General features: G+C 62.9%; 108 protein-coding genes and 3 pseudogenes (2 of these 111 cut by a window edge). 41 read left to right on the top strand and 70 right to left on the bottom strand.

All coding sequences use genetic code 11. The features are described 5' to 3' along the window. A protein-coding gene (locus tag Q4F19_RS18010; RefSeq protein WP_303545560.1) for a PepSY-associated TM helix domain-containing protein crosses the window boundary here: on the bottom strand, window positions 1–300 show its beginning. Its footprint begins 354 nt before the window's first position; the window shows 300 of its 654 coding nt (coding positions 1–300); it begins with the start codon at window positions 298–300; its stop codon lies off the left edge, out of view. Window positions 301–551: 251 nt separating this feature from the next. On the opposite strand from Q4F19_RS18010, the gene Q4F19_RS18005 reads away from it, so the two are divergent. Beyond that, window positions 552–953, top strand: coding sequence for a hypothetical protein (locus Q4F19_RS18005; protein WP_303545557.1), 402 nt, complete (start codon window positions 552–554; stop codon window positions 951–953). 66 nt (window positions 954–1,019) lie between these two features. Next, window positions 1,020–2,372 carry a PepSY-associated TM helix domain-containing protein gene (locus Q4F19_RS18000; protein WP_303545554.1) on the top strand — a complete coding sequence of 451 codons (1,353 nt, stop codon included), beginning with the start codon at window positions 1,020–1,022 and terminating at the stop codon, window positions 2,370–2,372. 324 nt (window positions 2,373–2,696) lie between these two features. On the opposite strand, the gene Q4F19_RS17995 is transcribed toward Q4F19_RS18000, so the two are convergent. Then, complete coding sequence (locus Q4F19_RS17995) at window positions 2,697–3,032, bottom strand: hypothetical protein (protein WP_303545551.1); 336 nt, start codon at window positions 3,030–3,032, stop codon at window positions 2,697–2,699. A 618-nt stretch (window positions 3,033–3,650) separates the two neighbouring features. On the opposite strand from Q4F19_RS17995, the gene Q4F19_RS17990 reads away from it, so the two are divergent. Continuing rightward, window positions 3,651–4,526 carry an N-acyl amino acid synthase FeeM domain-containing protein gene (locus Q4F19_RS17990; protein ID WP_303545548.1) on the top strand — a complete coding sequence of 292 codons (876 nt, stop codon included), beginning with the start codon at window positions 3,651–3,653 and terminating at the stop codon, window positions 4,524–4,526. Between the two features lie 189 nt (window positions 4,527–4,715). Here the strand turns inward: Q4F19_RS17990 and Q4F19_RS17985 are convergent, their stop codons facing one another. After that, window positions 4,716–5,303, bottom strand: coding sequence for an FxDxF family PEP-CTERM protein (locus Q4F19_RS17985; RefSeq protein WP_303545545.1), 588 nt, complete (start codon window positions 5,301–5,303; stop codon window positions 4,716–4,718). 801 nt (window positions 5,304–6,104) lie between these two features. Between Q4F19_RS17985 and Q4F19_RS17980 the strand changes: the two genes are divergently transcribed. Continuing rightward, entirely contained in the window at window positions 6,105–7,373 is a 1,269-nt protein-coding gene (locus tag Q4F19_RS17980; protein WP_303545542.1) for a tyrosine-type recombinase/integrase, read from the top strand. Window positions 7,374–8,008: 635 nt separating this feature from the next. Then, window positions 8,009–8,758, top strand: a complete 750-nt coding sequence (locus Q4F19_RS17975; RefSeq protein ID WP_303545540.1) for an NTP transferase domain-containing protein — start codon at window positions 8,009–8,011, stop codon at window positions 8,756–8,758. A 653-nt stretch (window positions 8,759–9,411) separates the two neighbouring features. Here the strand turns inward: Q4F19_RS17975 and Q4F19_RS17970 are convergent. Beyond that, window positions 9,412–10,335, bottom strand: coding sequence for a DUF535 family protein (locus Q4F19_RS17970; protein WP_303545538.1), 924 nt, complete (start codon window positions 10,333–10,335; stop codon window positions 9,412–9,414). Window positions 10,336–11,939: 1,604 nt separating this feature from the next. Here Q4F19_RS17970 and Q4F19_RS17965 point away from each other — a divergent pair. Continuing rightward, entirely contained in the window at window positions 11,940–12,440 is a 501-nt protein-coding gene (locus Q4F19_RS17965) for a hypothetical protein (protein WP_303545535.1), read from the top strand. Between the two features lie 457 nt (window positions 12,441–12,897). Here the strand turns inward: Q4F19_RS17965 and Q4F19_RS17960 are convergent, their stop codons facing one another. Continuing rightward, on the bottom strand, window positions 12,898–13,107 hold the full coding sequence (locus Q4F19_RS17960) for a hypothetical protein (RefSeq protein WP_303545533.1): 210 nt from the start codon (window positions 13,105–13,107) through the stop codon (window positions 12,898–12,900). A 356-nt stretch (window positions 13,108–13,463) separates the two neighbouring features. Here Q4F19_RS17960 and Q4F19_RS21530 point away from each other — a divergent pair, with 356 nt between their 5' ends. Then, the gene (locus Q4F19_RS21530; protein ID WP_431312425.1) at window positions 13,464–14,105 is read left to right on the top strand and encodes an N-acyl amino acid synthase FeeM domain-containing protein; all 642 of its coding nucleotides are present in this window, start codon (window positions 13,464–13,466) and stop codon (window positions 14,103–14,105) included. Window positions 14,106–14,298: 193 nt separating this feature from the next. Here the strand turns inward: Q4F19_RS21530 and Q4F19_RS17955 are convergent, their stop codons facing one another. The 19 genes and pseudogenes from Q4F19_RS17955 to Q4F19_RS17865 form a co-directional block, all read right to left on the bottom strand. Next, window positions 14,299–14,535: a DUF2274 domain-containing protein gene (locus tag Q4F19_RS17955; protein ID WP_303545531.1), complete on the bottom strand. Its 237-nt coding sequence runs from the start codon at window positions 14,533–14,535 to the stop codon at window positions 14,299–14,301. Window positions 14,536–14,545: 10 nt separating this feature from the next. Beyond that, a complete protein-coding gene (locus Q4F19_RS17950; RefSeq protein ID WP_303545528.1) occupies window positions 14,546–15,742 on the bottom strand; it encodes a TraB/TrbI/VirB10 family type IV secretion system protein in 1,197 nt (398 codons plus the stop codon). Further along, window positions 15,739–16,683 (bottom strand): P-type conjugative transfer protein TrbG, encoded by a 945-nt coding sequence (trbG, locus tag Q4F19_RS17945; RefSeq protein WP_303545525.1) that lies wholly within the window; start codon window positions 16,681–16,683, stop codon window positions 15,739–15,741. Before trbG ends, Q4F19_RS17950 begins: the two co-directional genes overlap by 4 nt. Next, the gene (gene trbF, locus Q4F19_RS17940; RefSeq protein ID WP_303545523.1) at window positions 16,680–17,495 is read right to left on the bottom strand and encodes a conjugal transfer protein TrbF; all 816 of its coding nucleotides are present in this window, start codon (window positions 17,493–17,495) and stop codon (window positions 16,680–16,682) included. The genes trbG and trbF overlap by 4 nt, the downstream gene beginning before the upstream one ends. Further along, window positions 17,495–18,799 carry a P-type conjugative transfer protein TrbL gene (gene trbL / locus Q4F19_RS17935; protein WP_303545521.1) on the bottom strand — a complete coding sequence of 435 codons (1,305 nt, stop codon included), beginning with the start codon at window positions 18,797–18,799 and terminating at the stop codon, window positions 17,495–17,497. Before trbL ends, trbF begins: the two co-directional genes overlap by 1 nt. Window positions 18,800–18,914: 115 nt before the next feature. Further along, a complete protein-coding gene (gene trbJ / locus Q4F19_RS17930) occupies window positions 18,915–19,667 on the bottom strand; it encodes a P-type conjugative transfer protein TrbJ (protein WP_303545519.1) in 753 nt (250 codons plus the stop codon). Window positions 19,668–19,690: 23 nt separating this feature from the next. Beyond that, the gene (gene trbE / locus Q4F19_RS17925) at window positions 19,691–22,117 is read right to left on the bottom strand and encodes a conjugal transfer protein TrbE (protein WP_303545515.1); all 2,427 of its coding nucleotides are present in this window, start codon (window positions 22,115–22,117) and stop codon (window positions 19,691–19,693) included. After that, window positions 22,111–22,389 carry a VirB3 family type IV secretion system protein gene (locus Q4F19_RS17920; RefSeq protein ID WP_303545513.1) on the bottom strand — a complete coding sequence of 93 codons (279 nt, stop codon included), beginning with the start codon at window positions 22,387–22,389 and terminating at the stop codon, window positions 22,111–22,113. The genes trbE and Q4F19_RS17920 overlap by 7 nt, the downstream gene beginning before the upstream one ends. Then, window positions 22,386–22,727 (bottom strand): TrbC/VirB2 family type IV secretion system protein, encoded by a 342-nt coding sequence (locus Q4F19_RS17915; protein WP_431312424.1) that lies wholly within the window; start codon window positions 22,725–22,727, stop codon window positions 22,386–22,388. Before Q4F19_RS17915 ends, Q4F19_RS17920 begins: the two co-directional genes overlap by 4 nt. Beyond that, the gene (gene trbB, locus Q4F19_RS17910; RefSeq protein WP_303545587.1) at window positions 22,724–23,668 is read right to left on the bottom strand and encodes a P-type conjugative transfer ATPase TrbB; all 945 of its coding nucleotides are present in this window, start codon (window positions 23,666–23,668) and stop codon (window positions 22,724–22,726) included. The genes Q4F19_RS17915 and trbB overlap by 4 nt, the downstream gene beginning before the upstream one ends. Before the next feature lie 44 nt (window positions 23,669–23,712). After that, on the bottom strand, window positions 23,713–24,117 hold the full coding sequence (locus Q4F19_RS17905) for a CopG family transcriptional regulator (RefSeq protein WP_303545507.1): 405 nt from the start codon (window positions 24,115–24,117) through the stop codon (window positions 23,713–23,715). Further along, a complete protein-coding gene (locus tag Q4F19_RS17900) occupies window positions 24,114–26,144 on the bottom strand; it encodes a conjugal transfer protein TraG (protein WP_303545504.1) in 2,031 nt (676 codons plus the stop codon). Before Q4F19_RS17900 ends, Q4F19_RS17905 begins: the two co-directional genes overlap by 4 nt. A 257-nt stretch (window positions 26,145–26,401) precedes the next feature. Beyond that, window positions 26,402–28,498 carry a hypothetical protein gene (locus Q4F19_RS17895; protein WP_303545502.1) on the bottom strand — a complete coding sequence of 699 codons (2,097 nt, stop codon included), beginning with the start codon at window positions 28,496–28,498 and terminating at the stop codon, window positions 26,402–26,404. 504 nt (window positions 28,499–29,002) lie between these two features. Continuing rightward, window positions 29,003–30,976 (bottom strand): relaxase/mobilization nuclease RlxS, encoded by a 1,974-nt coding sequence (rlxS, locus tag Q4F19_RS17890; RefSeq protein ID WP_303545500.1) that lies wholly within the window; start codon window positions 30,974–30,976, stop codon window positions 29,003–29,005. 569 nt (window positions 30,977–31,545) lie between these two features. Continuing rightward, window positions 31,546–32,115 carry a lytic transglycosylase domain-containing protein gene (locus tag Q4F19_RS17885; protein WP_303545497.1) on the bottom strand — a complete coding sequence of 190 codons (570 nt, stop codon included), beginning with the start codon at window positions 32,113–32,115 and terminating at the stop codon, window positions 31,546–31,548. Window positions 32,116–32,135: 20 nt separating this feature from the next. Continuing rightward, the gene (locus Q4F19_RS17880) at window positions 32,136–32,708 is read right to left on the bottom strand and encodes a S26 family signal peptidase (protein WP_303545494.1); all 573 of its coding nucleotides are present in this window, start codon (window positions 32,706–32,708) and stop codon (window positions 32,136–32,138) included. After that, window positions 32,701–32,934, bottom strand: a complete 234-nt coding sequence (locus Q4F19_RS17875; RefSeq protein ID WP_303545491.1) for a helix-turn-helix transcriptional regulator — start codon at window positions 32,932–32,934, stop codon at window positions 32,701–32,703. Before Q4F19_RS17875 ends, Q4F19_RS17880 begins: the two co-directional genes overlap by 8 nt. Before the next feature lie 313 nt (window positions 32,935–33,247). Further along, a pseudogene (locus Q4F19_RS17870) lies at window positions 33,248–33,636 on the bottom strand (type II toxin-antitoxin system VapC family toxin). Next, on the bottom strand, window positions 33,633–33,878 hold the full coding sequence (locus tag Q4F19_RS17865) for an AbrB/MazE/SpoVT family DNA-binding domain-containing protein (protein ID WP_303545488.1): 246 nt from the start codon (window positions 33,876–33,878) through the stop codon (window positions 33,633–33,635). Before Q4F19_RS17865 ends, Q4F19_RS17870 begins: the two are co-directional and overlap by 4 nt. Window positions 33,879–34,376: 498 nt before the next feature. Between Q4F19_RS17865 and Q4F19_RS17860 the strand changes: the two genes are divergently transcribed. Further along, window positions 34,377–34,595: a ParB N-terminal domain-containing protein gene (locus Q4F19_RS17860; RefSeq protein ID WP_303545485.1), complete on the top strand. Its 219-nt coding sequence runs from the start codon at window positions 34,377–34,379 to the stop codon at window positions 34,593–34,595. Window positions 34,596–34,810: 215 nt separating this feature from the next. Then, window positions 34,811–35,608, top strand: a complete 798-nt coding sequence (locus Q4F19_RS17855) for a DUF2189 domain-containing protein (protein ID WP_303545482.1) — start codon at window positions 34,811–34,813, stop codon at window positions 35,606–35,608. Window positions 35,609–35,652: 44 nt separating this feature from the next. Here Q4F19_RS17855 and Q4F19_RS17850 read toward each other — a convergent pair whose 3' ends face one another. Continuing rightward, window positions 35,653–35,967 carry an SGNH/GDSL hydrolase family protein gene (locus Q4F19_RS17850; protein ID WP_303545480.1) on the bottom strand — a complete coding sequence of 105 codons (315 nt, stop codon included), beginning with the start codon at window positions 35,965–35,967 and terminating at the stop codon, window positions 35,653–35,655. Window positions 35,968–36,327: 360 nt separating this feature from the next. Here Q4F19_RS17850 and Q4F19_RS17845 point away from each other — a divergent pair, with 360 nt between their 5' ends. The 4 genes from Q4F19_RS17845 to Q4F19_RS17830 all read left to right on the top strand — a co-directional run bounded on the left by Q4F19_RS17845 (window position 36,328) and on the right by Q4F19_RS17830 (window position 39,189). Then, window positions 36,328–36,537, top strand: coding sequence for a hypothetical protein (locus Q4F19_RS17845; RefSeq protein WP_303545477.1), 210 nt, complete (start codon window positions 36,328–36,330; stop codon window positions 36,535–36,537). 235 nt (window positions 36,538–36,772) lie between these two features. Beyond that, on the top strand, window positions 36,773–37,816 hold the full coding sequence (locus Q4F19_RS17840) for a hypothetical protein (protein WP_303545474.1): 1,044 nt from the start codon (window positions 36,773–36,775) through the stop codon (window positions 37,814–37,816). A gap of 101 nt (window positions 37,817–37,917) precedes the next feature. Beyond that, window positions 37,918–38,049 carry a hypothetical protein gene (locus Q4F19_RS17835; protein WP_303545472.1) on the top strand — a complete coding sequence of 44 codons (132 nt, stop codon included), beginning with the start codon at window positions 37,918–37,920 and terminating at the stop codon, window positions 38,047–38,049. 633 nt (window positions 38,050–38,682) lie between these two features. After that, window positions 38,683–39,189 (top strand): c-type cytochrome, encoded by a 507-nt coding sequence (locus Q4F19_RS17830; protein ID WP_303545471.1) that lies wholly within the window; start codon window positions 38,683–38,685, stop codon window positions 39,187–39,189. Between the two features lie 31 nt (window positions 39,190–39,220). Here the strand turns inward: Q4F19_RS17830 and Q4F19_RS17825 are convergent, their stop codons facing one another. From Q4F19_RS17825 to Q4F19_RS17795, 7 genes are all read right to left on the bottom strand, one after another. Then, window positions 39,221–39,418, bottom strand: coding sequence for a hypothetical protein (locus Q4F19_RS17825; protein ID WP_303545469.1), 198 nt, complete (start codon window positions 39,416–39,418; stop codon window positions 39,221–39,223). A gap of 65 nt (window positions 39,419–39,483) precedes the next feature. Next, complete coding sequence (locus tag Q4F19_RS17820; RefSeq protein WP_341850201.1) at window positions 39,484–39,966, bottom strand: TspO/MBR family protein; 483 nt, start codon at window positions 39,964–39,966, stop codon at window positions 39,484–39,486. A 5-nt stretch (window positions 39,967–39,971) separates the two neighbouring features. Then, on the bottom strand, window positions 39,972–41,162 hold the full coding sequence (locus Q4F19_RS17815) for a geranylgeranyl diphosphate reductase (RefSeq protein WP_303545467.1): 1,191 nt from the start codon (window positions 41,160–41,162) through the stop codon (window positions 39,972–39,974). Then, window positions 41,159–42,463, bottom strand: coding sequence for a BCD family MFS transporter (locus Q4F19_RS17810; RefSeq protein ID WP_303545464.1), 1,305 nt, complete (start codon window positions 42,461–42,463; stop codon window positions 41,159–41,161). Before Q4F19_RS17810 ends, Q4F19_RS17815 begins: the two co-directional genes overlap by 4 nt. After that, window positions 42,460–43,368: a chlorophyll synthase ChlG gene (chlG, locus tag Q4F19_RS17805; RefSeq protein ID WP_303545462.1), complete on the bottom strand. Its 909-nt coding sequence runs from the start codon at window positions 43,366–43,368 to the stop codon at window positions 42,460–42,462. The genes Q4F19_RS17810 and chlG overlap by 4 nt, the downstream gene beginning before the upstream one ends. A 58-nt stretch (window positions 43,369–43,426) precedes the next feature. Beyond that, entirely contained in the window at window positions 43,427–44,845 is a 1,419-nt protein-coding gene (gene ppsR, locus Q4F19_RS17800; RefSeq protein WP_303545461.1) for a transcriptional regulator PpsR, read from the bottom strand. A 31-nt stretch (window positions 44,846–44,876) separates the two neighbouring features. Next, window positions 44,877–45,605 carry a cobalamin B12-binding domain-containing protein gene (locus Q4F19_RS17795; protein WP_303545458.1) on the bottom strand — a complete coding sequence of 243 codons (729 nt, stop codon included), beginning with the start codon at window positions 45,603–45,605 and terminating at the stop codon, window positions 44,877–44,879. Window positions 45,606–45,997: 392 nt separating this feature from the next. On the opposite strand from Q4F19_RS17795, the gene bchF reads away from it, so the two are divergent. Genes bchF through hemA form a run of 14 tightly spaced genes read left to right on the top strand, consistent with a single transcriptional unit; the run spans window position 45,998 to window position 61,247 of the window. Beyond that, complete coding sequence (gene bchF, locus Q4F19_RS17790; protein WP_303545455.1) at window positions 45,998–46,516, top strand: 2-vinyl bacteriochlorophyllide hydratase; 519 nt, start codon at window positions 45,998–46,000, stop codon at window positions 46,514–46,516. Continuing rightward, window positions 46,513–47,793, top strand: a complete 1,281-nt coding sequence (locus Q4F19_RS17785) for a ferredoxin:protochlorophyllide reductase (ATP-dependent) subunit N (protein WP_303545453.1) — start codon at window positions 46,513–46,515, stop codon at window positions 47,791–47,793. The genes bchF and Q4F19_RS17785 overlap by 4 nt, the downstream gene beginning before the upstream one ends. A gap of 4 nt (window positions 47,794–47,797) precedes the next feature. Beyond that, window positions 47,798–49,357, top strand: a complete 1,560-nt coding sequence (bchB, locus tag Q4F19_RS17780; RefSeq protein ID WP_303545451.1) for a ferredoxin:protochlorophyllide reductase (ATP-dependent) subunit B — start codon at window positions 47,798–47,800, stop codon at window positions 49,355–49,357. Beyond that, window positions 49,347–52,877, top strand: a complete 3,531-nt coding sequence (locus Q4F19_RS17775) for a magnesium chelatase subunit H (RefSeq protein ID WP_303545447.1) — start codon at window positions 49,347–49,349, stop codon at window positions 52,875–52,877. Before bchB ends, Q4F19_RS17775 begins: the two co-directional genes overlap by 11 nt. Window positions 52,878–52,887: 10 nt before the next feature. Next, window positions 52,888–53,790, top strand: coding sequence for a ferredoxin:protochlorophyllide reductase (ATP-dependent) iron-sulfur ATP-binding protein (gene bchL, locus Q4F19_RS17770; protein ID WP_303545444.1), 903 nt, complete (start codon window positions 52,888–52,890; stop codon window positions 53,788–53,790). Next, window positions 53,790–54,476: a magnesium protoporphyrin IX methyltransferase gene (gene bchM / locus Q4F19_RS17765; protein ID WP_303545441.1), complete on the top strand. Its 687-nt coding sequence runs from the start codon at window positions 53,790–53,792 to the stop codon at window positions 54,474–54,476. Before bchL ends, bchM begins: the two co-directional genes overlap by 1 nt. Further along, entirely contained in the window at window positions 54,473–55,984 is a 1,512-nt protein-coding gene (locus tag Q4F19_RS17760) for a BCD family MFS transporter (protein ID WP_303545438.1), read from the top strand. Before bchM ends, Q4F19_RS17760 begins: the two co-directional genes overlap by 4 nt. Before the next feature lie 13 nt (window positions 55,985–55,997). Then, a complete protein-coding gene (puhA, locus tag Q4F19_RS17755; RefSeq protein WP_303545435.1) occupies window positions 55,998–56,765 on the top strand; it encodes a photosynthetic reaction center subunit H in 768 nt (255 codons plus the stop codon). Beyond that, complete coding sequence (gene puhB, locus Q4F19_RS17750; RefSeq protein ID WP_303545431.1) at window positions 56,762–57,400, top strand: photosynthetic complex putative assembly protein PuhB; 639 nt, start codon at window positions 56,762–56,764, stop codon at window positions 57,398–57,400. Before puhA ends, puhB begins: the two co-directional genes overlap by 4 nt. Further along, a complete protein-coding gene (gene puhC, locus Q4F19_RS17745; RefSeq protein ID WP_303545429.1) occupies window positions 57,397–57,876 on the top strand; it encodes a photosynthetic complex assembly protein PuhC in 480 nt (159 codons plus the stop codon). Before puhB ends, puhC begins: the two co-directional genes overlap by 4 nt. After that, the gene (locus tag Q4F19_RS17740) at window positions 57,873–58,169 is read left to right on the top strand and encodes a hypothetical protein (RefSeq protein WP_303545427.1); all 297 of its coding nucleotides are present in this window, start codon (window positions 57,873–57,875) and stop codon (window positions 58,167–58,169) included. The genes puhC and Q4F19_RS17740 overlap by 4 nt, the downstream gene beginning before the upstream one ends. After that, entirely contained in the window at window positions 58,166–59,230 is a 1,065-nt protein-coding gene (gene acsF, locus Q4F19_RS17735) for a magnesium-protoporphyrin IX monomethyl ester (oxidative) cyclase (RefSeq protein WP_303545424.1), read from the top strand. Before Q4F19_RS17740 ends, acsF begins: the two co-directional genes overlap by 4 nt. After that, a complete protein-coding gene (gene puhE, locus Q4F19_RS17730) occupies window positions 59,227–60,030 on the top strand; it encodes a putative photosynthetic complex assembly protein PuhE (RefSeq protein ID WP_303545421.1) in 804 nt (267 codons plus the stop codon). The genes acsF and puhE overlap by 4 nt, the downstream gene beginning before the upstream one ends. Beyond that, on the top strand, window positions 60,027–61,247 hold the full coding sequence (gene hemA, locus Q4F19_RS17725; RefSeq protein WP_303545418.1) for a 5-aminolevulinate synthase: 1,221 nt from the start codon (window positions 60,027–60,029) through the stop codon (window positions 61,245–61,247). Before puhE ends, hemA begins: the two co-directional genes overlap by 4 nt. 69 nt (window positions 61,248–61,316) lie before the next feature. Here the strand turns inward: hemA and Q4F19_RS17720 are convergent, their stop codons facing one another. The 11 genes from Q4F19_RS17720 to Q4F19_RS17670 all read right to left on the bottom strand — a co-directional run bounded on the left by Q4F19_RS17720 (window position 61,317) and on the right by Q4F19_RS17670 (window position 72,316). Next, window positions 61,317–62,570: a DUF3422 domain-containing protein gene (locus Q4F19_RS17720; RefSeq protein WP_303545415.1), complete on the bottom strand. Its 1,254-nt coding sequence runs from the start codon at window positions 62,568–62,570 to the stop codon at window positions 61,317–61,319. A 61-nt stretch (window positions 62,571–62,631) separates the two neighbouring features. After that, on the bottom strand, window positions 62,632–63,735 hold the full coding sequence (pufC, locus tag Q4F19_RS17715) for a photosynthetic reaction center cytochrome PufC (RefSeq protein WP_303545412.1): 1,104 nt from the start codon (window positions 63,733–63,735) through the stop codon (window positions 62,632–62,634). After that, window positions 63,732–64,706 (bottom strand): photosynthetic reaction center subunit M, encoded by a 975-nt coding sequence (gene pufM / locus Q4F19_RS17710; RefSeq protein WP_303545410.1) that lies wholly within the window; start codon window positions 64,704–64,706, stop codon window positions 63,732–63,734. The genes pufC and pufM overlap by 4 nt, the downstream gene beginning before the upstream one ends. A gap of 10 nt (window positions 64,707–64,716) precedes the next feature. Further along, on the bottom strand, window positions 64,717–65,541 hold the full coding sequence (gene pufL, locus Q4F19_RS17705) for a photosynthetic reaction center subunit L (RefSeq protein ID WP_303545408.1): 825 nt from the start codon (window positions 65,539–65,541) through the stop codon (window positions 64,717–64,719). Window positions 65,542–65,663: 122 nt separating this feature from the next. Beyond that, the gene (gene pufA / locus Q4F19_RS17700) at window positions 65,664–65,843 is read right to left on the bottom strand and encodes a light-harvesting antenna LH1, alpha subunit (protein WP_303545406.1); all 180 of its coding nucleotides are present in this window, start codon (window positions 65,841–65,843) and stop codon (window positions 65,664–65,666) included. Between the two features lie 52 nt (window positions 65,844–65,895). Further along, window positions 65,896–66,051: a light-harvesting antenna LH1, beta subunit gene (gene pufB, locus Q4F19_RS17695; protein WP_303545405.1), complete on the bottom strand. Its 156-nt coding sequence runs from the start codon at window positions 66,049–66,051 to the stop codon at window positions 65,896–65,898. 136 nt (window positions 66,052–66,187) lie between these two features. Continuing rightward, entirely contained in the window at window positions 66,188–67,633 is a 1,446-nt protein-coding gene (gene bchZ / locus Q4F19_RS17690) for a chlorophyllide a reductase subunit Z (protein ID WP_303545403.1), read from the bottom strand. Then, the gene (bchY, locus tag Q4F19_RS17685; RefSeq protein ID WP_303545400.1) at window positions 67,630–69,153 is read right to left on the bottom strand and encodes a chlorophyllide a reductase subunit Y; all 1,524 of its coding nucleotides are present in this window, start codon (window positions 69,151–69,153) and stop codon (window positions 67,630–67,632) included. The genes bchZ and bchY overlap by 4 nt, the downstream gene beginning before the upstream one ends. A gap of 100 nt (window positions 69,154–69,253) precedes the next feature. Next, entirely contained in the window at window positions 69,254–70,237 is a 984-nt protein-coding gene (locus Q4F19_RS17680; RefSeq protein ID WP_303545398.1) for a chlorophyllide a reductase iron protein subunit X, read from the bottom strand. Further along, window positions 70,234–71,160, bottom strand: coding sequence for a chlorophyll synthesis pathway protein BchC (bchC, locus tag Q4F19_RS17675; protein ID WP_303545394.1), 927 nt, complete (start codon window positions 71,158–71,160; stop codon window positions 70,234–70,236). The genes Q4F19_RS17680 and bchC overlap by 4 nt, the downstream gene beginning before the upstream one ends. 94 nt (window positions 71,161–71,254) lie before the next feature. Next, window positions 71,255–72,316, bottom strand: coding sequence for a methyltransferase (locus tag Q4F19_RS17670; protein WP_303545391.1), 1,062 nt, complete (start codon window positions 72,314–72,316; stop codon window positions 71,255–71,257). A 107-nt stretch (window positions 72,317–72,423) separates the two neighbouring features. Between Q4F19_RS17670 and crtD the strand changes: the two genes are divergently transcribed. Both crtD and Q4F19_RS17660 read left to right on the top strand, forming a co-directional pair. Next, window positions 72,424–73,977 carry a 1-hydroxycarotenoid 3,4-desaturase CrtD gene (gene crtD, locus Q4F19_RS17665; protein ID WP_303545389.1) on the top strand — a complete coding sequence of 518 codons (1,554 nt, stop codon included), beginning with the start codon at window positions 72,424–72,426 and terminating at the stop codon, window positions 73,975–73,977. Then, complete coding sequence (locus Q4F19_RS17660) at window positions 73,878–74,810, top strand: hydratase (protein WP_341850200.1); 933 nt, start codon at window positions 73,878–73,880, stop codon at window positions 74,808–74,810. Before crtD ends, Q4F19_RS17660 begins: the two co-directional genes overlap by 100 nt. 128 nt (window positions 74,811–74,938) lie before the next feature. Here the strand turns inward: Q4F19_RS17660 and bchO are convergent, their stop codons facing one another. The 3 genes from bchO to Q4F19_RS17645 are packed head-to-tail and all read right to left on the bottom strand — an operon-like array spanning window position 74,939 to window position 78,521. After that, window positions 74,939–75,826 (bottom strand): alpha/beta fold hydrolase BchO, encoded by an 888-nt coding sequence (bchO, locus tag Q4F19_RS17655; protein ID WP_303545387.1) that lies wholly within the window; start codon window positions 75,824–75,826, stop codon window positions 74,939–74,941. Continuing rightward, complete coding sequence (locus Q4F19_RS17650; RefSeq protein ID WP_303545385.1) at window positions 75,823–77,565, bottom strand: magnesium chelatase subunit D; 1,743 nt, start codon at window positions 77,563–77,565, stop codon at window positions 75,823–75,825. The genes bchO and Q4F19_RS17650 overlap by 4 nt, the downstream gene beginning before the upstream one ends. Further along, entirely contained in the window at window positions 77,562–78,521 is a 960-nt protein-coding gene (locus Q4F19_RS17645) for an ATP-binding protein (protein WP_431312426.1), read from the bottom strand. Before Q4F19_RS17645 ends, Q4F19_RS17650 begins: the two co-directional genes overlap by 4 nt. A gap of 59 nt (window positions 78,522–78,580) precedes the next feature. Here Q4F19_RS17645 and Q4F19_RS17640 point away from each other — a divergent pair, with 59 nt between their 5' ends. Continuing rightward, window positions 78,581–79,048 carry a TspO/MBR family protein gene (locus Q4F19_RS17640; RefSeq protein ID WP_303545578.1) on the top strand — a complete coding sequence of 156 codons (468 nt, stop codon included), beginning with the start codon at window positions 78,581–78,583 and terminating at the stop codon, window positions 79,046–79,048. A gap of 153 nt (window positions 79,049–79,201) precedes the next feature. After that, a complete protein-coding gene (hemC, locus tag Q4F19_RS17635) occupies window positions 79,202–80,107 on the top strand; it encodes a hydroxymethylbilane synthase (protein ID WP_303545381.1) in 906 nt (301 codons plus the stop codon). Window positions 80,108–80,267: 160 nt separating this feature from the next. On the opposite strand, the gene Q4F19_RS17630 is transcribed toward hemC, so the two are convergent. Further along, complete coding sequence (locus Q4F19_RS17630) at window positions 80,268–80,621, bottom strand: PEPxxWA-CTERM sorting domain-containing protein (protein ID WP_303545379.1); 354 nt, start codon at window positions 80,619–80,621, stop codon at window positions 80,268–80,270. A gap of 111 nt (window positions 80,622–80,732) precedes the next feature. Then, window positions 80,733–81,206, bottom strand: a pseudogene (locus Q4F19_RS17625) (GGDEF domain-containing protein). 441 nt (window positions 81,207–81,647) lie between these two features. Here Q4F19_RS17625 and Q4F19_RS17620 point away from each other — a divergent pair. Next, window positions 81,648–81,887, top strand: a complete 240-nt coding sequence (locus tag Q4F19_RS17620; protein ID WP_303545377.1) for a hypothetical protein — start codon at window positions 81,648–81,650, stop codon at window positions 81,885–81,887. Window positions 81,888–81,973: 86 nt separating this feature from the next. On the opposite strand, the gene Q4F19_RS17615 is transcribed toward Q4F19_RS17620, so the two are convergent. Further along, window positions 81,974–82,465: an SET domain-containing protein-lysine N-methyltransferase gene (locus Q4F19_RS17615; RefSeq protein ID WP_303545374.1), complete on the bottom strand. Its 492-nt coding sequence runs from the start codon at window positions 82,463–82,465 to the stop codon at window positions 81,974–81,976. A gap of 550 nt (window positions 82,466–83,015) precedes the next feature. After that, window positions 83,016–83,279, bottom strand: a complete 264-nt coding sequence (locus Q4F19_RS17610) for a hypothetical protein (protein ID WP_303545372.1) — start codon at window positions 83,277–83,279, stop codon at window positions 83,016–83,018. Window positions 83,280–83,351: 72 nt separating this feature from the next. Here Q4F19_RS17610 and Q4F19_RS21525 point away from each other — a divergent pair. After that, a pseudogene (locus tag Q4F19_RS21525) lies at window positions 83,352–83,576 on the top strand (trifolitoxin synthesis, TfuA); the annotation flags it as partial. A 42-nt stretch (window positions 83,577–83,618) separates the two neighbouring features. Then, window positions 83,619–84,920, top strand: a complete 1,302-nt coding sequence (locus Q4F19_RS17600; protein WP_303545366.1) for a hypothetical protein — start codon at window positions 83,619–83,621, stop codon at window positions 84,918–84,920. Here Q4F19_RS17600 and Q4F19_RS17595 read toward each other — a convergent pair. From Q4F19_RS17595 to Q4F19_RS17580, 4 genes are all read right to left on the bottom strand, one after another. Further along, window positions 84,886–86,796: a YcaO-like family protein gene (locus tag Q4F19_RS17595; RefSeq protein ID WP_303545363.1), complete on the bottom strand. Its 1,911-nt coding sequence runs from the start codon at window positions 86,794–86,796 to the stop codon at window positions 84,886–84,888. The genes Q4F19_RS17600 and Q4F19_RS17595 overlap by 35 nt on opposite strands. Before the next feature lie 23 nt (window positions 86,797–86,819). Next, a complete protein-coding gene (locus tag Q4F19_RS17590; RefSeq protein ID WP_303545360.1) occupies window positions 86,820–87,278 on the bottom strand; it encodes a hypothetical protein in 459 nt (152 codons plus the stop codon). A 7-nt stretch (window positions 87,279–87,285) separates the two neighbouring features. Beyond that, on the bottom strand, window positions 87,286–87,615 hold the full coding sequence (locus tag Q4F19_RS17585; RefSeq protein WP_303545357.1) for a UrcA family protein: 330 nt from the start codon (window positions 87,613–87,615) through the stop codon (window positions 87,286–87,288). 143 nt (window positions 87,616–87,758) lie between these two features. After that, entirely contained in the window at window positions 87,759–90,194 is a 2,436-nt protein-coding gene (locus Q4F19_RS17580; protein WP_303545354.1) for a S9 family peptidase, read from the bottom strand. 375 nt (window positions 90,195–90,569) lie between these two features. On the opposite strand from Q4F19_RS17580, the gene Q4F19_RS17575 reads away from it, so the two are divergent. Beyond that, complete coding sequence (locus Q4F19_RS17575) at window positions 90,570–91,106, top strand: hypothetical protein (protein ID WP_303545351.1); 537 nt, start codon at window positions 90,570–90,572, stop codon at window positions 91,104–91,106. A gap of 184 nt (window positions 91,107–91,290) precedes the next feature. Here the strand turns inward: Q4F19_RS17575 and Q4F19_RS17570 are convergent, their stop codons facing one another. Further along, window positions 91,291–91,431, bottom strand: coding sequence for a hypothetical protein (locus Q4F19_RS17570; protein ID WP_303545348.1), 141 nt, complete (start codon window positions 91,429–91,431; stop codon window positions 91,291–91,293). An 862-nt stretch (window positions 91,432–92,293) separates the two neighbouring features. Between Q4F19_RS17570 and Q4F19_RS17565 the strand changes: the two genes are divergently transcribed. The 5 genes from Q4F19_RS17565 (at window position 92,294) to Q4F19_RS17545 (ending at window position 96,830) form a co-directional block, all read left to right on the top strand. Beyond that, window positions 92,294–92,491, top strand: a complete 198-nt coding sequence (locus Q4F19_RS17565) for a hypothetical protein (protein ID WP_303545345.1) — start codon at window positions 92,294–92,296, stop codon at window positions 92,489–92,491. 578 nt (window positions 92,492–93,069) lie between these two features. Beyond that, window positions 93,070–93,963, top strand: coding sequence for a glycosyltransferase (locus tag Q4F19_RS17560; protein WP_303545342.1), 894 nt, complete (start codon window positions 93,070–93,072; stop codon window positions 93,961–93,963). Window positions 93,964–94,112: 149 nt separating this feature from the next. Beyond that, window positions 94,113–95,123 carry a glycosyltransferase gene (locus tag Q4F19_RS17555; protein ID WP_303545339.1) on the top strand — a complete coding sequence of 337 codons (1,011 nt, stop codon included), beginning with the start codon at window positions 94,113–94,115 and terminating at the stop codon, window positions 95,121–95,123. A 216-nt stretch (window positions 95,124–95,339) separates the two neighbouring features. After that, window positions 95,340–96,023, top strand: coding sequence for a LuxR C-terminal-related transcriptional regulator (locus Q4F19_RS17550; RefSeq protein WP_303545336.1), 684 nt, complete (start codon window positions 95,340–95,342; stop codon window positions 96,021–96,023). A gap of 126 nt (window positions 96,024–96,149) precedes the next feature. Beyond that, on the top strand, window positions 96,150–96,830 hold the full coding sequence (locus Q4F19_RS17545; protein ID WP_303545334.1) for a LuxR C-terminal-related transcriptional regulator: 681 nt from the start codon (window positions 96,150–96,152) through the stop codon (window positions 96,828–96,830). Window positions 96,831–97,500: 670 nt separating this feature from the next. On the opposite strand, the gene Q4F19_RS17540 is transcribed toward Q4F19_RS17545, so the two are convergent. The 15 genes from Q4F19_RS17540 to Q4F19_RS17470 all read right to left on the bottom strand — a co-directional run bounded on the left by Q4F19_RS17540 (window position 97,501) and on the right by Q4F19_RS17470 (window position 112,988). Beyond that, the gene (locus Q4F19_RS17540) at window positions 97,501–98,223 is read right to left on the bottom strand and encodes an SDR family NAD(P)-dependent oxidoreductase (protein WP_303545331.1); all 723 of its coding nucleotides are present in this window, start codon (window positions 98,221–98,223) and stop codon (window positions 97,501–97,503) included. Then, window positions 98,220–99,578, bottom strand: coding sequence for an AMP-binding protein (locus Q4F19_RS17535; protein ID WP_303545328.1), 1,359 nt, complete (start codon window positions 99,576–99,578; stop codon window positions 98,220–98,222). Before Q4F19_RS17535 ends, Q4F19_RS17540 begins: the two co-directional genes overlap by 4 nt. Then, complete coding sequence (locus Q4F19_RS17530; protein ID WP_303545325.1) at window positions 99,559–99,843, bottom strand: acyl carrier protein; 285 nt, start codon at window positions 99,841–99,843, stop codon at window positions 99,559–99,561. The genes Q4F19_RS17535 and Q4F19_RS17530 overlap by 20 nt, the downstream gene beginning before the upstream one ends. Continuing rightward, on the bottom strand, window positions 99,840–100,592 hold the full coding sequence (locus tag Q4F19_RS17525) for a serine O-acetyltransferase (protein ID WP_303545322.1): 753 nt from the start codon (window positions 100,590–100,592) through the stop codon (window positions 99,840–99,842). Before Q4F19_RS17525 ends, Q4F19_RS17530 begins: the two co-directional genes overlap by 4 nt. 155 nt (window positions 100,593–100,747) lie before the next feature. Next, a complete protein-coding gene (locus Q4F19_RS17520) occupies window positions 100,748–102,265 on the bottom strand; it encodes a lipopolysaccharide biosynthesis protein (RefSeq protein WP_303545319.1) in 1,518 nt (505 codons plus the stop codon). Between the two features lie 77 nt (window positions 102,266–102,342). Beyond that, window positions 102,343–103,383 carry a glycosyltransferase family 2 protein gene (locus Q4F19_RS17515; protein ID WP_303545316.1) on the bottom strand — a complete coding sequence of 347 codons (1,041 nt, stop codon included), beginning with the start codon at window positions 103,381–103,383 and terminating at the stop codon, window positions 102,343–102,345. Further along, complete coding sequence (locus Q4F19_RS17510; RefSeq protein ID WP_303545314.1) at window positions 103,380–104,696, bottom strand: protoporphyrinogen/coproporphyrinogen oxidase; 1,317 nt, start codon at window positions 104,694–104,696, stop codon at window positions 103,380–103,382. Before Q4F19_RS17510 ends, Q4F19_RS17515 begins: the two co-directional genes overlap by 4 nt. Beyond that, entirely contained in the window at window positions 104,693–105,781 is a 1,089-nt protein-coding gene (locus tag Q4F19_RS17505) for an NAD-dependent epimerase/dehydratase family protein (protein WP_303545311.1), read from the bottom strand. The genes Q4F19_RS17510 and Q4F19_RS17505 overlap by 4 nt, the downstream gene beginning before the upstream one ends. A gap of 26 nt (window positions 105,782–105,807) precedes the next feature. Next, entirely contained in the window at window positions 105,808–107,097 is a 1,290-nt protein-coding gene (locus Q4F19_RS17500) for a class I SAM-dependent methyltransferase (RefSeq protein ID WP_303545308.1), read from the bottom strand. A 2-nt stretch (window positions 107,098–107,099) separates the two neighbouring features. Continuing rightward, a complete protein-coding gene (locus tag Q4F19_RS17495; protein ID WP_303545305.1) occupies window positions 107,100–108,371 on the bottom strand; it encodes a DUF4910 domain-containing protein in 1,272 nt (423 codons plus the stop codon). A 47-nt stretch (window positions 108,372–108,418) separates the two neighbouring features. Beyond that, window positions 108,419–109,027, bottom strand: a complete 609-nt coding sequence (locus Q4F19_RS17490) for a dTDP-4-dehydrorhamnose 3,5-epimerase family protein (protein WP_303545303.1) — start codon at window positions 109,025–109,027, stop codon at window positions 108,419–108,421. Next, window positions 109,021–109,785, bottom strand: coding sequence for a glucose-1-phosphate cytidylyltransferase (gene rfbF, locus Q4F19_RS17485; RefSeq protein ID WP_341850202.1), 765 nt, complete (start codon window positions 109,783–109,785; stop codon window positions 109,021–109,023). Before rfbF ends, Q4F19_RS17490 begins: the two co-directional genes overlap by 7 nt. A gap of 139 nt (window positions 109,786–109,924) precedes the next feature. Further along, window positions 109,925–111,040, bottom strand: coding sequence for an NAD(P)/FAD-dependent oxidoreductase (locus Q4F19_RS17480; RefSeq protein WP_303545297.1), 1,116 nt, complete (start codon window positions 111,038–111,040; stop codon window positions 109,925–109,927). Between the two features lie 56 nt (window positions 111,041–111,096). Next, a complete protein-coding gene (locus Q4F19_RS17475) occupies window positions 111,097–112,017 on the bottom strand; it encodes a 2OG-Fe(II) oxygenase (protein WP_303545294.1) in 921 nt (306 codons plus the stop codon). Further along, the gene (locus Q4F19_RS17470) at window positions 112,011–112,988 is read right to left on the bottom strand and encodes a glycosyltransferase family 32 protein (RefSeq protein WP_303545291.1); all 978 of its coding nucleotides are present in this window, start codon (window positions 112,986–112,988) and stop codon (window positions 112,011–112,013) included. The genes Q4F19_RS17475 and Q4F19_RS17470 overlap by 7 nt, the downstream gene beginning before the upstream one ends. A 392-nt stretch (window positions 112,989–113,380) precedes the next feature. Between Q4F19_RS17470 and Q4F19_RS17465 the strand changes: the two genes are divergently transcribed. Beyond that, window positions 113,381–113,990, top strand: the 5' portion of a protein-coding gene (locus Q4F19_RS17465) for an outer membrane beta-barrel protein (protein WP_303545288.1). 626 nt of this gene lie beyond the right edge of the window; 610 of the gene's 1,236 nt are visible here — the first part of the coding sequence; it begins with the start codon at window positions 113,381–113,383; its stop codon lies off the right edge, out of view.

The raw sequence follows: 113,990 nt of genomic DNA, 5'->3' as shown, positions 1-113,990 counted from the left end.
TTGCGCGGCAACGGCTTCGGCGACGGCGGCAGGCATCGGCGCGCCCTCGGCCGGCGTGGCTTTGAGAAGCCGCAGCAGCGACGGCGCGAGCGTCCCCGCTTTCTGGACGACCTGCGGGTGCGCGGGGATAATGCTGGAATGGTTGAGCGTCACGCCGGTGATCGCGAACATCAGCATGCCGATCAGCGAAACCGCGGCGCTAATCCAGTGCCAGGTGTGGAGCTGCTTGAGCCACCAGCCGCGCGAGATGCGGCGGCGCTTCTTCGGCAAGGCGTTCGGGAGCGGGGTTGGGGCGTTCACAAGAGCGGCCGGTAGCGCGAATGATTCGCATCTGCAACGTCTATTGAGAATCGTTCGCATGACGCGCCGGAGCGATCCGGTTCTCGTCGGAGATGGTGCTTTTGGTACATGCGGTGAAATCCTGCGCTGCTAGCCGCGCCATAGCGCGACAAGCATCCACTTTATTTCAGCGATGAAGGATTCCAGCGCATCCGGGCGTGATCGGTGCGGATCATCGACACGGATCGCGCTTTGCCATATCGTCCGGCGCGATGCGGGCACAGGCGGCGAAAAGGCTATGGCGGCGGCAGGCCGTGATGCTTGCGGGCCTTGCCTTGCTGCTGCGAATCCTGATCCCGTCGGGATGGATGCCGGCGGGCGACCGGATCGGCTTGGTACCCTGCTTCGGGGTGGCCACAGCGACCACCCACGGGCCGATGGCACATCACCCGGCGCCGCATCACGACGGCCATGATACGAGCGACAAGGGCGACAGGCCCTGCGCGTTCGTCGGCTTCGCCTGCGCGCTCGCCGAACCCGATGGAGCAATCGGCGCGCTGCTTCCCGTCCTGCTGAGCCCGGCCATGATAGCGGCGGCGTCTTCGGCGGCCAGCATCGGCGCGGGGCTGGCGGCGCCGCCGCCGCCGCCGACCGGACCGCCCGTCACCGTCTGATCGACCTCGCCTGCCGCCCCCCGGCGGCGCTTGCGCGGCACGCCCGCGCCCGATCAGGATTTTCTCATGGCCCCTGCCCTTCGCGCGCCGCTGCGTGCGCCCGATCTCTATCGCGCCGTCTGGCGCTGGCATTTCTATGCCGGATTGCTCGTCCTGCCCTTCCTCGCCTGGCTGGCGATCACGGGATCGCTCTATCTCTACAAGCCCGAGATCGAGCGGGCCTTCTACGCGCGCTGGATGGCGGCGGGGCCGCATGCCGAGACGCCCGCCGTCGCGCCTTTGGTGAAGCGCGTCGCGGCCGAGACGGGCGGCACGGTCAGCCAGATCGTCAAGCCTGCAGCTCCCGACGAGGCGTGGCGGATGAGCGTCACCCTCGCCGACGGCGCCAGGAAGATGGCGTTCGTCGATCCCGCCGACGGCCATGTCCTGGGTCTGACCCGGCCGGGCGGGATTATGGGACTCGTGAAAGACCTGCACAGCCTGATCATCGCCGGGCCGATCGGCAATGCGCTCATCGAGATCGCCGCCGGCTGGGCGATCATCCTCGTGCTGACGGGCATCTATATGTGGTGGCCGCGCGGCACTTCGCCGGTGATCGGGGTGCGCGGAGCTCCCAAGCAGCGAATGTTCTGGCGCGATCTGCATGCGTCGCTGGGGCTGGTCGCGGGCGGGATCGTCCTGTTCCTGGCGGTCACGGGCATGCCGTGGAGCGGCGTCTGGGGAAAGACGGTACAGGGCTGGGTCACGAGCCACGCACTGGGCAAGCCCCAGGCACCGGGCGGCGGCGGCGGCGAACATGCCGGGCATGAGGGCATGGCATCGATGCCGTGGGCGACGCAGCGCATGGCGATGCCGATGGACCCGGCGATGAAGATGGGGACGCCCGGCTCCGATATCGGTCCGAATCGCGCGATCCACGCGGCACTGGCGGCGGGCCTTTCGGGCGCGTGGACGCTCACGGTCCCCGCCGCGCCCGGCAAACCGTATCTCTTCTCGACAACGGCGCGCGCGGCCGAGGAGGAGCGCACGCTCTATGTGAGCAGCAGCGACGGCCGCGTGCTGCAAAACACGGGCTATGCCCGCTACGGGGCGGGCTCGCGCTGGATCGACTGGGGCGTGCAGACGCACCAGGGGCTGGAATATGGCGAGATCAACCGGCTCGTGATGCTCGCGGGATGCGCGGGACTGCTGCTGCTCGCAATCAGCGCGCCGGTCATGTGGTGGAAGCGCCGGCCGACAGGACGGATCGCCGCACCGCCGCGACCGCGGCCGCAGGCGGCGACGCGGGGGCTGCTCGTCATCATGCTCGTCTGCGGCGCGCTGTTTCCGCTCACCGGGCTGACGATGCTGGCGGCCCTGCTGATCGACTGGTTTGCGCGTCGAAACCCAACACGTCGCGGCTTGCTTGCCGCGCCCTAAGTTACAACGTCGAGGTCAGATCGGCGACAGCCACGAGCCACCAATCTGTTTGCGCTGACTTCGTGCGGTCCAAAGCGTAGATGAGTGAACTCAGATGAGATGCGCTTGCCTGACGGACACAGCCGTCACATCAGGTCAGTACACATCCCCGCTCGTCGACGTGAGCGCGCTGCGCTGCAGCTGCAATCCATCGCTAAGCCGCGTGTGAGCCGGTCCAACAATTTTTTTCTCTAATATCGAAACTGCTAGCCGGATAGCCAATCCGCCATCCGATCACGCCACCTGATCAAAGCCCCAACCTCGCCTTTCAGTTCGGCGTTTGCTTCACTCGAGATCGACTACTTTGGCGATGGTGATTACCTGCGCGGCTAAACGCAGCTGATCTGCGTCCGACCAGCTAATCCCCGCATCCTCAAGCCACTTCGCAACTTCTTTTGGGGACGCGTCGGCGCCAAAAGCCTTTCCAGTATCCGAGAAGCTGTCTCTAGCCTTCAGCCGTCCACGCGCGTGGACAATCTTCCATATCATCACGCGGGACACGCCGAAACGCGCTGCAATGTCCGAAAGGCTAGGAGGAGCTCCGCAATAGGAGCACGGCCTGCCCAAACGGTTGCGGATTTCGACGACCTCGCGGTCAGATAATTTTGCCGGCGCTGGCATGTCGACATATTAGCGCCATTTTGCACCGCCGCAAACATAACAAGTTCGCGTCGAGCAGTGCATTGCGGACATGGAGGATCGCCAACCGTTGAGATCCTCGCCCGTCAGCGAGCCTCCAGTTTAACATCATGCCGTTAGCGCTTCTCGCGGAGCAGCGGGTTCCGAGCGCGATAGTCAGCTGTGACGGCAACCTGCCTCCGAATTTGCCCTGGAACTAGCACGACACGACACTTAGGCTAGGAGTTTGACCGAGCAAAAAGTTTAACAGCAGCTCGGTTATGCCGCAGGCTGAGATTGTTCCGGGACCGCCGAGCGGCCGGCCCTACGGGAGGCACGCCTCAACGCGCGATAGCTAGACTGTTACACCCGACGCGCTACTTTGCGGTCAGGCTTGGTGGGGGCACTCGAGCAGTGGATCAGACTGATTACGACCGACTCGGGCGCGCCTTGGCGCTGGGCATCAGCGGGCGAAAAATAGAATATGTTATTGAAAATCTGGCTTCAAGCCGCGAAATTGCGCTTTTACAGAGTTGTTAACCCACCACATTTACCCTGTTGCAACATATCACGGCCATTCTGGGGCTAAGGTTTTGTTGCGTTCAAATGTGGAGGTACAAGATGTCTCTTGACCTTGTCTCGACGGGTAACGTCGTTGGTGAGTTTATCTATCCACAGTCCTTTAGGGATAGCTTCAGCGATTCCGCCTGTTGGCAAATTCCACTTCCCGGCCGGAAGTATAACGGCAAGGATGTTAGCATCGAAATCGTGAGATCCGACGCCCGTCGTGACGCGGCGTGCGAGCTCATTAATCGCATGTATTCTTGGCGAGGCTATGGCGACAGCCATCGTTTGGACCAGCGCCCGACACATACGACATTTACGGTAGCCGCGGATGACGAGGTCATTGGAACGGTCACGCTGGCTGCGGACTCTGAGCGCGGTTTGGCCGTTGATGCATTATTTCGGGCGGAAATCGACCATTACCGGAACCAACCACGCGCGAAGGTCTGTGAGCTCACCAAGCTTGCATTCGATACGACCGCCGAGTCGAAGCATTTGCTCGCAGCCCTGTTCCATGTCGTCTTGATCTATGGGGTCTGGAAGCATGAGGGAACAGACCTCTTTATCGAGGTGAACCCTCGCCATCGCCGATTCTATGAAATGATGCTGGGCTTCGAGCGCGTCGGCGACCTTCGGACAAACGAAAGCGTAAACGCCCCATCACAGCTAATGCGGCTGCGCGTTGCAGACATTCATGCCAAGATCGATGAAAGCCGTTCCGCGAACGCCAGCTGTCGGTCGTTGTACCCGTTCTTTTTGTCGACCCTGGAAGAGGCTGACGTCTGCCTAAATCTTTGGTCAAATGCCGCTGGAGCCAGCCTAGACCAAGCGACGTTTCAAGATTTCATCGAGATCTTTCCAGGATCTGGCGATCCGCCACCGGCATATGCTCGAAACGAAAGCTCACATCAGATGAGGCTTGTCGCGATCTGAGCCTGCGAAAGCATGGCAGCGAACTTCTTTTCGGTTGACGGTGGTGAGGCGCGCAGCGTTTCCGCGCGCGAATCTGGCAGCCAGAATTCGGCGCAGCCTGAGGCTGCATTCCATCTCGACGCATGTTTCAAAAACAAAAAAAGGGCGCCAGGAGTAGCTCCCGGCGCCCGTATTCGTGATCCGCTTGATTTAGGCGAACGTAACCGCGGTATTCGACTTGCGAACGCGACGGCATGCGCCGCCGATGACACCAAAACCGACAACCATCATCGCCCAGCTAGCTGGCTCCGGCACTTGCGCCGCAACGAACGTCAGATTGCCGCTGTAGCCGTTGATGCCCGTCGCGGTGCCCTTAATCTGCAGTGTGTTCTCGGCCAGGCTGTAGATCGGCAAATTATTGATCGTGAACGACGTTCCGCTCGAAGTCGGCGCGATCGCAAATGCATACGAGACGTTGTTGAACAGGATGTCCGTGAGAGTCAGCATGTCGGACGTGACCGTGAAGCTGGTCGAGACGTTGCCGCTGCCAGTTCCGGTCTGAGGGATCGTGAAAACGAAAGAATCTGCGAAATTCACGACCGACGCACCGACGCTGTAATCAGCCCCGAAGCGAGCCGTGATCACCGGGGAGAATGGGCCCGTGCCATTCGTCAGCTTGAACATGCCAGCGGCGTTGTCATCACCGACGTGAAAGACCGTCGCATCCGCTGCCGAAGCAAGCGTTAGCATTCCGATTGCGATTGCACCAGCGCGCAAAACTGCCTTGCGAACACCCATTCTGAAATCTCCCTGAACTCATACGCCAACCGCGCGGCGCCCTGAGAAGAGCAAACCATTCCGGTTGCGACTCACATACCTTTCCGTTTCGTTAACAGCAAGACTTTTTTTGCGTTGCGGTATGGTTAATTGGCGGCTTTGTCGGGTTCATTGGATCAACGAGCAGAAAAATTGCCATCTGCAGGCAGAAAATCACCGCTGTTTGAGTCCGCCTCGAGGTCCCGCATTGGCTCACAAGAGAAAAGGGCAGCAGCCAGCAAAATATTCGTAGCGCTAGCGGAACGATCTGGCGAACTGATAGTTCGATGATCCGTTTGGCCGTCAACGCCGACCGGCTGAGGTTTAAGTATGCCGAGCAGCTATGGTTGAAGAGGCCAAGCTGCACGCGCAACGGTCACGGAGCGCCTTGACCTCCGCTCCATCCACCGCAGATCGCCTCGGTGGCCGGACGCAGCCAGCCCTGCATAACGTGCACGATGGCAAGCTGCTTGGCCAATGTTAATCAGCGTTGCCGCCGAGCTTGGCGAAGGCCGATGCGCCGGATGGCGACTGACTTTGCGGGAACTGCAAAGCGGTCCGCGTCCAGAGAGGCTTTGCTCCCGCACTTCGTGGGCGCCCATCGCTGCGAAAGGCCTGATTCGCAGTTCGACATCTTGGTTGTTGAGGGCGACATTCCCGCTGTTCGTTTACGCTTTTCTGGTCTGTAAGGTTCGGTCCAACCGATTTCCCACCGCCCGATTGACGTATTTCCCGATCTTAGCCAATTCTGCTTCTACCTCAATGTTGACCTGATGGGGCAAGATGGCCGTGCAGTCCGGGCTCAGCGATGCTGTCATTAGCAGTATGAAGGCGCCTCCAAAGGTCATTCATTTGAAAGGCGAGCCCAAGGGGCTCGTTCTTGAGGTTCGACCAAACGGCGTAAAGGTTTGGCTTTGGCGGGGACGTAGGCCGGATGGTGTGGCGGCGAAGGTCACACTCGGCACATACTCGGCTACATTTGGAGTTGCCGAAGCGAACTCCCGCGCACAGGCAATCAACGACGGCAAAAAGCGCTGCGTGTGGCTTCCCCACGAGGAGGCTCTAGGCGTTCAGACGATCGCGATGGACGCTCGTGCGAACGCCACCCTTTCCAATCAGACGCTCGATGCGTTCTGGACGGAGTATTACAAGCCGCGCTTCGTAGAAAAATTGAAGGGCAAGGCGGAGACAGCACGGCTCTACGAAAGGCGAATCAGGCCCTATATAGGCGACAGACTACTCCTGGATCTCGACCACGAGGCTCTCGCCGCGACGGTGGCCAAATGCGCCAGGACCGCGCCGGTCTCTGCCAATCGTGTGGCGGGCCTGCTGCGGGCGATTTTCAAACGCGCCCTTACAGGCGACCTTCGCAGTTTGACCGGGCTTCGCGACAACGCGGCCGCTTCCCTATTAAAGCCGACAGGCGCGAATGAACGGGAGCGAATTTTAGATCGCGACGAGCTTGGCGTCGTTCTCGCCACCATTGAGGCACGAGCAGCCAAAACAGCGGGGGCGACCGCCATCTATGCAAGGGGCTTAAAGCTGATGGTAGCCACCGGGTGCCATCGCGAGGAAGCGTTCGCGGCTACCTGGGGGCATTTTGACCTCGAGGCGGGTGAATGGCTTCAGACTCACGGAGCGAAGGCCGGGCATGCAAACCGTCTCGTTTTGCCGCCCGAGACCGTCGTTTGGCTGAAGGGTTTAAAGGCTACAGGTGCGAAGGTGGAGGAATTTGTATTTCCGGCTGGGCCCGACAAGAGCGAGACAAAATTCTTCAGCTTTAGCAAAGCGCACGCTGACTTAATTTGGGATGCGAACAAGCGGGCTGGCCCAATCGGCGTTTCGGTTGCGCGCTGGAGCCGGCACGATCTCCGCAGAACGGTTGTTACCAAACTGCGCGATATTCTGTCACCAGGCGGGTTGGATCCCGAGGTCTCCGATGCGGTTGTGTCAGCCGAGGCGTTGCTGATCTGGCGGGATTATCTCGCAGATGCCCTCGCTGCCTACGAAGTACGCGTTAATGAGAAGCGTGCTGCGGGATCGGTGGGATAGGTGCGAAAGGTAACCCAGACTGCCCCAATAAGCCCCAACGGACTCGAGACCGAAACGTTCGTTATCTAAGTCGCTCGGGATCGAATACGCTCCCTCAATCAGGTTGAGCCGCCTTGGTGGATTGCATAACGACTTGCCGGCCAGAAAGCATTTCTGTTCGCCTCTGCCCCGAAGCCCTGCCTTTGATCATTCCATTGAGCAAAAGCGAGCTTACTGCAATTGCGACGGTATGGAACGCGCGGTCGAAAGGCTAAGAAACCAGCCGCGCCAAACGCGCTTGTCTACCAATTCACAGTCGCGAGAGGCTGCGAAAGCCATAGCGAATTCTCCGGAATACGCGCCTTCGGTCCGGAGAGGATGAAGGTGCCCGAGGGAGTGGCGACCATCCGAATGGTCGGGGCGATCCCTGGCTTGACCAGCGTAACCGGGAAGTATCGGGGCAGCGCTCCCGACACAGGGCATGCGGCGCGCTGCCGCATCGTTCATTGGGAAGCGCTCGCCGATCATCGCTCGAACCGGCCGAAGAGCGCCGACGCCACTACCCCGCCGTTGCGGCCACGTAGCTTGTTCCTTCAATGACCGATCGCATATACCCGCCTTCAGATGTTCATGCCTCCCCCCTCTTCGCGTCCTTGATGATGGACTATGTTTTCCTCTCGGCGGGCGCAGGCAGCCGTATGGGCGCGCTCACCCAAAACCAGCCCAAGGCGTTGGTAGAGATACTTGGACGTCCGATTGCGGAGCACACCATTGAGGCAATTGCAGCAGCGCTGCCCGGCTCTGCGGTCCTGTTGGTATCCGGCTACCGAGCAGACGCACTCGAGGGATTTGCGAGAAAATGGCAGAATTCTGAGACAACAGTGAGCACCATTTTTAATCCGGACTTCGCGGCTGCTGGCCCGCTTCGCTCGATAGAGATTGCGCTGTCGGCGCTCCCGCGAGAAATCGAAAGCCTCACAATAGGAAATGGAGATACCATCTTTGAGGCGACCGCTATTTCGGCGCTCGCTGCTGCTCAGGCTCCAGCCGCTATGCTCGTAAGTAGCTCCTCCGAAGCGGACCCCGACGACGTACAAGTTGAGATCGCTAGATCAGGCATTGTTCGTGCCCAAAAGCGATTGGGATCTCTCACGGCATTCGAGTTATCGGCCGGCCTACTACAGCTTCGCGGTCGCGACGTTATTCAACTTTGCCGAATGTGCGTTATGGAGGCTCTGGAGGATGAGCGGACCTCGGGAATTAAACAGACGTGGCACAGTATTATCGCCCGATTGGCCGCGGGAGGGGCGGCGCCACAGCCGGTGTTCGTCCCTTGCAGCACTTGGTGCGAATTTGATGACGAGCTCTCGATCGCTCGGTACACCGCCGCACATCATATTTCTTAAGACGCAAACTTAGCCATTTCCTCAGGCGTTGACGTAATCACGGGCGATCGATGGCTAGTTTGCTCAGTCCGCTAACACGTTAAGGGGAGCCTGGAAAACTCATGCGAACAGATGATATACATGCGGTGGCGTTTGTGCCCTCGGGGATATACGATTCTGTTCCCGGGCTGCTTGCCTTCTTACCATCAAGCTGACCAGATCCAGGACCCTGTAATGCCCAGCGATCTCAAAAACGCACAACGAAGACGGCGCATGCTTAAAATCAGCGCCGACCAGGTGTCGTATATCAAGTCAATCGCTGGTAAAAAATGCGAGGCCTGTGGTGAGCTATGGTCACTGGGCAACATCGCTAGGCAATTCGGGGTTTCGCGGAGCCTAGTTCAATTCATCATTCAAGGCGCTCGCCGGGTAAAGAGCCAAGGATCGCTGGACCCGCCGATATCACCATCCACCGGCGAACAAATGGCCGCCGCAACGACTTTCCTACGCCTCCACGGCATCAGCTGGTCAGGAGACGAGCAGCTCCGGCTAGCGTCCCACGTCCTTCGTCTAGCCTGCAAGTTAAGTGGTTCTCACGGAGAAATCGCGCGTTAGCGGATGTGCCACGCCAAGACCGCAAGTCTCGGTCGTAAGACGTCTGGGCTGTCCATTGTTTACAATGATACCGCATTTCCTGCTCGATTGGCGTTTAAGAGTGCCTCGAAACTTTCACATATGCTTTCATACAGGCGCCTTTTGACAGCCATTCTGCGCCGCGCACGGGCTTTGTGGGAGCTAGTGAGATGCGTCAAGGATCGCTGGCTCTGCTCGTAGGCATCCAAAGAAAAATAACCGCTTGCTAACCGACGCGCGTCGAAATCCTGCCAAGCTCGGTCATAGTCGAAGGTTTTTGAACCGCCGGCGTACAGAGTGGCAATATGCTTTTTATTAGAAACTCCAACCAAGGGAATTCGACCCATCGCGCTTGCGAGCGCGCGTATAGCCACGATTAGCATGGCTATCGGCGTCGTGTTGTCATTTTCTTTTGTAGCACGACGGTACTCGGCGCTTCGCCCAAAAGCTCCTTGAAGGCCGCCAATCAGAACGACCTCGCTGTGCGCCATGTCGACACGCGATCCTCGGCTAAAGAGAAAGGCTATGGAAGCCAGATCATTTGCATCTTCACGAAAAACCAACTCAAGCTCACCCTCCATTGGCGAGCGATACGCGGCCATGAGAGCCATCGTGTAAGTTGAACCGTTGGCTGCTTGATTCGTCCAAAATATTTCACCATCTGGTGGTTGGATATTGAGCGTATTTTTTGGAAAATGACGCAAGATAAACTCGTAATGATCTTCTATTATCTGACGGCGCTCATCGCCGCGCATCTCGACGTCAAAGTAATTCCCGACATATTTCCAGTAAATACGTCGCTCATCTGCCGCCAGATCTGCCATCTTCGCGCGATTTAGCAAGCCGCGTAGCGTCAAGTGGGAAATTGGACGGCGCAGGGCTAACAAGAGCTGACCCAGCCGCCGGCTAAAGGTGCGGCTGCCACCGGGTACCGATGGTAGCGAACGCCAATTCACAGCCGGCATTTCGTCCCCCGATCGCGACGATCCGGAAAAGCGCCAAGCGCTTAGTCCTTCGATCCTCAACAAAGGCCAACTTCGCAGCTTGCGCGCTCGTTATCAATATCCGATCGCCGCCGGCGATCACCAGCGTCGGTCTTTAGCCCCCCGACGAACGCTACGCGCCCCCCCCCAACCTGCATTGCGCATCCAGTTGCAGAGATCAGACATCCGAACATAGCTGGCCTGCGGGCTGACGTTTTTTGCAGCGTGCAATCAGCTGCCCCGTCTTTAGCGAATCATCCAGTTTACAATCACGGCGATCCCTGCCCAGACCATGATTGAGCAGACCATCGCCACAGCAAACGCTGCAGCTGCTTTACGCGTTGCAAGTTTCGTTGGGACAAACTGAGTGTTCCGCTTTATCTTTCTGAAAGGCATGATTCCCCCCTTCCCGAAGATGCGGCACCGTTCACAAAATGTAAATATGCCACTTCGGCACAAACGCTGCGCGGTGGCTGCGAGACGGAATTAGCCTCCAACGCATATCAGCTGACATCAAGTTGCTGCGCGCCGCAGACTTTCCGGGCAGATAAGCATCTGAATCCGCGCGAGCGATGAACCGACACACCAGATATCCCACCCCGAAGGAACCTGTTTTGGATAAATGCGCGCGGTTTCGCGATCAAAGCATCAGCGGTAAGGCGCGTATTTTAACGACGTTAACGAGGCAGCGCAGCGCTGTTTAATGCGGGTTCAGCAGCTGTGCGAGGCTCAGCATCACGTGTTCTCACGTCACCGTCGTGAACCGAGACGTGCAACGGGTATCGAGCCCGAAAACATGTCAAAGCAGCTTCGACGACCCTGAGAAGCAATTCGGCTGCCGTTTTAGAGGCGAACCTGTGAGCGCTTGCGCTTCAATCTACCACGTCTGGGGAAGCGCTAGAATGCTGGTAGCTAGCGCAAGATCGGCATCGCTGCTCCACGCGATGTCTTTGCGTTTGAGCCATCGGACGGCCTCAGCCAAATCAAGGGGAGAATGGGCTCCCTCTGATGGGGCGACGGGGCTCGCCACAGAGTGCCAGGCCTTGCCACTTAAAATTTGCCAAATTGTAATGCGAGATACCCCGAATTGGGGGGCCAAAGAAGATCCTTTGCGCGTCGCACCGCATAGGGGGCACGGATTGTTCGCTAAATAGCGGATCTCCTCTACCTGCTCTTCCGACAATTTCATATCGCCATAATCTCAACTTACCTCCGCATTCCGTGCGGGTTTGTTTTGCAGCTCGCCTCAGCGCCCACGCTTTGCCGGGAAGGTCTCCACGGCGGCCCACGGCTGTTCCGCTAAAAAGCCGGAAACACGGCCCCCAGCAGATTCGGATGGTAACTGAATCAGCGCGGTTTTCCAATTCGCGCCGGGCACGTTACCTGGCATCGGCCGGCGCTAGGTCGCTTACCTCGCGCTGCGCCCTAATTTCGATGCGGCCCCAGCCATGGATTGGGCGCAATCCGATGGAGATGTGATGACGAGAAGGATCATGCTTTCCCGCTAGTAGCACCGCCTAAAGCCCCCGGTCATGCAAGGCGCCTTACTCACAATACTTACCGTACTATACCAATCGGAGGATCGAATGGCTGAGGAAAAATCAAATATCTCTTACTACCATTTTCTTCGAAACAAAAAGAAGGCCAATAGGCAGCGACTTGGCCCTTTGGCGCCAGTAGCGGGTTTTATTTTGATAATTGGATTTGCACTTTTTTTGATTCCCCTATTTATATATATGTTATTTTTTAATAGAGTGTATTTCTGGGTACGGAACCAACATAGAATTATTCGTAAGCCCTATTACAATTATGACCGTCACCGAATTGCCCACCTCGGCCTTATGGACAAACTGTGGTGCGAATATTGCGAATGGGCCAACGGCAGCCTCCAATGGATTATCGACGTCGTCAACGAGATCGAGCGGCGATATTGTCCTATCAAGAACCAGTGCGACCCTCATTGCAGCAAGGCGAAAGCGTGGCGAAGCGAATTTTTACCACACGACCATACACTGCCCGATCTCAAGCAATATCTGAATGACGGTGGATACGAGGCGGTTTCCGTGGCGGAAAAAAAGGAGCTTTAGCCTTGGCTTACGCACCATATCACGCGTTTAATCGTTGTGCGTTTGAGCGTAGTGTCTGCAACAAACTCGACAAGCGGCCGTCATAGCGACTCGGCAAGCGACTGGGACATCTTGGACACAGGACCGAGCCGCTTGCCGCGCTCTTCAGGCGTTGGCTGATTGTCGAAAGCGCGCACGCCGTGAGCGCGGCCAGCTGCTTGCGGACGTTGACAACCCATAAGGTCTTTGGCCAGGGGTGCGCAATGGGAGGATATGACAGAGCGCGGGAGCTTGCCTCGTCTGGACAGTGTCGAGACGTGCGATCGGTGCTCTGGAAACTTTTTAAGGAAGGTTATTCCCTCCCGCAGGCTGAAATCGGATTGTGGCGTCGAATTCAGCTGGCCCGCCTTTGTCGTATCAGCAGGCGACGGGGTCGCTTAAGTATCGAAGATGAGATGAAATAGCCGAACGAGATCAGTCACAGAGCGACAACGGTTTGTTCGGTCGGCCTTTCAACAATACGGTTCCGACCGTCGCGGATCGACGCGCTTCTAACGATGTAAAAGCCATCCAGCCAATATTCGCGGAGACCTGGTTCCGAGTCGCCGAACGGGCAATCCCCATCGATCGCTATAGGCGACTCGGCGGATTGGGCACCATGTTCAAAAGCGGCGATGATCCGCTCCATCGCTAGGCAATGCTCCATCATAGACGCAAACTCGCTTATCACTTCGGTAGAAACACTGGCCTCTTTATAGTCTTGCCACAGATTGGGAAAGCCCACAGCCGTTGACGTGACGATTTGTTACATGACACGCGAGCGACGCTACCAAACTCCGGCCTTTATCGGTTGGTGCAAAGCGTCAAAGTTGCCGATTTTCACAGCGGGCACGCTATTGGCCGGGAGCACTTATAGGAGCGTGATCGCCGAGCGCTCGAGCCGGTCATGAGCTGACCTAAGCTTTTTGCGCTGCGTCGTTATGGACAATCTAGCCCGGCTCGGGCATGTTAACGTTTCGTAATGGTTTTTGAGGCAGCTCGTTCGTGACAGGTCATTTGCCAGACCGTGTCCAGATAGAGCTCGCTGAGAGAGAGGCGTTGCGAGCCGAAGCGTCGGCACTCCTTAGCCGTCTGTACGAACCTGCCGGCTATGCCGCTGATCACGATGCAGATCGCGGTGAACACAAAATCCCATTCGTCGTCCGCCTGGACGGCGCTACCATTGGCACGTTGACGCTTGGGGTGGATTCGACAGCCGGTCTGGCCATTGACGCCACTTTTGGTGAAGAGGTCGCAGCGTTGCGCCGCCGACCCGGCGCGCGATTATGTGAGCTGACGACGCTTGCATTTGACGCAGCTGAGTCCCGACCGCTCCTCGCGGCGCTTTTCGGTGCCATCCTGCGGCACGGCTCTGAGCATTACGGATGTACCGATGTGCTTATTGAGGTAAGCCCAATCCACCGTAGATTTTACGAACGAATGTTAGGATTTGAAGTTTTTGCGGCCCCCAAAATCAGTAACCGATCGGGGACGACGGTGGTCCCGATGAGGATTGAGGTCACCCCCATATTGTGTCGTGCCGCTGAGAAGGCCAGCCATTCGTTTCACGCGGCTTTTGCATCCAACACAGACTTTCTCCAGTTGTCGGCGTCTGCCCCCAGCGCGTCGCGGGATATACGCAGGTGATCCGTGCGCGTTAAGTTTGTTTTCGTTGCCACTGCGGTTTGGTTCGAACGAGATCGTCGAGGGCGGAGACCTTCTAATGGCATCCCGCCAGGGCTGCCGTGTCCCGTTGGTCACTGTGGTCCAAACGCGCATCCAGATCTGCCCGCTAAATCTGGTGTCGGCTGGAACATAGAAGGACACCGCGTCCGCTCACTCAGACATCTTGTCCTCTCGGCGCTATCGTCATCTTAAACTTGGAAAATGCGCGATCGCCGTCGATAAATGCCGCCAGGATCGCCGGTATCAAATCGACGATGGATTCTTGTTGGCCGTACACTTCCGCATAGACGTCAGCATATTGTAGCAGATCCTGGTTTAGAGACGGTGAAATCGCGATTGTCAGCTTAAGCGGCATTCTTTCGGGGAGCTTGCCAAGTTTGAGATTTGCCACGCTCGGTCTCCTAACTGCCCCACGGCCCAAGAATGAGATCCTTATGCACGACCAGCCGCACTGGCGCGCCAGGCCTGATCGTGATTGTCGGCTGAATCCCAAGGCTACGCTGGATGACCTGATCGCCCGCGCGCGAGACCTTGTCTTGCGTCGACATGCGGAGTGCCTGGACGAGATCGCTTTGGCCTGACAGGGCGAGTTCCGAGCTCACCCCTAGGAGCGTCGAGAGCGCGACGCCCTTCAACAACTGCCACGTGTGAAGATCGACCTTGTCCTGGAGCCCGGCATTGCCAGACGGATCGGTCGCGGGAACATTGTCGATGCGAAGCGAACTGCCATCCGGCATGATGATCCGGTGCCAGACGATCAAAGCGCGCGTCTGGCCGAATGCAACCACGCTGTCGTAGTTCCCGACCAGCCTCGCACCCTGCGGGATGAGTAGGATACGTCCCGTCGCGCTGTCATAGGTGTTTTCGCTGACCTGCGCGGCGACCAACCCCGGAAGATCCGAGCGCACCCCCGAGATCAGACTACCGGCGATCACGCTTCCTGCCGACAGCGTGTAGGGGGATGGCACCGGCATTAGCGCATGCGGGTTCACGTCCCCGCGCGGATCGAGGGCACCAACGAAGTCCTCCTTGCGGCCTTGGGCATTCGGATCGCGTTCTGAGTCGAACGCCGGCCTTGCTCGCTCCGGGGCGGCCGGCGCTACGGGCGTGATGGGCGAACCGACTTCGTTTCCAGCCGCGGTCGCTTGGTGCCCGTGCACCAGCAAGCCTGATTCACGTGCGGCCTTGAGTTCGGCAAGCAGCCGCTCGCGCTCGGCAGCTTCGGCCTGCTGCCATTGCTGGTCGGCGGGGCCGATCGCGGTCAGCGTCGTCTGCTGGTGCTCAAGGATCGGCTTGCCGAGATCGCCGGGCAGCGGCGGCCCGAGTTTCGGTACGTCGGCGTAAGAGGTCGGCGCGCCTTTCGGCGGCTCATTCTTGGATTGCGCGCTCGGCTGGGACAGCTCCTCCTGAGAGTCAGCCTGGTGAAACAGGCGCGGCTTGAGCGCCATCCATGTAACAGCGATCAGGCTGATCGAGCCGATCGCCGCAATCGCGATCATCACCCCACGCTTGAACCGAATCGCCCGCGGCGGCCGCGCGCGAATCGCCAGGCTCTCGGGATCGAGCTTGGGTGCGGGTGTGGCCACGGCCTCGGTCACGACGCCCTCCGCCGCACCTCGGCGTCGCCCGCGCGACTGATGCGCACGATGTCCTGATGCTTGAGCCCGAGCCGCAGTTCGGCGGCATCGAACAAGCGATCGATGACGTAGAAGCGCCCCCGCACCCGGTAATTGACGAGGCTGGCTGTGCCTTTGGCATCGACGAGGAACAGCGGCGGCGCCTCACCGACCACAAGGCTCGCCGGGAACTCGATAAAGGTCTGCCGGCCATCGTCAAACGCGCGCAGCGGCCGCCACGGCGGTTCGTCGCCGGAGATGGCATAATCAAAATGAAGCTGCTCGATCTGCAGCCCGCTCGCCACGGGCTGCGCCGCGCGAGCCTGCTCAGCCGCCGCTTTGAGGGCGATGAGCTGATCCTGCGGATAGGTCCAGGACAGCGCCACCATCGCGGCACGCGCGCCGCTGGTCAGCGCCAAATGATAGACGCGCCGGTCGGTCGTGATGATGAGGTTGGTCGATTGTCCGGGCGCAAACGGCTTCACGAGCACATGCGTGCGCTTCGCATCGCCGGTGCCGCTGGTCGTGTCGCCGATCACCCAGCGCACCGTGTCGCCCGCCGCGACCGCGCCCAGTGCCTCACCCGGCTGCAGAGCGATATCGGTGACCTGCCCCGGCGCGGTGAACACGTGGAAGACCGCGCCGTCGCTGAAGGGGTAGACCTGCACCGCGTTGATAAACCCGGCGGCCGCCGGCTCGAGTGTCGCCGCACGGTTGGCGGCGCGGACGCGCAGCTCCGCTGCCGATCGTCGGGTGCTCACGCGACGCACGACTGGAGGCTTGGCCTTTGACGAGCCCGGCACTGCCACTGGTGCAGTCGCACCCGCTAGCAGGGGCTTGATCGGCGTCGCCGGCACGGGCGCGGTCTGGGTCGATGCGGATGTGGCGCTGGCGAGCATCACCAGGAGCAGGGCGGTCTTCATGAGCGGTCCTCCAGTTGCGATGGCGGGAGCGGAGCCAGATGGGGATCGAGCGGCGATCCCAGCGGCAGGTTCGTCGGTGCTGGTGCCGGGGCTGACGGCGCTGGCGCAGCCGGCGGCGTCGCCGCGTTGGGCTCGAGCTCGCGGCTCCAGTCGATCGCATCGATGTAAAGGCCGAGCGGGTTCTTGCGCAGCGTGTCAGCACTCGACGGTGGATCGAGCATGACGGTCAGGATCGCGGTCCAATGCGAGCTGCCCGTCTGCGCGCCGCGCTCAAAGGCGGTCTCGGCCCATTTGACCTGGTATGACTTGTCCGACGCGCGCACCACGCTTGTCACCTGCACCGACACGGTTCGCGTTCCGACCTGAGCGAACGGAGCGGCACCGCGGGCATAGTCACCGAGGAAGATCGCGCCGCGCTTGGTGGCGAAGTCGTAAGCCGACAGCCAGCTCTGCCGCATCAGCACCGGATCGAGCGACACCGAGCGCACGTTGGTGATGAAGCGTGTCAGGAACCATGCGACCTGCGGGTCGGTCGGCCGATAGCCTGTCTCGGCGGCGGCCACGGCGCGTGGCTCGCCGAGCTGATCGACCTCGACGACATAGGGCACGATCCTGCTCTGGAGCGACTGCCACAGCACGCCACCCGACATGGCGGTCGTCAGGCCAAGACAGCCGAACGCCATCAATCGCCAGTTGCGGGCCTGGACACGGGCCGACCCGATCCGCTCATCCCACAGCTGGCCGGCGCGCTGGTAGGGCGTCTGCGGTGCGGGCGTCTGCCCATAACGTTGCACGGCTCGTTTGAAGACCATCAGTCGTCCCTTTCTTTGATGTCGGGATGCGCGCCGGCACCGCCGCGATCGCCTTGCTGGATCGTGTGGAGGGCGGTCTGGCGGTGATTACGGTTGGCCTGAGTGGCCTTCATGGCGCGCGCCCAGCCGGGCATGCCGGCATCGCCCGCCGCGGTGCTCGAGGTGGGACCCGCGGCATTGCCGGCGAACGCGTCGCGGCCCGCACTACGGCCGGCCTCGACGGCTTCGCCGAGCCCGATCGCGGAAGAGACGCCGGATCTGGCCGCATTACTCGCCGCTCGGCCGATCCCGCCAAGACCGGCGCCGACGCTGGTCGAACCGGCGCTCTCCTGCCCAAGGCCGTAGGCGGTGGATGCAGCACCTCCCATCGACGCACCCGCGCGAATCGCACCAAGGCCACCGCCGGCGACACCGCGCGCTGTGGCTGCCGCACCGGCACCGCCGAGATACATTATGCCGCCGGCGCCGAGCGCCGTCCCGAACGCCGCGCCCGCACCGAGTTGTGGCGCGCCGGCAACCAGGCCGGAGGCGATGCCGGGGCCGAAGATGCCGAGCCCAAACAACGCAAGGCTCGCCAGCACGAGGCTCATCGCCTGGCCGACGTCGGGTTCATGACCCTGCAGCGCGGTCGTGAACTGCGTGAAATAGTTGCTGCCGATGCCGACAATGACGGCAAGCACCATCACCTTGATGCCGGAGCTGACCACATTGCCGAGCACGCGCTCGGCGAGGAAGCTTGTCCGGTTCCAGAAGGCGAACGGCACGAGGATGAAGCCGGCCAGCGAAGTCAGCTTGAACTCGAGGATCGTCACGAACATCTGCACCGCGAGGATGAAGAAGGCGATGACGACGAGCAGCCAGGCGACGAGCAGGATGATGATCGTCAGAAAATTGTCGAAGAAGCTCGTGAACCCCATCATCTGGCTGGCCTGCTGAAGCAGCGGCCAAGCGGCGGAAAAGCCGGTGCCGGCGAGACGACCCGGCTTGAGCAGATCGGAGGCCGCGATGGTCCCGCCGCCGCCCGTGACCCCTGCCTGTGCGAATGAGCGGAAGATGATTTCGGCGAGCGTCGAGAAGCTGTTGATGATGAACGCGAACGCGCCGACGTAGAGGACCTTGCGGATCAGCCGGCCGAGCACATTGTCCTCGCCGCCCATCGCCCAGAACAATCCGGCGAGCGTGATGTCGAGCGCGATCAGCGTGCGACTGAGGAAGCTGACGTCGCCACGCAGCAGCCCGAACCCACTGTCGATGTAGGTGATGAAGGCAGCCATGAACTGGTCGATGATGCTGAGGTCGTTCATCGGGGTCGGGCGTCCTGCTGTTGAAAGATGCCGCGGAGCGCGCCTGGGGGAGGTGCGACGCGCCCCGCGGCGACGACGGCGGTGAGGCGGACCGCCATCGCCTGTCCGGCGTCGCCTAATGGGGGGTGTAGGCGGTGCCGGAGCCGAGGAACTTGGTGGCGGCACTCTGCGCATCGGCCTGCGCCTGGGTGCGGTTCGCGCGCTCGATCGCATCGGCGCGGAACTGCGCGGCCATCAAATTCTGGAGCTGGAACTGTTGCTTGGCGACGAGCGCGAGCAGCTGGTTGGTGGCCTGCTGCGCTTGCAGCGCGCCTTGCGACCCCTGGCTGCGCTGAACGATCCCGCCCAGCGTCGCCTCGTCCGCGGCGATATTCTCGACCACCTGCGCCTGGATGGTCATGGTCTGCTTGTAGGCGGCCATCGACGTGTCGAGCCGGCTGCGCGCATCGACGGCTTGCTGGTCGTTGGTCAGCGCAGGCGCGAAACCCGTCGGGAACATCGCCCGGAACTGCTGGTCGAGCGTGCCGACGCGATACTGGATGCCCTGGGCCTGGCCCATCAATTGATCGATCTGCTGGATCGTTTGCGTGATCGCCTGCAGCTCGGGAAAATCGATCGTGGCGAGGTTGCGCGCTTGGTTGATGAGGCTCTGCGCCTGATTCTGGAGCGAGCGGATCTGGTTGTTGACCTGCTGCAGCGTGCGCGCCGCGGTCAAGATGTTCTGACTGTAATTGCTGGGGTCAAACACAGTGAGTTGGGCGTGCGCGGGGCTGACGCTGGTAGTCACTCCCATCAAAAGCGCGCCGGCGGCAGCGATGCCGAAGGTAGAGGCGATAAGGACTTTCTTGAGCGGCAGTCTCTTCGTCATGGCTGTTCTCCGAGAGCGGGAGGTCAGGGGTTGGGGAAGTCGGCGAGCAGGTCGACGGCCCAGCCGAGATCGGCGGACGCGAGGAAGTGTCGTGCGAAGCCATCGGCGCCGTGCTCGGCGAGGATCGCGTCGATGCGCTTCTGGCTGGCAGGATCGGACGCGCCGCACAGCGCGAGCGCGATGGGCCCCAGGCCAAGCTCGAACAGCCGGTTGCCGCGCGCGGACTGCAGGTAATAATGGCGCTTGGGGGTCGCGCGGCTGATCAGCTCGATCTGGCGCTCATTGAGGCCGAACCGTTCATAGGCCTGGCGGCTCTGCGGCTCGATCGCGCGATCGTTCGGCAGGAGGATGCGCTGCGGACAGCTCTCGATGATGGCCGGCGCGATGCTGCTGGCCGCGACGTCGGCGAGGCTCTGGGTGGCGAACAGCACCGCGACGTTCTTCTTGCGCAGCGTCTTCAGCCACTCGCGGATGCGTGCGGCGAACAGTGGGTGGTCGAGGAAAATCCAGGCCTCGTCGACGATCAGCAAGGTCGGCCGACCGTCGAACCGCTCTTCGAGCCGGTGGAACAGATAGGTCAGCACCGGCGCGACCACGCTTGCTTGCCCGAGCAGCGCTTCGGTCTCGAAGCAGTGGACATCGGCGAATGCGAACCCGCTTTCGTGTCCATCGAGCAGGCGGCCATGCGGGCCGTCCAGCGTGTAGGGCTGGATGGCGGTGCGAAGCGCATTGGACTGGAGCAGCAGCGCCAGGCCCGTCATCGTACGCTCGACCTCGGGCGCGGACGCCAGGCTGCCCAAAGCCGACCAGACGGCGTCCTTCACCTCCGGCGTGACCAAGACCTTCTCGGCCGCGAGCAGCGCCGCGATCCATTCCGATGCCCATGCCCGCTCGTTCGGATCGTTTATCCGCCGGAGCGGCTGGAACGCGAGCCCGTCGTCGGCATCCGCACCCGAGCAGAGCGCATGATGGGCTCCGCCCATGGCAAGCACGGCCGCGCGCGCGGAGAAGCCCTTGTCGAAGATGAAGACCTGGGCATGCCGATAGCGGCGAAACTGCAGCGCGATCAGCGCGAGCAGCACCGACTTGCCCGCGCCGGTCGGCCCGACCACCATCATATGGCCGACGTCGCCGACATGGGTGGACAGCCGGAACGGGGTTGAGCCCGCCGTCTGCGCGGCCAGCAGGGGCGGCCCGTCGAGATGCGCATTGCAGCTCGGCCCCGCCCAGATGCTCGACAGCGGCATCAGATGCGCGAGGTTCAGCGTGTGGACGACGGGCTGGCGAACATTGGCGTAAGCGTGGCCGGGCAGCGACGACAACCACGCCTCGACCGCGTTGACGCTCTCGCGGATGGTGGTGAAGCCAAGACCGCCGGTGATCCGCTCGACCTGCCGGAGCTTGGCCACGACGGCCTCCCGATCGTCGTCGGAGACGGTGATCGTGGTGGTCAGATAGCCGAACGCGACATGGTCGCCGCCGAGCGCCTGGAGCGCCAAATCGGCATCGGCGACCTTGTTGTCGGCGTCGCTGTCGAGCAGCTGCGCTGGCTGATTGTACATGACCTCGCGCAGCATCGCGGTGACCGACTTGCGCTTGTTGAACCACTGGCGGCGGATCCTGGTCAGCAGCCTGGTCGCATCGGTCTTGTCGAGCGCGATGAAGCGCGTGACCCAGCGATAGGGGAAATTTGCCTCATTGAGCGCGTCGAGGATGCCGGGGCGGCTGACGTTTGGAAAGCCGGTGAGGGTCAGCGTCCGAAGGTGCCGCCCTCCCAGCATCGGCTCGAGACCGCCGACCAAAGGAACGTCGGCCAGCAGCCCGTCGAGATACATCGGCGTCTCGGGGACCGCGACCGGATGTCGGCGCGTCGAGATCGTGCCGTGCAGATAGGTCAGCGTCTCTGCGGAGTTTAGCGACCGGATCTCGGGCATGAACCCCGCGAACAGGTCGAGCGCGCGATCCGTCTCGGCGATGAAGGTGTCGAGCGCGGCGCGCCAGTCGCGGCCTGTGCCGATATCGGGCCGATCGACCAGCGACCGCCCGGCCGCATCGGCGTGGTCGGCTGCGGGCAGCCACGTCAAAGTGAGGTGGTAGCGGCTCTCATAATGCTCGCCTTCGGCTTCGAACCGGGCCCGCCGTTCCTGGTCGACCAGCCAGGACGCCGGGTCGGGAAACGTGCTGGCGGGATAACCGAGCGCTTCGCGGCGCTCGGCCTGGAAGAACAATGCCCAGCCCGTGCCGAACCGCTTGAGGACGTTGTTGGCGCGCGCGCTCGCCGAGACGAGCTCGGCCTCGGTCGCGCTTTCCAGGTCCGGCCCGCGGAACGCCAGCGTCCGCTGGAAGCTGCCATCCTTGTTGAGGATGACGCCTTCGGCGACCAAAGCCGCCCAGGGCAGATGGTCGGCGAGCCGATCAGCGGTGGGGCGATATTCGTGCAAGGCTAGCATCCGAGATAGCCCTTCTGGCGAAGGTGGCGGACGAGCACGGCGGCGAAGGCGGGATCGCGGCGCGTGGCGAACACCGCGATGCTGTGCCCGACCAGCCAGAGGAGGATCCCGGCGATCCACTGCTGGAGGCCGAGCCCGACCGCTGCCGCCAGCGTGCCGTTGACGATGGCGAGGCCCCGCGGTGCGCCACCGAGCAGGATCGGCGCCCCGAGGCTCCCATGGATGGGGACCTCGAAGCCACCAACATGACCGCTGTCGACAGGGACGTTCATGCGATCAGCGCCCCGCCGCCGAAGCTGAAAAAGGACAGGAAGAAGCTCGAGGCCGCGAACGCGATCGAGAGGCCGAACACGATCTGGATGAGCCGGCGGAAACCACCTGCGGTCTCGCCGAACGCGAGTGTGAGGCCGGTCAAGACGATGACGGCCACCGCCATGATCTTGGCGACCGGTCCCTGAACTGAATCGAGCACCTGCTGGAGTGGCTCTTCCCATGGCATGCCGGTGCCAGCGGCGTGCGCACGGCTGGCCAGCGTGAGGCCGAGGCCGAGGACGGCGCCGAAGAGGAAGGTCGAGCGGCGATCGGACAGGCGAACAGTGTTCATCGTCATTCTCCTTGAGGGCTTGCGGGGGTGATGGCGGTGAGGCGGTAGGCGCCGTCGGGGTCGAGCCCGCCGACGCGCGCGATCGTCTCCACGCGGCGCGCGGTGCCGCGACCGGCAATGAACACGATGATGTCGATGGCCTCGGCAATCAGCCGACGCGGGACGGTGACGACCGCTTCCTGCACGAGCTGCTCGAGACGATAGAGTGCCGCGATCGCGCTGTTGGCGTGGACCGTCGCGATGCCGCCCGGATGGCCCGTGTTCCAGGCCTTGAGCATGTCGAGCGCCTCGGGGCCGCGCACCTCGCCGACGATGATCCGGTCGGGACGAAGCCGCATCGTCGAGCGAACAAGGTCGGCCATCATCACGCTGCCGACACGGGTGCGCAGTGCAACAGTATCGCGAACAGGCGATTGGAGCTCGCGCGTGTCCTCGATCAAGACAACACGTTCATCAAGATGCGCCAGCTCGGCCAACAAGGCATTCGCAAGCGTCGTTTTGCCCGAGCTGGTACCTCCGACGACAAGAATGTTGAGACGATCGACGACTGCCAACGTCAGCAGCCGCGCCGTGTCGGGCGCCATAATGCCGTCTGACACATAATCCTTCAGCGTATAGATCCGGGTCGCGGGCTTGCGGATCGAGAAGCACGGGGCGAGGCTGACGGGGGGCAGCACACCCTCGAACCGCTCTCCCACTCCCGATCCATGCGGCGGCAGCTCAGCTGAGATGATCGGTGAGCCCGCATGGACTTCAGTGTGAGCATGGCTGGCAACGAGCCGGATAATTCGTTCGACCTGGGACGGATCATAGCGAACGCCCGTGTCGGTCCTGCCTCCTGCCAATTGGTCGAGCCGCAGGCTCCCGTCGGGATTGACCATGACCTCAAGCACAAGCGGATCGGCCAGTGCGGCGGCGATCTTCGGTCCCATCGCGGTGCTCAGCATCGAGCGACGACGCGCCAGCGAGATCGCATCGACAGTCCCGGCGCTCACAAGGATGTCTCCGCCGAGCTGGTCGGACCAAGCGTCCGCTTGCCGGACGCGAGCTGCCGACCGACCTGGCCGACGAACTTCTCGAACCGGTCAAGCCCGACAGCGAGTGCTGCGGAGTCGGCATCCGGGAGCGGGGCCGTGACGAGCAGCTGGTAGCGCACAAACAATGCGAGGCTTTCCAGGACGACATCGATGTCGCGCCGGACCAGCCCAATCTCCCGCGATATACGATCCAGCCGCAGCTTCAGCAGATCATCGATCTCCTTTGAACCGCGACGCGCAAGCCAAGCGGCGATCGCGTCGCTGACGAGGCGTGATTTGTTGACGCCGGGGCCGCTCGCGAGCGCTTCCAGTGCGTCGCTCAAATCACGATCGATGTAGAGGTTTTGCCGGACCTTCATGATCCCAGACTCGGAATGAGATCGCCACGATGGCTCTCATTGAGGCCATAGGTGCGCGTGACGTTGGCAAGGCCGCGAGCCTGGTTCATCGCACGCTGGTGAATGGCGACATCGTCGTCGTCCTCGCTGCCCGTTGCATACGCAGGGTCCGCCTCGGCGGCTTTTGGCGGCGCTTCCTCGGCATAACCGGGCTGGCGCTGCAGCTGCATGCCGTCGTCGTCATCGCCGGCGCGCGGTTCCATGAGCTTTTCAAGGCGGGCATCGGTCTGGCGGACGAGCTGACCCCAGTCGTTGAGTCGAAGCGCCGGTCGATCGACATACGTTCCTGCCGATGGGATCGGAGCGGGCAAGACCCGGCTGCTGAAATTGCGATCCACGAAATAACGTAGCTTGATCGCCCGAACCGGGGGGAGGCCCGCAATCAGCACCAGCTCGTCGGTGGCGGCGAGCTGCATAATCTCGCCCGGCGTCAGCAGCGCTCGCGCGGTTTCCTGGCGGCTGACCATGATATGAGACAACCAGGGGGCGAGCCGGTGGCCGGCATAGTTGCGCATCGCGCGTTGCTCGGTAGCAGTGCCGAGTGCGTCGGAAATCCGCTTGGCTGTGCGCTCGTCGTTGGTCGCGAAGGCAACGCGGACGTGGCAATTGTCGAGGATCGAATTGTGTTCGCCATAAGCTCGCTCGATCTGATTGAGACTTTGGGCGATCAAGAAAGCCCGAATCCCGTAGCCTGCCATGAATGCGAGGCTGGTCTCGAAAAAATCGAGACGGCCGAGTGCCGGAAATTCATCGAGCATCATCAGCAGCTGATGTCGGCGCGATCCGATACCCGACGGTTCGAGGCGTTCGGTCAACCGGCGGCCGATCTGATTGAGAACAAGACGGATGAGCGGCTTGGTCCGGCTGATGTCGGAGGGCGGGACGACGAGATAGAGCGACAGCGGACTTTTGCCCTCGACGAGATCGGCGATGCGCCAGTCGCTGCGCGATGTGGCCTCAGCGACTGTCGGATCGCGATACAGACCGAGGAAGGACATCGCCGTCGACAGCACGCCAGACCGCTCGTTCTCGCTCTTGTTGAGCAGCTCACGCGCCGCCGATGCGACCACAGGATGGACACGCGGCAGTTCCTGCGTGCCCAGATGGTTGGTCGACATCATCTGCCGCAGGGTATCGAGAAAGCTGCGTTGGGGATCCGAGAGGAAGGTGGCGACGCGCGCTAGAGACTTCTCTTCCTCCGCATAGAGGATGTGGAGGATTGCACCGACCAGCAAAGAATGGCTGGTCTTCTCCCAGTGATTGCGCCTGTCCAGCGCTCCTTCGGGATCGACCAGAACGTCTGCGATGTTCTGGACGTCGCGAACCTCATCGGCGCCGCGCCGGACTTCAAGCAGCGGATTGTAGTGTGCTGATCGAGCGTCAGTCGGATCAAACAGCAGGCAATGCGAGAAGCGTGAACGCCAGCCGGCGGTCAGCGTCCAGTTTTCGCCCTTGATGTCGTGAACAACGGTCGAACCTGTCCATGACAGCAATGTCGGTATGACGAGGCCAACCCCCTTCCCTGATCGCGTCGGAGCGAACGCCATGACATGCTCCGGGCCATCATGGCGAAGGTAATGGGCTCCCTTTCGGCCGAGAAAGACGCCGTGATCTCTGTGCAGTCCGGCCTGCTCAGTCTCTCGCACGCTCGCCCAGCGGGCCGAGCCGTAAGTTGTCACGTTGCTGCCGGGACGTGCGCGCCAAAGCGATCCGCTAACGGCGGCGCCACATCCGAGAAACCCGGACGCGCCAGCCAATAAGCCCGCTTTGTCAAAGATGTGCGGCGCGTAAGCGTCGTAGTGATACCACCACCAAAACAAGTACCAAGGCTTGTAGACGGGAGCATGCCCGACAATCAGCCAGGGTCTTCCGAGCTCTGGCTGGTAACCCAGCATTGCCGCCGCCCACTGGGTCGCGGCCCATAGCCCCGCGAGCACGATCGCGAAAACGACGAGAATCTGGCCGATCAGCAGCTTGGTAGGTGTCACGAGACAGCTCCCGTCGGGCGCGATCCCGACGGCCAATGACTCGTCGAATAGAAGGTGAAACTACAGGATGCTGAAGGGCGCCGTCGGGTCAGCTACGGACAAATATGGCGACCATCGATGAGATCGACGTCCCTCAGGAACTAAGCCCTAATCATGTTAGATCATGCTTGAAGCCTTCGCGGCGAAGGCGAGTGCAGATCGGACAAATCCGTGGAGCGTTGCGGTTGCTCGGCGTAACATCACGAGCCACAGGCGATCTATTGCCCGATACGCCCAACCGCCGACGGATCATCATGCCAGCGAACATACAAGGCCCCGTTCGACGGACGCGGCACCTGAATGGAGTTGCCCGGATAGCCGTCGGGAACGGCTGCCGACGTCTCGAAACCCGCCGTGGACGAGACGGCTGAGATCAGAAAGAGGTTGTCACCGCTCAATTCGCACGCGGTTGCCGCCGGATCGTCGGGGCAATGCAGTTGGCGGACGGCGGGCAGTCGGACGAGCGTGCCGATCGAAAGCCAATCGCCCGCCACGCCGTCGCGAACGATCCGTGCTCGCAGCGGACCGAAGGCAGACGAGCCCAACGCGTTCGCCGGCTGTATTGTCGCGAGTGCGACCTGCGGATCGGCGATTGTCAGCCCATTGGCAGTGGTCAGGTTAGCGGTGACGCCGCCGGAGCTTGCCGAGACCTCGATCGTCTCACGCCCAGTAAAACGCGCCTTGTCCACGGCGCGGAACGAGACGCGGAGTGTGGAGTCGGACGGGATCTGATCGTCGGATCCTAGCGCAAGCGACAGCGACGACACCTGCGTCGGGCGCTCGATGTGCCGAGCAATCACGGTCGCCGCGAAACGAGCAAGGGGTGGCGGAGCCGCAAGCACGATCCGTTCCGCTTCTATGCCCTTGGGGCCGCTCACTTCGATCGTAGTGCCGTCCCGGGGGGCGGCGAGGCTGATCCGATCTGGCGCGAGCCGCTTCCATGCAACCGGCGCAACGCCGAGAGAGACCCGCGTAACGCACGCGGCTGCTCCGCCGGCGAGTTCGACCTGCCCGCTGCGCTTCACCGCCGGCGCATCCGACGCGAGACGCCAGGCACCAGGCCTGGCAGGCTGAAGACGGATCGCTGGACCTTCGAAAGGGACGAACCCCCATAGTCCGCGGACGGTGGCCTTCAGCGGCGTCGTTACCGTCATTGGCACTTTGCCGTTCGTTGCGATCACCAGACCACCACGCTCCACGTCTGGCGTCGCTGGCAGATCGATCGTCCCGCCGGGCAATTCGACGCTCAACACCAGATCGTGCGCATAGTCGGTCGCGTAGACCAGTGGCGCGCCGCTGATCGGTATGACGATCTCATCGGCTTGCGCGCAGATCGCCGGATCGGTGTCGGCGATCTCGAGAGGCGGCAGCCGAACCGGCGCGACGATCGGAAGCGCTGTAACCAACACCGACTTTGGATTATGGAAGGAGGGCGCGGTGTTGAGCACGAGCCGCAGCGCATTGCCGTCCGGCGTCGCGAGCGCGGGAATATACTGGTATTTCGCAGTGTGCATCGTGCTGAAGATGCCGATAATATCGCGCACCGCCGCAATGTACGGGCTGTAATAGCCGAGCCCCCCTTGCGGGGTCGAGCTGATCTGCAGCGCGAGATCGACGCCCGGGCCCGCGAGCGCATCGGTGATCGCATTGCTGTGGCCGTCGTTCAGTACCAACGCGTCCTGATTCTGGAGAAGGCATGCCACCTGCAGCTCGGGTGCCTTGGCGAGGCAATCGCTGTTGATCTTGATCTGCAGGCTGCGGGCCAGAAGCGGCGTGATTCGCTCCAGGCGATCGGAGTCACCCGGCGCCGGTCTCCTGACGGCTGCAAGAAACGCCTCGAGTCGGCGACGGTCGAGCGAGGCCTGCGCAAGATCCTGCGCGGCTCGAACGAAAGCGCCGGGTTTTCCCTGGACGGCGTTTCGGAGGGTCGAAAAGTCGCCGCCAGTTTGGGGCGCTAGAAACAGGATGATCTGTTGCGCACCGTCCGGCACGGTCAGCGTCAGACCCCTGCGGCCCTTTTTATTCCATACCTCAGACTGCGTGAACCAATTCTCGGGGGGCGGGTTCGTCGCGCCGCGCAGGAAGGCGGCGACGAGTAGGTAACGTGCGGACTGGTCCTCCGGCAGGTCGGCGCGGACATCAATCTCATCCCCGGTCGCCAGTTGCGGAACGTTCGCGATCGGAAGCACCTTGCCTGCATGGGTGACTGAGACCCGCAAAGTCGGGCCGGCTAGATCGAAGGGGAGATTCTCGGTCCTCCCAGCACTCGACAGCAAGCCCGCAATCGCCACGACGAGAAAGATATGGATACGCATCGTGCCCGACTACGTCAGGGTGCATGAACGATCCTTGGCCGTCGCATCGCTCACGGATTTGACGGGCTCGAACCCCACTCCCCTTACATTCCGGCGGGATCGCGCTCCGGCCTGTTTGGGACGTCCGCACAAGAATGGCACCGATCAGCGGAGCGCCGCAAGCGCATGGAAGATAACCCCGCAGCGGAGGTAGGGTTCGGGGGCGAGACGGGCATCGACCGTTTCTCGTCGGCGCTCTAGCTGGAAAAGGGTTCTAGCGGCGCGCTCTCCCGCTTATTGCACCGTTCGATGACGTGAGATCCGCCGTCTAAGGTCCAACACGCGGTCGGTTAGAAAGCGACGCTGGGCGGCATCCGATCTTTGCGCGCAGCGCAGCGGCCTAGCGCTAAATCGGCCTGCCCGCCTTCGCGACCGCGTCTGCAGCAGGAAGATGGCGGAGGCAATCGGGGCGCCGATCGCGCCCTTACAGGGATGGTCGCCAGCCCGATCGGCGACGCATAGCGATCAAGAGATGGTCGGCCCGCCCCGCCCTCGTCCGATCGACCAGCTGACGCTGTCGCTTCGCATGATTCCTAAGACGGGCTTTCCTAGCTGCCGCTCAAGCGGCGGTTGCCACGGTACCAAAGTAAACTCGCGCGAGTTTTCAATCAGCGCGAACCGACAGCTGATCGCCTCAATCCGCTGGCGGAAGACACCATCAATCCGGGCGCCGGGCCGCGTCTCGACAAAAGACAGTCCCGTCTCTTCCGACAGTCGCCCGGCGACGCGTAACAGTTCGCGCCTTTGAAGAATGCCAAGCATTCCCGCAGCGTAACGTGTTCCTGCATTGTCCTCTACCGCCAAATCCTGGGCGATGAGCCATTGCCTCCGCCGATCCTGCGCATCTCGCATTTCGGCTCCGAAGCCAGCGTTTCGGGCCATAAGCGGTTGGGCCCCGATGAGATCGCGATCGAGCCATGTCGCAGCGTCCGCATCAATCAGGTGCGCCAGCGGCCTCACCGACAAGATTTCAACGGAGATCGGCCGGTCGCGCAGCACCCTCGCTGCGTGCGCTTCCGCGCGCGCAAGATGATCAGTGGCAATGATCCATTGGCCTGATGGCTCGCGGGTCGCGCTCCCACTTAGACGGCGCATGGCTTCGAGGTGCCGGAGGTGAGACCCGGCGAACGCCGCGGTAGCGCTGGGATCATGGCGAAGATGCGCTTCCACGTCGTAGCGATTGCCATTAGCGGCAGCGACCGCGACGATGATGCGATCGGCGTCTCGTGTTTCGGCTCGGAGCGGCTCGATCTTTACTACCGCGCCCTCGCATAGGTGCTCAAGATCGGCTCCCCTGCCAATGCCGACAAAATGCGTACGGCCATCAAGACCATCGATGATGAGATAATGGCGGGCTGCATGTTCGTCGGCGAGCCCGCGCTCGACGACGCGACCTACGAGCTGGCGCGCTTGCGCAGCTTTGGGATCGTAGATCACCTGATCAACAGGCGCTCGAGCAAGTCCACGACTGGCAAAGGCACGCTGCATCGTGCGGATGATATCACCGCGCTCGCCGATCTCACGCAGCGTCGCATCGAAGTCGGCCGCCAAGCGCCAGCGTGCGTCGCCGATCGGTTCTGCCAGACCTAATGTGCCGAGCTTGGCAAGCCGGCCGGCGCGAAGCGCGCGATCGAAAGGGCTGCCATAGGCGAGACAAACTGTCCGATCCGCGTCCATATCGCGCGCCAGCGATCGATCGAGCGAGGTCAATCGCTCCTGCTGGACCTCAGCGCGAAGCCCTGCTTGCACGTCGCGCGCGGAACGCGGTCCAAGATCGAGATCGATAAGCTCCGATGCGCGCTCGCGAATGCCCGTCGTCAAATATTCCGACGCGATCACCACATCGCCGCCTAACTGATCTTTGCCGCGCACGACGACATGCGTGTGCGGATGACCCGTATCGAAGTGGTCAACCGCAACCCAGTCAAGTTTGACGCCGAGATCTTCTTGGACACGCGCCATCAGTCGCCGCGTCAGCGGTTTCAGATCTTCATATTCCGCGCCATCCTCGGCCGACACAACGAAACGAAATTGGTAGCGGTCGGTAGCGCCGCGCCCGCGGAATGCCGCGCCATCGACGAGATCGGAGTCCCGCCCATAGAGCGAGCCGGGGTCGCCGGCCCGCGTCGTGCCATCGCGTAGCAGATAGGACAGATGCGCACTCGCCCTTGCCGCCCCCTTACCGGCCAGTCTGACGATGCTCGCCTTGACGATGACGCGACGTGACCGGAAGCTCGCGCGCGCGCCACGCTGGGCAAGGACGCGCCCGACCCCTGCTCCGCGCCCGATGCGCGCGCCCAGGCAACGTTGCCGGGGGCTAGTTTTGCCGATCCTGCCGCCGGCCAGATTGGCAGCGGCGATCGCGCGTCCAAGATAGGTACGCGCGCGCTGGTTGCGCATGCGACCCATAGCAGGTTCGAACTCGGTATCGTCAGCCATCGACGCCTTCCGTCAGCGCTTCGACACAGCATCGCTCACACGGGCTATGATGGAAATCGGTGCTACCCAAAGCGTCGAAAACCCAGCATTTCAAAGCAAACCGACACTGGCGCCGTGGAAGGCCAAGGACCTGGCCGGACGACAATCGCGGGATACCGGATCATATGTTGGCGGGCGCCAGGCTTAGATCAGGCGCCCAACCGCTGCGGAGCGGCGACTCGGAGCACGGCCAAGCCTGTCGGATCCGCCGTGCTCCTCGCTAATGTCGGATAGCGGGGAAGCCTGCCGACACTTTCGATAACGACTGAGCCAAGCCCGATTTAAGTGCCCGCTCAATCTGTGCCCAAGTGGCGGCTCAGTGATCGGGGCCGCGACAGGATAGTAATGTATGCGCTGGCTTAGCGGTGACCGCTCCAGTGAGGATCATGTTTCGAACGCACGCAAAGTCGGCTGAACCATCGGGTCTGGCCGGGCTCGACAGCGTGGCGCGGCCCGACCCGAGACCACCTCTCACCGCGCACAGCGACACCCCTCTGATTGGAGGGGTTGAAGCGCGGTAACGCGCTCCATTACGGCACGCGGATAGCGAAAAGGTTGGAACCGGACGCGGGCTCCACAGGCGACGGTAGAGGTGCGGCCACCGCCGTCGCTGTTGCGAAGGTCGTCACTGGAGACTGCGCCGATAGCAGTGCTGGGGCAGACAGAGGCCCGCCCGCGACCTTAGCGAGATAGGTCCTCGTCTCCGCCGGAAGACCGCGCCGTCCGCTGAGGAACGCCACGTAGCGCGCCGGCCCGGCATTATAGGCAGCGAACAGACCTGGGTGTCCAAACCGCTCGTACATCTTGCGCAGATAGAAGGTACCAGCAAAGATATTGTCGCGTGGATCAAACGGATCGCGTCCGAGGTTCAGTGTTGCGCGGATCGTCTCCCAAGTGCCCGGCATGAGCTGCATCAGTCCCATCGCGCCTGTCCAGCTGACGATCGGGCGCCCATTCAGCGTCCTGCGGCCACCGGTCTCGGCCTGCATGACGCGCTCGATCCACGACACCGGCACGCCGAACCGACGAGATGCCTCGACGATATGCGGCGTCCAATCTGCAATTGACTGGGCCCGGACCGGCGGGCTGGTCGCCAGCATGAGCGCAAGCGACGCGCCCCTCAGCGCAACCACAGCGCGGTCGCCCTGCCCAGCACATCCCGGCGCTGCGTCGGCCCGAAATAGCGGCCATCGAACGAATCGGGTACATCCGTCATCAGCAGCAACAGTGCGTCATGACCCAGCGACACGCATCCCCGCCACTGGGGAAGCGCGCGCGCCGACGCATCGCGTGTCCGGCGACTGACAGCGCGACGGCCGTTAATCGTGATGCTGCTTCCTAGAGCGCAGACCCGATCCCCGTTCGATGCGGCCACACGCTTTACCAACGGTACTCCTGCGGGGATGTAATGACGGCCGGCCGCCAGCGCGCGTACGTCGGCAGGCATATGCGCGACCACGATGTCGCCGGTCGCGATGGGGGCAGTTGGGTTGATTTGATACAGGCCGGTCGGCGCGCTGGAACTGGCGTTCCAGATCAGCCGGGGCAACGGCGGCAGCACAATCGTGATGAGCACGATCGCGCATCCGGTGCTAATGAGCGCTGCGTGCAGCGCAACTCGACGGTCACCGGATGGCGCGCCTCGCACCGCATTGCCCGAGCCAAACAAGCCAAGATCGCGACGCTCACGCATCCTTGTCGCCCTTTTTGCGAGCGTTCGACCACGCATCGATTTCGTCAATATGGTAATAATAAGCGTGGCCGTGCATGCGGCAAACCGGTCCGCGCCCCTCGCTGCGCATTCCCTTCAAAGTGCTGCCCGAAAGGCCGAGGTAAAAGGCGGTCTGCTTGGCTGTTAGGAAGGGCGAGCTCTGACGCGCTTTTCGAGCACGAGTCGCAGTGTCGTCGCTCTCGTTCATGGGCTGGCTCCGACTTAAGGCGACTGCCCGATCGCGCCGCCCGGACACTCAATGGCGCTGTCACCGCACATCGCGGCAGGGTCGAAAACAAAGTCACGCCAATCCGACCCATTTGTTGATTGGGGCCAAGGCTATTGGATTCGTTAAGCGGGGCTGGTCAGGTGCAGGAGCGTCGGCGTGCGCCGGCATCAGCAGGTGATGCTGACGGGTTGCAAATGCGAATTGACCTATCCGGCCGGAGTAGGACGGCCGTCCGGTTACAGTCTAGAACGTATCAAGCTTACCCGCTGAGCGGGCAATACGTAGCCCGTGGTCAGCGGATGACCACGACCTTCACTTTCACGGCGTCGGCGATCGTGCGCCAGGTCTTGTCAGCGGTCCACGCGGGAAGGTCGTCTCGCAAAGCCAGCGCGAGACAGCTGCGATCACCCAGCGATAGACCCGCGCTGGACGTCAGCGCGCCGAGTCGACCGGCAAGCTTCGCCACAGACTTGTCCAGCGGCACCAGCTCAATGGGGAGCGGGTCCAGCATCGCATCCACGTCACGGAGGCCCGTGCCGGCGTGAACAAATGGCTGACGACCTCCGCATAATTGACCGTACTGATCCGGGCCGAGGCGATCGCATCAGCCACCTTGACGCCACCCGTTTCCCCTTTGACCATGGCGATCAATCCGGACGCATCGAGGATGAACTCGCTCACTCGCCGCTTTCCGCCCGTCGTGACGCCAGAAAAGCATCGACCGAGGCACTCGGCCGATCGCCGGTGAACTGTCTTGCGATAGCCTGCGCGCGGGCAACGGCCTGCGCGGCGGTCCGCCGCACGACGCCATCCTCGATCTCTTCCAGAAAGATCTGTCCGCCCTCGCTGAGACCCAGCCTTTTTCGGATCTCGACCGGCAGGCTCATGCGGCCATTCGGCGTGATGTTCACCTGGATTGTCATCGGCACATTCCCGAATCAATGGTACGCATTGAATGCCTGGGCATCGACCTGTCGGCTTACAACGAACCGCACATCGTGGCATGGCGTTCCCCTTGTGCGTCGGGCAAAAATGGCGTGCCACGAATGCCGTCGTTTGCGAGCGAAGTACGCCAATCGCTCCAATGCGATGGCAGATGGCTACGCGATACGGCTACGCTGCCAGGCTTCCGCAAGCGGCGTGCCACCAAGCCGCAGTCAGACAGACATTTGGTAGGCGGGAAAGGTCGAGCTTTACCGTCGTTGCGGCTATAGAGGAGCCTCTGGCGAAGAGGGCCGTCGCTGCTTTGTGCTCAGCGCGTCCCGCGATCATCCCGCTTAGGTTCTGCTTTGGCCTGAGGCCAGCAGAGCGATACCAAAGAAGAGCGCCGTTGCCGCGCTTGCGCCGGTGATCGGCCAGAGAAGCTGATAGGCGTTCGAGATGGCGGCGACGCCTGTCGCGGACTGCTCCAGAATCTGATCGTGACCGCCAGTCGCAAGCTGCGCCGCACGTTCTCCGTCGAGGCCGGCGGCCGCCAGCACGCCGCCCTGCAAGCGCTGGCCCGGGAGGGCAAGCTCGCTTACCGGCGCACGTCAAAGTGCCAACGCCGCGACGGTCGGAGCGCAAACGCTCTGGGGCATCCCGCCGCGATGCGCTTCGGCGGTGGCGAAATCGTCAAAGTGGTGGTGCCCGGAAAATAAAGCCGGGGAGGCGACGGGTGTCGGCCTCGTTCAACGAAAATGGATCGAGGTGGTCGGTGGCTATGGAGGCGCGCAGCGTCGGATGGCTTGAGGAAGCGCAAGATTCGTCAAGGTCTCTTTGAGAGCGTATAGAGAAGTATCGCCACCGGTTGTGACGCGAGCGTGATGGCGACCGAGAGCGCAATGCTCCCGCTTGCACAGCGCGAGTGCCTGCCATGCCTGCCGCACTGAATCCCACCGGGTCCGTCTCGTCACCATCTGCACAACCTGCCGTTCGCCGGATCGGCCCTGACGATTTGCATTGGGCGTTGCAAAGCGGCTGGCAGGATTTCGTTGCTAAACGCGGCGATGTCCTGTTCGTGGCCTTGCTGTATCCGGCGATCGGGCTGATCACCGCGGTGATCGCACTGAAAAGTTCGCTGCTGCCGTTTTTTTTCCCCCTGGCCGCGGGCCTGTCGATTCTCGGACCGATCGTTGCGTCGGGATTTTACGAACTTGCGCGGCGCCGCGAACAAAATGAACCGGCGGGCTGGTCGCACTTCCTCGATCCGCTCCTATCTGATCGACGGAACGGAATTGTGGGGCTGGCTGCAATGATGGTCGGCCTCTTCGCGATCTGGCTGGCGGTCGCCTGGGCTCTGTATGCGGCGACGCTCGGCCAGCTCGAGCCCGTCGGGGCGGCAGGGTTTGTCAGCTTGCTTTTTACGACGGCGGACGGCTGGATGCTGATCATCTTTGGCAATGCCGCAGGCGCGCTGATCGCAGCAGCGACTTTGGTCCTGACACTCGTGTCCGCGCCGATGCTGGTCGACAGGCCCGTGAGCGTGGACCTCGCCGTGCGTACCTCGCTGCGGGCGGCGGCGATGAACCCGGGCGCAACGGCGCGCTGGGGCGCAACGGTGGCGGCGCTGCTTCTGCTGGGGTCGATCCCGGTCTTCATCGGGCTTGCGATCGTCCTGCCCGTGCTGGGTTATGCGACCTGGCATCTGTACACCCGCATCGTCGAGCGCTGAATCGCCACGGACGCCCCCTCCGGGAGGGGCCAGGAGGATCAGAATCAGTTCCACCTCATATTTGCTGGCGCGCCATGGCGTTGGCGAGATTGTCCGCGAAAAATCAGCCCGTTGTTGAAGCAAAGATCAGAATAGCTGTTAGTCGGGTTCGCCTGGATGCCCTTGGAGCCGGAAAAGGCATTGCCAACATCAACGAGGCTGTCGCCGAACAGATAGAGGCGGGGATAGCTTGCCGCCAAACGGGTGGAAGGGATCCTGCGGCGAGCGAGACGAAGCAGACAAGCTTGCGCAACAGAGCGACCACGGCTGACCCGGGTTTGACGAATTGACGACCGTCCTTGCTCTGAAGAGGCGCTCATCCAGATTAAGCATCTGTTTTATTTTGACCTTGCCTTACTAAATCGCGGCGGCACCGCAAAACAGTAATGTACACGCGTCCCGAGCGAGACGGTGGCGACGGTGCTCATTCTGATTGCCGACGCTGGCGTCGCCATCACGTCCGCGGCCCACCGGCATTCGCTGGCAGCAACACGAAGCACGCTACCAAGCCTCTCGGCGCTGGGTCCAGCCTAACGTTCTCTCGCCCGACCTCGGCTTTGCAGGCGGCGATGATCAGGGCGCGGGATGACGGGCGCAAGAACAGCCGGACGGCAAGATCAGCGAGAACCTTTGTCAGCGCGGTCATGGCGAGCTCTTCCCAAAAATAGTAGAAAGATCGGATGGTCACCCTTCCGCTCATTCATTGGCAGGCGATCGCGGCTATGCCAGATGATCGAAAGGACGGGCGCGACATGCTGCTTTGGAACGGCGACGCCGAAGTAGGAGCCTGGTTCGACAATGGGCTCGACGGACCCGGATGGGCGGGAACGCGCGATGTCCTCCCGATCGAAAACGTTACGCATTGGGCCGACATCAGCTTGCCAGAATGAGAGCTCGTCGAAGCCAGCGCCCCCAGACGGCGCTCGCGGCGCGCCACGATGGCCTTGAAACCGATGCTTGGATTTGACGTTGCGACGGCCGAAGTTGAGGTCTTCGAACGCGGTGAACTAATAGCGGTATTGGCTAATCAATAAGAGAAGGTTCTGCTAGCCATCGGGGGTAGTGACACCAGCTCAACGAGAGCGGACTAGCGAGGAATCTGTGCGCCAACGTTAAACAGGTGAGTTGATGGACACAGCTCCGTGGTCGCACGGCAGCGCCGAAGCTGACTCACAAGACCGACCGGTGTTTCTTCAGGACTGGTGGGTTGATGCGGCTTGCCGCAATGTTTGTTCGACAGTCGATATCAATGCCGGATCAGCTGAATCGTGCGAAGGCTGGCTGCGCTACATCATTTATAGAAACAAAATCGGATTGCGCTTGGGCGTGTCTCCGTTCTGGACGCATCTCGGCGGCCCGGTTCTACGGAGCGGTCTATCATCGGATAGGCAGCGCCATACTATTCGCCATCTCGTGAGCGAGTTGCCCTCTGATGTGAGCATGCGCTTCGTGTGCGATAGCAATTCTGACTACGCAGCGATCGTGCGGGACGAGTTCATGGCGGCAGGGTTCAGCCTAACTCTCTTGCCGACTTATCTTAATCAGCCAGGCGACAGTGATATACTCTCGCGTATGAAAAGCCGGCACCGAGCACAAATCAGAGCTGCAGCGAATGAAATGACAATACAAGACATACATCCCGATCACTTCATCCGGTTCTATCGGCACAATTTACCCTCGCGAAGCCACTCTCCCCTCGTTGCTGCACATCAACTTCTAAGCGAAGGCATTGCTCGTGGACAAGCGCACGCGATAGTTGCCATAAATATGCGCGAGCCTTGCAGCGAAGGCATGCCGGATGCCGCGATCGCCTGCGTATGGGACAGAAACCGATATTATTACTGGCTTTCCACACGCAGGCGCCCTTCTACCACCAACGCGTCTAAACCGAACCCTGAGGCAACCAAACTCCTGATTCTCGCAGCAGTAGACCGCGCGGCCATGATGGGTCTCGAGTTTGATGCCGATAGTCCGGAGACGGCAGGAGGTCGAGCTCTATTTGCACAAATACTGAGGTTTCGCCGTATTGAGCATAGACTTGTGTTTACTCGGCATACTCTACTAAACAAGGCGTACAACCAGGTCACGCGTCGCATCAAAGAAACAGTCAAAAGCGCTTTTCCAAGAGCTCGGGTCCATGTGCCTATATTTGGTGAAATTGAACGATAGAATCCTGATCCATTTCAAATATCGGGCCTATCGTGCGCCGCGCACAAATTTAGGTAATTTTTGCGACGCAGTGAACCGCGGCTCTAGCCGAGATTGCCAAGATGCCTGTTCTCTGCTTGCTCGCGCTGCGCGGCATCGCCTATGACGCCGACGCTCAGCGCAACTTTCACACCGAGGCCGGACGGGCGCTCAAGCGTTTCGAGACCACGTTCCGGCTGCCCAGCCAGTCATGACATCCGCGTTTGTGCCGGCTTACCTGCCATCTCGGGCGAGGGCATCCTTCAACCGACGCGCTTTAAGTGCGGTCTCTCTGGGCGGCTTTGGCCGTTGCGAAATCCTGCCCCGGCGCTGCCGCGGCCGATCCGATCATCCCGGTGAACGAAACCATTGGGCCGGGATCGCGGAGCTGCTCGATCGACCAACTGGCCGCACGGATGGCGCGCGATCTGAGGCTCGCCAGCCTGCTACCGCGATTCCTCCCGCATAGTCGCCTGGGGGGGCCAATCTCCTTTCAGACGCACCCGCACGGTAGGCAAGGGAGCCGACCGGTCTCCGCGTTGTGGGCCGAGCGGTATACGATACCGCAGATCAAAACTTCAGCTTCGACACGCGTCCCGGCGCGTGCGCGGGATCTCGACGTGACCCGCCGACAGATCGTCGCGACGCTTGGGCAGAGGCGCCTTGCTGGGACTCGTCGGCGGGATGGAACAGGATCGCGAGAAATCGAACTGGACAGACGGAACGTAAAATATGTTGGACAGTTTGTGGTTGGGCGCCGAGAACGGCGGCTCAACATGCGGTGGAGAGGTCGGATGGCTCGATCGGGTTCGATGGTTGGTTTCTCGGGATGGACGCTTTGTGCGGCGATGTCCGCGTTCACCCTCTCAGCCTGCTCGAAGACGGCGGAGCCCACGGATACTCCGCCGTCTTCGACGACCACTACCGAGCCGACGATACCCGAGACAACTGTCCCAGTATCGACCAATTCAACTGCTACACCCGCTGCCCCCGCAGCGCCCGCCGCCGACAATACCGACACGATCAGCGGCGTGAAATATGCGAGCTACACGGGCGATGCGGACAAAGGCAAGATCGCCTTCCTGACCTGCCAGACATGTCACTCGATCGATGCGGGTGTGAACAAGATCGGCCCGTCGCTGCATGCCGTGGTCGGCCGTGAGGCCGGCACCATCGCGGGCTTCTCCTACTCAACCGCAAACAAGGATAGCGGGATCACATGGACGCCCGAGAAGCTGTTCCAGTATCTCGAAGCGCCGCAACGCGTCGTGCCGGGAACCAAGATGACCTTCGCCGGCTTCTCTGATCCGCAGAAACGAGCCGACGTGATCGCCTATCTGAAGAGCAACAGCTGATCGCGCCCATTCCGGCGGTCGGCGGCCGGATCTATCGTCTCTGCCGCGCGAGATCAGCAAGGTGCACGGGAAAGGACGCCACTAGGGAAAGTGCGATCCAGCGCCAGTCCAGCCCGGTCAGTGCCGCCCGCAGCGCGAGAAGCATCAACGCCCCGGGCACCAGCCTCAGCAGCGCATCGGTCCCGCGCCAAGCGCACATCGACACCAGCCAAACCAGTTCAAGGAGCATGACCGCCAAGACGACGTCGGCGGCATGACCCCTGGCGAACAGCCAGGCTATCCAGCCGGCTCCGGTCAGGCGAACGGTCCATTGAGCTGGACGATCGTCATGTTGAGATAGCCGGCGAAGGTCACCCATAGCAGGTAGGGCAGCAGCAGCACCGCGGCGAGCATCGAACGCGGCCAGACGATGATGATTAGTCCTGCGATCGACAGCCACAACCCCAGCACCTCGATCACCGCCCAATCAGGACGGTGCAAGCGGAAGAAGAGCAGGCTCCACAGGATATTGAGAAATCCGCTGAGCGCAAACAGGCCAAGCAGTCGTTCTCGCTCAACCCAGTGCGACGTCGCGAGCCACGCCGTTACGCCTGCGAGCGCGGTGCAGGCGTAGATCGCCGTCCAGGCGATCCCATAAGCCACGTCCGCCGGAGCCCAGCGCGGCTGGATCAGGCTATGATACCATAGCCCGATGTCGGTGATCGTCGCCCCGAGCAGCGCAACGATCGCTGCGCCAAAAGATGCGATGACGATGGGAAAAGCCCAGGAGCGGCTCACGATCGTCAGACCGCCGTCTGCAGCAAGTGCCGCATATCTTTCGCGAATATGCGCAGGTACGCGAGTGGTTTCGCATAGATCAGCCGCTTGTTCATGTAGGCCGGCCAGAGCAGGTCCTGCACATCGCTATCCTCGCACATCGTCACGAAGCGCTCGCGACGCCGGTCGTTACGATACCAGAAGTGTTGCATGATCCCTAAAATCTGGAACACGCGTCCATTTTCCCGCATGAACCGTCGACGCGCCAAGCGGAGCGCCTTCGGATCGCCAGAACGGAGGAATTCGGCGACCGCACCAGCCGCTTCGCGGCCGGCGACCATCGCATAATAAATGCCCTCGCCCGATGCTGGCGCGACGACGCCCGCCGCGTCGCCGGTCACCAGCACGTCGCGGCCATTGTCCCATTTCCGCAAGGGACGCAGCGGGATCGGCGCGCCCTCGCCCCGGATCGTTTCGCACTGACCCAGACCCGCTTGCGCGCGGAGCCGGCCGACCGCGTCCCGCAGCCCAAAGCCCTTCCACGCGCTGCCGACGCCGACACTTGCGGTGTCGCCATGCGGGAAAATCCAGCCGTAGAAATCCGGCGAAAGCGCCGCCTGATAGAAAACGTCGCAGCGGTCGCGATCGAAGCGGGCGTCGTCATTGGCGGGCGAACGGATGATCTCATGATAAGCGAACACGCAGGGCGTTTGCTCCGCCTCAGCGAAGGCCGCACGGGCGACGCGCGATCGCGCTCCGTCGGCGCCGATCACACAGCGCGCGCGCGTCTTATGCTCGATCCCATCGGGATCGTGATGCACCACCACCGCACGACCGTCTCCGTCACGCTCGATCCGGTCGAAGCGGCCGGTGCACCGGGCGGCGCCAGCCGAGGCCGCCCGCGCGCGCAGCCATTCGTCAAAGCTTTCGCGATCGACCATGCCGACAAAACTGCCGTCTCCGACGCGATCCACGGCCATGTCGATCCTATTGTCGGACGGCGCGATCATCCGTGCGGACGTTACTCGCGCGACGATCAGATGATCGGGTATCTCGAAATCCCGGATCAGGCGCGGCGGGATCGCGCCGCCGCACGGCTTGATCCGTCCGGCCCGGTCCAGCAGCAGGACATGATGCCCTGCATAGGCGAGATCGGTCGCGGCGGTAGCACCGGCGGGCCCGCCGCCGACGACGATGCAATCATACCCCGCGGTCATGCGACCTTGGGCTCCAGCCGCTTGCGTCGCGCGACACCGCTCGGCGCGAGTGACGCTGCCACGAGGAAAAGCAAAGCCTCCCCGCCGAACACCACCGTGAACGTCTCGGGCGTCGAGCCGATCACGGCACGACCGACATCGACGCCGATGGCACCGATCAGCACCCCCAGCCCAAACGCGATCGCCTGCGCCGCACCCCAAACGCCCATGCGCATTCCCTCGCGCCCGCTTTCGCCGCCGGCCAGCCCCATCATCGCGCCGATCGCAGAGACCGCGAATATGCCATTGGCGAAACCCAGCACCGCGATGTTGGCGGAGAGCGGCCAGTTCGGCCCGGCGCGCGCGGCCAGCGCCAGCCCGACCAAGGCCAGCGCCGAACCCGCGCAGCCGCCGAGGATCCAGCCGCGCAAACTGGTGGCAGTACGCCCGCCGAACGCGCTCCCACCGACGCCCACCAGAATCATGCCGGCCAGCACGCCGCCATGCTGCAGCCCGGAAAGCCGGGTCGACTGGCCCGGTGTGAAGCCGAACAGCAGCCCGGCAAACGGCTCCAGGATCAGGTCCTGCATCGAGTATGCCAGCATCGACAGAAAGACGAAGAGCGTGAAGCGGCGCGCTTCCGGATCGGCGAGCATCTCCCGTAGCGCCGTGGCGAAGTCCGGCTCGGTCGCACTCCCCGCGGCGACTTGCACCGCCCCAGCCCGGCCTTCCACACCCCAAATGGCCGCGGTCGCGAGAAAGAGCGCCCCGCCCGCGACTCCGCTCGCGACGAGCGCGAGCCGGCGCAGCGAGAAAGGATCGATCAGCGCCCCGGCGATGCCGGCCGTGATGACGATGCCTGCGATCATCATGATCCAGGTGATCGATGCGGCGGCCGCGCGCCGCTCCGGCGCGACGCGTGTCGCCAGCAGCGCGAGCAGCGACGTGCCTGCCGCGCCCACGCCCGCGCCGATCATCGAGAATGCGACGATCGCAAGCGCATAACCCCCGGCCGAATGTGCGGCGAGCAGGCTCAGCGCGCAGATCGCCAGCATGGCGCCGAACGCGAGCAGTCCCATGCCCAAGATGATCCACGGCGTGCGCCGTTGCCCGCGATCCGAGCCATGACCCCACAGCGGTCGCGACAGTTGCACCGCATAATGCCACGCGACCAGCCCGGCCGGCAACGCCACGGGCAGCGCATATTCGACGACCATCACGCGATTGAGCAGGGACGTGACCAGCATCACAATCGCGCCGATCGCGCTCTGGACCAGCCCGAGCCGGACGATGCCGAGCCAGCCCAGCGAAGTCGGCTTCACAGCTCCGCGACCCCGCCGAGCCCGAAAGCTGATGCGAGCATCCCGAGCACGTATAGTGTCGTGCCGGTCGCATTGTACCACGGAGTGCGCGCCAGAGGATCGCCAAGCAGGCGGCGCATCAGCACGGCTTGCCCGATCAGCAAGGCAGCGACGATACCACTCGCCAGCCAATGGTCCCAGGACGCGAGCAAGGCAACGACCACCACTTGCGGCGCGACCATCACCCTGCATGCGAGTCGCGCCGCGGGTCCTACCCCCAGGAGCACGGGAAGCGAGCGCAAGCCGGTGGCGCGATCGCCTTCCACCGCCTTGAAATCATTGAGCGTCATGATGCCATGCGCGCCGAAACTGTAGAGCGCGAGAATGATCAGCGTGTGCGTAGCGGGCAGCGCTCCCGCCATCACGCTGGCGCCCGTGAACCAGGTCAGCCCTTCATAGGTCAGCGCGACCACCGCAGGACCCCATATGCCGCTAGCCTTGAATCGGAACGGCGGCGCACTGTAACCCCACGCGCAGACCAGCCCGAGACAGGTAGCGGCCAGCACCCACGGCCCCGTCGCCGATGCTACCAGTAACGACAGAGCCGCTCCGGCGATGGCGATCCAGAGCCCCCACCGCCCTGCGATCCGGCCCGATGGGATCGGCCGTTTCGGCTCATTGATGGCATCGACATGGCGATCGAACCAGTCGTTGACCGCCTGGCTCGTCCCGCACACCAGAGGCCCGGTGAGCAGCACGCCGGCGATCAGGAACGGCCAGCGATCGGCGACCGCGACGCCCGACGACACCACCCCGCACATGAACGCCCAGATCGGCGGGAACCAGGTGACTGGCTTAAGGAGCTCGATAATGTCGCGTAGAGCAGGAGAGGGGGTCCCCATACGGAAAGCGGCCAGCCGGTCCATACCAGGAGGCTAGACTGGACATAAAAATGCGTCAAATGGAATTGACGGATACGCGCTGTCAGCTGTCGCCCGAAACGAGATTGCCCAGGCCATGCCGATGGAGCTTGGAATAGAGGCTCTGGCGGCTGACGCCGAGCACCTCCGCGGCCGAAGCGCGGTTGTCGGATGTATAAGCGAGGGCCGCTTCGATGCAGAGCCGCTCAATCATGTCGGTGCTCTCGCGCACGATCTCCTTGAGCGACATCCGCCCGACAAGCTCGGTTAGCTGATCCACCGATCGCGGCGCATCCCGAACGGCAACCGGCGCCTCGCGCACGCGGCGCGCAACGCTACGGATGGTGAAGCCGAAGCATTCGCCGCCCTGCACCGACGCCACGACCCCGGACATCTCGATATCTTCTTGCGCGCCGGCTGCGCCGCGCACGATGGTCGCGACGTTGCGCACCGAACCATGCTCGCGCAATTGCGCGACAATCAGTTCCAGATCGATGCCCGGGCGGCCGATCCACGATCCGAGACGCGCCCCGGCCACTCGATCGGCCGAAGGCATCTCCGTCAGTTCGACGAAGGCCGCGTTAGCGGTGAGCACGTTCAGGTCGCGATCGACCAGCACGAACGCATCGGGCATCCTCTCGATCACGTCGCCCAGCGCCGCATCGAAGCGGTGTTCCGCCTCGCCACCTTCGGAAGGCTCGATGCGTATGATCAGGAGAGGCATGCGCGCCTGACGGAACAATCGCGCCGAAATCCGCGCGCTGCCGGCGCGCGCGCTGAGTTCCAGCGAGGTCGGCTCGAGATTGTCGGCCGCTTCCGCCGCGCCGAGATAGGCCACGAAGTCGTCGCGCTGGTCCTGCGCGACGATGGCGCCAATGGGAGTGCCGATCAGGGCTCCCTCGCGCGCGCCGAGCAGGCGGTGCGCCGCCGGATTGGCCTCGCGGATGCGCCGCGTCTGGACATCGATGATCAGGACCGGCTCGGACGCCATGTCGAACAGCATCCGATAGCGCGTCTCGGCTTGGCGCAAGCGGATATAGTCGCGCTCCAGCGCCTGCTGGGTCTGAAGCAGGCGCTGCTGCATCGCCGCGGCGGCGCGCATGTCGCGACCGATGGCAATCAGCCGGTCGCCTAGCTTCACGACCATATATCGTACGGGCACATCGCCGCCGGCCGCAGGATGATTGACCTGACGCCACCGCACGAGCGCGGGCTCGGCAACGGCGGCCAGCATCTCGGCGGCCTTCGTCCGGCTCTCAATCGTCATCGTGTCGATCCAGGACTCGCCGACCCAATCGGCGAAGCCATGATTTGTAAGATCGCCCTGCGCCATCACATCCAGGATCGTGCCGTCATGGGTCAGGATGAATGTCACATCACCGACCGCAGCGAGCAGGGGCGCGGCTACCTCTGCCGAAAGCGCCGCTGGCAACGCGGACGTCGCAAAGGCCGTTTTAACGGGCGGGGCACTATGCTGGTCCATCGGCGAGCGCCGCACTCCACGCAGAATCAAATCAGGCTGCGGCCTCCCATTCGCGAGCGCGGACGAGTTCAACGGCGACCTTCAAGGCAAGCTTCGCATCGCGGGCCGTGCCATCGGCGCCGACATGCGCCGCCAGATCTGGATCCGCGCTGAAAATCCTGCCGCCTACCATCACGCAGAGCCGCGGATTTTTGGAAACGTTCCGCAGCGCAGCAATGAACGAGGCAAGGCTCGCGATATGGCAGTCGCAGCTGACGGTCAATCCGATTATGTCGAACGACTCCGCGGCCACGCGCCTCAACAGCGACGCGGCTTCCGGTTCACTGAGCCGGTCGGTCAGCCACCCGTCGCGCCGGAAGACCTCGTCGATCAAGACCGCGCCAAAACTGTGCTGATCGCCCGGCATCGAGGCGAACAAAGCGCGGCGGCCGCCCGAGGGCGCAAGCTTTCCGGCGGGCACCCGGGCCGAAATCTCGTGGATGACCTCCTGGAGGCGCCAGAGGCCCATCGTGACGTCCACAAAATCACAGCGGTCCTCCTCCCAATATTCGCCCAGCAGACGCGCAGTCGGCGCCAGCAGATCCACCATCACGGTTTCGAACGCGATGCCGCGCGCTAGGATCGTCTCGACATGGGAGAGCAGCGCGTCTGCCTCGACCTGCATGACCAGAGGAGCGAACGCCTCGATTTCGACGACATCGATGATCGGATCGAATTCGCCTGCCGGTGTCGCCCGTGCCGGGGCCGCATGCGCGATCATCAGGCGCGGGATGATCTCACTCTCGATCAAAGTTGAAAGGGAGCGAGCATGATCGGTATCGACATGAACGAGGAAGGCCGCGAGACTTGCCGGATCCGGAGCGAAGTTGCGCTCAAACAGATCTCCGTCGATCGCGGGTAACGCGCCTTCATATCGGATCATCGATGCCATCTCCGGCTCTCCCAGCCTGATCGACACATTTCCAACCGCGCCCAATGACTTGTTTTTCTAAGGGCGCCCGACTCGCAGACTATGCCTCTCAAGCTTCGCTGACAATATGCAACGCGCGTGCGAACGAGCGCTGTGTAACATATTTCGGACGTCATATTTATTTGACACTTCTCGCCCCGCCGGCTTAATCTTCCGGAGAAATGTGGGGCAGGCGGGAAGCGATGCGGTTGGGCGACCCTTCTATAGCGGTGGATGGTAGCGGCAGCAGCGCCGAGCTCTACTCGCCCGAAGAGCGCCGCCGCCGCGATTCCTCGCCCTGGACCCTGATCCAAGGCATTCTCGCTCCGATCCAGTTCTTGATCTTTCTGGTCAGCCTCGTTCTCGTCCTGCGCTATCTGGCAACCGGCGAAGGTTCGGCAGCAGCGACGGTCTCGATCGTCGTCAAGACAAGCGCGCTCTACGCGATAATGATCACCGGCTCGATCTGGGAGAAGCGGGTGTTCGGCAAATGGCTGTTCGCCCGCGCCTTCTTTTGGGAAGATGTGGTCAGCATATTCGTGCTGGCGCTGCACACCGCCTATCTGGTGGCGCTGATCGGCGACTTTGGAGGCGAGCGTGACCGCATGCTTCTCGCCCTGATTGCGTACGTTGCCTACGCAATCAACGCGATTCAGTTTGTGCTCAAACTGCGCGCAGCGAGGCTGCAGTTGGCGAGCAGCAGAATGGCATTCGCATCGTGAGCCCGGCGCCGCCCGCCACTCTTCCGCTGGGCTGTGAGTCTGCCCCCGTGCTGCGCGAGCGCGGCCAGCGCGAGGTCTTTTGCGGGCTGACCGGAATCATCTGGCTCCATCGCAAGATCCAGGACGCCTTTTTCCTCGTCGTCGGCTCGCGCACCTGCGCGCATCTGCTGCAATCGGCAGCGGGCGTGATGATATTTGCCGAGCCGCGCTTCGGCACCGCGATCATAGAGGAGCGCGATCTCGCCGGGATGGCTGATTGCAACGAGGAACTCGATCGCGTCGTCGATCGGCTCCTCACGCGCCGCCCTGACATCAAATTGCTGTTCCTCGTCGGATCCTGCCCATCCGAGGTGATTAAGCTCGATCTGTCGCGCGCCGCGGCGCGGCTATCGGTCAAGCATGCGGGCACGACCAGAATCCTCAACTATTCGGGCAGCGGGATCGAAACGACCTTTACCGAGGGCGAGGATGCCTGCCTTGCCGCGATAGTCCCGGAGCTGCGTGCCGATGCTTCCGACGCGCCGAGCCTGATGATCGTCGGAGCTCTGCCGGATATCGTCGAGGATCAATTCCTCCGGCTGTTCGCAGAGCTCGGCATCGCGACCGTGCATTCGTTCCCTGCTCGCAAATCCGACGCGATGCCGCCGGTGGGGCCGAACACGCGCTTCCTGCTCGCCCAGCCGTTTCTCGGCGAAACCGCGCGGGCGCTGGAGGATCGCGGGGCGATCCGGCTCGATGCGGTGTTTCCCTTCGGCGCTGAGGGAACGACCAGCTGGCTCCACGCCGCTGCGATGGCCTTCGGCGTGGACGAGATGCATTTCCGCCGGGTCATCGCGCCGGGGCGCGAACGGGCCAAGCGCGCGATCGAACACAGCCGGGCTCGCCTCGACGGCAAAAGCATCACCTTCCTGCCGGACTCGCAGCTCGAAGTGCCGCTCGCCCGCTTTCTCGCCACCGAGCTGGGGATGCGTCCGGTCGAGGTCGGCACGCCCTATCTCCACCGCCGTCATCTGGCTCGGGAGCTGGCTCTCCTCCCGGCTGACACATTGATCAGCGAAGGCCAGGACGTCGATCGGCAGCTCGATCGCGTGCGCGCCGCGCAGCCCGACCTGACCGTCTGCGGCCTGGGCCTCGCCAACCCGCTGGAGGCCGAAGGGCTGACGACAAAATGGGCGATCGAGCTGGTCTTCTCGCCGATCCACGGCTTCGATCAGGCAGGCGACCTCGCCGAACTCTTTGCGCGACCGCTGCGGCGCCGCGACGTGCTGAGGGTCTGAGGCGATGCAGCTCACGGTCTGGACCTATGAAGGCCCCCCTCACGTCGGCGCGATGCGCGTCGCAGCGGCGATGGAGGGCGTTCACTACGTCCTTCACGCGCCGCAGGGCGATACCTACGCCGACCTGCTGTTCACGATGATCGAGAGGCGCGGCAAGCGCCCACCGGTCACCTACACCACCTTCCAGGCGCGCGATCTCGGCAAGGACACCGCCGAGCTGTTCCAGACGGCGGCCCGCGACGCTTATGTACGGTTCACGCCGCAGGCGATGCTGGTCAGCGCCTCCTGCACGGCCGAGCTGATCCAAGACGATCCTGCCGGCCTCGCCGATGCGATGCGGCTGCCCTGTCCGGTCGTCGCGCTGGAATTGCCGAGCTATCAGCGAAAGGAGAATTGGGGCGCGGCCGAAACGTTCTACCGGCTCGTCCGCACGATGAGTCCGGGCACGGAACGCGCGCCCCGCTCCGCCGGTGACCGACCCAGCGCCAATCTCCTCGGCCCCACCGCGCTCGGCTTCCGCCACCGCGACGACGTCATCGAGATCACGCGCCTGCTGGAGACGCTCGGCATCGCCGTCAACGTCACCGCCCCGCTGGGTGCGACTCCCGATGATCTCGCGCGGCTTCCTGCAGCCGGTTTCAACATCTGCCTCTACCCGGAGATCGCCGACACGACCTGCCGCTGGCTCGAAAGACAGTTCGGTCAGAAGACCGTCCGTACTGTTCCGATCGGCCACGGCGCGACGCGCGATTTCATCGCGCAGGTCGCGGCTCTCGCCGACGTCGATCCGTCCGCCGCGCTCACCGGCTCGAACCTGCCCTGGTGGAGCCGTTCGGTAGACTCGACCTATCTGACGGGCAAGCGCGTCTTCATTTTCGGCAACGCCACCCACGCGATCGCCGCAGCGCGCGTCGCGCGCGACGAACTCGGCTTCGAGGTCGTCGGGCTGGGCTGCTACAACCGCGAATTCGCGCGCGACCTGCGCGAGGCGGCCGCGTCCCACGGACTCGAACCGCTGATCACCGACGATTATCTCGCTGTCGAGGAGGCGATCCAGGCGCTCCAGCCGGAGCTGGTGCTCGGTACGCAGATGGAGCGCCACATCGCCAAGAGGTTGCGCATTCCGTGCGCGGTAATCTCGGCGCCGTTCCACGTTCAGGATTTTCCCGCCCGCTACAGCCCGCAAATGGGGTTCGAAGGCGCGAATGTGCTGTTCGACACCTGGGTCCATCCGCTGGTGATGGGTCTGGAGGAGCATCTCCTGACGATGTTCCGCGACGATTTCGAGTTTTCGGACGCCGGCGGTGCAAGCCATCTCGGCCATTGCGGTCCCGCCCCACTCCCTGCCGACAGGGTATCGACGATGGCGGAACCCTCGTCCCCGCCCGCTTCCGCCGGCGAGCGCGCGGAATGGCAGTCGGACGCCGAACGCGAACTGCTCAAGATCCCGTTCTTCGTGCGCGGCAAGGCGCGGCGAAATACCGAAAAGTTCGCCGCCGAGCGGGGGCTCGCTGCAATCACGTTGGACACGCTGTACGACGCAAAGGCGCATTATGCCCGCTAGCGCGCCCCTGCACGTCGTGATCGTCACGCTCGACAATCATCTGTCGGGCGCGGCCGAGCGGGCAGCGGCGCGCTTCGCCCGCGATGGCGCAAACATCACGATCGGCTTCCACGCCGCGTCGGACTGGGATCGCGACGCCGGCGCGCTCGGCGCGTGCCTGGCCGATATTGGTCGCGGCGACATCATCATCGCGACGATGCTGTTCCTCGACGACCATATTCGCGCCGTCCTTCCCGCGCTCCAGGCACGCCGCGAAGCGTGCGCCGCAATGCTCGGCCTGATGTCAGGCAGCGAGGTGGTGAAGCTCACCCGGCTCGGCGACTATCGCATGGACAGGCCCGCCAAGGGGCCCCTCGCCATGCTGAAGCGAATGCGCGGCTCGTCCAAGCCAGGCTCGTCGGGCGTAGGCCAGATGAAGATGCTGCGCCGCCTGCCGAAGATGCTGCGCTTCATTCCCGGCACCGCGCAGGATGTCCGCGCCTATTTCCTCACGCTGCAATATTGGCTGGCCGGAAGCGACGACAATGTCGTCGGCATGGTCCGCGCGCTTGCCCACCGCTATGCCGGCCACGCCGAGCGTGCGGAAGCGCCGCGCGAGTATCCCGAGGTCGGCGTCTATCACCCGCGGCTGGCAGACCGGATGACCGACCAGCTGGACGCGCTGCCCGCAGCGCCGGGCACGACCGGCACGGTCGGCCTGCTGATGCTGCGCTCCTACCTGCTCGGCCGCGACGCCGGCCATTATGACGGCGTGATTGCGGCGCTCGAGGCCAAGGGGCTGCGCGTCATCCCTGCCTTTGCGAGCGGGCTGGATTCGCGTCCCGCGATCGAGGCCTTCTTCCTAAAGGATGGCCAGGCGACGGTGGATGCGGTCGTCTCGCTGACCGGGTTCAGCCTCGTCGGCGGCCCTGCCTATAACGATGCCGAGGCGGCCGAGGCGATGCTCGCGCGGCTCGATGTGCCCTATGTCGCCGCGCATCCGATCGAGTTTCAGTCGCTCCAGCAATGGGGCGCCAGCCGACAGGGGCTGCTGCCCATCGAGGCGACGATGATGGTCGCAATCCCGGAGCTCGACGGCGCGGTGCTGCCAAGCGTGTTCGGCGGCCGCGCCGATGGGTCGGGCGCGTGCACCGGCTGCGCGCGACGCTGCACCTTCCCGGCATCAGGCCTCACGCGCGAAATGCGCTCCTGCCCCGATCGTGCCGAAGCGCTGGCTGCCAAGGTCGCCCGACTGGTATCGCTGCGCCGCACGGATCGCGCGGCGCGCAACCTGGCAATCGTGCTGTTCAACTTCCCGCCCAATGCCGGCGCGACCGGTACTGCTGCGCATCTTGCCGTCTGGGAATCGCTGCATGCGACGCTCGCCCGGCTCGCCCGCGAAGGCTATGATGTCGAAGTTCCCGCCGACGTCGATGCCGTGCGCGAGGCGGTGCTGCACGGCAATGCCGCGCGCTACGGTGCCGACGCCAATGTCCACGCGCGCATTGCCATCGACGATCATGTGCGGCGCGAGCCGCATCTGGCCGAGATCGAGGCGCAGTGGGGGCCGGCGCCCGGTAAGCAGCAGAGAGATGGCGGTACGATCCACGTGCTGGGCGCGCGCTTCGGTAAGGTCTTTGTCGGCATCCAGCCCGCCTTGGGCTATGAAGGCGATCCGATGCGGCTGCTGTTCGAAGGCCGCTTCACCCCGACGCACGCCTTCAGCGCCTTCTACCGCTGGTTGCGGGAGGATTTCGGCGCGCACGCCGTGCTGCATTTCGGCACGCACGGCGCGCTGGAGTTCATGCCGGGCAAGCAGGCCGGCCTCTCCGGCGACTGTTGGCCCGAGCGACTGGTCGGCGACCTGCCGAACATCTATCTTTACGCCGCGAACAACCCGTCCGAAGGCCTGATCGCCAAGCGCCGGTCGGGCGCGACCCTGGTCAGCTACCTCACCCCGCCGGTCGCGCAGGCCGGCCTCTACAACGGGCTGACGGACCTCAAGGCGCTGCTAGAGCGGTGGCGCTCGTCGCCGTCGGAAACCGAGCAAGCCGCCCTGCAGCCGTTGATCCGCGAGGGCGCCGAGGCGCTCGATCTCGACGCGGCGGATCTCGCCACGCTCGCCGCGCGCCTTTACGAACTGGAGCGCGAACTGATCCCGCACGGCCTGCATGTGCTGGGCACGGCGATGTCCGACAAAACCCACGCGCAGCTCGTCGTCGCCGCTGCCGACGCCGACCTCCCGCATGCCAATCACGAACTCGACGGGCTGATCCACGCGCTCGATGCCCGCTTCATCCGCCCCGCACCCGGCGGTGACATCCTCCACAATCCCAAGGTGTTGCCGACCGGTCGCAATATCCACGGCTTCGATCCGTTCCGCATCCCGAGCGCCTTCGCGTGCGCGCAGGGCGCAGCCCAGGCCGATGATCTGATCGCGCGCCACCTGGCGAGCGGCGCGCGCTTCCCGGAAACGCTGGCGATGGTGCTGTGGGGCACCGACAACCTCAAGTCCGAAGGTACCCAGATCGCACAGGCGCTCGCGCTGATCGGCGCGCGCCCCCGCTTCGACGGCTATGGCCGCCTCGCCGGCGCCGAGCTGATTCCGCTCGCCGAACTCGGGCGTCCCCGCATCGACGTGATCGTCACGCTCTCGGGCATCTTCCGCGATCTGCTGCCGCTGCAGACGCGGATGATCGCCGAGGCGGCCTGGCTCGCCGCCACCGCCGAGGAGTCGCTCGACCACAACTTCGTGCGAAAGCATAGCCTGGCGCACGCCGCCAGGCATGGCTGCGATCTGGAGACGGCGGCGCTTCGCGTCTTCTCCAATGCCGAGGGCGCTTACGGCGCCAACGTCAACATGCTGATCGACGAGGGCTGCTGGAGCGACCCGGACGAGATCGCCGAGGTGTTCGAGCGCCAGAAGGGCTATGCGTATGGCCGCGCCGGCACGCCGGCCCGCCAGGCCGAACTGTTCAAGACCGCGCTCGCCGGCGTCGATCTCGCCTATCAGAATCTCGACTCGGTCGAACTCGGCGTCACGGATATCGATCATTATGTCGATGCGCTCGGCGGGATCAGCCGCTCGATCACGCGCGCTAGAGGCACGCCCGCCCCCATCTACATCGTCGACGCGACCCAGGGGCCGAGCAAGGTCCGCACGCTCGCCGAGCAGGTCGATCTCGAAACCCGCACGCGCATGCTCAATCCGGCTTGGTACGAAGGCATGCTCAAGCATGGCTTCGAGGGTGTCCGTACGATCGAGAGCCATGTCACCAACACGATGGGCTGGTCGGCCACGACCAGCGCGGTGTCGCCCTGGGTCTATCAGCGCATCAGCGAGACCTTCATGCTCGACGCGGACATGCGCGAGCGGCTGGCGGAGCTCAATCCCAAGGCCTCCGCGCGCGTCGCCAACCGCCTGATCGAGGCGAGCGACCGGCAATTCTGGTCGCCCGATGCCGCGACCCTGGCCGCTCTCCATGCGGCCAGCGACGAACTCGAAGATCGCCTCGAAGGCGTCACTGCGGTGGCGGCGTAAGGAACAGCTCATGGCCCTGCTCGATCCCCCGATCCGCACGCGCGAAAGGCTCCTCGACGGCGAAGGCAGCGTCCAGGTGGGGCTCGATCCGGCCGACCGGATCGGCACCGCCAAGGTGTTCGCCGTCTACGGCAAGGGAGGGATCGGCAAATCAACCACCTCGTCGAACCTGTCGGCGGCCTTTTCGCTGCTCGGCAAGCGCGTGCTCCAGATCGGCTGCGACCCCAAGCATGACAGCACCTTCACGCTGACCAAGAAACTGATGCCGACGGTGATCGACGTGCTCGAGACGGTGGAGTTTCACAGCGAGGAACTCCGCCCCGAAGACTATATGTTCGAAGGCTATAATGGCGTCATGTGTGTCGAGGCGGGCGGGCCACCCGCGGGCACCGGCTGCGGCGGCTATGTCGTCGGCCAGACGGTCAAGCTGCTCAAGCAGCATCACCTGCTAGAAGACACAGACGTCGTTTTGTTCGACGTGCTGGGTGATGTCGTATGCGGGGGTTTCGCCGCGCCGCTCCAGCATGCCGAACGCGCGGTCGTGGTCGCCGCCAACGATTTCGACAGCATCTTCGCGATGAACAGGATCGTTGCGGCGATCAAGGCCAAGGCGAAGAATTACGACGTGCGGATGGCGGGCGTCATCGCCAACCGTTCGGCCGCGACCGATGAGATCGACCGTTTCAACGCGGCGACTGGTCTCAAGCGCCTCGCGCATTTTCCGGATCTCGATGCGATCCGCCGTTCGCGCCTCAAGAAATGCACCTTGTTCGAGATGGAACCGACGCCCGAGGTCGATGCCGCCTGCCTCGAATATAAGCGCCTCGCCGCGCAATTGTGGGCGGGCTGCGAACCGCTCGACGCGCAGCCGATGAAGGATCGCGAGATCTTCGAATTCCTGGGGTTCGAGTGATGACGACGGCGACTTACGATCGCTACCGCGGGAACCTCGAAACCTATTTCGACCGGACCGCGACGAAGGCGTGGGAGCAGCTCACCTCCGATGCGCCGGTCAGCGGAATCCGCGCCGCCGTCCGCGCAGGGCGTGCCGAGATGCGCGATACGTTGCTGTCGTGGCTACCCGCCGATCTGCGCGGGCTGCGCGTGCTGGATGCCGGCTGCGGCACGGGCGCACTGGCGGTGGAAGCCGCACGGCGCGGCGCGGACGTCGTCGCAGTCGATGTGGCGGGGAGCCTAGTAGCGATCGCGCGCGATCGCGCGCCGGCGGGTCCCTGCATCGACTGGCGCGTCGGCGAGATGATCGATCCCACGCTCGGTCGGTTCGATCACGTCGTCGCTATGGATTCGCTGATCCACTACAAGTCGTTCGACATCGTCGCGGTACTGGCGCGGCTGGCTGAAAATACACGCGGCTCGATCGCCTTTACGTTCGCCCCGCAAACGCCGCTCCTGATGGCGATGCTCGGCGTGGGGCGGCTTTTCCCACGCGCCGATCGCTCGCCCGCTATCCTCCCGGTGCGGGACCGGTTTCTCCGCACCCTGATCCGCAACGCCCTGCCGCACGCCCGGATCGGTCGGGACCGGCGCATCTCGGCGAGCTTCTATACCAGCCATGCGATGGAGGTGGTGGTCGGGTGAGCCATCTGAATGCCTTGAAGGCCTCGTTGACGCCGCCTGTTGCGCAGGACAGCGCGGGCGGCTCCGCGCGCCTCGAGAGCCTGAGGAGCGGTGCATTCTGGAACCGGCCCGGCACGCGCTTCCTCCCGTTCGCCGATGCCGCGACCGCGGATCTGCCGCTCGGCCGCCTGCTGCGTCTGTCGCTGTTCCAGATATCGGTCGGCATGGCAGCGGTGCTGCTGACCGGCACGCTCAACCGGGTTATGATCGTCGAACTCGGCATGTCCGCGAGCCTCGTCGCGGTGATGGTGTCGCTGCCGCTGCTGTTCGCGCCGTTGCGCGCGCTCATCGGCTTCAAGTCCGATCATCATGCGTCGCTGCTTGGCTGGAAGCGGGTGCCGTATATCTGGTTCGGCACGCTCATGCAGTTCGGCGGGCTCGCGATCTTGCCCTTCGCGCTGCTGGTGATGTCGGGTGGCGGCACCGGGCCGGCCTTCGTCGGCCATCTCGGCGCGGCGGCGGGCTTCCTGCTGGTCGGCGCTGGCATGCACACCACGCAGACCGCCGGCCTCGCGCTCGCCACCGATCTGGCGCCCGAAGACGCCCGCCCGCGCGTCGTTGCGTTGCTCTACATGATGCTGCTGGTCGGCATGATGGTCAGCGCGATCGTGATCGGCCGGCTGCTCGCGGATTTCACGCCGACCAAGCTGGTCCAAATCGTCCAGGGCGCCGCCGCCTTGACGATGATCCTCAATCTGATCGCCCTATGGAAGCAGGAGGCGCGCAACCGCGCCGCCACGGTTGTCCGCGACATTCAGCCGGCCTTCCGCGACGTCTGGAGGATGTTCATCGCCCGGCGGCGCACGATGCGGCTGCTCGTCGCGGTCGGCCTGGGGGCGGCGGCGTTCAGTATGCAGGATGTATTGCTGGAGCCCTATGGCGGCCAGATTCTCGGACTGACGGTCGGTGCCACCACCTCGCTCACCGCTCTCTGGGCGGTCGGCATGCTCGCAGGCTTTGCCCATGCCGCCAATCGCCTTGGTGAGGGTGGCGATCCGCATCGGCTGGCGGGTTTCGGCGGCGTTGCCGGCATCGGCGCGTTCTTGTTCGTCCTCTTCGCCGGGCCGCTGCATTCGGTGGCGTTGCTCGCGATCGGCGCCGCCTTCATCGGGCTCGGCGGAGGTCTGTTCTCGGTCGGCACGCTGACGGCGGCGATGGCGCTTTCCGACGACAAAGCGCTGGGCGGCCGCACAGGTCTCGCGCTCGGCACCTGGGGCGCCGTCCAGGCGACCTGTTCCGGCTTGGCGATAGCGCTCGGCGCCTTCGCGCGGGATCTAATCTCGCAGGCGGCGATTGCGGGCCGTTTGGGGCCGACGCTGGCCGGCCCCGCGACCGGCTACGCCTTCGTCTACGGGATAGAGATACTTTTGCTGTTGTGCACGCTGATCGCGCTCGGGCCGCTGGTCCGCGGCGGCGCCGTTCCGCTTCCCGAGGCCGGGCGCTTCGGCCTGCGAGAGTTTCCGATATGAAAGGGGAAGTCCGATGCATCCCAATCTGACGGCCGGGATCGACGTCGCCCTGCTCGTGTTCTGGGCGTTCGTCCTGTTCTTCATCTGCCTGGTCATCTACCTGCGCCGGGAGGATCGCCGCGAGGGCTATCCGCTTGAGGATGAACTGACCGGGCGGCAGGCCGTGCCCGGTGGCCCGCTTTCCGCAGCCTCGCCCAAATCCTTCCTGCTGCCGTTCGATCACGGTATCGTCACCACGCCGACCAAAGGCCGCGAGCTCTTCGACATCGCGGCGCGGCGGACGGAACGTTCTCACGGCGCGCCCTACGCACCGACCGGCGATCCGCTGATCGATGGCATCGGTCCCGCGGCGTGGGCCGATCGGGCCAAACGGCCCGATCTCGACATGGACGGGCATCCCCGGATCGTGCCGCTCGGCAGCGCGGCGGGCTATGGTATCGCGCGCGAGGATTCGGATCTGTCGGGCTGGCCCGTGATCGGCGCGGACGGCGCGGTGGCCGGCCATGTCATCAGCTTGTGGATCGATACCGCCGATCGGCTGGTCCGCTATCTCCAGCTCGAAGCTGAAGGCGGGCCCTTGCTCGCCCCGATGATGATGGCAAAGCTCGATCACCGCCGCCGCCGCATCGTGATCGATGCGCTCAACGCCGCGCAGTTCGCCGGCGTCCCCCGGCTGGGGGCGACCGACCAGATCACCTTGTATGAGGAGGAGCGCGTGCAGGCCTATTTCGGCGGCGGCTATCTCTACGCCAATGCCGGCCGCCAGGAGCCCTGGCTGTGACAGAATATGATCATGAGCCGATCCGCGGCCTTCCCGGCTATCTCCCCGCCGGCGAGACGATCCTGTGGCAGGGCGCGCCCGACTGGCGCACACTGGCGCGTACGGCCTATCACACGCGGCTGGTAGCGGGCTATTTCGCGCTGCTCACCGGCTGGGCGGGCGCCAGCGCGTTCACGACGCACGGCGGCTATTTGGGCCTGGAGATGACGATCGCGCTCGGCGCGCTCGCGGTTGTGCTGCTGCACCTTTTGGCCTGGGCGGCCGCGCGATCGACGGTCTATACGCTGACCGATCGCCGGATCGTGCTGCGCATCGGCATCGCCGTGCCCAAATGCGTCAACCTGCCGCTCGGCATGATCGGGTCGGTCGACCTCGCCACCCGCGCGAACGGGACTGGCGACGTGCCGCTGGAGATCGCCGGCCCCGCCAAGCTCGGCATCCTCGCGCTGTGGCCGCATGCCCGGCCGTGGACGTTCGTGCGCCCGCGCCCGATGCTCCGCGCCATCCCCGAAGCGCAAGCGGTCGCAGCGCTGATCGCCGATAGCTGCCGCGCCGCGCAGCATCAGGCCCCGGCCGCCATCGCGAAACCGCAGACGCAGCGGGCCCCGTCCTTTGCGGATGCGGTGGCGGCATGAGCACGCACCGCCACGCCGACATGCTGCCACGCGGCACCTTGTTCATCGCGGGCGCGCTGGTGCTGTTCGCCTTCACCGCCGTCGCGATCCTGCGCATCGTCGGCGTGCCCGCCTCCGCCTCGCCGATCGCAATGCGCGCGGCCAACCATGTCGCTCTGGTCTCGTCGCGCAGCCTGCGCTTCGTCGATCGGGCCGACGGGGCGGTCGTGATCGAGGATGCCGGCGTCGGCGGCACCGCTTCGGTGATTGAGCCAGGTCAGCAGACCGGGTTCATCCGGGGCGTGATGCGCGGGCTCGCCCGCGAGCGGCGGATGCGCGGCATCGGCGACCGACCGCCCTTTACGTTGGCCCTGTGGCGCGACGGGGAAGTCTCGCTGACCGACAGCGTCACCGGCCGCTCGATCGAGATGACCGCGTTCGGATCAGCCAATCGCGCCGCCTTCGTGGCGCTGCTGCCGAAAGGTCCGGCCGCATGACCTCCTTGCGCCGGAAGCGTTTCGAAACGCCCTGCACGGTCGAGCTCGAACATAGCGACGAAAATCTGTACGCGCATGTCGAACTCGCGGGCGGCGTCTCAATCGGGCCGGGCGATCGGGTGCGTATCCAGGGCGCGCCGATCCACATCGGCTTCGGCGAGCGCCGCGTAGTCCAGCGGATCGCAACAGTCGAGCATGCCGGCGCGGTTGCACGGCTGTGGACCAAACTCGCTGGCCATTTCGAGATGACCGAACTCTACGACGTCAGTTTCACGGATCGGACCATGAAATGAACGCGATCACCGCCATCAAGAGCGACGCCGATACGATGGCGATCGCGCGCGAGGACACCGTGCTGAGCCCGCGCTTCTACACGACCGATTTCGCAGCGATGGACCGGATCGATGTCTCGCCCGTCCGCTCAGAATGGGACGCGCTTATCGGCGAGATGGCGAGCGACCCGAACCGGCTGCACTTCAAGCGCACCGCGGCGTTCGACGGCGTGATCGAAAGCCTGCCCGATGGCCTGCGGGAAGAGTTCACCGATTTCCTCGTCAGCTCGCTCACCGCCGAATTCTCAGGCTGCATCCTCTACGCCGAAATTGCCAAAAGGGTGACCAATCCGGACATCAAGCAACTCTTCAAGCTGATGAGCCGCGACGAGAGCCGCCATGCCGGTTTCATCAACGAGACGCTGAAGGATGCCGGCATCGGCATCGACCTGGGCTTCCTGACGCGCACCAAGAAATACACCTATTTCCGGCCGAAATTCATCTTCTACGCCACCTATCTCAGCGAGAAAATCGGCTATGCGCGCTACATCACCATCTTCCGCCATCTGGCGAAACAGCCCGAGCTGCGCTTCCACCCGATCTTCAACTGGTTCGAACTGTGGTGCAATGACGAGTTCCGCCACGGTGACGCCTTCGCGATCCTGATGCGGACAGATCCCAAGCTGCTGGCCGGGATCAACAAACTCTGGATCCGCTTCTTCCTCGTCGCCGTCTACGCGACGATGTACGTGCGTGATCACAACCGCCCCGCCTTCCACAAGGCGCTCGGGATCGATCCCACGGACTATGACCATCGCGTCTTCACGATCTGCTCGCAGATCACGCGGCAGGTGTTTCCGGTCGTGCTCGATACTGACAACCCACGCTTCGTGCGCGGGCTGGAGCGGATGTGCCGGATCGCGCGCCGGGCCGATGCGGCGGAGGCGCAGGGCGGGCTGATCGGCGCCATCCGGCGCGTCGGGCTCGCGGGCGCCGCCGCCGTCACCTTCGCCGGACTGTATCTGACGCCGGTTAAGCACAACGTTGCGCCGGCAACCGTGCGGATGGTCCCGGCCTGGTGACCGTCCCGCCGCTCCTCTTCGCGCTTCTCATGTGGTTCATCGGCACCGGCACGATCGTGTGGCTCGACAGCCGTCCGCGTGAGACCTTCGCCACCAGCCTGAAGCTCGCCGGCATCGCGGCGATCGCCGCGATCGTGCTGGTCTGGATCAAGGCCGACGATGTCAGCGCCGGCGGCGCCTATGTGGGGTTCGCTGCGGCCATCGTGATCTGGGGCTGGCACGAGATGAGCTTTCTGATGGGCGTCGTCGCGGGGCCGAACCGCGCCATATGCCCGCCGGGCGCAACCGGCTGGCGTCGCTTCGCCGCGGCGACGGCAACCGTCATCCACCACGAACTGGCGATCGCCGCGACCGCGATCCTGCTGGCGGCCGTGACATGGGGCGCTGCCAACCAGGCCGCGCCACTCGCCTTCCTGCTGCTGTTCGTGTTGCGGCTTTCAGCCAAGTTCAATCTTTATCTGGGCGTGCCGAACCTCAGCGACGAGGTGTTCCCGCCTCATCTCGCCTACCTCAAGAGCTATTTCCGCAAGGCGCCGTTGAACCCGCTTTTCCCGGTTTCGATCCTGCTTGGCAGCGCCATCGCCGCCTGGGCGTGGATCGCGGCCGAATGGGCGCCGCCCGGCAGCGGCGCCTCGGCCTGCGCGACGTTGCTCGCCGGGCTCGCCGCGCTCGGCGTGGTCGAGCATCTATTTCTCGTCCTGCCGCTCCGCGACGCCAGGATGTGGCGCTGGGCCTCATCTACTTCACACCAAGCGGCAAAAGCCGCTATCAACGGTACAAGATCGGGGAAGATCGCATGAACTACGAGGCATTTTTCAAATCCGAGCTGGCGACGCTTAAGGAGGATGGCCGCTACCGGATCTTCGCCGAGCTCGAGCGAAAGGCCGGCGCCTTCCCCGCCGCCCGGCAATTCTTCGGGGAGCAGACCCGCCCGGTGACGGTGTGGTGCTCAAACGACTATCTCGGCATGGGCCAGCACCCCAAGGTGCTCGAAGCGATGCGCGAGACGCTGGATCGATGCGGCGCCGGCGCCGGCGGCACGCGAAACATCTCGGGCACGACCCACAGCCACGTCTTGCTGGAAGCGGAATTGGCCGATCTGCATGGCAAGGAAGCGGCGCTGCTCTTCACCAGCGGCTATGTCTCGAACTGGGCCGCGCTCGGTACGCTCGGCGCGCGGCTGCCCGGCTGCGTTATCCTGTCCGACGCGCTGAACCATGCCTCCATGATCGAGGGGATCCGGCACAGTCGCGCCGAGGTGCATAAGTTCGAACACAACTCACCCGAGGATCTCGATCGCCGGCTGTCGCTGCTTGATCCGGACCGGCCCAAATTGGTCGCCTTCGAGAGCGTCTATTCGATGGACGGCGACATCGCGCCGATCGCCGAGATACTCGACGTGTGCGAAAAGCATAAGGCAATGTCGTATCTGGACGAGGTCCACGGCGTCGGCCTGTACGGCCCGCGCGGCGGCGGCGTTGCTGAGCGCGAAGGGCTGATGGATCGCCTGACCGTGATTGAGGGTACGCTGGGCAAGGCGTTCGGGGTGATGGGCGGCTATATCGCCGCATCCGCTGCACTGTGCGATTTCGTTCGCAGCTTCGCCAGCGGATTCATCTTCACCACCGCGCTGCCGCCCGCGCTTGCCGCCGGTGCCACTGCCAGTATCCGCCACCTCAAGACCAGCCAGATGGAGCGCGCGCGGCATCGCGACCGGGTCGCGCAGGTCCGCAGGCGGCTGGATGCGATCGGTATCCCGACCCTGGACAATCCCAGCCACATCATTCCGATCATGGTCGGCGACGCGCACAAGTGCAAACGCATCAGCGATTGGCTGCTCGAGAATCACGGTATCTATGTCCAGCCGATCAATTACCCGACCGTGCCCGTCGGCACCGAGCGGCTGCGCCTCACTCCCTCGCCAGTCCACACCGATGGCGACGTGGATCGCCTGGTGAAGGCGCTGAGTGAGATCTGGTCGCAGTGCGAACTCGCGCGACGGGCGATGGCGGCGTAACCGGGCATCGCCTGGACGGGGCTTGCCCAGGCGAAAGGAGCAATCATCGCCGCCCCGTCGTGTCGATAGCTACTGCATAACGTGTCGACGCGCCCGGCGCAGCGCCAGCGCAACACCGATGAGCACGATCGGCACAGTGATGGCCATCGCCACCTCGTGCGGCACGATGGTGACGATGCCGAGCAGATAGCCGATCAACGCGACCAGATAATAGCTGATCGCGACCACGGACAGCCGCTCGACGGTCTGCTGCAAGCGAAGCTGCAGATCCGTCCGCCGATCCACCGACGCCAGAAGATCCCGGTTCTGGCGAGCGAGCGCAGTATCGATCCGCGTGCGCAGCAACTCGCTCGTCCAGGCCGCGCGCTGAGACATATCCTCGAGCCGTGCCGAGAAGGAATCGCAGGTGCGCACCGCGGGCAGCAGTCGGCGCTCGGTGAAATCGTCGAGCGTCTGGTAACCGCGCACCTCGCCGATCCTGAGGCTCGCGACCCGATCGACGCTTAGCTGCGCATAGGCCCGCGTCGCAGTCATTCGGTAGCGCGTCTCGGCGACCAGCGAGGCGAGCTCCGCGGAGAGATAGGTCAACTCGTCGAGCAGCCTGTCGTCCTCGGACGACCGCTCCGATACCGCATGGGTCAGTTCGGCAAGGCGTGTCTCCAGGCCGGTCACCACAGGCGTCAGCCGCTGCGCGAGCGGCAGGCCCAGCAGCGCCATGTTGCGGTAATTGCCGAGCTCCTGCAGCTGCAGCACGACCTGGGAGGGCTCGTTGCGCTGCAGCCCACGATCGCGCACGAGCAGACGGCCATAACCATCGGCGTTGAGCCTGAAATCGGACATGATCCGCGCCTGCCCGCCGGCGACATCGCACACGATCGTCGCCTCGTCCGTGAACCAGCGCGTCGGGTCCGCAACCGCGGCATCGGCTTCGTCGTCCGCGATCAACGCGATCTGCGTCGCACGGATAATCTCGCCCGGCATATCCGCATAGATGATGCGGCGTACCGGATCGAAGTCGTGAGGATCGAACGGCTCGGCCGTCGTGCCGGGACGCAGCAACGTATAGGTCGCAAATTCGCTATGCCGTTCCCAGACAAGCGTGATTCCGTCGATCGCGAGAACGCCATATTTAGCGGACAGCGGGACCAGCACCGCCGCGCCGACCATAAGCGCCTCGATATGCACGCGCGCTGCATCGGCGTTTGGTTCGCCCAAGACGGTCACGACCTGCATGAGGCGGCAAGGTGCGCGCATCCGGGGAAGCCGGCGGACATGCATCTCGTCGGAGAGTGCGGCGCGGAGTGGATGGTCGTCGATCGTCATCCGACGTCCGCCGGTTTACCCAGCACGACCGCGCCGCCAGTCGAGGCGGCGCGGGATCGGGTCATTTCGTGCCCGTCATCGCCTGCGGATCATTGAACGCGGCGGGGACATTGGTCGCCGCGGCCGGTCCACCCTCGGCGGGCGCGGTCGGCTTTGATACGCCCTTCAACGCCGGTGCCTGCGCGATCATGCTGACCCCGCTCAGCGGCTTGGAAATGCCCTGGTGGCAGGTCGTGCAATTGACCTTGTACGGATCGCCATGCGGCCCCTTGCGATATGCCGGGAAGACGGTCTGGAGCGAGCCGATATAATTCTCGTTGGTGTCGCGGACCATGCGGATGCCGTAATAGGCCGTCGCCCGCTGTGCCCGGCTTAGGTTCCAGGCGCGGAACGACTGGCTATTGTGGCAAAAAGTACAATTCACGCCCAGCGCCGTGCTGACGTGCATCATCATGCCGTAGGTCGTCTCGGCGTCCTTGATCGACGCGACGTGATCGCGAGACGGAAAGGGGCTGTTGCCCGCCACGCGGATCTGCTGATTTTCGTTCAGATATGCCGCGAACGGGTCCGATGGCAGCGAGGCGTAACCGACATTCGCCTCTGGCGCATTCTGGCCATGGCGGTTGCCGAGGATCGAGCCCGGATTGGGCGTGCCTTGCGCCAGCGCCCATTTGTTGACCGGGACAGCATTGCCGCGATGGCAGGTGTAACAGGTGACCCCGGTTTCCTTGACGTGGCTCGACCAGCGCGAGTTGATATTCTGCGTCATCTGGATCATGCGCCGCGCGACGACCTTCGTATACTTCTCGTCGGACGCTAAATTCTCGGGATTGTGGCAATAGTTGCAGCCCTGCTCGGGCGGCGCGACCCACTGGCTGATCTCCGCCATCAGATGATCAAAGCGCTCCTTGCTCACACCGTTCAGGACCTTGATGTTCTGGTAGCTTTCGCCGGCGGTCGGCCCGCCGTCGGGCGGCAGAGGATAGGGCGCAGGCGGGATCAGGCTCACCTTGGCGATGTGTTTGACATCGACGATCTGCTCCAGCCCGGTGCCGCGATAGCCCGTCTGCGTGGCCTGCTTGGGGCCGAGCTCGCAGCCGCCGAGCAAGAGGATCCCCAGCCCCCCGATCGACGCGGCCGCGATCCGATCGAGAAACCGGCTCATTGCGGCGCTCCCGGCAGGCTCGCGGGATCGACGACGCCGGTACCCGGATAGCTCGGTGCATAATGGTGCATGACGGCCCAGAGATACCAATTGTCGACGACGGTGCCGGTCAGGATGATGCCGATCGCGCCGGTCAGCGGAGTCAGCACCGCGAACCACCACGCCCAGCGATGGATCGATTCGGCGGTGGCGTTGAACCCCATCGTCCAGCGCCAGAACAGGGCGCCACGCTCGAACGCCGTACCGCGATCGGTGATCTGCTCGATCTCGCGTTCGCTGCCGTAGCGTCCGGTCGCCAGGATGGTCGCACCGTGCATCGCGAACAGCATCGTCGATCCGTAGAGGAACGCGATCGAGAGGCAGTGAAACGGATTGTAGAAGAGGTTGCCGTAGCGGATCGAGAAAGCCGCGGTCCAATCCAGGTGCGGGAAGATACCGAACGGAACCGCCTCGGCCCAGCTGCCCATCAGCATGGGCCGGATGAAGCCCAAGGTGATGATGAGGAGGATGCCCGCGCCGAAGGCCCAGGCGACGTGCGTCCCCATCCCAAGCGCGCGCGCGCGGCGGAATGTGCGCAGCCACCAGAGCAGCAGGGAGGTCGTCATGCAGAAGCCGGCCATCTGCCACCAGCCGCCCTCAGCGAGCGGCACGAGCAGCTGGAAGCCCCATTGCGGCCCCGGAGGCTCCAGCGCCAGCCAGGGCAGCTGGCGAAAGAACTGGATCGGATTCCAGCCGACGCTCGCGAACATGTTGAGCCCGATGATCTCGAACGCCAGGAACGCGAAGGTCAGCGAAGCCATGCCGAGCGGGCCGAGATAGACCGGGCCAATCTGCGCGGCGCCCAGCTTGCCGAGCCAGTAATGATAGCCGCCCGCGCCGCTGCGCGTGAAGGTGCTGTTGTGCATCCTCGGCCCCGCTTCCAGCGGCCCGCGCACCTGTACCTGAGTGAATATGTTCTGATAGCGCGCCATCACACCCCCCTCAGGACCAGATCGGCAGGTTGAGCCACCACGTCCACCATTCGGGCCAGCCGCGCGTCCACAGCGGCCCCGAGATGATGATGCAGATCGCGCTCCAGAATCCCGCCGACAGCGCGAGGAACAGGCCCAGCCGGTGGATGCCGAGCGTCCCGATCGAATAGCCGATCGTGTCGCGGAAGAACGCGTCCTCATATTCGGGCGACTTGACCGGCTCGCCCGGCGCCGGATTGACCGCCGACAGTACGAGCGCGCCGTGGAAAGCGAGCGCCCCGCCGGTGACGAAGAAGAAGCTCACCGCCAGCATGTGTGCGGGGTTGTAATGGAAATGGAGATATTGGTAGCCGGTGTTGGACACCCAATCGAGATGGCTGAAGATACCGTAGGGGAAGGCGAACCCCCAGGCGCCGAGCAGCCAGGGGCGGATCACCTCCAGCGAGACATAAGCGAAGATGGCGAAGCCGTAGGCGAACGGCACATGATAGCCGATGCCCAGCTTGCGGCAGATCTCGACCTCGCGCAGCGCCCACGAAACGAACGCCCCGATCGCGCAGATCGTGATGATCTGCCACAGCCCGCCCTCTCGCAGCGGCGCCAGGCCGAGACCGTAGCGCAGATCGGGCGGCGCGATGCTGATGAGCCACGGGTTCCACGTCGGCCCCAGCGAGGCGGCGTAGAAGATCAGCGCGGTGCCTAGCGACGCGGTGATCGCGGTGACGACGCCGAAGAACCCGACGTAGAAGGGGCCGACCCAGAAATCGAACAGGTCTCCGCCAATCAGCGTGCCCCCTCGCACCCGGTATTTTCGCTCGAAGCTCAGCAGCGCCATGTCATGCCTCCGTTCCCCGGCGGGTGCCGGGGATCGTGTCTGGTGGCCGGATCAAGGGACGTCCGACGCCGTACCGATCGTGTCCCTACGCCGCCGCGCATCAGCGCGACGGCGCCATCGGATCAGGGTCCGACCGGTGTGGCCGGAGCAGCGACCACCGCCGCCTTGTGCGGCCCGTCCAGCCAGTTGAACCGGTCCGTGCTGAGCAGGATGAAGTGGATCAGCAGTGCCAGCACGAACAGGAAGATGAACAAGGCGACCAGCGCACGGCGCGGGTCGAATATCAGCCAGATTCTCCACATGTCGTGGTTCCTTCTCTCTTTCAGCTGAAGTTGAGGCGTGTTTCCCGCCGGCTCAGAGCCAGGGCCGCCAGTTCCAGACCAGGATGTGGGCGACGATCGCCACCGCCGTGAAGATCAGGAAGCTCGTCACGAAGATCCTGTGGAACTCCTTGGCTTCCTCGGGGGTCAGGTACGTACCCAGCCCTATCCTTTCGTTCGGATCGTTCATTCTACGTCTCCATCAATCCCATTGAGGGCAGGAGCGTGAAAAGCGCTCCCCGGCGGCATCCGCCCGGGCGCGACGCCCGGGGAGATTGGTTGGTCCCAGACAACCCTGCCGGATCGACGTGGGAGAGGTTCCGCGGTCATCGCCCACGGCTTTCGGAGATCGCGAGCGCGACGCGCTGGCGCGTGACGGAGGATTCGCCAGCCCGCCGCGCCGCGCGTTCGGCGGCGTCGCGGATGCGCTTGGCCATCGAGATGCGGACCAGCACCGGTGCTCGCTCGACGACGGCATCGAATTCGGTCTTGGCGGCGGCGTCCCACGCCAGCTCGCGCTCGATCCGCGCCGGCGTCGCCTGCGCCTGGTCGAGCTGGCCGGCCAGCGGCAGGATGTGGAAAAGCGCGTCGAACAGCGCGTTGCACACTTCCTGGACGAGATAGGTGGCCCCCGAATAACCCATGAACGGCGTGCCGGTGTGGCGGCGGATCGCCGCGCCGGGGAAGCTCGCCGGAATATACACGCCCCGCCCGCCGGCTTCCGCCATGTACATCCGCTCGTTGAAGCTGCCGAAGAGGATGAGCGGCGGGTTGCCGGCGATCATGTCCCTGATCGTCTGATTGTCGGATTTTGTCCCCGCGCAGCGCGACACCGCGAAATGGCAGGGCAGCCCCATATCGTCTTCGAGGAATTTGCGGATGCCACGCGCATAGGTATCGGTTGCGACGATGCCGAAGCTCGCGGTGCCGAAGAAATCCTGCGTGACCGACCGCCACAGATCCCACAGCGGCTTGATCGTCGTGTGCTTCTCGCGCGCGATGAATGGCTCGGGATCGAGGCCGGTCAGTTCGCCCAGCTTGCGCAGGAACAAAGTGGTCGACTCAAGACCGATCGGCGCCTGGAGGTAGGGCCGCTCCAGTACCTCGCACAGCCCACGCCCGAATTCGCGATACAGGCAGACACTGACCTGCGCGTCGGCCAGCTTCTTCACGTCGGCAATGTGGCTGCCCAGCGGGAAGACCATGCCGACCTCGGCGCCGATGCCCTCGATCAGCCGCCGGATCTCGGTCAGATCGCTCGGCATGTTGAACGTACCGTACATCGGCCCGATGATGTTGACCTTCGGCTTCTCTCCATCCTTCTGCCGGCGGAGCGCGGGCACCTTCTTCGGCCCGAACTGCGTCCACAGCCAAGTCAGCGCGCGGTCGCCCGCCTGCCACTGGTCCTCGTCGATCGTGCGCGGCAGGAAGCGCTGGATGTTGGTGCCCTCGGGCGTCACCCCGCCACCGATCATCTCAGCGATCGATCCGGTGACGACCACGGCTGGCAGATCGGGATCGAGCGTCTTCCACGCGCGCTTCATCGCGCCTTCGGTACCGTCGCGGCCCAGTTCCTGCTCGCCGAGCCCGGTAACGACGATCGGCAGTTCGTGCGGCGGCAGCGCGTCCGTATAGTGCAGCACCGAGGTGACGGGGAGGTTCTCGCACCCGACCGGGCCATCGATGATGACCTGCAGACCCTTGATCGCGGTGAACGCGTAAACGGCGCCCCAATAGCCGCCCGCGCGATCATGATCGAGGATCAGCGTCATAACCCGACGCTCTCTTCCGTCTTCGCGGCGGCGCTGCGCTTGGCGGCATATTTCGCCTTGAACCCGGGACGTTCGACCGGCGTGCGTTCCCACACCCCGGCCGAGGGCCCCACCCCCACCCCATCGAAGAAGCTGGTCATCCGGTCGAACCGCGCCTGGTTGGCGAGCGCGGCGTTGATCACCAACGCCAGGCTCCCCGCGCCGGCCGGTCCCATCAGCGGCCGCGCCGAGATGAGGTTGGTGAAGTACAGCGCCGGGATCGCCTTCTGCTTGGCGTGTTGCACCACCGGCGTCGTGCCGATCGCCAGATCGGGCCCGAATTCCTCGACCGCCGCAATGTCCTGTTCCAGGCTGGCGCGATACTGGACGCGCACTCCGTGCGCCTCTAGCCAGCCGCGATCGGGATCGGACCAGGTCGTGCGCGGGCAGGCGGTGCCGACATAGGGCACGTCCGCGCCGCTCTCGATCAGTAGCCGCGCGACGAGCAGTTCGGATCCCTCATAGCCCGAGACCGTGATCCGCCCGGATATGGGTTTGGCGGCGAGCGCGCCGCGGATCGCGGGCACGAAGCGGTTCTTGGCCGCATCGACCTTGTCTTGAGCGATACCGCATGCCGCGCCGATCGCGTCGAGCCACGCCGCCGTCCCCTCCGCGCCGACCGGCGCAGAACCCACCCCCGTTCGCCCCGCCGCCTCGAACTCGCGGATGCTGGCCGTGTAGAACGGATGGATCGCCGCGACTGCGGCACAATCGAGCGCGGCGTAGAGCTCGCGCCACTCGCGCGTCGGCACGACCGGACCGGCCGCGAGCCCCAGCGGCTCCAGCAGCAGACCGATCCCCGGCGGGTCGGCCGGGAACATCTCGCCCAGCAGCGTGACCGTCGGCCGGTCGGGCCGCTGCTTCGGCGCAGCGACGGGGCCGGTCTCGGCCTCCTTGCGCGCATAGCTCAGCATCGCACCGGCCAGCACATCCTTGGCCTCGGCATGCGTCGGCACTCCAAAGCCGGGCACGTCGATCCCGATCACGCGCACGCCGTTAATCTGGTCGGGCAATAGTTGCAGCGGCACGCCCGACGCGGTCGGCACGCACAGATTGGTGACGATGATCGTATCGTACCGCGCCGGATCGGCTAGCTGGCGAACCGCCTCGCGGATGTCCTCGAACAATTTCCCCGTGACGAGCGTCTCGGACGAGAACGGCACGTAACCGACGCTGCGCTTGGCCCCGTAGAAATGTGACGTGAAAGTCAGTCCATAGACGCAGCAGGCCGAGCCCGACAGCACGGTCGCGGTGCGGCGCATGCGCAGGCCAACGCGGAGACTGCCGAACGCCGGGCACATCGATTGCGGCTGGTCGTGCGGGCCTTTGGGATAATCGGCGTCGTAGCGCGCGAGGAGATCGGACTTGCCGGCCAGTTCGGCGCTCTCGCGGAGCGTCGCGCCACTCGAACAGCCACCGTTCTGCGGGGAAAGATCGATCCGGTCGCGGCTTCTCGCCTCCCCTCCCTGAAGGGGACGCATCGGGGGTGGGTCGCTATGGGGCGGGCGATCGGCTTCGACAGCGGGTCGCCCCACCCCCAGCCCCCCCCTTCCAGGGCGGGGAGCAGAAAGGAGGCCGCTCTCAGACGACATCGTACACGACCTCGAGGCTCGGCTTGGGCAGATACGCCACGCCGCGCATATCCGCCTGGCTCGCAGGCTTCAGCGCGAAATCCGCCCCCGTCACATCTGCTGAGAACAGCCCCAGTAGCCCATCCTGATCCAGCGGCGTTGGCCGCAGTGGCGGCGCGCTCGCCACATTCTGCGCGAGCGCCTCGAACAGGCTCGCCCACTGCCCGCCCGGCTTGCCGACAATCTGGTAGTTGGCGCTCTTCTTGCGGATATCCTCGTTCGCCGGGATCGCGGTCAGCACCGGAATGCCGACCGCTTCGGCAAAGGCGTTTGCCTCGCCCGTCCCGTCATCCTTGTTGAGGATCATTCCCGCGACGCCGACATTGCCGCCCATCTTGCGGAAATATTCGACGGCCTTGCACACGTTGTTGGCGACGTAGAGCGATTGCAAATCGTTCGAGGCGACGACGATTACCTTCTGGCACATGTCGCGCGCGATCGGCAGGCCGAAGCCGCCGCACACCACGTCGCCCAGGAAATCGAGCAGGACGTAATCGAAGCCCCATTCGTGGAAGCCGAGTTTCTCGAGCGTCTCGAAGCCGTGGATGATGCCGCGTCCGCCGCAGCCGCGCCCGACCTCGGGCCCGCCCAATTCCATCGCAAACACGCCGTCCCGCTGGAAGCAGACATCCTCAATGCCGATCTCCTCGCCGGCGAGTTTCTTCCTGGCGCTTGTCTCGATGATCGTCGGGGTCGATTTGCCGCCGAACAACAGACTGGTCGTATCGCTCTTGGGATCGCACCCGATCAGCAGAACGCGCTTACCCTGCTGCGCCATCATGTAGCTGAGATTAGCGAGCGCGAACGATTTGCCGCTGCCTCCCTTGCCATAGATCGCGATGATCTGCGTTTCCTTGGTGATCGGCCCGGTATGGACCGGTTCGGGATCCTCACGGGCCTCGTCGCGCGATGGCCCCGGATCGAACATGCTCATAGCTGTCTCCAGTCGAGGACCATCTTGCGGCAGGCGGGATCGGTGAAAGCCTGCGGATAGGCGTCAGCCGCTTCCATGGCGGGGCGGGCGTGGCTGATCAGGCCGTCCAGTTCGAGCAGGCCGGTGTCGAGCAGGCCGAGCACAGCAGTGATGTCGGCGGGCGTGAATTCGGCGGCGATGCGCAACCGGGCCTCGCGCATGAAGGCGGGCGGAAAGGCGAACGACACGCGATCGTAGAATCCCGCCAGGATCAGTTCGCCCCCCTTGGCCAGCCGCCCAAATGCGAGATCGAGAACATCCGCCGCGCCGCTTGCGTCGCAGATCGCGCGATAGTCGCGGCGATCGTCGTCGGCAGGATCAATTACGTGATAGCCATAACCGTCGCGACGATCGGGATTGATCTCCCACACGATCGGCGCATCACCGCCGCAGGCGACCGCGATGCGCGCGATCAGGCAGCCGAGGATACCGTGGCCGATTATCAGGTCCGGTACGCCACCGATCATGATCGCATGATGCGCCGTGGCAGCAAGCGCGATCAGGATGCCGTCGCGTCCCAGCGACTCCCGGATGGGAGTCGCCCGCGCCGCGGGCAGCACGACCGACCGCGCCGAGCCGCCGAACAATCCGCGCGCTTCGACGTAGCAATTCGCGCCCGGCACGAAGACCCATTCGCCGATCCGGCCGCGCGCTGTCGCGCCCGCGTCGACGATACGGCCGACCGACTCGTAACCGGGGACGAGCGGATAGCCCATGCCGGGAAAGGTCGGCATCCGCCCGGTCCACAGCAGCTTCTCGGTGCCTGAGGAAATCCCGCTCCAGTCGACCTCTACGCAGACATCGTCTGCACCGATTGGGTGCAGCGCGAGCGGGCGCAGAGCGAGCCGTTCCGGCGCTTCCAGTATGACCGCGAGCGCGTCCATACGTTTGATATCCCCTCCGCCGGTTCGAAACGAATTCGGCTGTAACTGTCGTTTTATCTCGACACGTCCTATTGTCAATCCGATTGGACAGTGGTTAGCGTGTTGCGATGACGACACTTGCGGTGAGAGGCATCGCTGTCTGGACGACGCGCGATCGGGAGAAGCCCGCCGCCTTGATCATCGCCCGGATCTCACTGGCGCTGCGGGGCCGACCCGATCCCATAGCGAGCAGGTAGAAACCGAAATAGGCGTCCCCCGCGGGTTCGGCGCCCGACGTCTGCGCCATTGGCTCGGCGATGAAGAGGGTCCCTCCCGGCGGCAGCGCGTCATAGGCGGCCCGCAGCAGCGCCAGTGCGGGCGCGTCGTCATGATCGTGCAGCACGCGGATCAACGAGAGGATGTCGTATCCCTGCGGCAGCGGATCCACGAGGAAGTCGCCGCCGAAGATCCGGGTACGTGGGGTAAGTCCGGCGGCCTCGAATCGGGCGAAGGCGCGTTCGCTGACCGCCGGCAGATCGAACAGCGCGAGCCGGAGGTCGGGCACCCGTGCACCCACCGCCGCGAGGAACGCGCCCTCGCCGCCGCCCACGTCCAGCAGCGCGCGGTGACGGCGGAAGGGATAAGCGTCGATCGCCTGGTCCGCGATCATCGGCACCGACGCCGCCATGAGCGCCGAATAAGCTGCGACCGCCTCGCCTCCGCCTCGCCCTGCCGACTCGGCATAAGGCCACAGTCCCGAGAGCCGCCCGCCGCCCCCGCCGCGCCGCAGCAGCGCCACGGGATCGGCCAGATCGGCATAGAGCAGATGATGGTGCGCGATCATTTCGGCGATCCCCCGATTGCCGCGCAGCGCCGCGCCCTGGCTACCCAGTATCCAGTTCGCACCGCACCGTTCCACCAGCCCCAGCGCCGCCGCCCCCCGCAGAAGGCGCTCGGCCCCCTCAAGGGGAAGATCGATGCGCTGCGCGATCGTCGCAAGGCCCAGCGGTCCGCGCGCGAGCAAGTCCAGCAATCCGATTCGGACACAGGCAGTCAGGATCTGCGAATAGGTGAAGCCGGCGACCAGATCGAACAGCGCCCGCGCACGGCGGCGCGCGATCGGTCGGGTAAGGAAGCAGCGTGTCGCAACGCGCTGGAAGGCCGGAGATCCGAGCATGAGATTGCGCCGGGCGAGCCACCACCCCCAAAAATTCGATAGTTTGGACGGATTCATCTGTCTACTTTTATGGACGGATGTTAAGCCGTCAATCGGAGGGCGGGTGGATGCCGGACGAACGCGTGGTCGTGATCGGGGCGGGAATAGGCGGTCTGGTCAGCGCTGCCCTGCTCGCCGCACGCGGCTGCGACGTCACGGTCGTCGATGCGGCCGCCGGCCCGGGCGGCAAGCTTCGCACGATCACCGTCGACGGCGTCGCCATCGATGCTGGCCCCACCGTTTTCACGATGCGCGACACGTTCGGAGACATCTTTGCTGCTTGCGGATCTTCGCTCGACGATCACGTCACGATGCGACCGGCAACGACGCTCGCGCGTCATGCCTGGGGCGATGCCAAACTCGATCTCTTTGCCGATCCGGCGGCGAGCGAGGACGCGATCGGCCATTTCTCTGGCGCCTCCGACGCGCGCGGGTACCGCGCCTTCCGCGCCGAAGCCAAACGCATCTTCGACGCGCTCGAGCGGCCCTTCCTGCGCAATACGAACACGGACCCGCTGACGCTGGGCTGGCGGATGGGCGCGCGTGGCTTCATCGATTACTGCACCTTGCGCCCGTACACCTCCCTGTGGCGCGCACTCGGCGGGTATTTCCACGACCCGCGTCTCCGCCAGCTATTTGCGCGCTACGCTACCTATTGCGGCTCTTCCCCATTCAAGTGCCCCGCGACGCTGATGCTGATCGCGCATGTCGAGGCGAGCGGCGTGTGGCTGATCGATGGCGGCATGCACCGGCTGGCACTCGCGCTGGCGGAACTGGCGCGGTGCAACGGAGCCCGCTTTCGTTACGAAGCCGCTGTCCGCGAAATCCGGACGGAAGGCGGCCGGACGGTCGGCGTCACATTGACGAGCGGCGAGCGCATCGCTGCCCGATCGGTGGTCTGCAACGCCGATCCCGCCGCAATCGGCGCGGGCCTTTTCGGACAGGCAGCCAAGTCAGCCATCGCCCCGACTCCCGCGCGCCGCCGCTCACTGGGCGCAATGGTCTGGACGGGCCGCGCCACAACCGGGGGCTTCCCGCTGCTGCGCCACAACGTGTTCTTCTCCAACGATTACGCCGCGGAGTTCTCCGCGCTCGGCTGCGGTCGGCTCGCCGACGACCCCAGCGTCTATCTTTGCGCACAGGATCGCGAGGCATCGGCGCCCATCCCCGCCGACGGCGAGCGCCTCCAGATCATCGTCAACGCGCCGCCGGTCGGCGACGCCACAGGCTTCACTCAAGCGGAGATCGAGACATGCACGCGGCGGATGCTGGATCGCGTTTCGCGAGCGGGACTTTCGCTCGATCTGGCGCCTTCGATGGTACTGACCACGCCGGCCGACTTCGAGGGGCTGTATCCGTCGACGGGTGGAGCCCTTTATGGACCGGCCTCGCACGGGTGGGCGGCCTCCTTCCGCCGGCAGGGCAGCCGGACACGGATCCCTGGGCTCTATTGCGCGGGCGGGAGCACCCATCCGGGCGCGGGCGTCCCGATGGCGGCGCTTTCCGGCCAGCAAGCCGTCGAATGCTTGCTGCAGGACCGCGCTTCGATGTCGCCGTCCCGCCGAACGGCTATGCCTGGTGGTATATTGACGCGACAAGCGAGTGTGGTGCCTACGGCCTGACGATCATCGCCTTCGTCGGCAGCGTCTTCTCGCCATATTACAAGCTCAGCGGCCGGTGGCACCCCGACAATCACTGTGCGATCAACGTCGCGCTGAGCGGCCCACGGGGAGCGGCCTGGGCGATGACGGAGCGCCCCGCGCATCGCGTGGCTCGCGGGCGCGACCATTTCTCCGTCGGCCCCAGCGCGGTCCGCTGGGATGGTGATAGGCTGGTGATCGACATCGCCGAGATTTCCGCTCCGCTGCCCTACAAGGTCCGCGGTACGGTGCGGGTCCGTCCGGAAATGATCGGCACAACCGCCTTCCGGCTCGACCCCGCCGGGCGGCACCGCTGGCACCCCGTGGCGCCACGGGCGCATGTCGAAGTCGAGATGACCCATCCCGGCATTAGCTGGTCGGGCGCCGGATATTTCGATTCGAACTTCGGCGACGAACCGCTGGAGGAAGGCTTCGACGAGTGGCATTGGTCGCGGGCGCATCTGGAGAACGACGTCGCCATCCTCTATGACGGAAGGCGCAGGGACGGCGCGCCGTTCGATCTGGCGTTGCGCTTCGATGGGCAGGGCCGCTGGCATGACGTCATCCAGCCAGCCCGGGCAGCGCTGCCGCGCACCGGCTGGCTGATAAAGCGGACGACACGCGCCGATGCTGGCTCAACTCCGCGCGTCATCAAGACCTGGATCGATGCGCCTTTCTATGCGCGGTCGGCGCTGGCCACCCGGCTGTTCGGCGAGGACGTTCGCGCCGTCCACGAAAGTCTGTCGCTCGGGCGCTTCCGCTCACTGATCGTCCAGTCGATGCTCCCCTACCGGATGCCACGCGCTATCTGGTGATGGAGCCGGCGGCTTGGCGGCTTTGTCCCTCGCGATCTCACGGCTCACCGACACGAGTTGCCAGATACAGAAGGCCACGACCGGAACGCCGGCAATCGCCATGTCGAACAGGCTGAAAGTGCCCCCACTCACCGGATAATCCCCCCCACGAACATATCGATGATGGCCGCAATCTCGTCCGGCTTCTCCTCGTGCGCAAGATGGCCAAGACCGGGCAGCGCCACTAGCCGCGCGCCGTCGATCAGGGTCACCGCCTCTCTCGCGTTCGACAGCGGGATCGCCGCATCAGCATCGCCATGGATGAGCAGCAGCGGCGTGTTCAGACGAGGAAGGTCGCGCTTCAGCGCCGGCAGGTCCCAGTCCGCCATCATCGCCAACGCGCCTGCGCAGTGGGCCGAATTGCCGAGCAGCGTTTCGTAATAGCCGACACCGGCGGGATCGATCCGCGATCCGGTGCTGCGTGCGAGGAAGCGCGCGGTCTCGCCGTTTGTGCGCGCAATCCGCGCGAAGATATGCGGCGCGAACGGATTGACGAACAGCAAGCGCGCCAGCGTCGGGAACAAAGTTGCCGCGAGACCTGGAAACGGCATCAGGGCCGCGTCCAGGCCGACGATCGCGCGCGGCGTCGCGTACCCATCGAGCGCCATGCGGATCGCGATCGCGGCCCCCGCCGAGTGGCCAACGATGACGGCGGGATCCACGCGAAACGCCTTCAGCAACGCGCTGACCGCGCGTGCCATCGCCGCCATGGAAAGCCCGCTAGGTGGCCGCCCGCTGGTAAAGCCGTGTCCCGGGAGATCGAGCGCGATTACCCGCAATCCACTCGCCAACAACGGCGCGAGCCCGCGCCAGCTATGGGTCGCGGCCCCAGTACCGTGCAACAGCAGCGCGACGGGCGCGTTTTCCGGCCCCATTGCCTGGACGTGCCATCGCAAATTGCCGGCATCCACGAAGCGGCTGTGCGCCCGGTTCGGCCAGGCGCGTCCCTCGACCTCCCAGCGGGGCCCTCCGCTCATGCTTTTCGGGCTTGGCTGATCGCGGCGTGCACCGCCGTCGCGTCCGCGCGCGGCAGGGGCAGGTATCGTGCCCCCATCGCGGCGGCGAGCGCGGCACCTTCAGGCCGCGACCGCGCTGAAATATCGATGAACGCGGCAGGGATACCCGCTGCGCCGACCGCTTTTGCGGCGGAAGTGGCGTCGGTTTGCGCCCGGTTGCGCACCGCACTGCCGTCGGCGGCGATATTGGCGCGCCCGTCGGTAAGGATGACGACGAACGGCGTCCGTCCGCGCGCGCGCGCCGCCTCGGCAAGATCGCGGGCCGCGTTCAATCCCGCCGCCAGCGGCGTGCCGCCCCCTCCGGGCAAGTCCGCCAGAGAGCGGCGAGCGCGCGCCAACGATCGTGTCGGCGGCAGCACTATCTCGGCTGTGCTGCCGCGGAAGGCGACGAGCGCCACCTGCGCACGCTTCACATACGCCTCGGCCAGCAGCAGCTCGACCGCCCCCTTGGCTTCAGCAAGCCGCGCCAGCGCCGATGAACCCGAGGCATCGACGGCGAAGATTGTCACCGCCTCGGCACGCGTTTCGAACCGGCGTACGCGCAGGTCGTCGCGACGGATCGCCACGCGCCCTGGCCCGCACTTGCGGACCGTCTGCCACGGGGCCGCGGCGCGGAGCGTATCGATCAGCGCCAGCCGCTGCCCGCCTCCCGGGACCCCCGCGCGCGCGCCCATCGGACGCCCGCGCACAGACGATTTGCGCCGCTCCCCGCCCCCGCGGGCGTTGATGTTGCGACCCCGTCGGCTGCGACCGGCCGCGATCCGCGCGAGCACGTTTTTGGGCAGCGCCGCGAGCGCAGCGGCAAGGACTATGTCCTCGATCGGGGCGGTGACGGCGCTGTCCTCCTCGCCGTCGTCGCGCTGGGATGGAGGCGGAGGCTCGGATGGCGTTTCATCCGCCGGCGCCGGCATTCGCGTCGCTCGCGGCGCGAGGACAAGGCGCGCGGCAAGCGTCAGATCCGCATCGGCGATCGCGCAGCGCCTCGCAAGCTTCGCCGAGGCACGCGCAGCGCGTAGTGCAAACAGAACCGGGCGGATCGAATCGATCCCTAGCACGGCCGCAGTGCGGACGACGACTTCAAGGAGCTCGGGTGTCTCCGCCGCTTCACACCCGACCTGCTCAAGCATCCGGTCATCCTCCGGTGCCAGCACGGGGTAACCAGGGTCCTGCCCAAGTCCAGGAGACCGCACGCCTTCGAGATCGATCCAGAACGCCATGCGCTCGACCAGCGCGGCTGGAGGGCCCTCCTCCGGCTCGATCCCGTCGTCGAGCACCACCGTCACAAATCGAGTGCCGGCCCGCAACGCTATGCCGTCGCGTTCGATTACGACCTCACCCGTGTCGATTACCGCTGCGATCCGCGCAGCAGTCGCGTCGGACAGGCGGTCGGCCATCGGCAGGACGAGCATGCCCCCGTCCGCCTCCGCCAACAGACCGATCCGCGAAACCGCCTCACCGCGTGCCAGGGTCTCCGTCAGGTCGATCCCGCCAAGCAGCCGCTCGTCGTCGACATGAAGCGGCACCCTCCGGACCGCCACGTCTGCCGGCAGACCGGCCTGGAGAGCCGCGATCACCGCATTCCGTGCATCAGGATCGCCGCGCAGGACCAGACCGCAGAGGCGCGGATCGATGGCGCACAAACGCGCCGCCAAGATTGCATCCGCCAGAGCATTGGGCGTCGCATCGCTCGAAGCGATCACGCCGCCAGTTCCTCCAGCGCGCGTTCGATCCGTGCGGTCGAGCCGGTCTCGTCGAGGACATCGCGCCGCAGCCGATGGCGCAGCGCCAACGGCGCAACGCGGGCGATATGCCCGGCGTCGACCTCGCACACGCCCTCCAACGCGGCCAGCGCGCGCGCCGACCGCATGAGCGTAAGCTCGCCGCGCAGCCCGTCCGCGGCGACGTTCAGGCACAGCCGCGATGCGAGGGCCAGAATCGCGTCGGACAGCGTAACGCTTGCGACCACCGCCCGTCCCGCCGCAATCCGCTTCACCGTCTTGCGCTCGGCACGATGCCACTTCGCAGCAAAGGCGACGGGCTCGCGCTCGAACATGTCGCACCTTTTCAGGATTTCGACGCGCTGCCCCAGATCCTGTGGCGTCCGCACCTCGACCGATAGGCCGAAGCGGTCGAGCAATTGGGGGCGCAATTCACCTTCCTCGGGATTACCGCTCCCGATCAGCACGAAGCGCGCCGGATGCCGGACGCTCAGCCCGTCGCGCTCGACTACATTCTCGCCCGATGCGGCAACATCAAGCAGCAGATCGACGATATGATCCTCGAGGAGATTGACCTCGTCGACATAGAGGAACCCGCCATTGGCGCGCGCCAGCAAGCCTGGCTCGAACGCCTTGATGCCGGCGCCCAATGCGCGCTCCAGATCCAGCGCGCCGACGACGCGATCCTCGGTGGCGCCCAACGGCAGATCGACGAATGGCACGGGCACCGATCCCTTGCAGGGGCTGCCATCCTGATATCCCGCCTGCTCCGCCGGCACATGTGGCAGCAATGCCGCAAGCGATCGCACCGCAGTGGACTTGCCCGTACCGCGATCGCCGAACACCATGACACCGCCGATCCGCGGATCCACCGCAGCGATCAGCAGCGCCAGCTTCATCTCGTCCTGACCGACGATCGCCGAAAAGGGGAACGACATGCCCACGTACACGCTGTATCATGGCGTGGACACTCTACAAGCATGGCTGGCATGACATGATGGGACCGATCCTGATTTCGGGAGGCATCGCGGCGCTGCTCGGCCTGATCGGCGGGCTGATGACGCCAATTGACGAATGGTATCGCGATCTGCGCAAGCCTTCGTGGCAGCCACCAAACTGGGCGTTCGGCCCCGCCTGGACGATTATCCTCGGTCTCGCGGCATGGTCGGCTGTGGTGGCGTGGAGTGCCGCGTCGGACAATTTCGCACGCCGTACCGTCATCCTCCTTTTTGCGAGCAACGCGGTATTTCATCTGCTGTGGAGCCCCCTCTTCTTTCGGTTACGTCGGCCGGATTGGGCGCTCGGCGAGGTCGTCTTCCTTTGGGCATCGCTGGTAGCTCTCGTCGGCGGACTATGGCCGATCTCCCACTTAGCGAGCCTCCTCATTGTACCATACCTGCTTTGGGTCAGCTTCGCAGCCTATCTGAACCTTTCAATTGTGTTGCTGAACAGCCCGTTTCGCTAACGCGTCCAAGGATTGCGTATAGGATGCTTGACACCTTAAGTTGTCTGCCATGACAGTCAGGTAGGCGCAGAGCCGGTCTCGCCACGAAAGAAATCGTCGCGCGGTGGATGGCAGGATCCGTATGAATTTGCACGCGCTCGCATGCCGGTCCGTATGACCGCTTTTCGTCTCGGGACACGGGGCTCGCCGCTGGCGCTCGTCCAGGCCGAAATAGTGCGCGATGGACTGGTCGCGGCGCACGGGATCGCGGTCGAAATCCGCGTGATCAAAACGACCGGAGACGTCGTTCAGGACCGTCCGCTGGCTGAAGTCGGCGGGAAAGCCTTGTGGACCAAAGAACTGGATCGAGCATTGCTAGAGGGTGAGATCGAATGTGCCGTTCATTCAATGAAAGACGTCGAAACCACGCGCCCACCCGTAATTACGATCGCAGCCATCCTGGCGCGTGCCGACTTTCGAGATCGCCTGATCGGCGCCGCTTCGATCGCCGATCTGCCAGCGGGCGCCACGGTTGGGACGAGTTCGCCTCGGCGGTCTGCGCAGCTGTTACGACTGCGACCAGATCTTACCATCATCCCTTTCCGCGGCAACGTCGAGACGCGACTCGCTAAGCTGGCAGCAGGCGAAGCGGAGGCGACGTTATTGGCGGCGGCAGGGCTCGACCGACTTGGACGCCCTGAAGTCGGTATGGCGATCCCGATCGATCTCATGCTTCCAGCGCCTGCGCAGGGGGCCATCGGGGTCGAAACGCGCGAGAACGATAGCCGAAGTCGCTCTCTGCTCGCGGTGCTGAACCATGGGCCAACCCGCCGCTCCATTCTAACGGAGCGCGCACTGCTGGCTGCACTCGGGGCCGACTGTCACTCCCCCGTCGCCGCGCTCGCCGATGACGTCGGCATGCTCCACGCCGAGCTGTTCTCGGTCGACGGGAGCGCGCATGTGGCCGGTTCCCACACTGATCCACACATCCTTGCAAACGACCTGCTCGATCGGGCACCAACGAGCATCCGTAGCCTATTTGTTCGCGCACGTTCGGCGGATTCGACGATTAAGTCCTGATAATAATTACACGGATCATTGCTCGACGCGTCGGCCTGGGGATGCCCTTGCCCGGCAAGCGAAAGACGAGCAGGCGGCCATGTGAGCTCAAATATAGCCACATCGGTTTATTCGCGATGGCGCTTGCGCGAGCCCATCCCTTGCAGCGACGGGTTGGCGGTTAGCCGAGCGCAATCACCGATCCGCGCCGGCGCAGCACGAAGCCAATCGCGCCGAAGCCAAGGATCATCGTCATCCATGTGGCCGGTTCTGGGACGGCATCCAATTCTGCGACGATGGCGTTGGCGATCGCGTGGTGGACCTGCACGGTCGGATGAACCGGGTCGAAATACAGCGAGTTTGTGCAATTGGCGGTCTGCGGGGAACCGCCACCCACGATCTGGCACGGCGTGGCCGAATTGAGCGTGGAAGGCAGGTCGTAAGCAGTCGGGTCGGCCAGCAGCGCATGTCCGTAGGCGAACAGATCGACTTTAGGTCGCGTGTGACAATGACAGTAAACAATCAGATTAAACAAAAGGTCTCGCTCGGCCTACGCCGTCACTGATACTGAGGCGGCAGTGACTGAACCAGGATCTCTGATTATATATAATACGCGCACTGCTCTGTACCCAACCAGGCTTATAACTTAGGCAAGGACGATCCTGTTGCGGCCAAGCGCCTTCGCTTCATACAAGGCGGAATCGGCTTGGATGAACAATTGCTGGAAGGCCTGCCCGGGGTCGCGGGTCGCAACGCCTGCGGAAATAGTGATGGAAACGGGGAGCGTGTCAGTGAAGATCGGCTACCTGAATACCGCTTCTCGAAACGATTCGAGTTTCTCGAGCGAGAGCCTGTAATCGTCGTGATAGGCGAGGAGCGCGAACTCCTCGCCTCCTAGGCGCCCAACCCGACCGAATTGGCCGAGCAATCGCGCCATCATTGTGGCCGTCTCGCGCAGCACTTGGTCACCGATCCAGTGACCATGCTCGTCGTTTACGAGCTTGAAGTTGTCGACGTCGACGATGATAAGCGCCGGGAACGTTCCGTTATCGACTCCCTCCAAGAATGCTCGCCGATTTAAGTGTCCCGTAAGCTCATCGGTAGTACCGGTACGGTACAAATCGATTTTGACTTGCCGATTCTTTCGGGAAACGGGCGCTGCGATTGCGACTATAACTGCTACGGTGATTATCTACGACCGGATCGCGACTAGCCAGCTTTGGAGAAAGATTAACTGGTTCGCAACATAGACGGCAAGCGCAATCGAGACTCATAAAGCGCTAGTGGCACGATATAATGCGTGAGATCGCGCGAACCTCTCAGTTCAATCCCGGTAAAGATTTTCATGCCTTATGTGTCAACGCGCTCGCATGCTATCGGCTACCTTCGGCTGTACATGGCAGGATATTTACGCGACGTGCGAACATAGTGGTGGAAGTGGCCAATCTGCGCCGCTGACTATTTTCGGGTCACCGTGCAGTAAGGTCGACAAACCATCATGCGACTTCGCGGCGGGTTCCAAATCCGACTCAGGCCACTCGCGACCCTTCACGCCTGCATCATGGCTTTCTTTTATTTTGAGTCCGCGATGGTGTTCTGGTCGATCCCCTGTCCCGTCATGCTTCTTCTGAAGCGGTGGTTCACGCGGCCCGGCCGCAGCCAAAGGACCTATAGGCCGCCCCAGCTCGATGGAAGCTTGCCCAAATTCGGCACGAAGGTCGTCTCTGCGCGTGGTATGGGTCGGGTGATCGGCGTCGGCGGGGATCGTCAAAATCCGCTGGCCGGCTTGTTCATGCGCTGACGTCGCCCCCATGCCGCCCACCTAACGGCGCGTCCCGACCGAGTTGCAAAGGTTTAAGAAGCCGAAGCGATCTGCTGTGGGCGGAGTTATGCTCGTGCGGCCACACCGAAGATGCAGCCGCCTGGCCTGTGGATCTCGGCATCGCGCAGATGCGGCGCCACGTGATCGCTGAGGCGCCGCTTCAGCGACGGCGCCAGCGTGGAGAAGCCGGCGATCGTGTCAAAGCATTCGCTGCACCCGCAGCGGCATGTGAAAGGGGCGGCCATCCGCGCCTCGGTCGTCAGATAATTGAACGTCAGCCGCTCGTGCGCTGCGATGTCGCGCCTGGCCCAGAACGACCAGTCGGTGAAATCCATCTCGAGATTGGGCGCACACGAATGTTCGATGAAGCGCCATTCCGCCGTGCCAGAATCGATGTGGAGAGAGGCGCCGATCTGAAGGGAGGTTCGCGTCGGCGCTCCCGACAGCAGGCCGCTCACACGACACACTTTACTCCCGACCGGCACATTGCGGGGTGCGCAGAGACCCGGCGCCTCGGCTGCTTCGGTCGTGATCGCGTAGAGCGTCTGGCGCTGCATCGGAAAATCCCATCGTCTGGAGGATTTGGTGTGATGCCGATTGACCACCCTCCGCGTGAGAACGACGTGATTTTGCCGTGAATTCTTCGGCGCAGTCCCGGCCGAAGCGCGATTTTGCAGGCGATGTCCGCTGCCGGAGCCCCGGATCGATCGAAATGGCGGATCCGAATCGGGGAGAAGCAGCCGCCGACACTCCGCAGATGCCCTGATTCCCTTTTCACGTTGGTTTCACGCAGGCTCTGCGAAACGACCGATGACCGACGCGCTCCGGATGGAGAGTGCCGGTCGCGGTACGAGTAGCGCAGGATTTCCCGATGCCTCCGATGAACATTCCCGTCTTGACGTTGGCGGATTCGCCCGTGATCGACTGTTTTCGACGGCAACATCGCCGCGCTGATGCTACGGTTCCGCTCGAACGTGACGCGGGCGGGCCTGAAGAATGGTCGAAGCACAAGAAGAGCAGTCAGCGCTACGCCTCGGTTTGCTTGGCGAATTCCGATTGCTCGTGGACGGGCTCGATTGCCGTCCGCGCAGTCGCAAGGCCTGCGGCCTACTCGCTTATCTGGCGCTCGCCGCAGGGCGATCGGCCTCTCGCGAACGCCTGGCCGATCTCCTCTGGAGCGACCGCGGCAGCGAGCAAGCCCGCGGAAGCCTTCGCCAGGCGCTGGCGGAGCTTCGCGGGGGACATGCCGTCCTCGGCGCCGCGCTCGACATCTCGCGCGATGCGGTCCGCTATGCCCGCGGCCATCCGGTCTGCGACATCGAGGAGATTTGCGACGCTGCCGAGCAGCGTGATGGCGCTCGCCTCGCGCATGTTCTGGAGACGACGGGCGATCAGTTTCTGGCCGATTGTTCAGGCCTTTCTCCAGCTTTCGACGAATGGCTCGTGGCCGAGCGGGTACGGCAGCATGATCGCGTGCTGGCTTTCGTCCTCGATGCGTTGCCCGCAATGACCGGGTCCGCTCGCCCCGTCCATATCCAAGCGATCGTCCGCGCGCTCGATCGGCTGGATCCGTGGAACGAAACCATCGCCCGCCTCGGCATGCAGGCCGATCATTCGGCGGGCGATTTCGCCTCGCTGCACCGCCGCTATCGCGCGCTGGTGGCAGGACTCACTGAGGAATTCCAAGCCGATCCGTCCGCCGAAACGCAGATGCTCTACCGCCAGCTCTGCGCAAGCAACGAGGTGGCACCGGCTGCGTCAGCCGCGCTGGCAGCGGTGGTACCGGCGGCCGCGCCGGTGACAATGCCGCCCACGATCTTCATCGGCGACATCGGTGCGCTCGGCACACAATCGAATATCGAAGAACTGGCGGCCATCATCACGGATGATCTGCGCACCGCGCTCGCCCGCCATCGTGAGTTGCGCGTGCTGTCGCTCGAGGCCAGCGATGCTGCGCGCGTCGAGCAGGCCTGCGCCAAGGCGCTCGCAGCTTACATGCTGACGGGACGGGTTCGACAAGTGGGAGAGGAACTGCGCGTCAATCTTCAGATTGGCAATATCCACACGAGCACGATCGCTTGGTCCGAGCAAATCATGATCGATTTAGCCGACATGGCCGGCGCGATTGATCATGTCGTCGCACGCGCAGCAGGCGCAGTCTTCCCGACGATCGAGCGGGACATCGCGCAGGCGCTGAGCCATGATCTCGGCACGCGCGACGATGTGATGCTCTATGCCGAGGCGCGTCGGCTGGCCGGGCGAGGCCACCATTTGGAAGATGTGCGCGCGGGCGCCGAAATCCTTGAGGATCTCGTCGCACGCGATCCACATCACGTGGGCGCACGGATGCTGCTCGCCCGTATGTACAATACGGATTACTGGCAGAGCGCTGCGGGCCATGACGTACCGACGCTCCGTGCCCGCGCGCTGGAACTGAATCAGGAGGCGGCGGCGCTCGATCCGGCGGATGCCGTCATTCAGCTCAGGCTGGCTTGGTGCCACCTGCGGCAGGGCAACTGGCTTCGCGCCGAACGCGGCTTTCGGCAGGCGATGAAAGCGCTTCCGTTCGATGCCGATACGCTCAACGTTTGCGCCTTCGGCCTGTGTCATCTGGGTGAGGCGGATCTGGCGGAGCCGCTTATGCAGCGAGCTTTCCTGCTCAACCCCTTCCCGACGCCCGATTATCACGCCGATTATGCGACGATCGCGATGTTCCGGGACGACCCCGAGGTGGCCGAAGAGCATTTCGAGGCGTCAGGCGAACAGGGCCTGCAATATCTGGCGCTCCGGCTCGCGAACCTCGCCCGTCTTCCGGATGACAGCGTAACGCGGGGCCAGGTGCGCACGGCATTCGAGGCTGCGTTCTGCAAGGCATGGCAGCCCGAGCGGAAGGCCGTGCTCGACGACGTACTGGATTGGACAGCCTATACGTTCCCGCTGCGGCAAGAGAAGCATCGCGCGCTCGTGCGCGAGGGTGTCAGCGCCGCGCTCGGAAGCGGGTGGCACGCATAGACTTATAGAAGCTCGTCATCGGCGGTGGTTCGATCGGCGAAGACGCACGTGCGGCCAGCAGGGCGGCGACGAGCAGCCGGGCGTCGGCTTGCTTGAGTGACGACGCCGCATTCAGGGCATCGATGGAGACCACCGCGCGGCGCCCCGTTCGCGCTTCGTACAAAGTGAGCGCGGCAGGCCACGTTCGATCGGCGAAGCCCATCGTCCTAACGATCCGCTGCAGCATCCGACGTTCGGCAGGGGGCATTTCCACGGCATGCAGAGCGGCCTCTGCATCGACGAGGGCGATCGAGAGCGGGATATTGCCGAGCTGGGGCGGCGCATGGGAGATCATAACAGCATCGTCCCGGTTCGTCGCGCCGTCGCGATAGCTTTCAAAGATGGCGCCGACGCCGATCATTCCCTGCTCGTGCAGCTCGGCCGCGCGCAACGCCCCCAGGCTCGCTCCGCCGAGGACGGGGACGCCAAGGGCCAGAAGATCGAGTATCTCCTTGTGCCACACGGTCGGCGCGATCTCGAAACAGCCGTCAATCAAGCCGATTGCGGGCGGGGGATCAGCGAGCAGATCGGACAGATCGCCGCACACAGCCGGCGGGCGCACCTCTATCGTGCCGGGAATCTGGGCGAGCGGCAGGCTCGGGCCCACGAAGAGGACGGGGCGGCTGTCCGCGATTCGGGCGACGATGATCGGTGCTATGCGCTCGCGGGCGGGCGTCGGAGTTGTGAGCCGTTCACGGCAGAGGTCTTCCAGACCGGGCGCGAAGGCATGGACGACGACAAGCGCCGGATGGGGCCGTTCGTGGGTGAAGAGCAGCACCGAAAGCGGGCTCTGCGACTCGGCGACAGCAAGCAGCTGGGTCAGCATGTCCGCCGGCTCCGTCAGCGGACAATCCGCTATCCGGTCCCAGTGCAGCGGTCCGCTGCCGAAGCACAGCCCGCCGAGGGCCAGTGCGAGGCTCAGCTGCGATCCGCGCGCATAATCCGCGGGCGTGAGATCGTCGCGCGCGCCGGCAACTATCGTGATCCGCGATTGAATGGCCTCCAGCATCGCGCGCAGCAGCGCGACTCGCTTTTCCGTGTGACAGCCCGATCCGGCAGCCGGCGGCAAGACATGCCCCGCCTGCGCGCCGTCGGTGATCACGCAGCGGAACGCGGCGATCCCGGCCGCCTGGCCGAGGCTCCAGGCGCGAAGGGCGAAACCGCGCCCGCCAATGCGCCGGATCAGCCACTGGAGCGTGGGATCCGCGATGCTCGCGAGATCGAGTTCGCAGGCGCGCCGTTCGCGCGGGCCGAAATGGCGGAAGCGGGCCTCCAGGTGGCGCTCCAGCACTTCGGCGACGGCCGCCACGGCGGCTTCATCATGCGTGTTGCCGGTGGCGAGGCCGGCTGAAGTGCGCGCGATATCGGTTGCGCGGGACCGCGTGAAATCCAGCGACAGGAGATCGCGCGGGACCATGGCCGGGGCGCCCGAGAAGAGGTTGCGTGCTTCAGCGAAAGGCCTCTCCTGCGCGCTGTCCAGCCTGATCGCCAGCGCATCGCGAGGGGCTTCATACCAGAGGTCGCGGGTATCGGCATCGATCGACAGTGGCGCGCCCTGCGGCGCGGCGTCGAAGGCTTCAGCGATGCTAAGTTCGGTCGCCTCCAGCAAAGCGGAGACCATCGCGGCCATCCGCGTCAGGCCCTTGCCCTGCGAGACGGACAACGATCGCGAATGCGGCCGAACCGCCTGGAAGACGGGTATTCCGAAACGGGCGAGTCCCGTCACGTCGGCCAGTCGGGTCACGCCGGCCCGTTTGGCTGCCGCGCGGGCCGCAACGAGCGTATAGGACAGCGATCGCGTACGCCGCTGCCCGTCCACGACGGTAAATTTTTCCATGATAACCGCGCGCGAAGACGCGGTTACTTGGACTCTTCGTCGTCCTCGGCTGGTTCGTCATCTTCAGCCGACTGGGCGGTGGTCGCCGTCCGCAGCCATGCCGAGGCGGGAGCATGTGGCCCGGCGTCGCCCACCAGCGCGTCCAGCGGGATAGCGGCGGCGCTCAACGCATTGCTGCTGACGAAGCGCGCAAGCTCGCCCTCTGGAAGATCGCGCTGATCGGGGCGGATGAGCATGATGCGCTCACAGATCGCGAAGGAGCGGCCGTCCGGACCGTCCAGCGCTATGACGAAGTGCAACGGCGCGTCGGCGCCACGCGTTATCGAGTCAATCCGTTCTAGAACAGACATTGCCCAACCCCCATCGAATCGCCACTCGGCCACGTCGAGCTTACTATGTTCGCTCCGGTAGCGGAACCAGTTTTGACGCGAAGATCGGCGGGCGCCCGGCTCGTTATTGCCGGGCGTCCGCCATTTACGCATCGGCATATTAGCGGCTGGCGACAGTGCTCATCGCTCGGCGGCGCTGATCGGCAGCCGAAGCCACCACGACCGCCATCTGGCGCTGCGTCCGAGCCGAAACCGAGCGACGGCAATGGTTGGCGGCGAGCTTGCTCGTGATGCTCGAGTTGAGCTCGGGGCAGACTGCAATCACCGCGCGCTTGATCCGGGCGTTGAAGGCCTTTTGCCCTTCGCCGTCGGCGAGGTTGAGATCGGCATAGCTGACGCGCGCGGTCAGCGGAGCGTCGACCGGCTGGCCCTGCGCGAACAGCGGCGTGGAGGTGAGCACGGCGGCAGCGAGAAGGAAGGCACGAAGCATGACAAGAACCCCTTGACCCATTCGGCGCGTCACGATGGCGGCCGATGAAGACGCATTAGGGTTCCGGCTGTCATCCGTTCGTGAAGCGGGCGGGCACCAATCGTTAAAAGATCGTAAAAAATGATGGATGGCGCTCCCGCCTTTCAGTGGGCCGGAGTGGCCGGGGCCGGTTTTGGCGGTTTCGCGTAGCGGTCGAGCCAGTCGGTCATCTGCCACAGTGTTTCCTGCGTCGACTCCATCGCGCGATAATTATGCGGCTCGTTGGGCAGTATGACGTAGCGCACGGTCGCCCCATTGCCCTTCAGCGCCGCATACATCCGCTCGGATTGGATCGGGAAGGTGCCGGGATTGTCATCGGCCGCGCCGTGGATCAGCAGGATCGGCGTCTTGATCCTGTCCGCGAAGGTGAAGGGGCTCATTTCGGTATAGGTCGGCATCGCCTGCCAGTAGGTGCGCTGCTCGGCTTGGAAGCCGAACGGGGTGAGCGTCCGGTTATACGCCCCCGATCGCGCGATCCCCGCGCGGAACAGGGCAGTATGCGCCAAGAGGTTGGCAGTCATGAACGCGCCATAGCTGTGGCCGCCCACCGCCATGCGCCCGGGATCGCCAATGCCCAGCTTCACGACCGCGTCGACCCCCGCCTCGGCATCCGCCACCAGTTGTTTGACATAGGTGTCGTTCGGCTCGGCCCCATTCTCGCCGATGATCGGCATCGCCGGATTGTCGAGCACCGCATACCCCTGGGTCAGCAGGAACAGCGGGCTGACCCCGCGCGGCCTCGTAAACCGGTTGCCCTGGTCCACGATCTGTCCCGCCACGGACGCGTCGGTGAACTCCGCCGGATAAGCCCACAGCAAGGTGGGGAGCGGCCCGTCTCGCTTCGGATCGTAACCGGCGGGCGTGTAAAGCGTGCCGGCGAGCGGCAGCCCGTCCGCGCGCTGATACGCGATCGTCCGGCGCTTCACGGCCGCGAACATTGGCGCGGGATCGGGGGAATGCGTCACTGCGCGCGGCGCTCCGCCCGACACCTTGCGGACGAAATAGTTGGGGGGCTCGGTGGCGCTCTCGCGCCGCGTCAGAATGTTCACGCCCGTCATGTCGAGCAGCGAGACGACCCGCTCGTAATAGGGTGACTTGGCGCGCCACATGATCGTCTGGACGCCCCCTGAAATGGGCATCCGCGCGAGAAACGGAAAGGCGCCCGTCTTGGTCGCCCCCTCCCCGATCGCGAACACGGCCTGATGATCGGGCGTGAAGCGCATCACCTGCCGGCCCGCAGTATTCCTCTCCGTAACCGGCTCGCCCGGATCGCCATATTGATCCTGATAGTTGCGCGTGAGGAGCAGGTGCGTCGGGCCGGGGTTGCCGGGCGCGACGGCGTAGCGATGCTCCGTGCGCGTTTTCCATTCGCGATCGACGAGCAATGCGAATCGATCGTCACCCCATACGACCTGGTCAAAGCGGCTCGTCATGTCGGCCAAAGTCGTCGCAGCCCCGTCGAACGGGGCGGCCTGCATCAGGATCCTGTCGTGGAAAGGGACCTGCGCCTTGGGGTCGCCGCCGTCGAGTGCCTCGGCCCAGACCAACGTCGCGGGCACGTCGGCGCGCCACTCGGCCTTGCGAGGGCCTTTGACGGTCGCGTCGAAATCCACCGGAAGGTTGTCGGCAAGCGGCCGATCGACGAGCGTTTTTACCGGGCGACCATCCAGCGTCGCGACCACGATCTCGGTCGGAAAAAAATCCGCAGGCACGAGATAGCTGTAGGGACGTTTGAGGCGCTCGGTCAGCAGGTAGCTCCCATTGGGCGAAATGCTGAAGCTTTTCCACAAAGCGACCGCGCCGATCGGCGTCGCCACCCCTCCCCTGATTGGTACGCGGACAAGCTGCCCCCCAAAAAAATGCTCGAAGGCGCGCTCATCGGCATTGTCCCGCAGCAAATCCTCATACGTGCGCGTGGCCCCGCGACGCCCCGTACCGTCCTGCACGACCGGGCCTTCGGGCTTGCTTTCTGCCACGGGCAAAACCCCACGCCCCGCGTCAACCGTCCGCACGATAAGCCCGCTGCTGTCCGGCAACCACGCAAAAGGCGCGCCTTCGAAGGCCGCGTTGGCATGCTCCACCAGCGGCTTCGCGATGCCGTCCAGCCCCGTCGTCCACACCGCCAACTGGTCGGCGACCTGGACAACAAAGGCGAGCCGCTTGCCATCGGGCGACCATCCCGGCGTTGCGAAACGGACGCCCGCCGGCAGCGCCACTGGCGTCTCGTGCCCGGTCGAGACGTCCAGCAGCGTCAGCGTGTTCGACCAGGTCGTGCGCACCTCTGCCTGACCGTTGGTGACTGGATCGATGCGGTAGCCGGCGAGCCTGAGGATCGGCTTCGAGAGCGCCGCGATCGTCGGCAGATTCTCCCGCCCAAGAAGTGCGATAATTTTGCGGTCGGGGGAGATGGCCACGGCCGGCGTTGGCGGCGTCTCCAAAATCTTCGCGATCGCGGCAGGTGCCTTATGATAGTCGGCGGCACCGCCGCGTGCCGCGCCGGCGAACGCGACGCCGATCAGCCAAAGTGATGCGAGCCGCATCGTCACCCCTTCGCAGATCAGAGCAGGCCCATATGCCGACAATCGGAGCTCCTGCCCACTTCCTCCTCAGGCTCATGGTCCACCCGCGACGCTTTTGCTATGCTCTGAGCGGCGCCCCGCAGCGCCGTTGACTATCGCAGTGGCTACCGCAGAGCGCCTGACCGGATGGCATCCTCCCCCACGCCGGCTTCCCTCTCAATATCCCGCACCTGTGAAAATATAAAGCCCGGCCCAAATAGTCATAACCGCAGCGATAAAGCGCGAGATGGTTACCGCGAATTCGAACTACCGGTCCGTGATCATAGCCCGTTTGATCCTCTGCTCGGTGACTGCCTGCCGACTCCACGGCCAGCGGGTAAGTCGCCTTATATTAATATGGGCAAGCACTGCCGGGGCCCGGTCCAAATCCAACTGGGGGATCTGAAAAGCAAGCGAAGTAGCCTTCATCATGCATTGACCGCGACTCAGGCAGTTTCCCACCTTTGGACTATTCCAGAAGAACATTTGCAGGATGCAATCTTCGAAGTGATGTTCTGGAACATGGCCCAAGCTCGAGGATTCACTGACGATGAGATCAGAGAAATTCGATCTTTGTGCGCCGCCTGTCATCATTGCGGTCATCGGCCGCCACTCGGGGCGTTAAGCCGGCATGTTGGGATATCCACGACAGCGCTTTTGATGATCCGGGCGGGCCTTACCTATAAGCATGTGCCGTGCCAGCCGCCACTATTGGCACCATGGCGCCCCAGCAAAGCCGAACGAGCGGGTGCGATCAAAGCACTGGCCCGGGCAGAAATTCCATGGGCCACCGATGACGACTTAAGGCTGGCCGCCGAGGTGTTTGCGCTAGCCAACCGCATGAGGAACTGTGCCCAGCCAGGTTCTGAACCTATTGATGAAGTCGGAAGATGACAGTGACAGCGAGTCAGATGAAGACATGAAGGGGACGGCAGCGATCGTAGCGAGTGCGCATGCGTCGCCAGTCCTCGAGCCTTCCGATCACGATTTTGATCTTGTGTCGCTGGCGGTCAAACGGTGCGCTGTGCGAGATCGGCTCCTTCCGGTTCGCCTTTGACGGGATGCAGGTAGCAATTTTTCAAACTGCCAGCGCGAATGGGTACCCAATGGTATCATAGCCTCTGTCACCGAGCAGGGCTTTGGCGCCGGGCAAGGCGTCCACTAAGAGGGCAAAGCCCCTGTAGTCGTTCATCCGGCCTTCGCTCAGCAGCATGATCAACGACGTGCCCCCGCAGACCGCGCGACGCTTCGAGTTCAGGTCGCCCTTGGTATGCTCGATTTGTCGGGGAACAGGCCCTTTCAAGCAAAGCGCGTCGACTGGTCTGGCCCCCCGCCCTTCGCGGTGCGGCCCGCGAAAAACCCGTTGACGATGCCGGGCCGCCTGCATCGAATGAAGCGTGTAGATCGTCGTTGGGACCATCGTCTGCAGGCACGTCGTGCCATCGCAAAGACCACGGCCGACCCCGCTGACCGGGGCGATACATCATTATTATCGCCTAACTGCTCCAAAGGGGTTATTATTCCTGCCCCGCATTGGACAGTAGGATGATCGCGATGATCGGGCTGAGGGCCGACAAATTGAGCATAGCGCGGCGCATGCGCCAATTGCTAACAGAGCCACTCTGCAGACGGTGCGCTCACGAGGGCAGGATCACTCCATCTACGGTTTCGGATTATCTCGGCCTCGTCACCGACGAAGCAACCTATGACGAAAGCAACGTCGAGTGCCTGTGTAGGCGATGCTTTGAAGCGAAGTCGCCGGAGAGCTCAGTCCATTTCTCGGCATTGCCGCTGCCAACCAAGCAAACGTTCTCGTCTCGAGCCAAGCGAGCCCTGTTGGGAATCCGGTCATAGACCCAATGCGCAAAACTGCTGAGCCCCGCTGGTCTATTTCAGGACAGGCGTGAGGATAACTGCATCTGAGCCAATCCCGCGAACCGCTGGAGTCGGACGCAGCCAACCGTCTAGTCTCGGTGCCTGGTTGAACCATCAACGAACCGCTCGGCGGGAGCGCTGCGCGTCCGGCTCGCGCGACCGACTGCAACCGCCCCCAAGGAGCAATCTCGAACAATATCAATATTATGGATCTCGATACGCGCAGCACCGCCGCCATTCTATGGTCCCCAGAGCCATTTCGAGAGCAGCCCTCGCTCGGCGCCTTCGCGCATCGTGATCCGCTCGTCGAAACCTTAGCCCAGTTTCGGATGCTCGGCCGTCACAATCGATCGCTCGATCGGGTGCCCGGATTGCTCATCGGCGCAGCTAGCTCGAAGCGTTAAAACCGCAGGACTGCCTACATCGGTTCCCCGCGGCAGTGACTTCATTCAACGATACCTCGTAATAGCTAAGCCGGATTTGTTCGCCAAAGCAGAAAAACTCGCACTTGACGGCATGTTAACACGCGATAAACACATTATCATGATCGAATCGCAAAATGCCCGCGGGTTTTGTGCGGTACGATCCAGAAAAAGGGAGTCGCAAGCATCGTATCGTGAACTCAATCGCGTCTAGCGCTGCGCAAGCAACAGGATGCAGAATAATTTGGGCGCGAGGCTTGACGAGGCACGGTGTTTGGCAGGGGGGCAGCATGCTAAGCCATAGGCTTGACTCGGATCCCAGGATCGATGTCGACTTTACCCTGTCTATACACAATCGCACTGGAAAGTACTTCATTGGCCGCGAGCTCATAGAGGGCGTTTCCGACTTCATCGGCGACATCTATTATGGGCCATTAGCGCTATCGGCGCGACCCGGTCGCTGGCTCGGATCTTTGCTGGGGCGAATTCAGTATTTGCAGACGCGCGGGCATGTCCGCCAAAGCAGCTGGCGATTACCGCAACGGCGATCACACCGCCCCGTGCTCCACCTTGATCCCTTCACAGTTGGCTCAACCGCGCTGCGCCGCGAGGACATTGTCCTTTGCCATGATGTCGGTCCGATCACGCATCCCGAATTATTCGAGCCGCATGTGTGTAAAGCTTATGAGGCGATCTACAACCAGATCGCTACCGTTCGACCGAACGTCGTGTTCGTCAGCCATGCATCGCAACGTGCGTATGGGGCGCGCTACAACACCGGACCAAGCATGACCGGGCGAGTGATCTATCCGGCTATTCACATTGGCAACAGGGCGGCTCCGGTCGCCCCACGCGATTTTCACGGAAAGCCATTTTTGCTGACTGTGGGGAGCATTGGCGACCGAAAGAATCAAATCTCCTGCATTGCGGCGTTTGAACGCTCGGGATTGAGTGATCGTGGTTTCCATTATGTAATGTGCGGAAGCCGCGAGCCAGGCTTCGAGGCGGCCGCCCGTGCAGCAGAGCAGACGCCCGGCGTCGTGATGTTCCATTATCTGACCGACGCCGAGCTAAGCTGGCTGTATCAGCATGCGTGTGGCTTCATTCTCGCGAGCAGACTTGAAGGCTTCGGCTTACCCGTCGCCGAGGCAATCGGCCACGGCCTTGTTCCGGCGATTACCAAAGCATCCGCTCTTGAAGAAGTCGCTGGCGACGCAGCTCTGCTGATTGACGCGGACGACATCGACGACATTGCTGCCGCGATGTGCCGACTTGCGGCGATGGGCCCTGCCGAACGGGAAGATCGAAAAAAGGTCTTGCTGCGATCCATCGACCGCTTCTCGCCGGACCGATTTATCGAACAGTGGCGCATTCTGCTACGTGAGGTGCTCGGCCGCGAGCCGGAGCGCCTCATCTCGAGCGGCGCAGCGCGAGAAACGCAATGCCCTCTATAGCCATCGTCGAGGCCTACCCCTACGGCACCGTGGTCGGGGGCGATGGCATTTATATCGATCGGCTCCGCAGCTATCTAGTCGACCGCGGTGAGGACGTTGTCTCCCTAGTCACCGACTGTTCGCGCGGGCGCTCAAGTCCGATTGTCAGAATGCGCAGCAATGTGGTTGGCGCCCATCAGTGGTGCATCCGCAGCACCATACGGCTTGGTCGGCGCACTTATCTCTCATTCCATCCGGCAGTTATGCGCAACGCGCTTCGACGAATGATGAGGATCCGCCGCGAAGACACCCGGACGTTCGGCAGTGCCGAGCGGAAATGGCTAAGACTTCAATTACAGAAACATGATCCAGACATCGTGCTGCTCGCATTTGGCGCATGTGCTTTCGCCAAGGAGCTCGCCCAGGAGCGGGCAACGATCGTCGCCCTGCGAGGTTTTTTTACCGAAACTGAGCGCAAGCTTGCCACCTCCGCGGAGCTCCACGTGAAGTTTCTCGCGGAACGCGATGCTGAACTGGCGGCAGCCGACCTCGTTACCTTCAATAATAAGGCCGACGTTCAGTCCTATGAAAAGCGTACCGGGCGCCGGAGCTTGGTGGTCGGAATGGGATTCCCACACCGCTCGATCACATCCCCGAGAGACAGACCGATCGTCCTCTTTGTAGGGGCTGACACATCCTGCAACCGCGCATCGCTTCGCTGGTTTATTGACCGCTGCTGGCCAGCGATCCACAGGGCAAAACCTGGAGCTTACTTTCGTATCGTCGGCTCGGTTTGCCGCGGGCTTGCGGCAACGCAACCGGTGGGCATCGTGACCGTCGGGCCGGTAGGAGAACTCCAACCCGAATATGCATCTGCCCACGTCGTGGTGGCGCCACTTGTGTCGGGCAGTAACGGTGTAAAAACCAAGGTTGTAGAAGCGCTTTCCTACGGCCGAGCGTTGGTAACGACGAGCCTCGGCGTCGAGCGCGAAGATCGCGTCAAGGCAGGAAACGGCTTGGTCATCGCGGATGACGCCGACCAATTCGCAGACGCCGTCTCGGCATTTCTTGCTGACCCCGCGCTTAGAGCCGCAACCGAGGCCGCCGCGGAAAAATTGTTCAAGGAGCTCTATTCCGAACACGCGGCTTACGACGGACTGCTAAGGTTTTTTGATAGATAAACTAGGATCAGTACCGACCATCAACTATTCCGACTCATATTATGTCAATTATGGCTATTAATGAGTGCCACCTCAGATGGCGCTAAGTAACGACGCTCGTTAACGTCAATCTCGGATCGATATAAAAATCCCGATATTGGAGTCTTTTTTAGTAGATTCTCGCGCTTTGTGCGGATATACCTTTTAGTCCATTATCTCTTATCGGAGGATATAGAGATGGACAAGCTAATACAGGTTGCTTTGATCGTTCCTAATGAGATTACCCGAGAGGGGCTGTCGCATATTCTTGGCGAGCGAGATTTCGAGGTGGTTGCCGCAGCGGCGTGCATCGACGAACTCGTCGCTTCTTCGACCGAGAAAGCCTCGGTCGTCGTCATGGCTATCGGAGAGCGTGATGATTTAGCCCGGGCTTGCGCCGAACTCGCAGCAGCATTTCCACAGGCGCGGCGCGTTCTGACCGCTGCCGATTTCGGCCTTGACGATATGATTTTCGCTTACGAGCAAGAGATTGACGGTCTTATCTTGAATGGTGTTTCATCCGACCAATTCGCTGGAGCATTGCGCCTCGTATTTCTGGGTGAAAGAGTATTGCCGGCACGTTTGGCAGACTATCTGATCGGTCGTGTCAAAAGCGAGCGGTCAGGCTTACCCGAAACTATTCAGTCTACAAGTGGTCTTTCCCAACGGGAGGTCGACATACTGGGGCATCTGGTAGATGGCGAAGCCAACAAAGTCATAGCTCGCCAGCTGAATATTGCAGAGGCAACTGTAAAGGTTCACATAAAGACAATTCTTCGAAAGCTGCGTCTTAACAATCGGACGCAGGCGGCGATCTGGGCAGCGCGCAACCAGGTAGGCGCTGCAGCGATTGTCCAGATTGGGAGCGCCGCCTGTTTTTGAGGTAGAGCAAGCTCGTCTCCTGCCTCGAGTCAGAATGCCTCGAGTCCGAAGCTCGTCGGCCGTACGTTCCATGGGCGCCGGCGAGCTTGGGTGAATTGCTATCTTATCGGATAAGAGGAGGCAGCTTTGGGCGCTCCCCGTATCGGCTTAGTATGCTCGAACGATCTGGCTCGAGATGGTTTGAAGGCAGTTCTCGAAGCACGAAATCTGCGGGTCGCACGGTCGGCTCCAAGCACACGCGATCTTACGTCGATCGGGAACGACGCCGACGATGGTAAGCTCGACCTCATTCTGATCGCGACCCCGCCGGACCGCTCCCACTCAGATGAATGGCTTGTAGCCAAACAGCTCTTCGCAGAAGCACGCGTCGTGCTGACGATTGACCGTTATGATATCGGCGCCGTTTCCGAGGCTATTCGAGGCGGCGTCGAAGGCATTCTTTCAGATGACATTTCCTGCGATCAAATGGTGATATCGCTGCATCTCGTTTCTCTTGGCGAACGTATCGTGTCGTCTCACGTAATAGCGGAGCTTCTGAGACATCAACCGCTTGGTCCGTCGGGAGCCGACGCCAGCATGCCGATAGATCTTTCGGGCGAGGAAATCGAAATCTTGCAACATTTGGTAGCCGGCGCGACGAACAAGGTCATAGCTGAGCGGATGTCGCTCTCCGTAACGACAGTGAAGATATGCATCAAAGTCCTCTTCCGCAAACTGAGGGTAACCAACCGGACCCAGGCCGCGATATGGGCCGTTGTTCGCGGGATAAGGCGGCTTGAGATCGTAAATCCCGCGAACCATAGCTAAAGGTCCGCTCCACTCAGGTCCTTTTGCTAAAGTGGGCGATCTTGGCCATGCGGCGACGATCACCGAAACAATGCGTCGGCGTCAACCGACGCATTGACGCATCGGCGGCCAATTGGACGACGGACGGCTGCTCGCTCCTGATCCGACCGAGGCCAGGCTGGGCGACAGCTCCCGGCGCGGCGATGCCGCGATAGGCTCGGCAAACTGCCCCGCGCGAAGCTCGGTTGGGATGGCACCGTCACTCCGGTCAACGCGCCCGTCGTCTGGGCGCAGGTATAGATCACCGCCGCCGATCTCATGCCGCTAGCCCCGGCGAGAACCGATCCTCCGGCTCGAACGCATCGCGCAGGGGACGCCAGCTTCTGCTCAATGGTCTAGCGTCGCCGATCCGACACACGCCAGAGAATCTCGGACCGAACACTCATTAGACCCAGAAAAGCGACCTCCCGTATGAGTGCTCGCTCCTCCGCCCCCCATCTCCCATGGCATCGATGTCCCGCTTAAAGAGCGGGAATCAGCCTGCTGGCCAAGCATCATCAAGGCCGCCCTCAGCCCGCACTCACTGTGGATCGGTGACCGCGCAACTGCGGCCCCTCTGCGTCGGACGCCGCACGGTCCGAACTTGCGATTTCCACCCCGATTGGGAGCGTTCGGAGGACTGTCGGCCTCATCAAGCTGTGCTTCCGGCATCGATGGTCATGACGGTCCCTGTCACTGCTCGGGCGTCCGCGCTGAGAAGATACGCTACAGCAGCTGCCGCATCCTCTGGGGACGCGAGGTCGCGCAATGCGCTGCGTCTTTGTATCGTGGAAAGCTTATCGTCCTCGAGCGAGGCCGTCATATCGGTTCGCATGAAGCCAGGTGCCACCGCGTTGACCGTGACGCCGCGCTTGCCGACCTCGCGCGCAAGAGACCGCGTCAACCCCTCGACGGCCGCTTTGGACGCGCCGTAGGCCGCGAGACCGGCAAAACCGGTGCGGGCAATGATCGAGCTGACGTTCACGATCCGGCCTTCCCCGGCCATCGCCATTGTGCGGGACAGATGCTTCGCGAGCACGATCGGTGCGATTGCGTTAACGCGCATGACATGCTCGATATCTGACAGGTGCATTGTGCCGAGGATGCCGTTCACGCCCGCCGCCGCGTTGTTCACGAGTCCGTAAATCGGGCCGTGTGACCTCAGCACATCGCGCGCGAACGAGGCGATCACCTGCGTATCCTGCAGATCGAGGGGCGCAAAGGATATCTTGCCCTCTAAATCCGCGCTTAGTGCGGAGAGTTCTGGGCTCATCCGTCGGCCGGAGGCAATAACGCGGTATCCGTCTCGCACGAGCCGACGCGTTATCGCGAGGCCAAGACCGCGAGTGGCCCCCGTCACCAAAACCGTCTTCATTTAGCACGGCTCATTTTTTCACCGCTATTAGCCGCAATCTCCCTGACCAACCGAATTATCACGGGACATTTCCAACGGGGCAGCCGCTCAGCACAATAGGCGTGGAGCTTTCGGGTCATCACGGTTCGGTCTCCTACCTCCTCGCGCATCATAATCTCAGCGCTGACCATCTGCCCCGTAATCGGACTGCTAGCGGCGAAAATGCGGGCTAGCGCCACGTCGGGGTGCGCCAGCAAAACAGCCTCGACTTCCTGGGGGTAAACTTTGTCACCGCCCACATTGATCACGCCGTTAGCTCGCCCTTTGAAGTAGCAGCGCTCGCCCACGCGCTCGACTAAGTCGCCTGTGTCGACAAACCCCTCATCATCCGAAAACGCTATGTTGGTACCCACATACGTTCGCCGTCCGCGAGCAGATTGGATGAACAACCGACCATCGCGAATCCTAAGGCACGGTCCGCTGCCTCGTATGTCCAGCATGGCCGCTGGGAATCCGGGAAGCCCGTCATTCACAGCGAAGGAAGCGCCCGCCTCTGTTGACGCATAAACGTGAGTCACCCGCGCGCTTGGATAACGAGCGGCTATTGTCGCAAGGACCGGGGCATCGGCGATCTCCCCTCCCAACGTGGCCTGGTGAAGCTGCAATGTAGCGGCTTCCGGTGTCATGAGCATTTTTCGCCAGAGCGTGGGCGTCGCTGAAATCGCGTTCCCGCCATTGGTGGCAATGAAGGCGACTTTGTCCTTCAATGGCCAGCGCGAGTGCGGCAAGATCAGGACGCCTTTTGCCATAGCCTGCAAGAACACTTGAACGCCCGCGAAACGCGCCATTTCATACATTTGTCCCCAGCGCCAAGCGTGCTCTGCTCGTAGCGGACGTGAAAGGGAGATGATGTCGTGCTCAACCAGCTTCGGTGCGCCCGTTGTGCCCGACGTTGCGAAGGTCCAGATGGTGAGTCGGTCAGGCTCGCCAAGCGCGAAACGCGCTGACCGAACCGGTTCAACCTCGCCGCGCCAGCGGATTGCCGGGGCAAAATCGTCGAGATCTTCACGATCTGTGACAAGGATTCGAGCGCCGGAACGTTCGAGCAGTTCCTCGATCGTTACGCGATCAAGATCATTCGCAAGAAGTATCAGGCGGTCGACCCTGCCATCGAGCGCTACCAGCGCAACCACCATTCTCATGGGGTCCCGGCAACAGATCGCGACGACGCCGACGTGTACCGCCAACTCTAAGGCAGCACAGGAGCCAGCCTTGATCAGGTCCATCAGCGACCAACCGCAGTCCGGCGACAGGATCGCCGGCTCGCAGGGGTCGCGGGATCCGCCAATCAGCGCTTCAAGGTTGATTGGCTTCATAGAAGGCCACGAACTCGCCAAAGCGAACCGGGTAAAAGGGTTGATCCGAAAGCGAGAACGGATCCCATCCAAGATCTTCTTCCAAGCGTGCCACCAGAATGGCAAAGCCAAGGGAATCGAGGCCGCTCTCAAGGAGGGCGAGGTCGTCGCTCAGCGGCTCGACGACCTCCGCACCGCAGGATAACGCGACCTCCAACAGCGCGGCTGCGATTAAGACCCGCAGCTGCGATTCGCTATAGCGGCCCTGCACGGCAACATTCGTCATCCTTCTAGGTCCGTCGAGATACGCGCGGCTCCCCCACCGCCAGACCGAAGCATCATGCGTGCAGGCGGCGCGAGCACGGTCGTTCCTGCGGGCACATCCGTAAGAACAACGGCATTGGGTCCAATGTTCACATTGCTTCCGATCCGAACGTTGCCAATTACGACGGCGCCGGCTCCGATGTCGACGTGATCACCGACAACTGGCCCAACACCTGCGGCGAAATTGTCCCGGCCAAGGCCAGCCTCGCCAAAGGTAACTCCCTGGCGGATCAGGCAATCGTCACCAAATGTTGCGAACCGATGGATCACGATACCGTTCTGATGGCCTATTAGCAGCCTCCGACCGATCTGAGCTGTGCTATAGATCTCGATTCCATAGGTATTTCTCACATGGCGAAAAAAAATCCCGTGCAGCAGCAACAGTGGCACCCTCCAGCCGGCGAACCTTATCATCCGCGCCCATGCGCCAAAGCGATACACGGCAACGGCTTTAAACCCCGGACAGAGCAGATCGAGGCCGTGGCGACGCAGGTCTTCGCCTAAGAGGCGCACAATCCCAAATTCTCGAATCGTGGGGTTCTCGACGCGTGCCCACGCTGACGCAAGGCGAGCTGCGTATCCTCGCCATCGACCTCCAGCCGATTTAGAAACGACAAGCGGGATCATCATCGCAATCTGCCTGCCCATTCGCATATTCTCTCTAGTTTGCTCATGATCGATCCAGCTTACTACGCTTTCACCAAATTTCATGGCCTGAGATCCACGCCGGTTTGCCAGCACCTATTCAGCACGCGTGCTTAGGTTGCATCTAGGACCCCTAGCATTTCCTATCTGTTTCGATTCCAGCCTAGCTTGCAATATTAATTGCTAGTGTGCCCTGGCGCAGAAGGAGTAGATCTTCAACATCACCAGGCTCTTCGTCTGCCGGCAGCCGCAATGCTCGATCTGATAAGAGCGACGAACTGGAGCGCTCGCGCTTCGGGACCGGTCGGGCGCCCGGAAACATGCCAAAGAGACAGCGTCGCAAGACCATAGGCTAGCGCACCCACGAGCATCGCGCCCAGCAACTCTATTGCTAACTGAAGTGGTAGCGAGCCATGAGTCGTCGTCGCCCAGAGCTGGCGGATCGCCAGCCCCATCACGATACTGCTGATAATCGGTCGCCAACACGAAAGAATTTGGGAAGAAATGCTCAGTCCCAGCATCACTCGCACGAGCGCCAAAGCGTAGATTGTCATGGCCAAGGTCGCGGCTGCACGCGCAGCGAGCACTCCCTCGATGCCGGCGGCCGCTGCCGCAATGCATGTTAGCGGGAGGCGCACGACGAACTCGGCGAAACTCAGGCGGAAGCCTAGGTCGGTTCGGTCGACCGCCATAGCGAGCGGGCCGACCGTCGCCACAAACAACGCAGGCACCGTTGCCAGCGCCAGCCACTGCAGCACGTTTGCTGCCATGTCCCACTTCGGCCCCAGCGTCAGCGCGGCGATAGGATGGGCGAGGACACTCATTCCCACCATCACCGGAAGACAGAGGGTGACGAGGGTCGCGCTCCCCAGTCGATAGGCTGCAGCAAGTCGATGTGGATCGGTCTGCAAAAGGGCAAACCCAGCTATAATGGGCCTCGCGATTTGATTGATGACCACCTGGAAAGGCAAGAAGGCAAGCGTACTGGCGATCGTGAACAGCCCCAGCTCACCTGGTACGACGAAGCGACCCAGGGCCAGCTGATCCACCTGCCAGCTAACAGCGTTTAGCATTTGCCCTGCGCTCGCCCAGCTGAGGAAATTTCGAAAGACCGGCCATTGCTGCAGCGTAAATCGCGGCCGCCACGGCGCCATCAGATACGCGACAACGTTCATCGTTACCGGGCCGATGATCGTTCCAGCAGCGATCGCCCAATAGCTGTGCGTCGTCCGTGCGATGCCGACCGATACCAGTAACGCCGCAAGCTTGGCGAAAACTTCGACCAGCATCTCCCGGCGGAAGTCGAGGTTACGGGCAAATATTGCGAACCGCGGATTGCACACTCCGCGAAACGCCGGAGCAAGCGAGAGCGCGCACAGCAGCCCGATCAGCCGCGGGTCACGGTAGACGATCGCAAACGGCCAAGCTGAAAGGCACAGAAGCGTTGCGATGCCCATGCCACGGATGGCGCTCACGGTGAATGCGGTATCGAGACAGCCTTGGTTGATTATCGGTAGCCGGACAACCGCTTGCGCAATCGGCAGGTCGGAGATTGCCTCGCAGATCAGGACGAGCGTCATGGCGATCGCCACCAGCCCAAAATCAGCGGGCGTCAGCAACCGGGCAAGAAACGCGAGCGCCACGAGATCGATGCCCCGGGTGATCAGGCGTGTGATCACCAACAATCCCGCACCGCTGGCCGTCCGCCGCGCGAGTTGCTCGCGAATTTGCTCGCTCAAGCCTATCCCCCTGTCGATTGCGCTCTAAGCCGATTGGGATTGGGCGCTACAGCGCAACGGGGGTATCTCTAATGGGGTTAGAACGCTGGGAGTGTGTGGCGAGACAGGAACATTTGCTCACTGACAGACGGTCCGATCGCCGTGCGCCAGCGCAACTTCCAAAGACAGTAGCCAGGAAAATCAAATATCGCGGCCAAATAATCGGCTAGCCCAAGAGAGTGGCCTACCGCCGCGAGCTCGGTTCGCAGCTCTTCATGGGCGAGGGAGAATCCCCGAAGCCGCCACTTGAGCGCTGTGCGGGCAAGATTTCGCTGCGCAAAGCGACGTGCTCTCGCATAGCGGTCGACGCTCCAGCAGCGCTCCCCAAAAACAAGTATCATTTTGAAATAGGTCAACAACATCATGTTGACCTGTCTCGCATAAAGCGGCCTACGATCGTCAGCCGCTAGGCTGTTGGACGCCGCGCGCGTGTGGCGGCGGCTATAAACCAACGGCTCATGAATATATCCGAAGTCTCCGCGAAGCGCAGCCCGAACCACGGCATACGGATCGGCGCCATATTCGTGCGTGCCAAAAAAGGGCTGATCAAAGTCAATAGAATGGAGGCGGACAAAGAGATGTTGGAATGGGAGCCAGGCAATGCTCCTGTCGAGTATGGCGCGACTGGCGGCCACCCCGTCGACGACGGTCCGGTGGAGCGGAATGTTTGCCCGTCGAAGAAGATCGCAGTGCACATCTTGGCAGGACACCGTCTGGACCGAAGGATGCGCTTCTGAGAGCTCGACAAAGCGACGCATACAATCTGGCGCCATCAGATCGTCGGCACATAACAGTTTTGCGTAGCGCGCGCGGCGCGGTATAAACGAAAATGCTCGATCCCAATTGTCTGTCAGTGGCAGTACCGTATTATTCCGGTACACGATGACCGGGACTGTAGCGTTGCGATACCTGTCAAGTATTTCAGGTGTTCGATCGGTGCTCGCATTATCAAGGACGATGTGCAGCAGGTTGTCATAAGTTTGCGCCTGAACGCATTCCATGGCTGCCGCAAGAAACGCGTCACCATTGTAAACAGGCGTTACAATCACTGCCAACGGCGAGCGTGAATCCGCTGTCATGCGGCCCGCGCCTTCACAATCCGCCGTGCCGCCTGTTCACCACTCAGCAGAGCTGCGTCAGTCCAGATATAGCCCCATTGGCCAAAGCGGCCACATGAAGCAATTCCAACATCTGCAACGAACGCCTGCACGGTCTCTAGGGCGGGCTTTCGCTCATGATCAAAAATGACATTGGCATAAGGCAACCAAGTTGCACTCCGGTGAATGATTTCGCTCCGGTCTGCCACAATTCCACAGCGGATAAGAGCATCGATAGCTGGATCGATCTGCTCTTCGGGGGCACCGCGAAACGGCCGATATTTTTCGCTGAAGTATATTTCCGCCTGCAAAGCACCGCAGCCGGGCGGCGTCGAATAAGGCGAAAGAGCGTTGCGATAGCTCACGCGAGCGAACGGAATATCTTCGTCGTAGAAGTACGACCATTGAGCCCTGCTATTTATCGGACGATTCAGGCCGATGTTGACGACGACGCACTGCGAGCAAGCGAGCCGGTTTGCAGCATCGAGCACGTCGGCGGGGGCGCCACGGACGAGCTTCGCCAGTATTGGCAGCGGCAAGGACGAAATAAGGGAGCCATATTCCGTCGACGATCCATCAGCAAAGCTGATTTGACGGCGCAGCGGATCGATAGACGTTACCCGATGGCTGCAATAGACATCCGCCTTCGAAATCATGCTTCGCATAAACGCCTCGAAGCCGCCATGCGAAGGATAACGAAATTCATCAACGTAGAACACGTCTAGGGGTTCATGTTCTAGTGCGCCGTGCAACACCTCACCGAGCTCCGGGCGATAAAGACGGGGACCCAGCCAGTCGGTCGTCATGTTGCTGGCATCCGTCGTATGGTATTTGCGCGTATAAACCATGGGAAACGTCTCAGCGAAGGTCGGCCCGTAGGTTGCGATCAGCCAATCGTGATAGTTGTCGACCGGCTGTGGCTCTTTCGCTTGCGCCCTGACGAAGTCACTGATGCAGTCAACGACAAGGTCGACCGGTAGGCCATGAAGATTGACCTGCGCCGGATGCTTTATCCAGTGCCCACGCCAATAGTTGTTGCAATAGACGCGTCCGATATTCACGTCTCCGCCGACCGACTGGCTAAATATGTCCTTCACGCGCTCGCTTTTGCTAAACGAAATGTGGACTCCTTCGTCGAATATGAAGCCGTCGCCATGATCAAAGCTCGACGTGAGGCCCCCGGGGCGCGCACGCTGTTCAAACATGCGCGGCTTGATGCCCATCTCAAACAGCTGATTGGCAGCACCGAAGCCTGCCATGCCACCGCCGAGGATCACGATATTGCCGTCGCTCATTGCACCGCGAGCCTTGCGTCCATTGTTTCCAGCTGGGCGCGCGAGCGCCAGCGTAGATCGTCGCCGATCCGCCCGGTGTCGAGATGCTCTTCAAGATTGCGCAGCCTGACTGTGGTTGCCCGCAGCACAGGCTCTGGCAGGCGCGAGGCAATCAGGTCGGTCAGCAGCGCAGCTATCGAAACGCTTAGATCCACTCGGGGCTGGTGATTGGGCGCGAGCGCGCGAAACAGCCCAAAATCGACCTGATAAGATCGCTTGTCCGGTGGAGCGTCGCTGTTGATCGAGATTGTGGTGTGCGTCACGATATCGGCGACCGCGCGAGCGAGCGTCGCGACCTGCCGATTAGAAGAGTCGCTCCCTGTGTTAACCGCTAGAAAGCGCCCACCCCGCTCCGGCCGGCGCAGGACTGCCCATTCAACGGCGCGCGCCATGTCGGCAACGTCGATGAGCGGCCGCCATGGCGTCCCATCGCTCAGGACTTTGATCTCGCCGTTGAGCAGCGCCGACGCCACGAAATCGTTCAAAACAAGATCGAGGCGCAAGCGGGGCGACGCGCCGCAGGCGGTGGCAAAGCGCAGGCAGGTGATCGTCATCCCGGCTGCATTATCGAGACGAGCGAGTGCCCGCTCGGTCCCAACTTTCGAACGCGCATAAGCGGTCAACGGATTAAGATCATCCTCTTCGCGCCGCGGCTCGCCTTCGGCGAATCCGTAAATGCTGCAACTAGAAGCGAATACGAAGCTGCCAACCCCCGCGTCCGCGGCCAGCTGCGCCAGCCGCACACTTGCAGACTGGTTTATTTCGATGGTCTCGTCCTCAAACCGCTGCCCCATTGGGTCGTTTGATATGGCGGCGAGGTGCACGATCGCGTCCACGCCCGACAGAAGCCGCGCCGGCAGATCGCGGATATCTCCGAACTCCTGCCTCGCAAGCACATGCTCGGGCAGTGGTCGGGCGTTGATGAGGTTGGCCGCATAGAAGCCAGTATCGTAGCCGATCAGTTCGGCATCTGGCATCGTCTCGTGAAGATGGGCGACGACGACTGGACCGACATAGCCCATATTTCCGGTGATCAAAATGCGCATTGGTCAGGTCCTTGTCAAAGGGTCGATCAACGGCCAAAATGGACGTCGACAACCTGAGGCTTAGGAATTGCCACCAGAAACTTGCCGCCTGCCTTGGCGAATGCGCATTGTTGAGAGATAATCTCATCAGCGAAGTTCCAGGGCAAAATAAGCAGATGTGTGGTCGGTGAATGCTCAAACTCAGCGACGTTGCGGATTGGCAACATTAACCCTGGCATATATTTGCCGACTTTATGAATGTTCCGGTCGACAACATACTTTATAATTCCGCTCGGAAGATCTACGAAGTTGAGCAGCGTCGCCCCTTTCGCGGCGGCACCATATGCCGCAATCGTTCCTCCTCCTTCCACAATATCCGTCAACATCGAGCGCAGATCATCACGGATGGCGTTAACGCGGTCGGCGAAGTCAATATATGGCTCGAGGCTGTTCAGGCGAAGTGTCTTCTCTAGGTTCATGAGCGTTATCAGCTGCATCGACTGACCGGGCTGATGGCTAACGCGGATTCTTAGCGAACCTCCATGAATCTCTAGCGGCGTTGCATCATTCAAATGCAGGCCATGACGTGCGAACAACGGCTCAAGAGCCTGCAATGAATAGTAGAATATGTGCTCGTGATAGATTGTGTCAAATGCATTTCTCTTTAGCAACTCGACGATGTAGGGAAACTCAAACTCTGCGATGCCATCATCTGCAAGTAAAATCGAGAAACCGCTTACAAAGTCATTGATGCTTGAGACATGAGCAAGCACATTGTTTGCGATCATCACCGAGGCGCGTGTGCCATCGGCGGTCAATTGTTCAGCCAACGCAGCGTCGAAGAAGGCGTTTAGCGTTGGAATGCCGCGCGCCGCGGACGCGTCCGCTGGGCCTTTTGCGGGGTCTATTCCTAATATGGGGATGTCCGCATCCCGGAAGGCTTGGAGTAAATAGCCGTCGTTGCTGGCGACCTCCACGATAAGATCGTCGGGACCGAGCTTACGTTCCGCAATCAGGGCTTCGACATGGGCGCGACTATGCTCAAGCAGTGCGGGAATGAATGAGGAGAAGTATGGATAATCGTTGCCGAAGAGGGACGTCGGGGGGATCGTCTCGCTGACCTGGCACAGACTGCACGAGCGGCAGACCATCAGCTCCAGCGGGAAGCGCGCCTCCCTGCTATCAACGTCATCGACCTCGACCAGCGCGTTGGCGATGGGTTGCATTCCCAAATCAAGTACACGCTCGAGGTCGTCGCTCGCGCAGGAGCGGCAGGACGCGAGGCGTTCGGATAAAGGCTGTGGGCGGGGCGGTGCGAAAATGTCGGTCGTCGCCATGGCTAATCTACCTCTCTAATGAGCCCGTGCTGCTCGGCGATGACCGCGGCAGCATCGAGCCGGGCGAAGGGAATTTTGGCGCGTTCCGCCATATCGAGCAGGCTGTGATTGCCGTCTGCGAGGTTGAGCACCCAGAGCAGATCCATCTGCGTGGCTCCGCCCGCATCCGCTTGTCCAGCTAACGCGCGATACAGGCCGCGGCGGCCGAGTTGCGGCTCGCCACGCCCGTCCTGGCGAAGGAGTTTGCGATTTGCGTCCAAGAGGTCGACGAGCCGCGTCACGACTTGATATGACTCCGTCAGGGCCCTTGCAGTGACAAACGCGCAGTCATCCAGCGAGGTATGATATTCGCGGAAGTTGCCGTGTACGGCGCGCATCAGGCAGCCGAACGGAAGATCGAAGCCAGGCGAGCAGAACTGCCGCTCGTCGTAACCATAGGGCTCGAATGACCGGATCTCGAACTCATGCTCGCCATTGTTCAGAACATGCGCAACGGCCCTGTCGATTGGGGCGTTGCTGCGGCTCTGCTTGTAATGGAACGGTCCAGTGTCGCCGATGCAGGTCAGCACCAAGCCATGCTTGATCCTATCGAGCTTGAATTCGTTGTGAGCAAGCCATGTGATCGCGCCGACTGTTCCCGGCAGGAAGAGGATACGCAGCCCGAGGCGGCCCGGGCCGCTGAGATTACGACGAGCGGCGAGCGCCGTGGCGACGGCGATGCCCGACAGATTGTCGTTGGCCAGACTGGGATGGCAGACATGGGCTGTTACAACGATTTCATCCTCGGAGTTGCCAGGAAAGAAGGCCTCTCCGTAACTCATCGAGCCCGACACCAAGTCACTGTCAATGTAGACCCGGTAGATCTCGTCGGTCATCGACGACCAATGCGAGTGCGACAGACAGAACCCCCAGCTTTGTGCATAATAGCCGGTGCGGTACGGAATTGCGTCCGGCAAGTCCGGAAGCGTGTGGACATGTCGCGCAAGTTCTGCACGAGACACAAGCCGATTAACCGGTTGGCTATAGCCGACCACGTGAAGATTGTTATCCGCCCAATCAACGATCTTATCGCCGGACAATGTCCGGATCGTGGCTTTGCGAATGGTCCACTCGAGTGGCACTTCCCAATCGAGAACCGGCGTTCCACTAGGAACTTCGTGGATCTCTAGTGGGATATCGCGCGCGATTTGCCGAAGTGTCTCGCGGACGCCATCTCCGGTAAGGCTGCGCGGAAGAGGATAAAGGCGGCGCACCATTTCGTGCAGATCGATCAACGGCCTTGTGATCAGGCCGCGTGCAGAAAGTTCAGAACTTCCACCCTTCATTGATCGTTCGATCCAAAGCCCGACACACGGCCTGCAAGCGGCGCCCATTTCAGATCTGAGGCGGAGATGCTCGAGATCGGCTCAGGCCATCGAACGGCAACCGCTGGATCGTCGTAGCGGAAGCCATCATACGCTGAAGGCACGTAGCGCTCGCCCATGAGATATTCGACGATCACATGATCTGTCAGCGTCTGAAAACCATGCGCGAAGCCAGGTGGCACGTAGAGCATCACCCAGCTTTCGCACGAAAGTTCACGAACCTGCGGCTGGCCAAATTGCTCAGACCCAGGGCGCAGGTCGACGATCACGTCCCAAATGCGGCCCATACTACAACGAACGATCTTGGCATCCGGCCATGGGTCGCGCTGGAAATGCATTCCGCGGATTACGCCGCGCCGGCGTGTGAACGACACATTCCCCTGCACCGGCGTGAAATCGATGCCGGCGGCTGAAAAAATGTCGGCGGACCAGCTGCGGGCGAAGGCGCCGCGACCATCCCGGTGTACGCGCGGCGAGATGAGCCTGGCGTCGGTATTCCCGATCGCATGGATCGTCATCTCTGAAGAAGGCGGCGCGTCGCCCGTCCCAGCGAGCGCGCTCACCATGTCTGCCAGGGCGCCTTGCCCGAATTCCAGAGCTCATTGAGCACATGCTTGTCGCGCAGCGTATCCATCGGATGCCAAAAGCCCTGATGGCGGTATGCGACGAGCTCTCCTGCTTCGGTCAGCGCCCCCATCGGACCATGCTCCCAGACGCAGTCGTCGCCGGTGACGAGGTCGAGCGCGCGCGGATCCAGCACAAAGAAGCCACCGCTAATCCAGGTGCCGTCACCGTCAGGCTTCTCTTTGAACGCCCGAACGTGAGGATCCTGCTCTGCAAGATACATCGCTCCGAAACGGCCAGTCGGCTGGACGGCCGTGACCGTAGCGAGCTTACCGTGGGATCGATGAAAATCGACAAGTGCCGAAATATCGATGTTTCCCACCCCGTCGCCGTACGTCATGAGGAACGGCTCGTCGTCAAGGAGGTCCGCGGCGCGTCTCAAACGTCCGCCGGTCATTGTATCAAGTCCCGTGTCGAGCAACGTCACCCGCCAGTCTTCGCCATGTCGATCGCGATATTCGACAGACGACTCTGCGAGGTCATAGGTGACATTGAGAGCTCGAAGTCCATACTCAGCGAAGTATCTCTTTATCAGTAATCCTTTGTAGCCACAGCAAACGATGAACTCCCTGATACCGTGACCACGTATGATCTTCATGATGTGCCAAAGTATCGGCTCGCTACCAATCTCCACGAGTGGTTTCGGCATAACGGAGGTCTCCTCCGATAGCCTAGTGCCGAGTCCCCCGGCTAGGATCATAGCCTTCAAGTCTTTTCCCCGTTTGCTTTTGGCACATGATTCTGTCCCATTGCACGGTAGAAGCTTGAATTAGAGATGATCTCTCAGCAATAGTTCAAACTGGATACCTCTAAAGATTGATGCTGGATTGAGCGAGGCATTAAGCGCGGCCCTGAACTATCTCCAGCCGCGCGCAAACGAGATCTGCGAGCGCAAGAGAAGCCGTCAGACCCGGCGATTCGATGCCAAAAAGGCTGACAAGACCTTCGAGGCCATGCACTTCAGGTCCTTGAACCACAAAATCGGCATCAGCCTCGCCCGGTCCGCATAGTTTTGGCCGGATGCCCGCAAAGTCCGGCCTTAACCGCGTGGTATCCAGCCCCGGCCAGAGCGCGGTGGCTGCGGCCGCAAATTGGGCATGCCGGGCGGTGTCGACCCGGTAGTCGATGTCATTTATCCATTCGATGTCGGGCCCAAAGCGCGCCCCTCCGGCAAGGTCGAGGGTCAGATGAGTCCCAAGGCCGCCAAGAACGGGAACGGGATATATGAGATGGTTAAACGGAACGCGGCCGGAATAAGCAAAATAATGACCCCGTGCCATGTGGAGAGTGGGGATATGGCTGGGATTCAAGGAGTCGATTAGCACCGCGAGGCGCTGCGCGCCGAGACCGGCTGCATTGACGAAGATCGGCGCGGCAACCACCGGACTGCGCGCTCCCGCCAGCCAAACCTGCCAAAGACCTCGGCGTCGTTCAACGGCAGCAATATCGACGTCGCATGCCAGGGTGGCCCCGGCCGCTTCAGCGGATCCGAGCAAAGTTTGCATATATACGTGCGTATCAATAATCCCTGTGAGAGGGGAAAAGAGGGCCGCCTCGCACGATAGCGCCGGCTCCAGTTCGCTCACTTTACCCGCGTCCATCTCGACCAGACTGACGCCCGCTTGTGCAGCCCGATATGCGATCTCTGAAAGCTTACTCAGCTCGCGCGCGTCGCGCGCCACGATGAGTTTGCCGATCCGGCGATGGGGAACATGGTGTTCTTCGCAGAAGTGATAGAGCTGGTCGCGGCCAAGAACGCATAGAGCGGCCTTGAGCGATCCCGGTGCGTAGTAAATTCCAGCGTGAATCACCTCGCTGTTGCGGGAGCTGGTGCCCGTCCCGAATTGCCTCTCGCGCTCTAAGAGCAACACTTCACGGCCAGAGCGAGCCAAAGCGCGCGCGACAGCGAGCCCGACCGCGCCAGCGCCACAAACGATGGCATCGACCTCATCCACCAGTGACACGTACCGAGAGGTCGCGAACGGATCGGGTCATGCGGGCCGGACGCCCGTTAGCCCGCATGATCGATGTGCGAATTTCGGGTAAAATACGCTGCGCCGACTTTCTGTCCGAGCATTCGTAGATGAAATTGGCCTTTCAGAACGTGTTTGATGATCGTTTCTCCCGGCCACCCCATGAAACGGGTAAGCCGAACCGGCTCGCGTGTCTCTTCGGCTTCGTAGTAATAGGTGGTCAGGTTGATGCGATCAGCATCGCCATGAATTGGCTCGACTGAATGCCAAGCTGTATCGCTGACCTCCAAGAGAACGAGCCGGTTCGGTCTGAAGGATATAGCCTGCAATTGCCGCACCGGGTCGCACGACCAGATTCTAAGCTCACCACCGTTCCGATCTTCCCAAACCGGGGAGAGGTAATAGAGCGCGACAAGCCGGCGGCGGCGCCGCCGGTTGCGATTATGTGAATTGTCGAGATGAGGACGCATAAAGTCGCCAGGGCTCATCACCGTAACACCGCCATTGTAGAGATTGGCGTCCGGAACCAACCTACCTACGTCGATCATCCCGCTTAGGGCGTCAGCCAATTCTGGCGAAGCAAAAGCCTTCACGCAGTTTTGAAGCGTAGATGGCATCACCACGGTCTGCGCCATGCAATATTTCCGCTCGCCCAGCGACTGCCGACGCAGCATGAGATCCTTCGTGGGAACAGCGCTGAAGATCGCTTCACGCACCGCTGTCGGAAGGAGATCGTCGACGATCGCGGTCCCGCAACCCTGTTCCCGCGAGCGTCGAAAGTCAGCGGAGACGCGTTCGCGTTCCGAGCCAAGCCTCAAAAGGATGAGCGTCTCCAGCATGTCGGGCTCGAACGCAGTTTCGCGCTCGGACGATGCCGATATCACACCGTCGACAGCCGCTCCGGGGTCAGCCGAGGGCGGACATCCAGCCGATCCTACCGAGCTGCGCTCGATCACCATGAGTGGCTCCAATACGTTACGACGGTCGATCCAGGGAACAGCGCGCGCGCTACATCCGCTGGCAATAGCTGACGGCGGTCGAGAAGCTGACTGCGGAGCAATTTATGGATCGGGTTGGTCCAGTCCAAGGGGTACCAGGACTTGGGCTTTAACACCCTAATGGAGCCTTGGCTGAGGATACCGCGCTGTTCAGAGGTCAGCAATGCTCTGATCGCGCCGACCGCGGCCCACGCGCTGGCCCGGTCAAGCCGGACGAAGTCGTCTAATGCATTTTTGAGAAGCACGGGTCCGGTCATCGCTTCCGGCCCCCCCTTGACGTCTCGCGACATGTCGGCGCTAGCCAGACGCGCAAGCAGCACAACATAGAGCCAGAATATTTCGCCGGGCCTGGACGCCATGACCGCATTGGGTACCGAGTGCGGGAACGCGCGGTCGGCACCCATCCTGCAAAGCACGACGTCTCCCAGCGCTGTGGTTTCGTCCACCGATCTCAGACACTCTGTATCCAGATCCGCATAAATCCCACCGTAGCGGAAAAGGAAGAAGTATCTCACAACATCGGCGCGATATATTTCCGATGGATACGAATTATACGTATTTAGAAACCACGGAAACTCTTCCGCGATAAAACGACGATTGTCATCGTCGTCCCACAGTATCACTACATGTTCGGGATTTTTAGCCCGGAACGTGCCGTGCCAGTACCGGTAGTTATCTGGAATCTCTGACCTGCTTTTCCAGGTTTGGAAGATTATCTTTGGGCATGACGCGGCCCGCGTCGTCGGTGCTGCGATTTTTGGATTGATGACCTCGCCGCGCTCCAAATTTTTCAACGAGCTGGGCAGAATGGGCAGCCGGCCCGCTCGGTTCCGGAAGACAAACGTCGCCAGCCGGGGCGTGGCTTCATCGACCACAGCGTTGAGCAGCCTGCGCAGCCGCATTCCAAGTGGGTCCCGGGGGAGCTCGCCCATCGATCAGCCCCGTCTGATTGCGCACAACAGCGCGACTGGCCCGGTAGGCAGTCCGCGCTTCCTCGTCAGATGATTATGCGCCCGCCAAGTTCGGTTGCGGGATCTTGGCCTGTGAATCGTGCCCATCAAGGATCTAAATCCTCACAATATTTACAATATTTAAGAGCGAGCCATAATTTAATAGCAAGTCATAGCGTCAGCCGTGGATATGGCAAAGTAACCTCAGTGCGTAGTCCCATTGGCCTTAGGTTACCCCTTATGGGCGATAGACGATGCGGGGGTCTTAACCGACGATCTGACTGATTCATCGATCCATATCTGGACTCGGAGAACTTTATCACGATGATGAAGGGGGCGGATACTAGGTGCAGCACGCGGCAACGGCTAGGCGGATGCTGCGGCTTATTGGCTTTGCGGTGGTCACGCTCACCGCTCGGCCGATGAACGCGCTGGCGCAGCCCGCTTCAAGCGTGGCCGGCAACGAAATCTTGACCCGATCACGGCCGGGATTAGACCCTATCGGGATCCGTCTCGGCGGCTTCACACTTTATCCAACCATGCAAGGCGTCTCGGGCTACGACAGCAATATTTATGATGTCGATCGCAACATTCGTCGGAGCTCGGTCTTTACTTTGCGGCCGTCACTCCAGCTGCGTAGCGACTGGCACCGTCATCAACTCAAGCTCAACGCGGACGCCTTCTTTGAACGATATCCGAACGCGCGAGCCGAAAATAATGATCAGTATAACAGCGCTCTATCCGGACGGCTAGATCTGACCGGTAGCCTGCTGATCGATGGCGAAGCACATGCAAATCGCTCGATCGAGCGGCGGGGCACGGCCGGCGACATCGTCACCCGCGGCGAGCCTATCCGGTTTGCACAGGTTGGCGGCGGGGCGACGATCCGTCGCGCCACAGGCGGTTTGCTAGCGCAGATTGGCGGGAGCATTGACCACCTGTCCTATCAGGATGCGCGCGTCGGATCGCAGCGCATCGACCAAT

Source organism: Sphingomonas natans (assembly GCF_030546695.1).
GTDB classification, from domain to species: domain Bacteria; phylum Pseudomonadota; class Alphaproteobacteria; order Sphingomonadales; family Sphingomonadaceae; genus Sphingomonas_I; species Sphingomonas_I natans.
This window is presented reverse-complemented; position numbering and strand designations above follow the sequence as displayed.

Coding starts and splice junctions, on each gene's coding strand:
- Q4F19_RS18005 (WP_303545557.1), top strand. CDS start 552: ATGCGGGCACAGGCGGCGAAAAGGCTATGGCGGCGGCAGGCCGTGATG.
- Q4F19_RS18000 (WP_303545554.1), top strand. CDS start 1,020: ATGGCCCCTGCCCTTCGCGCGCCGCTGCGTGCGCCCGATCTCTATCGC.
- Q4F19_RS17995 (WP_303545551.1), bottom strand. CDS start 3,032: ATGCCAGCGCCGGCAAAATTATCTGACCGCGAGGTCGTCGAAATCCGC.
- Q4F19_RS17990 (WP_303545548.1), top strand. CDS start 3,651: ATGTCTCTTGACCTTGTCTCGACGGGTAACGTCGTTGGTGAGTTTATC.
- Q4F19_RS17985 (WP_303545545.1), bottom strand. CDS start 5,303: ATGGGTGTTCGCAAGGCAGTTTTGCGCGCTGGTGCAATCGCAATCGGA.
- Q4F19_RS17980 (WP_303545542.1), top strand. CDS start 6,105: ATGGCCGTGCAGTCCGGGCTCAGCGATGCTGTCATTAGCAGTATGAAG.
- Q4F19_RS17975 (WP_303545540.1), top strand. CDS start 8,009: ATGATGGACTATGTTTTCCTCTCGGCGGGCGCAGGCAGCCGTATGGGC.
- Q4F19_RS17970 (WP_303545538.1), bottom strand. CDS start 10,335: ATGCCGGCTGTGAATTGGCGTTCGCTACCATCGGTACCCGGTGGCAGC.
- Q4F19_RS17965 (WP_303545535.1), top strand. CDS start 11,940: ATGGCTGAGGAAAAATCAAATATCTCTTACTACCATTTTCTTCGAAAC.
- Q4F19_RS17960 (WP_303545533.1), bottom strand. CDS start 13,107: ATGGAGCGGATCATCGCCGCTTTTGAACATGGTGCCCAATCCGCCGAG.
- trbG (WP_303545525.1), bottom strand. CDS start 16,683: ATGAAGACCGCCCTGCTCCTGGTGATGCTCGCCAGCGCCACATCCGCA.
- trbF (WP_303545523.1), bottom strand. CDS start 17,495: ATGGTCTTCAAACGAGCCGTGCAACGTTATGGGCAGACGCCCGCACCG.
- trbL (WP_303545521.1), bottom strand. CDS start 18,799: ATGAACGACCTCAGCATCATCGACCAGTTCATGGCTGCCTTCATCACC.
- trbJ (WP_303545519.1), bottom strand. CDS start 19,667: ATGACGAAGAGACTGCCGCTCAAGAAAGTCCTTATCGCCTCTACCTTC.
- trbE (WP_303545515.1), bottom strand. CDS start 22,117: ATGCTAGCCTTGCACGAATATCGCCCCACCGCTGATCGGCTCGCCGAC.
- Q4F19_RS17920 (WP_303545513.1), bottom strand. CDS start 22,389: ATGAACGTCCCTGTCGACAGCGGTCATGTTGGTGGCTTCGAGGTCCCC.
- Q4F19_RS17915 (WP_431312424.1), bottom strand. CDS start 22,727: ATGACGATGAACACTGTTCGCCTGTCCGATCGCCGCTCGACCTTCCTC.
- trbB (WP_303545587.1), bottom strand. CDS start 23,668: ATGCTGAGCACCGCGATGGGACCGAAGATCGCCGCCGCACTGGCCGAT.
- Q4F19_RS17905 (WP_303545507.1), bottom strand. CDS start 24,117: ATGAAGGTCCGGCAAAACCTCTACATCGATCGTGATTTGAGCGACGCA.
- Q4F19_RS17895 (WP_303545502.1), bottom strand. CDS start 28,498: ATGCGTATCCATATCTTTCTCGTCGTGGCGATTGCGGGCTTGCTGTCG.
- rlxS (WP_303545500.1), bottom strand. CDS start 30,976: ATGGCTGACGATACCGAGTTCGAACCTGCTATGGGTCGCATGCGCAAC.
- Q4F19_RS17885 (WP_303545497.1), bottom strand. CDS start 32,115: ATGCTGGCGACCAGCCCGCCGGTCCGGGCCCAGTCAATTGCAGATTGG.
- Q4F19_RS17880 (WP_303545494.1), bottom strand. CDS start 32,708: ATGCGTGAGCGTCGCGATCTTGGCTTGTTTGGCTCGGGCAATGCGGTG.
- Q4F19_RS17875 (WP_303545491.1), bottom strand. CDS start 32,934: ATGAACGAGAGCGACGACACTGCGACTCGTGCTCGAAAAGCGCGTCAG.
- Q4F19_RS17865 (WP_303545488.1), bottom strand. CDS start 33,878: ATGACAATCCAGGTGAACATCACGCCGAATGGCCGCATGAGCCTGCCG.
- Q4F19_RS17855 (WP_303545482.1), top strand. CDS start 34,811: ATGCCTGCCGCACTGAATCCCACCGGGTCCGTCTCGTCACCATCTGCA.
- Q4F19_RS17850 (WP_303545480.1), bottom strand. CDS start 35,967: ATGAGCGCCTCTTCAGAGCAAGGACGGTCGTCAATTCGTCAAACCCGG.
- Q4F19_RS17845 (WP_303545477.1), top strand. CDS start 36,328: ATGGTCACCCTTCCGCTCATTCATTGGCAGGCGATCGCGGCTATGCCA.
- Q4F19_RS17835 (WP_303545472.1), top strand. CDS start 37,918: ATGCCTGTTCTCTGCTTGCTCGCGCTGCGCGGCATCGCCTATGACGCC.
- Q4F19_RS17830 (WP_303545471.1), top strand. CDS start 38,683: ATGTCCGCGTTCACCCTCTCAGCCTGCTCGAAGACGGCGGAGCCCACG.
- Q4F19_RS17825 (WP_303545469.1), bottom strand. CDS start 39,418: ATGCTCCTTGAACTGGTTTGGCTGGTGTCGATGTGCGCTTGGCGCGGG.
- Q4F19_RS17815 (WP_303545467.1), bottom strand. CDS start 41,162: ATGACCGCGGGGTATGATTGCATCGTCGTCGGCGGCGGGCCCGCCGGT.
- chlG (WP_303545462.1), bottom strand. CDS start 43,368: ATGGACCGGCTGGCCGCTTTCCGTATGGGGACCCCCTCTCCTGCTCTA.
- ppsR (WP_303545461.1), bottom strand. CDS start 44,845: ATGGACCAGCATAGTGCCCCGCCCGTTAAAACGGCCTTTGCGACGTCC.
- Q4F19_RS17795 (WP_303545458.1), bottom strand. CDS start 45,605: ATGATCGCGCATGCGGCCCCGGCACGGGCGACACCGGCAGGCGAATTC.
- bchF (WP_303545455.1), top strand. CDS start 45,998: ATGCGGTTGGGCGACCCTTCTATAGCGGTGGATGGTAGCGGCAGCAGC.
- bchB (WP_303545451.1), top strand. CDS start 47,798: ATGCAGCTCACGGTCTGGACCTATGAAGGCCCCCCTCACGTCGGCGCG.
- Q4F19_RS17775 (WP_303545447.1), top strand. CDS start 49,347: ATGCCCGCTAGCGCGCCCCTGCACGTCGTGATCGTCACGCTCGACAAT.
- bchL (WP_303545444.1), top strand. CDS start 52,888: ATGGCCCTGCTCGATCCCCCGATCCGCACGCGCGAAAGGCTCCTCGAC.
- bchM (WP_303545441.1), top strand. CDS start 53,790: ATGACGACGGCGACTTACGATCGCTACCGCGGGAACCTCGAAACCTAT.
- puhA (WP_303545435.1), top strand. CDS start 55,998: ATGCATCCCAATCTGACGGCCGGGATCGACGTCGCCCTGCTCGTGTTC.
- puhC (WP_303545429.1), top strand. CDS start 57,397: ATGAGCACGCACCGCCACGCCGACATGCTGCCACGCGGCACCTTGTTC.
- Q4F19_RS17740 (WP_303545427.1), top strand. CDS start 57,873: ATGACCTCCTTGCGCCGGAAGCGTTTCGAAACGCCCTGCACGGTCGAG.
- acsF (WP_303545424.1), top strand. CDS start 58,166: ATGAACGCGATCACCGCCATCAAGAGCGACGCCGATACGATGGCGATC.
- hemA (WP_303545418.1), top strand. CDS start 60,027: ATGAACTACGAGGCATTTTTCAAATCCGAGCTGGCGACGCTTAAGGAG.
- Q4F19_RS17720 (WP_303545415.1), bottom strand. CDS start 62,570: ATGACGATCGACGACCATCCACTCCGCGCCGCACTCTCCGACGAGATG.
- pufC (WP_303545412.1), bottom strand. CDS start 63,735: ATGAGCCGGTTTCTCGATCGGATCGCGGCCGCGTCGATCGGGGGGCTG.
- pufM (WP_303545410.1), bottom strand. CDS start 64,706: ATGGCGCGCTATCAGAACATATTCACTCAGGTACAGGTGCGCGGGCCG.
- pufL (WP_303545408.1), bottom strand. CDS start 65,541: ATGGCGCTGCTGAGCTTCGAGCGAAAATACCGGGTGCGAGGGGGCACG.
- pufA (WP_303545406.1), bottom strand. CDS start 65,843: ATGTGGAGAATCTGGCTGATATTCGACCCGCGCCGTGCGCTGGTCGCC.
- pufB (WP_303545405.1), bottom strand. CDS start 66,051: ATGAACGATCCGAACGAAAGGATAGGGCTGGGTACGTACCTGACCCCC.
- bchZ (WP_303545403.1), bottom strand. CDS start 67,633: ATGACGCTGATCCTCGATCATGATCGCGCGGGCGGCTATTGGGGCGCC.
- bchY (WP_303545400.1), bottom strand. CDS start 69,153: ATGCGTCCCCTTCAGGGAGGGGAGGCGAGAAGCCGCGACCGGATCGAT.
- Q4F19_RS17680 (WP_303545398.1), bottom strand. CDS start 70,237: ATGAGCATGTTCGATCCGGGGCCATCGCGCGACGAGGCCCGTGAGGAT.
- bchC (WP_303545394.1), bottom strand. CDS start 71,160: ATGGACGCGCTCGCGGTCATACTGGAAGCGCCGGAACGGCTCGCTCTG.
- Q4F19_RS17670 (WP_303545391.1), bottom strand. CDS start 72,316: ATGCTCGGATCTCCGGCCTTCCAGCGCGTTGCGACACGCTGCTTCCTT.
- crtD (WP_303545389.1), top strand. CDS start 72,424: ATGCCGGACGAACGCGTGGTCGTGATCGGGGCGGGAATAGGCGGTCTG.
- Q4F19_RS17660 (WP_341850200.1), top strand. CDS start 73,878: ATGCTTGCTGCAGGACCGCGCTTCGATGTCGCCGTCCCGCCGAACGGC.
- bchO (WP_303545387.1), bottom strand. CDS start 75,826: ATGAGCGGAGGGCCCCGCTGGGAGGTCGAGGGACGCGCCTGGCCGAAC.
- Q4F19_RS17645 (WP_431312426.1), bottom strand. CDS start 78,521: ATGTCGTTCCCCTTTTCGGCGATCGTCGGTCAGGACGAGATGAAGCTG.
- Q4F19_RS17640 (WP_303545578.1), top strand. CDS start 78,581: ATGGGACCGATCCTGATTTCGGGAGGCATCGCGGCGCTGCTCGGCCTG.
- hemC (WP_303545381.1), top strand. CDS start 79,202: ATGACCGCTTTTCGTCTCGGGACACGGGGCTCGCCGCTGGCGCTCGTC.
- Q4F19_RS17620 (WP_303545377.1), top strand. CDS start 81,648: ATGGCTTTCTTTTATTTTGAGTCCGCGATGGTGTTCTGGTCGATCCCC.
- Q4F19_RS17615 (WP_303545374.1), bottom strand. CDS start 82,465: ATGCAGCGCCAGACGCTCTACGCGATCACGACCGAAGCAGCCGAGGCG.
- Q4F19_RS17610 (WP_303545372.1), bottom strand. CDS start 83,279: ATGCGCGAGGCGAGCGCCATCACGCTGCTCGGCAGCGTCGCAAATCTC.
- Q4F19_RS17600 (WP_303545366.1), top strand. CDS start 83,619: ATGCTCTACCGCCAGCTCTGCGCAAGCAACGAGGTGGCACCGGCTGCG.
- Q4F19_RS17595 (WP_303545363.1), bottom strand. CDS start 86,796: ATGGAAAAATTTACCGTCGTGGACGGGCAGCGGCGTACGCGATCGCTG.
- Q4F19_RS17590 (WP_303545360.1), bottom strand. CDS start 87,278: ATGCGTAAATGGCGGACGCCCGGCAATAACGAGCCGGGCGCCCGCCGA.
- Q4F19_RS17585 (WP_303545357.1), bottom strand. CDS start 87,615: ATGCTTCGTGCCTTCCTTCTCGCTGCCGCCGTGCTCACCTCCACGCCG.
- Q4F19_RS17580 (WP_303545354.1), bottom strand. CDS start 90,194: ATGCGGCTCGCATCACTTTGGCTGATCGGCGTCGCGTTCGCCGGCGCG.
- Q4F19_RS17575 (WP_303545351.1), top strand. CDS start 90,570: ATGGGCAAGCACTGCCGGGGCCCGGTCCAAATCCAACTGGGGGATCTG.
- Q4F19_RS17565 (WP_303545345.1), top strand. CDS start 92,294: ATGGATCTCGATACGCGCAGCACCGCCGCCATTCTATGGTCCCCAGAG.
- Q4F19_RS17555 (WP_303545339.1), top strand. CDS start 94,113: ATGCGCAGCAATGTGGTTGGCGCCCATCAGTGGTGCATCCGCAGCACC.
- Q4F19_RS17550 (WP_303545336.1), top strand. CDS start 95,340: ATGGACAAGCTAATACAGGTTGCTTTGATCGTTCCTAATGAGATTACC.
- Q4F19_RS17540 (WP_303545331.1), bottom strand. CDS start 98,223: ATGAAGACGGTTTTGGTGACGGGGGCCACTCGCGGTCTTGGCCTCGCG.
- Q4F19_RS17535 (WP_303545328.1), bottom strand. CDS start 99,578: ATGAAGCCAATCAACCTTGAAGCGCTGATTGGCGGATCCCGCGACCCC.
- Q4F19_RS17530 (WP_303545325.1), bottom strand. CDS start 99,843: ATGACGAATGTTGCCGTGCAGGGCCGCTATAGCGAATCGCAGCTGCGG.
- Q4F19_RS17525 (WP_303545322.1), bottom strand. CDS start 100,592: ATGAAATTTGGTGAAAGCGTAGTAAGCTGGATCGATCATGAGCAAACT.
- Q4F19_RS17515 (WP_303545316.1), bottom strand. CDS start 103,383: ATGACAGCGGATTCACGCTCGCCGTTGGCAGTGATTGTAACGCCTGTT.
- Q4F19_RS17510 (WP_303545314.1), bottom strand. CDS start 104,696: ATGAGCGACGGCAATATCGTGATCCTCGGCGGTGGCATGGCAGGCTTC.
- Q4F19_RS17505 (WP_303545311.1), bottom strand. CDS start 105,781: ATGCGCATTTTGATCACCGGAAATATGGGCTATGTCGGTCCAGTCGTC.
- Q4F19_RS17500 (WP_303545308.1), bottom strand. CDS start 107,097: ATGGCGACGACCGACATTTTCGCACCGCCCCGCCCACAGCCTTTATCC.
- Q4F19_RS17490 (WP_303545303.1), bottom strand. CDS start 109,027: ATGGTGAGCGCGCTCGCTGGGACGGGCGACGCGCCGCCTTCTTCAGAG.
- rfbF (WP_341850202.1), bottom strand. CDS start 109,785: ATGATCCTAGCCGGGGGACTCGGCACTAGGCTATCGGAGGAGACCTCC.
- Q4F19_RS17475 (WP_303545294.1), bottom strand. CDS start 112,017: ATGGTGATCGAGCGCAGCTCGGTAGGATCGGCTGGATGTCCGCCCTCG.
- Q4F19_RS17470 (WP_303545291.1), bottom strand. CDS start 112,988: ATGGGCGAGCTCCCCCGGGACCCACTTGGAATGCGGCTGCGCAGGCTG.